The sequence below is a fragment of the Pseudomonas sp. NPDC089401 genome (assembly GCF_044749485.1).
Taxonomy (GTDB): domain Bacteria; phylum Pseudomonadota; class Gammaproteobacteria; order Pseudomonadales; family Pseudomonadaceae; genus Aquipseudomonas.
Genome location: NZ_JBIVIA010000003.1, coordinates 1 through 115,343 on the forward strand (window position 1 = coordinate 1; position 115,343 = coordinate 115,343).

89 protein-coding genes and 1 pseudogene (1 of these 90 running past the window's edge) are annotated in these 115,343 nt (G+C 65.9%); 36 read left to right on the forward strand and 54 right to left on the reverse strand.

Going from position 1 to position 115,343, the window contains the following annotated elements:
- Positions 1 to 446: IS3 family transposase (locus tag ACIP21_RS07540; RefSeq protein WP_400685899.1), on the forward strand; the 446-nt coding region annotated here is incomplete at its 5' end.
- A 79-nt stretch (positions 447 to 525) separates the two neighbouring features.
- Here the strand turns inward: ACIP21_RS07540 and ACIP21_RS07545 are convergent.
- The 8 genes from ACIP21_RS07545 to ACIP21_RS07580 form a co-directional block, all read right to left on the reverse strand.
- On the reverse strand, positions 526 to 1,317 hold the full coding sequence (locus tag ACIP21_RS07545) for a CpsD/CapB family tyrosine-protein kinase (RefSeq protein WP_400685902.1): 792 nt from the start codon (positions 1,315 to 1,317) through the stop codon (positions 526 to 528).
- An 11-nt stretch (positions 1,318 to 1,328) separates the two neighbouring features.
- The gene (locus ACIP21_RS07550; protein ID WP_400685904.1) at positions 1,329 to 2,894 is read right to left on the reverse strand and encodes a GumC family protein; all 1,566 of its coding nucleotides are present in this window, start codon (positions 2,892 to 2,894) and stop codon (positions 1,329 to 1,331) included.
- Positions 2,895 to 2,914: 20 nt separating this feature from the next.
- Positions 2,915 to 3,994, reverse strand: coding sequence for a hypothetical protein (locus ACIP21_RS07555; RefSeq protein WP_400687093.1), 1,080 nt, complete (start codon positions 3,992 to 3,994; stop codon positions 2,915 to 2,917).
- Positions 3,995 to 4,064: 70 nt separating this feature from the next.
- Positions 4,065 to 4,676 (reverse strand): polysaccharide biosynthesis/export family protein, encoded by a 612-nt coding sequence (locus tag ACIP21_RS07560; RefSeq protein ID WP_400685906.1) that lies wholly within the window; start codon positions 4,674 to 4,676, stop codon positions 4,065 to 4,067.
- A 287-nt stretch (positions 4,677 to 4,963) separates the two neighbouring features.
- Entirely contained in the window at positions 4,964 to 5,140 is a 177-nt protein-coding gene (eppA, locus tag ACIP21_RS07565) for an EPS-associated small membrane protein EppA (protein WP_400685908.1), read from the reverse strand.
- 338 nt (positions 5,141 to 5,478) lie between these two features.
- Positions 5,479 to 6,603, reverse strand: a complete 1,125-nt coding sequence (locus tag ACIP21_RS07570; RefSeq protein ID WP_400685910.1) for a glycosyltransferase family 61 protein — start codon at positions 6,601 to 6,603, stop codon at positions 5,479 to 5,481.
- Positions 6,604 to 6,653: 50 nt separating this feature from the next.
- Positions 6,654 to 7,796: a hypothetical protein gene (locus tag ACIP21_RS07575; RefSeq protein ID WP_400685912.1), complete on the reverse strand. Its 1,143-nt coding sequence runs from the start codon at positions 7,794 to 7,796 to the stop codon at positions 6,654 to 6,656.
- 237 nt (positions 7,797 to 8,033) lie between these two features.
- Complete coding sequence (locus ACIP21_RS07580) at positions 8,034 to 9,632, reverse strand: putative bifunctional diguanylate cyclase/phosphodiesterase (RefSeq protein WP_400685914.1); 1,599 nt, start codon at positions 9,630 to 9,632, stop codon at positions 8,034 to 8,036.
- A gap of 138 nt (positions 9,633 to 9,770) precedes the next feature.
- On the opposite strand from ACIP21_RS07580, the gene ACIP21_RS07585 reads away from it, so the two are divergent.
- The 3 genes from ACIP21_RS07585 to ACIP21_RS07595 all read left to right on the forward strand — a co-directional run bounded on the left by ACIP21_RS07585 (position 9,771) and on the right by ACIP21_RS07595 (position 13,220).
- Complete coding sequence (locus tag ACIP21_RS07585; RefSeq protein WP_400685917.1) at positions 9,771 to 11,390, forward strand: NADP-dependent glyceraldehyde-3-phosphate dehydrogenase; 1,620 nt, start codon at positions 9,771 to 9,773, stop codon at positions 11,388 to 11,390.
- A 111-nt stretch (positions 11,391 to 11,501) separates the two neighbouring features.
- Complete coding sequence (locus tag ACIP21_RS07590) at positions 11,502 to 11,969, forward strand: VOC family protein (protein WP_400685920.1); 468 nt, start codon at positions 11,502 to 11,504, stop codon at positions 11,967 to 11,969.
- A gap of 63 nt (positions 11,970 to 12,032) precedes the next feature.
- Positions 12,033 to 13,220, forward strand: a complete 1,188-nt coding sequence (locus tag ACIP21_RS07595; RefSeq protein WP_400685922.1) for a hypothetical protein — start codon at positions 12,033 to 12,035, stop codon at positions 13,218 to 13,220.
- A 97-nt stretch (positions 13,221 to 13,317) separates the two neighbouring features.
- Here the strand turns inward: ACIP21_RS07595 and yiaY are convergent, their stop codons facing one another.
- From yiaY to ACIP21_RS07610, 3 genes are all read right to left on the reverse strand, one after another.
- Positions 13,318 to 14,466 carry an L-threonine dehydrogenase gene (gene yiaY / locus ACIP21_RS07600; protein WP_400685925.1) on the reverse strand — a complete coding sequence of 383 codons (1,149 nt, stop codon included), beginning with the start codon at positions 14,464 to 14,466 and terminating at the stop codon, positions 13,318 to 13,320.
- Between the two features lie 78 nt (positions 14,467 to 14,544).
- On the reverse strand, positions 14,545 to 16,107 hold the full coding sequence (gene ilvA, locus ACIP21_RS07605) for a threonine ammonia-lyase, biosynthetic (RefSeq protein WP_400685927.1): 1,563 nt from the start codon (positions 16,105 to 16,107) through the stop codon (positions 14,545 to 14,547).
- A 185-nt stretch (positions 16,108 to 16,292) separates the two neighbouring features.
- On the reverse strand, positions 16,293 to 16,724 hold the full coding sequence (locus ACIP21_RS07610) for a PACE efflux transporter (RefSeq protein WP_400685929.1): 432 nt from the start codon (positions 16,722 to 16,724) through the stop codon (positions 16,293 to 16,295).
- Positions 16,725 to 16,998: 274 nt separating this feature from the next.
- On the opposite strand from ACIP21_RS07610, the gene wecB reads away from it, so the two are divergent.
- The 5 genes from wecB to ACIP21_RS07635 all read left to right on the forward strand — a co-directional run bounded on the left by wecB (position 16,999) and on the right by ACIP21_RS07635 (position 25,390).
- Positions 16,999 to 18,153: a non-hydrolyzing UDP-N-acetylglucosamine 2-epimerase gene (gene wecB / locus ACIP21_RS07615; protein ID WP_400685932.1), complete on the forward strand. Its 1,155-nt coding sequence runs from the start codon at positions 16,999 to 17,001 to the stop codon at positions 18,151 to 18,153.
- Entirely contained in the window at positions 18,150 to 20,324 is a 2,175-nt protein-coding gene (gene nrfB, locus ACIP21_RS07620) for a cyclic di-3',5'-guanylate-activated glycosyltransferase NrfB (RefSeq protein WP_400685934.1), read from the forward strand. Before wecB ends, nrfB begins: the two co-directional genes overlap by 4 nt.
- Entirely contained in the window at positions 20,321 to 23,314 is a 2,994-nt protein-coding gene (locus ACIP21_RS07625) for a phage receptor (protein ID WP_400685937.1), read from the forward strand. Before nrfB ends, ACIP21_RS07625 begins: the two co-directional genes overlap by 4 nt.
- On the forward strand, positions 23,314 to 24,168 hold the full coding sequence (locus tag ACIP21_RS07630; RefSeq protein ID WP_400685940.1) for a DUF4434 family protein: 855 nt from the start codon (positions 23,314 to 23,316) through the stop codon (positions 24,166 to 24,168). Before ACIP21_RS07625 ends, ACIP21_RS07630 begins: the two co-directional genes overlap by 1 nt.
- Positions 24,169 to 24,298: 130 nt before the next feature.
- Entirely contained in the window at positions 24,299 to 25,390 is a 1,092-nt protein-coding gene (locus ACIP21_RS07635) for a diguanylate cyclase domain-containing protein (protein WP_400685943.1), read from the forward strand.
- Between the two features lie 68 nt (positions 25,391 to 25,458).
- Here the strand turns inward: ACIP21_RS07635 and ACIP21_RS07640 are convergent, their stop codons facing one another.
- Positions 25,459 to 26,760, reverse strand: coding sequence for an ATP-binding protein (locus ACIP21_RS07640; protein ID WP_400685946.1), 1,302 nt, complete (start codon positions 26,758 to 26,760; stop codon positions 25,459 to 25,461).
- 6 nt (positions 26,761 to 26,766) lie between these two features.
- Positions 26,767 to 27,468, reverse strand: a complete 702-nt coding sequence (locus ACIP21_RS07645) for a response regulator (RefSeq protein ID WP_400685949.1) — start codon at positions 27,466 to 27,468, stop codon at positions 26,767 to 26,769.
- Positions 27,469 to 27,710: 242 nt separating this feature from the next.
- On the opposite strand from ACIP21_RS07645, the gene ACIP21_RS07650 reads away from it, so the two are divergent.
- The 3 genes from ACIP21_RS07650 to mobA all read left to right on the forward strand — a co-directional run bounded on the left by ACIP21_RS07650 (position 27,711) and on the right by mobA (position 32,651).
- A complete protein-coding gene (locus tag ACIP21_RS07650; RefSeq protein WP_400685952.1) occupies positions 27,711 to 28,880 on the forward strand; it encodes an efflux RND transporter periplasmic adaptor subunit in 1,170 nt (389 codons plus the stop codon).
- 11 nt (positions 28,881 to 28,891) lie between these two features.
- The gene (locus tag ACIP21_RS07655) at positions 28,892 to 32,014 is read left to right on the forward strand and encodes a multidrug efflux RND transporter permease subunit (RefSeq protein WP_400685955.1); all 3,123 of its coding nucleotides are present in this window, start codon (positions 28,892 to 28,894) and stop codon (positions 32,012 to 32,014) included.
- A 61-nt stretch (positions 32,015 to 32,075) separates the two neighbouring features.
- Complete coding sequence (gene mobA, locus ACIP21_RS07660) at positions 32,076 to 32,651, forward strand: molybdenum cofactor guanylyltransferase MobA (RefSeq protein WP_400685958.1); 576 nt, start codon at positions 32,076 to 32,078, stop codon at positions 32,649 to 32,651.
- A gap of 128 nt (positions 32,652 to 32,779) precedes the next feature.
- Here the strand turns inward: mobA and ACIP21_RS07665 are convergent, their stop codons facing one another.
- The 5 genes from ACIP21_RS07665 to peaA all read right to left on the reverse strand — a co-directional run bounded on the left by ACIP21_RS07665 (position 32,780) and on the right by peaA (position 39,099).
- On the reverse strand, positions 32,780 to 34,453 hold the full coding sequence (locus ACIP21_RS07665) for a fatty acid CoA ligase family protein (RefSeq protein WP_400685960.1): 1,674 nt from the start codon (positions 34,451 to 34,453) through the stop codon (positions 32,780 to 32,782).
- A gap of 121 nt (positions 34,454 to 34,574) precedes the next feature.
- A complete protein-coding gene (gene peaD / locus ACIP21_RS07670) occupies positions 34,575 to 35,696 on the reverse strand; it encodes a quinohemoprotein amine dehydrogenase subunit beta (protein ID WP_400685963.1) in 1,122 nt (373 codons plus the stop codon).
- A 32-nt stretch (positions 35,697 to 35,728) separates the two neighbouring features.
- Positions 35,729 to 36,052, reverse strand: a complete 324-nt coding sequence (qhpC, locus tag ACIP21_RS07675) for a quinohemoprotein amine dehydrogenase subunit gamma (RefSeq protein WP_400685966.1) — start codon at positions 36,050 to 36,052, stop codon at positions 35,729 to 35,731.
- 1 nt (position 36,053) lies between these two features.
- Positions 36,054 to 37,484, reverse strand: a complete 1,431-nt coding sequence (peaB, locus tag ACIP21_RS07680; RefSeq protein WP_400685969.1) for a quinohemoprotein amine dehydrogenase maturation protein — start codon at positions 37,482 to 37,484, stop codon at positions 36,054 to 36,056.
- A 49-nt stretch (positions 37,485 to 37,533) separates the two neighbouring features.
- Positions 37,534 to 39,099: a quinohemoprotein amine dehydrogenase subunit alpha gene (gene peaA / locus ACIP21_RS07685; RefSeq protein ID WP_400685972.1), complete on the reverse strand. Its 1,566-nt coding sequence runs from the start codon at positions 39,097 to 39,099 to the stop codon at positions 37,534 to 37,536.
- Positions 39,100 to 39,582: 483 nt separating this feature from the next.
- Between peaA and ACIP21_RS07690 the strand changes: the two genes are divergently transcribed.
- Both ACIP21_RS07690 and ACIP21_RS07695 read left to right on the forward strand, forming a co-directional pair.
- The gene (locus ACIP21_RS07690; RefSeq protein ID WP_400685975.1) at positions 39,583 to 41,076 is read left to right on the forward strand and encodes an aldehyde dehydrogenase family protein; all 1,494 of its coding nucleotides are present in this window, start codon (positions 39,583 to 39,585) and stop codon (positions 41,074 to 41,076) included.
- A 153-nt stretch (positions 41,077 to 41,229) separates the two neighbouring features.
- A complete protein-coding gene (locus ACIP21_RS07695) occupies positions 41,230 to 42,543 on the forward strand; it encodes a hypothetical protein (protein ID WP_400685978.1) in 1,314 nt (437 codons plus the stop codon).
- Positions 42,544 to 42,664: 121 nt separating this feature from the next.
- Here ACIP21_RS07695 and ACIP21_RS07700 read toward each other — a convergent pair whose 3' ends face one another.
- The 4 genes from ACIP21_RS07700 to ACIP21_RS07715 are packed head-to-tail and all read right to left on the reverse strand — an operon-like array spanning position 42,665 to position 48,253.
- Positions 42,665 to 43,951 (reverse strand): NAD(P)/FAD-dependent oxidoreductase, encoded by a 1,287-nt coding sequence (locus ACIP21_RS07700; protein WP_400685981.1) that lies wholly within the window; start codon positions 43,949 to 43,951, stop codon positions 42,665 to 42,667.
- A complete protein-coding gene (locus ACIP21_RS07705) occupies positions 43,944 to 44,615 on the reverse strand; it encodes a S8 family serine peptidase (protein WP_400685984.1) in 672 nt (223 codons plus the stop codon). Before ACIP21_RS07705 ends, ACIP21_RS07700 begins: the two co-directional genes overlap by 8 nt.
- Positions 44,605 to 46,338, reverse strand: coding sequence for an ABC transporter ATP-binding protein (locus ACIP21_RS07710; protein ID WP_400685987.1), 1,734 nt, complete (start codon positions 46,336 to 46,338; stop codon positions 44,605 to 44,607). The genes ACIP21_RS07705 and ACIP21_RS07710 overlap by 11 nt, the downstream gene beginning before the upstream one ends.
- 1 nt (position 46,339) lies before the next feature.
- A complete protein-coding gene (locus ACIP21_RS07715; RefSeq protein ID WP_400685990.1) occupies positions 46,340 to 48,253 on the reverse strand; it encodes a sigma-54-dependent Fis family transcriptional regulator in 1,914 nt (637 codons plus the stop codon).
- A 278-nt stretch (positions 48,254 to 48,531) separates the two neighbouring features.
- Here ACIP21_RS07715 and ACIP21_RS07720 point away from each other — a divergent pair, with 278 nt between their 5' ends.
- The 5 genes and pseudogenes from ACIP21_RS07720 (at position 48,532) to alkB (ending at position 55,025) form a co-directional block, all read left to right on the forward strand.
- The gene (locus ACIP21_RS07720; protein ID WP_400685993.1) at positions 48,532 to 49,860 is read left to right on the forward strand and encodes a hypothetical protein; all 1,329 of its coding nucleotides are present in this window, start codon (positions 48,532 to 48,534) and stop codon (positions 49,858 to 49,860) included.
- A 32-nt stretch (positions 49,861 to 49,892) separates the two neighbouring features.
- Positions 49,893 to 52,124: an Ig-like domain-containing protein gene (locus ACIP21_RS07725; protein WP_400685996.1), complete on the forward strand. Its 2,232-nt coding sequence runs from the start codon at positions 49,893 to 49,895 to the stop codon at positions 52,122 to 52,124.
- 14 nt (positions 52,125 to 52,138) lie between these two features.
- Positions 52,139 to 52,609 (forward strand): curlin, encoded by a 471-nt coding sequence (locus ACIP21_RS07730; RefSeq protein ID WP_400685998.1) that lies wholly within the window; start codon positions 52,139 to 52,141, stop codon positions 52,607 to 52,609.
- A 16-nt stretch (positions 52,610 to 52,625) separates the two neighbouring features.
- Positions 52,626 to 54,071, forward strand: coding sequence for a curlin (locus ACIP21_RS07735; RefSeq protein ID WP_400686001.1), 1,446 nt, complete (start codon positions 52,626 to 52,628; stop codon positions 54,069 to 54,071).
- Positions 54,072 to 54,379: 308 nt separating this feature from the next.
- A pseudogene (gene alkB / locus ACIP21_RS07740) lies at positions 54,380 to 55,025 on the forward strand (DNA oxidative demethylase AlkB).
- Positions 55,026 to 55,262: 237 nt separating this feature from the next.
- Here the strand turns inward: alkB and ACIP21_RS07745 are convergent.
- The 19 genes from ACIP21_RS07745 to mnxG form a co-directional block, all read right to left on the reverse strand.
- The gene (locus ACIP21_RS07745; protein ID WP_400686004.1) at positions 55,263 to 56,105 is read right to left on the reverse strand and encodes a CsgG/HfaB family protein; all 843 of its coding nucleotides are present in this window, start codon (positions 56,103 to 56,105) and stop codon (positions 55,263 to 55,265) included.
- Between the two features lie 34 nt (positions 56,106 to 56,139).
- Positions 56,140 to 56,553 carry a curli assembly protein CsgF gene (locus ACIP21_RS07750; protein ID WP_400686007.1) on the reverse strand — a complete coding sequence of 138 codons (414 nt, stop codon included), beginning with the start codon at positions 56,551 to 56,553 and terminating at the stop codon, positions 56,140 to 56,142.
- On the reverse strand, positions 56,550 to 56,945 hold the full coding sequence (gene csgE / locus ACIP21_RS07755; RefSeq protein ID WP_400686010.1) for a curli production assembly/transport protein CsgE: 396 nt from the start codon (positions 56,943 to 56,945) through the stop codon (positions 56,550 to 56,552). Before csgE ends, ACIP21_RS07750 begins: the two co-directional genes overlap by 4 nt.
- Complete coding sequence (locus tag ACIP21_RS07760) at positions 56,942 to 57,469, reverse strand: type II secretion system protein (protein WP_400686012.1); 528 nt, start codon at positions 57,467 to 57,469, stop codon at positions 56,942 to 56,944. The genes csgE and ACIP21_RS07760 overlap by 4 nt, the downstream gene beginning before the upstream one ends.
- Entirely contained in the window at positions 57,444 to 57,818 is a 375-nt protein-coding gene (locus ACIP21_RS07765) for a type II secretion system protein (protein ID WP_400686015.1), read from the reverse strand. The genes ACIP21_RS07760 and ACIP21_RS07765 overlap by 26 nt, the downstream gene beginning before the upstream one ends.
- Before the next feature lie 5 nt (positions 57,819 to 57,823).
- Positions 57,824 to 58,297, reverse strand: coding sequence for a type II secretion system protein (locus ACIP21_RS07770; protein ID WP_400686018.1), 474 nt, complete (start codon positions 58,295 to 58,297; stop codon positions 57,824 to 57,826).
- Positions 58,294 to 60,168, reverse strand: a complete 1,875-nt coding sequence (locus tag ACIP21_RS07775; protein ID WP_400686021.1) for a secretin N-terminal domain-containing protein — start codon at positions 60,166 to 60,168, stop codon at positions 58,294 to 58,296. The genes ACIP21_RS07770 and ACIP21_RS07775 overlap by 4 nt, the downstream gene beginning before the upstream one ends.
- Complete coding sequence (locus ACIP21_RS07780) at positions 60,165 to 60,674, reverse strand: hypothetical protein (RefSeq protein ID WP_400686024.1); 510 nt, start codon at positions 60,672 to 60,674, stop codon at positions 60,165 to 60,167. Before ACIP21_RS07780 ends, ACIP21_RS07775 begins: the two co-directional genes overlap by 4 nt.
- Complete coding sequence (pilO, locus tag ACIP21_RS07785; protein ID WP_400686026.1) at positions 60,674 to 61,237, reverse strand: type 4a pilus biogenesis protein PilO; 564 nt, start codon at positions 61,235 to 61,237, stop codon at positions 60,674 to 60,676. Before pilO ends, ACIP21_RS07780 begins: the two co-directional genes overlap by 1 nt.
- Entirely contained in the window at positions 61,224 to 61,766 is a 543-nt protein-coding gene (locus ACIP21_RS07790; protein WP_400686029.1) for a PilN domain-containing protein, read from the reverse strand. Before ACIP21_RS07790 ends, pilO begins: the two co-directional genes overlap by 14 nt.
- A gap of 1 nt (position 61,767) precedes the next feature.
- Positions 61,768 to 62,550, reverse strand: coding sequence for a hypothetical protein (locus ACIP21_RS07795; RefSeq protein ID WP_400686031.1), 783 nt, complete (start codon positions 62,548 to 62,550; stop codon positions 61,768 to 61,770).
- Positions 62,531 to 64,207, reverse strand: a complete 1,677-nt coding sequence (locus tag ACIP21_RS07800) for a GspE/PulE family protein (RefSeq protein WP_400686034.1) — start codon at positions 64,205 to 64,207, stop codon at positions 62,531 to 62,533. Before ACIP21_RS07800 ends, ACIP21_RS07795 begins: the two co-directional genes overlap by 20 nt.
- A gap of 99 nt (positions 64,208 to 64,306) precedes the next feature.
- The gene (locus tag ACIP21_RS07805; protein WP_400686036.1) at positions 64,307 to 64,840 is read right to left on the reverse strand and encodes a response regulator; all 534 of its coding nucleotides are present in this window, start codon (positions 64,838 to 64,840) and stop codon (positions 64,307 to 64,309) included.
- Positions 64,841 to 65,077: 237 nt separating this feature from the next.
- Positions 65,078 to 65,719 carry a SurA N-terminal domain-containing protein gene (locus tag ACIP21_RS07810; protein ID WP_400686039.1) on the reverse strand — a complete coding sequence of 214 codons (642 nt, stop codon included), beginning with the start codon at positions 65,717 to 65,719 and terminating at the stop codon, positions 65,078 to 65,080.
- Between the two features lie 11 nt (positions 65,720 to 65,730).
- Entirely contained in the window at positions 65,731 to 67,251 is a 1,521-nt protein-coding gene (locus tag ACIP21_RS07815) for an ABC transporter substrate-binding protein (RefSeq protein ID WP_400687095.1), read from the reverse strand.
- An 81-nt stretch (positions 67,252 to 67,332) separates the two neighbouring features.
- Positions 67,333 to 67,968 carry an SCO family protein gene (locus ACIP21_RS07820; RefSeq protein WP_400687097.1) on the reverse strand — a complete coding sequence of 212 codons (636 nt, stop codon included), beginning with the start codon at positions 67,966 to 67,968 and terminating at the stop codon, positions 67,333 to 67,335.
- A gap of 23 nt (positions 67,969 to 67,991) precedes the next feature.
- The gene (locus ACIP21_RS07825; protein ID WP_400686042.1) at positions 67,992 to 68,648 is read right to left on the reverse strand and encodes an SCO family protein; all 657 of its coding nucleotides are present in this window, start codon (positions 68,646 to 68,648) and stop codon (positions 67,992 to 67,994) included.
- Positions 68,645 to 70,627: a cytochrome D1 domain-containing protein gene (locus tag ACIP21_RS07830; protein WP_400686045.1), complete on the reverse strand. Its 1,983-nt coding sequence runs from the start codon at positions 70,625 to 70,627 to the stop codon at positions 68,645 to 68,647. Before ACIP21_RS07830 ends, ACIP21_RS07825 begins: the two co-directional genes overlap by 4 nt.
- Before the next feature lie 278 nt (positions 70,628 to 70,905).
- Positions 70,906 to 76,755: a manganese-oxidizing multicopper oxidase MnxG gene (mnxG, locus tag ACIP21_RS07835; RefSeq protein WP_400686048.1), complete on the reverse strand. Its 5,850-nt coding sequence runs from the start codon at positions 76,753 to 76,755 to the stop codon at positions 70,906 to 70,908.
- A 381-nt stretch (positions 76,756 to 77,136) separates the two neighbouring features.
- Between mnxG and ACIP21_RS07840 the strand changes: the two genes are divergently transcribed.
- The 4 genes from ACIP21_RS07840 (at position 77,137) to ACIP21_RS07855 (ending at position 82,325) form a co-directional block, all read left to right on the forward strand.
- Positions 77,137 to 80,328 (forward strand): T6SS effector BTH_I2691 family protein, encoded by a 3,192-nt coding sequence (locus ACIP21_RS07840; protein ID WP_400686051.1) that lies wholly within the window; start codon positions 77,137 to 77,139, stop codon positions 80,326 to 80,328.
- Entirely contained in the window at positions 80,325 to 81,152 is an 828-nt protein-coding gene (locus ACIP21_RS07845; protein ID WP_400686054.1) for a DUF6708 domain-containing protein, read from the forward strand. The genes ACIP21_RS07840 and ACIP21_RS07845 overlap by 4 nt, the downstream gene beginning before the upstream one ends.
- 185 nt (positions 81,153 to 81,337) lie before the next feature.
- Positions 81,338 to 81,625 carry a hypothetical protein gene (locus ACIP21_RS07850; protein WP_400686056.1) on the forward strand — a complete coding sequence of 96 codons (288 nt, stop codon included), beginning with the start codon at positions 81,338 to 81,340 and terminating at the stop codon, positions 81,623 to 81,625.
- 85 nt (positions 81,626 to 81,710) lie between these two features.
- Complete coding sequence (locus ACIP21_RS07855) at positions 81,711 to 82,325, forward strand: Yip1 family protein (protein WP_400686058.1); 615 nt, start codon at positions 81,711 to 81,713, stop codon at positions 82,323 to 82,325.
- A gap of 18 nt (positions 82,326 to 82,343) precedes the next feature.
- Here ACIP21_RS07855 and ACIP21_RS07860 read toward each other — a convergent pair whose 3' ends face one another.
- From ACIP21_RS07860 to ACIP21_RS07900, 9 genes are all read right to left on the reverse strand, one after another.
- The gene (locus ACIP21_RS07860) at positions 82,344 to 82,604 is read right to left on the reverse strand and encodes a DUF1652 domain-containing protein (protein ID WP_400686061.1); all 261 of its coding nucleotides are present in this window, start codon (positions 82,602 to 82,604) and stop codon (positions 82,344 to 82,346) included.
- Between the two features lie 208 nt (positions 82,605 to 82,812).
- Positions 82,813 to 83,724, reverse strand: a complete 912-nt coding sequence (locus ACIP21_RS07865) for a DNA-3-methyladenine glycosylase family protein (protein WP_400686064.1) — start codon at positions 83,722 to 83,724, stop codon at positions 82,813 to 82,815.
- A gap of 142 nt (positions 83,725 to 83,866) precedes the next feature.
- Positions 83,867 to 84,754, reverse strand: coding sequence for a pirin family protein (locus ACIP21_RS07870; protein WP_400686067.1), 888 nt, complete (start codon positions 84,752 to 84,754; stop codon positions 83,867 to 83,869).
- Positions 84,755 to 84,854: 100 nt separating this feature from the next.
- The gene (locus ACIP21_RS07875; RefSeq protein ID WP_400686070.1) at positions 84,855 to 85,727 is read right to left on the reverse strand and encodes an alpha/beta fold hydrolase; all 873 of its coding nucleotides are present in this window, start codon (positions 85,725 to 85,727) and stop codon (positions 84,855 to 84,857) included.
- 20 nt (positions 85,728 to 85,747) lie between these two features.
- Entirely contained in the window at positions 85,748 to 86,368 is a 621-nt protein-coding gene (locus ACIP21_RS07880) for a LysE family translocator (RefSeq protein ID WP_400686073.1), read from the reverse strand.
- Positions 86,369 to 86,553: 185 nt separating this feature from the next.
- Positions 86,554 to 87,483 carry an aliphatic sulfonate ABC transporter substrate-binding protein gene (locus tag ACIP21_RS07885; RefSeq protein WP_400686076.1) on the reverse strand — a complete coding sequence of 310 codons (930 nt, stop codon included), beginning with the start codon at positions 87,481 to 87,483 and terminating at the stop codon, positions 86,554 to 86,556.
- Between the two features lie 3 nt (positions 87,484 to 87,486).
- On the reverse strand, positions 87,487 to 88,530 hold the full coding sequence (gene mgrA / locus ACIP21_RS07890; RefSeq protein WP_400686079.1) for an L-glyceraldehyde 3-phosphate reductase: 1,044 nt from the start codon (positions 88,528 to 88,530) through the stop codon (positions 87,487 to 87,489).
- Positions 88,527 to 89,861 carry an LLM class flavin-dependent oxidoreductase gene (locus tag ACIP21_RS07895; RefSeq protein ID WP_400686081.1) on the reverse strand — a complete coding sequence of 445 codons (1,335 nt, stop codon included), beginning with the start codon at positions 89,859 to 89,861 and terminating at the stop codon, positions 88,527 to 88,529. The genes mgrA and ACIP21_RS07895 overlap by 4 nt, the downstream gene beginning before the upstream one ends.
- A 42-nt stretch (positions 89,862 to 89,903) precedes the next feature.
- Complete coding sequence (locus ACIP21_RS07900; RefSeq protein WP_400686084.1) at positions 89,904 to 92,108, reverse strand: TonB-dependent receptor; 2,205 nt, start codon at positions 92,106 to 92,108, stop codon at positions 89,904 to 89,906.
- A gap of 258 nt (positions 92,109 to 92,366) precedes the next feature.
- On the opposite strand from ACIP21_RS07900, the gene ACIP21_RS07905 reads away from it, so the two are divergent.
- From ACIP21_RS07905 to ACIP21_RS07925, 5 genes are all read left to right on the forward strand, one after another.
- Positions 92,367 to 93,413, forward strand: coding sequence for a LacI family DNA-binding transcriptional regulator (locus ACIP21_RS07905; protein ID WP_400686085.1), 1,047 nt, complete (start codon positions 92,367 to 92,369; stop codon positions 93,411 to 93,413).
- A gap of 57 nt (positions 93,414 to 93,470) precedes the next feature.
- Positions 93,471 to 94,406, forward strand: coding sequence for a LysR substrate-binding domain-containing protein (locus ACIP21_RS07910; RefSeq protein WP_400686088.1), 936 nt, complete (start codon positions 93,471 to 93,473; stop codon positions 94,404 to 94,406).
- A gap of 123 nt (positions 94,407 to 94,529) precedes the next feature.
- Positions 94,530 to 95,975: an FAD-dependent tricarballylate dehydrogenase TcuA gene (gene tcuA, locus ACIP21_RS07915; protein ID WP_400686091.1), complete on the forward strand. Its 1,446-nt coding sequence runs from the start codon at positions 94,530 to 94,532 to the stop codon at positions 95,973 to 95,975.
- A complete protein-coding gene (tcuB, locus tag ACIP21_RS07920) occupies positions 95,962 to 97,119 on the forward strand; it encodes a tricarballylate utilization 4Fe-4S protein TcuB (RefSeq protein ID WP_400686093.1) in 1,158 nt (385 codons plus the stop codon). Before tcuA ends, tcuB begins: the two co-directional genes overlap by 14 nt.
- A gap of 38 nt (positions 97,120 to 97,157) precedes the next feature.
- A complete protein-coding gene (locus ACIP21_RS07925) occupies positions 97,158 to 98,453 on the forward strand; it encodes an MFS transporter (RefSeq protein WP_400686096.1) in 1,296 nt (431 codons plus the stop codon).
- A 23-nt stretch (positions 98,454 to 98,476) separates the two neighbouring features.
- On the opposite strand, the gene ACIP21_RS07930 is transcribed toward ACIP21_RS07925, so the two are convergent.
- Positions 98,477 to 99,652: an MFS transporter gene (locus ACIP21_RS07930; RefSeq protein ID WP_400686099.1), complete on the reverse strand. Its 1,176-nt coding sequence runs from the start codon at positions 99,650 to 99,652 to the stop codon at positions 98,477 to 98,479.
- A 303-nt stretch (positions 99,653 to 99,955) separates the two neighbouring features.
- Between ACIP21_RS07930 and mexE the strand changes: the two genes are divergently transcribed.
- From mexE to ACIP21_RS07955, 5 genes are all read left to right on the forward strand, one after another.
- Positions 99,956 to 101,197: a multidrug efflux RND transporter periplasmic adaptor subunit MexE gene (gene mexE / locus ACIP21_RS07935; protein ID WP_400686102.1), complete on the forward strand. Its 1,242-nt coding sequence runs from the start codon at positions 99,956 to 99,958 to the stop codon at positions 101,195 to 101,197.
- 12 nt (positions 101,198 to 101,209) lie between these two features.
- Positions 101,210 to 104,389, forward strand: a complete 3,180-nt coding sequence (locus tag ACIP21_RS07940) for an efflux RND transporter permease subunit (RefSeq protein ID WP_400686105.1) — start codon at positions 101,210 to 101,212, stop codon at positions 104,387 to 104,389.
- Positions 104,386 to 105,804, forward strand: coding sequence for an efflux transporter outer membrane subunit (locus ACIP21_RS07945; protein WP_400686108.1), 1,419 nt, complete (start codon positions 104,386 to 104,388; stop codon positions 105,802 to 105,804). The genes ACIP21_RS07940 and ACIP21_RS07945 overlap by 4 nt, the downstream gene beginning before the upstream one ends.
- Positions 105,805 to 105,948: 144 nt before the next feature.
- Entirely contained in the window at positions 105,949 to 107,004 is a 1,056-nt protein-coding gene (locus ACIP21_RS07950) for a tetratricopeptide repeat protein (protein WP_400686111.1), read from the forward strand.
- A gap of 102 nt (positions 107,005 to 107,106) precedes the next feature.
- Positions 107,107 to 108,711, forward strand: coding sequence for a response regulator (locus ACIP21_RS07955; protein ID WP_400686113.1), 1,605 nt, complete (start codon positions 107,107 to 107,109; stop codon positions 108,709 to 108,711).
- 6 nt (positions 108,712 to 108,717) lie between these two features.
- Here ACIP21_RS07955 and ACIP21_RS07960 read toward each other — a convergent pair whose 3' ends face one another.
- Positions 108,718 to 110,706, reverse strand: coding sequence for an ATP-binding protein (locus tag ACIP21_RS07960; RefSeq protein ID WP_400686116.1), 1,989 nt, complete (start codon positions 110,704 to 110,706; stop codon positions 108,718 to 108,720).
- A 271-nt stretch (positions 110,707 to 110,977) separates the two neighbouring features.
- On the opposite strand from ACIP21_RS07960, the gene ACIP21_RS07965 reads away from it, so the two are divergent.
- Together ACIP21_RS07965 and ACIP21_RS07970 are read left to right on the forward strand one after the other, a co-directional pair.
- Positions 110,978 to 111,667, forward strand: a complete 690-nt coding sequence (locus tag ACIP21_RS07965) for a type 1 glutamine amidotransferase domain-containing protein (RefSeq protein ID WP_400686118.1) — start codon at positions 110,978 to 110,980, stop codon at positions 111,665 to 111,667.
- 119 nt (positions 111,668 to 111,786) lie between these two features.
- Positions 111,787 to 112,593, forward strand: coding sequence for a CSS-motif domain-containing protein (locus ACIP21_RS07970; RefSeq protein WP_400686120.1), 807 nt, complete (start codon positions 111,787 to 111,789; stop codon positions 112,591 to 112,593).
- A gap of 16 nt (positions 112,594 to 112,609) precedes the next feature.
- Here the strand turns inward: ACIP21_RS07970 and hppD are convergent, their stop codons facing one another.
- The gene (gene hppD / locus ACIP21_RS07975; RefSeq protein ID WP_400686122.1) at positions 112,610 to 113,686 is read right to left on the reverse strand and encodes a 4-hydroxyphenylpyruvate dioxygenase; all 1,077 of its coding nucleotides are present in this window, start codon (positions 113,684 to 113,686) and stop codon (positions 112,610 to 112,612) included.
- A gap of 340 nt (positions 113,687 to 114,026) precedes the next feature.
- On the opposite strand from hppD, the gene rarD reads away from it, so the two are divergent.
- A complete protein-coding gene (gene rarD / locus ACIP21_RS07980; RefSeq protein WP_400686125.1) occupies positions 114,027 to 114,914 on the forward strand; it encodes an EamA family transporter RarD in 888 nt (295 codons plus the stop codon).
- Here rarD and ACIP21_RS07985 read toward each other — a convergent pair.
- Positions 114,877 to 115,343 carry the 3' portion of a TerC family protein gene (locus ACIP21_RS07985; RefSeq protein ID WP_400686128.1) on the reverse strand. The gene runs 1,105 nt beyond the window's last position, so 467 of the gene's 1,572 nt are visible here — the last part of the coding sequence; the start codon falls outside the window, past its right edge — the gene reads right to left on this strand; it ends in the stop codon at positions 114,877 to 114,879. The two genes, rarD and ACIP21_RS07985, sit on opposite strands and share 38 nt — an antisense overlap.

Below are 115,343 nucleotides of genomic sequence, written 5' to 3' on the forward strand. Positions count from 1 at the left end.
AAGTGGCGGAACAGAAGCTCTATCTATCGCCGGTAATGGATTTGTATAACGGCGAGATCGTGGCTTACGAAACGGCCAGTCGCCCGCGCTATAGCTTGGTTGGGGACATGCTCGACAAGGCACTCGACTGCCTGGGAGAGCAGCCGAAGCTCGTGCTTCATTCAGACCAGGGATGGCATTCCCAGCAAGCCCAGTACAGCCATAAGCTCCGCGCACGAGGGGTGAAGCAGAGTATGTCTCGTAAAGGCAATTGCCTGGACAACGCAGCTATGGAAAGCTTCTTCGGCACGCTGAAGTCCGAGTTTTTCTACCTGAAGCGTTTCGAAAGTATTGATGAGTTGAGAGCGGGTCTGGATGAGTACATTCACTACTACAACCATAACCGTATCAAGCTGAGGCTTAATGGCCTGAGCCCTGTTGAGTACAGGACTCAGGCTGCTGCTTAGAACTGTCCAACTTTTTGGGGGCAGTCCATACCTGTGGGAGCGGGTTCACCCGCGAAGAGGCCGGCACAGGCGAAACCGGTCAGTAATAGGTCCGCGGCTGTTCGTCGGCCTTGTTCAACACCGCGCCAATCAGGTTCGCCCCCGCCAGGTGGTACAGGCAATCCTCGATGTCCTTCTTGCTGTTCACCCCGTTCGCCACCACCAGCAGCACGCAGTCGAACTTCGGCAACACGGTGATCGCATCGTCCGAACTCAACAGCGGTGGCAGGTCGAAGATGCAGATTCGCGAGTCATAACGGTCGCGCAAATCGCTGATCAGGCTGCTGACCTTGGGTGAGGACAGCACCTCGGTGGACATCGGGATCGGTTCGCGGGTCGGTAGCACCACGAAGCGTGGCAAGGTCGGGTTGACCAGCACTTCCTCCAGCCAGGCCTTGCCCTCCAGCAGTTCGTTGAGCGCCCTCTCCATCGGCAGGCCAAGTGCCCTGCCGACCCGTGGCCGGCGCAGGTCGAAGTCCACCAGCAAGGCCGTCTTGGTGGTGTGGTGGGCGATGCTCATGGCCAGGTTGACGGCCAGCACCGTCTTGCCCGCCTCCGGCGTCGGCGAGGTGATCGCCAGGGTGCGCCAGCCGTTCTCTTCCATGGCCTGCAGCACCTGGGTGCGCAGCAGGTCGATCGGGCCGTTCATGTTCGAATTCTTGTTGTAGGAGACGATGCGGTTACGCTCCAGGTGCTCCGCGCGCAGGGGCACCACCTGGGTCTGCACGTAGTCGAAATCCCCTGGCGGCTCGGGTTTTTCCGGTGCAGCCGGGGGGGTGGAGGGGGAAACCTGGTGAATGTTCTTGCCTGAAGACTGCGGATGTCTGTCCATTGCTGCGCTCCCTAGCTAAACCGCGCCATCGCCTTGTACAGCAGGAGGTCCAACGGCATGTAGAACACGTGGACCAGTACCAGCAGGATAGCAATACCCACCAGCACGGCGCCGACCAGCAGCAGCTTCCACCGCCTGCGCCGGGCCTGGTCAGCCTGGGTGCTGATGTACGGCACGGCCACCAGCACGCGTTTGCCCAGTACGCTTTCCAGGGCGCCGACGCCACGGATGCGCTGGTTGAGCATCTCCAGCAGCATCACCAGCCCGGCACCGGCAGCCGGCGCCAGCACCACGCCGACGGCGACGATCTTCTTGCGGTTGGGCTTGACCGGTTTCTCCGGCATCAACGGCGGCTCCAGCAGCACGAAGCGTTCGGCCTTGTTCTCCTGCTCGAGGCTTTCGGTGATCTTCGCGTTCATTTCCTTGGCGCGGATCTCCTCGTACTTTTTCTTGGCGTTGTCATGGTCACGCAGCAACGACACCAGGCCACGCTCGACCTGCGGCGCCTCGAGGATGTCGGCCTCGTAGTCGGCTATCTTCTGCGAGATCTGACGTTTCTGTTCGGCCAGGGATGCGATGTTCGATTGCGTCGCCGCCATTTTGGTACGCACCCGGGCTGCATCGAGATTGCTCGAGGCCGCGGCGGCAATGCCCTTCTGACCCGAAGCTTGCAGTAACTGGATCTTGCGCTTGATCGCCACCACGTCCGGGTGGGCCTCGGTGTACTTGGTCAGCAGGCGGGCGTACTCGGCCTTGAGGCTGGGCAGGTCTTGCGGGTCGGGCGCTGCCGCCCTGCCGTTGGCGGCCTGGGTGGACGCGCCGGAATTGGCCGCGGCCAGTTCCAGGTCCAGGTAGCGCAACTCTTCCTGGGCGGCCTTGTAGTCACGGTCGACTTCGCGGAAGTCCAGCTCCGCACGCGACAGCATGCTCATGCGCAGTTGCTGGTTTTCCGGCAGCGCGTTGGCGTGGGCCTGCTTGAAGTCGGCCAGCTGGTTTTCCAGGGTGGCCAGTTCCGTGCCCAGCTTGTCGGCCTCCTGGGTGAGGAATTCGGTGGTCTCGGTGGCCCGCTCGGTGCGCTGCTTGACGTTCTCGTTGAGGAACAGAGCGACCAGTTCGTCCGCCACTTCCTTGGCCACCTCCGCGCGCCTGTCCTCGTAGGCGACGGTAAAGGCCACGGTCGCCTCGCCGCGCCCCTTGATGAAGGTGCTGAGCGTGGTGACCACGATGGCGTTGCGCATCTGCTCGATCTTGTCGGTCTCGCTCAGGCGCCCGCCCTTGTCGGCGAACAGGCTGTACTTGTCGATGATCCGCAGCAGGTTCTCGCGGGTCATCACCCGCTGGCGGATGACTTCGATGCGCTCGTCGGCGGCGGTGCTGTTGCCCTCGGAAACCAGGTCCGGGGAAATCGACTGCGACTCCACCAGGATGGTCCCGGTGGCCTGATAGATCGGTGGCACGCTGATCGCGACGCCGATGGTCGCCGCCAGCACGACCACCACGACCACACCCAGCAACAGGGCGCGGTCCTTGATGATGGCGACGTAATCCTTGAGGGACAGCTCGTACTCAGCTTTCATAGTGGCCACCAATCCGATGATCAGATGTCGGGGTATCGGTACGTCAGTGTCAAACCGGCAATCGTGGCGTCGGCGTCGGGCAGGCCCTTCTGCTGGCGCTCCTTGTACTGCAAGGACAGGCGCAGGTCCAAGGCCGGCGAAATTTCGCGGCTGGCCCACACGCCATAGGTATACAGGGTGTTCGGGGTTTCCCCCTTGCTGTCCAGCCAGGACGCCTCGGCGCCCACCCGGTTGAGCTCGCTGAGCGTGTAGCTCCAGACGCCGCTGACCCTGTCGACCTGGGTGAAGCCGCCCTCGGCGCTGGCCACGGTGCTGCGCAGGGCCGTCACGCTGGCGTCGGTGCGTTGACCGCGATAGTACAGCGACGCCCCGCCCTCGCCACGCTGGCCACCGCCGGAGCCGCTGGTCTTGTTGACACCGATGTGCGCGTCCGCTTCCCACTGTTCGCTGAACCGATGCTTGATACCGAGGCTGGGGACATAGCTGTTGGTGGCAACGGCGGTGGTGGTACTGGTGATCCGCGGATCGTAGCGTCGGGCCTCGAAGCCTGTGATGAGGTCGGTGCGCTCGCTCCAGGCATAGGTCCAGGTGAAGTTGTTGGAATACTCGTCGTAATCGGTAAACGTGGCGGAGTCGTAGCGGGCGTGGTTGTAGTTCAGCTCATTGGCCAGTGTGCTGCGCTCGGAAATCGCGCTGCTCCAGTTACCCGTCAGGGTCGACATCTTCTGGGTGCCGTCGACCGCGCTCACTACACCAGTCTGTTGCACCGCGCCGGACAGGGTGGAGCTTTCCACATACTTGGCCAGCAGGCCGAAACCGCCGGTTTCCGTGGCCCGCTGCCAGCCCAGACGAACGTTGGGGTCTTCGCGGTTATCCACCACCGAGCGGTCCGACGAATGCAGGACGCGCAGGCCCAGGCCCAGCAGCAGCTGGTCCTGGTCGAACTGGCCGGTCAGTTTGACGTCGGGATCGATGATGGTACGCATCACACCTTTCTCCTTGGACGTCAGGAGCAATGGGTTGCTGTCGTACTCGACCGTCGTCGGCACCACGACGGAAGACTGCCAATTGGCGGCGCTGACCGCCCCGGAGAACGGCATCATAATGATTGCCGTTACAACACTCGTCGTTTTATTAATAGGCACAAGTCGTTCTTAGTTGTTTGCGAGTTCAAGGTACGACCAGCGTATCGCCAGCCTGAAGTTGGAAGTTGGTGGACATGTCACGACCGGAAACCAGGTCCTTGTATCGCACCGGCATCACTTTTTGCCCACGAATCACCTTGATGGCACTTTCGTCAGCGAATTTGTCCATTCCACCCGACATGCTCAGGGCCTGGAGCACCCAGGTCGGCCCGGCCATCGGCACGGCGCCAGGCTTGAGGACCTTGCCTTGCACGTACACCAGGTTACCGGCCGTACTGGTGACCACCACACTGACATTGGGCTGGGCGAGATAAGGCTGCAGCGCGGTCTCGACTTTCTTCGCCGCCGCCGTGGCATCCAGGCCGGCCACGTCGACCCGCCCCGCCAGCGGGAAGGTGATGCTGCCATCCGGCAGTACGACGGTTTCCTGGCGCAGCGTATCTTCCTGCCACACGGAAACCATCAGCTTGTCGCCCGGGCTCAGCAGGTAGGTCGCGTAATTAGGCGATGCAGAGACAGGTTCGGTAACTGCGGTGGCGCATTCGCCCAGGCAGGTAGAGGGATCGGACCGGTCGGCAACCTGAGTGGCGCATCCGGCAAGCACTGAAAGGAAGATTGGCAGCAGCAAGCGTTTCATGAGGGGTCCCTCCGGCCAGACGGCCCAGGTCAAGAGCACTGAATGAGTACAACTGCAAACCTCTCGCTCCACGTGGCAGCGCCGCTTGCGCTGCCTGGGCCCCGGTCTTCCTGAGGGCCCTGCTACCGCGATGCCGCCACACCTGTCACCGTCGCTTGGCGCCCGCCGGGCGCTGGTCAGTGGAATATAGCAACGGCTGTAAAATTGACAAGCAATGGCCCGCTGGAAAACCACAAACGTCCATTCTTCCGCGTCAAGCCATTGGCATCGCGATGGGTGTGCAAGTTCTAGATCTTTTTGCGGTTGGCAACGGCGACAAAACCGATGACGGCAAAACCGAACAACCAGCCTGCCGTGGCCAGGGGAACAATATTGGTCTGACTCATGTAAGAGTCAGCGGCCCGTGCTGCACCACTCAATAACACCAACAGGAATATCGATTTGATGAAGAGAGTCGAGCGCATGATCCCCTCCTGCAAAGAGGACAGATAGTTATTATGGGTGTGTACGGAAGTAGTAATCGCTGCCTGTTTTTGAGCTTATGGGCAGAGTGACACTACGTCAATGATCCGACACCATAATAAAAATCAATGGGCATCTTGCCGATACGTCAAATTATCGCCGCTTGAATATCAAGGACGATCTGCGCCGTCACGAGGTGTCTGTTTCGGGGGTTTCAGCGCTTGCGAAGGCTGCGATTGCGCACCATGGCTGCGCCCGGGCGGCGCGCCATGGGCGCCAACCCGAGCGCCGGGAGTGTTACGCAGGTGAAATAACGAATCACTCGCGTTGCAGACTTTGATCACTGCCCTGGCAGCAGGTCCAGGGTGCGCTCAACTTCCGCGATATCGATGCGGAAGCCATCGCCTTCCGGCAGGCCTACCACGAAGGCGAAGTGCTGCCCGTCACGGTCGGCCAGGAACTTGTAATAACTGACGAAGCGGTCCGGCGGCTGCAGGGCGAAGATCGTGCCCCCCGCTTGCAGCACATTGACGCCGTGCACCAGCTGGCTGCCTTCGACCCCCATCACCACCTGGGCACCGGCGCAGGCGGCAATGATCTCCGACACCTGCAACTTCAGGGGATCGATCACCTTGAAGCCGCGGGTGACACGCAGGTGCTCGGCAAGCTCGAGCTCGTTACGCAACATCCGCAATTCGCCAGCGCCGCCGCGCAGAATGAACACACCGGGGTGTGCCGCATGGGGCACATGGGATAGCAGCCTGTGGCCCATGTCGCGGTAGCGCTGGTAGCGATTGCGGTTGTTGCTCATGTCATCGAACAACACCAGCTCTCGGAAGAACGCCGTGCGCAAGCGCAGCGGCTGCATGCCCAGCCAGGCCTCGTAGGCGGGCGCCTGGCCGAACATGGGATGGCGCGCCGAGGGCGCGGTGGTCACCGGCGTACCCTCGTTGCAGGCCAGGGCATAGGTCGGGCAATCCTCCATCAGCCAGGTGCCGAACCAGCGGTTGCCATTGTGCGAACAATAGATGGCCGCGCGGGCGATCTCATGCTCGATCCGCAGTGACGGAAAGCTGACATGGCGCAACGACAGCCACTGGGTGGCATTGCCTTTGTACAAGGCACCATCGATCAACCAGACGTCCTTGAGCAGAAAACCGCGGGTCGGGCCGTGCGCGACGGGCTTCCCACCCTGCATGGTCGGGCCGGGGTGCACGTAGGGGAAGAACAGCCCCTCCTGCCAACCCGTCACCCGCTCCATCTGGCCCGGCAGGAAGATCGCCGGCGGCGTGGTCCCGCCGCTTTCCGCCGGGGCGATTTCCCAGGTCTTGTGCGCCAGGCTCCTGAGTTGCGGTTCGGCTCGATGGGCCAGGTGCTTCCTGGCCAGGTGTCGATAGGCTGCCAGGGTCCACCTCGGACGCTCGATCGCTGCTGGCATGCCGTATTGCAAAGCCTCGGTACCCATGGTGCGCCCTCCGCTGAAGGCCAGGTCAGTACAAGTTGGACGGTTGCCGCTCAGCGGCTGACGACATGCTCCAGAATCGGTGGGCTGGGAAACCCCGCGTAACGGCTGCGCAAGGTCTGCACGAATGCCTCCCCTGCCCGCTTGGCGCTGTGCAGGTAGATCTTGTGCAGGCCACCGAACACCATCTCCTGGTAACGGTGGGCGATCTCTTCGTCGCTGGCCGCTTCCGGGAGGCCGAGGTGCAGGGTGACCTTGCTGCCTTCCATCGCGAACAACGGCGTTTCCCAGAGGAAATCGGCCGCCCCGGTCCTGGGCAGGCGCACGAACAGGCAGGCGTGGTTGTTCAGGGGGTCCACATCGCCGCCACGCCGGCGCTTCCAGCGCAGCAGCCCATCGTCCGGGCGCGCCACGCACAAGCCGATATCGTGGTAGTCGAAGCCGTTGGCCAAGGCCCATTCAAGGGTCATGAAGGTGGTCATGGAATTGACTTCGCGAAGCTTTTTCGGGTCCGAGAACACCGCTTCGCAGTAACCGAAGCGCAAGGTGCTCCAGTAGCGCTTGCCACCGCGGATGACCTCGCACCCCAGGTGGCAAGCCACCACCTGGTCATTGAACGTGATCAGGTCGAGCCGGCCGGCGCCCCGGGCCAGGCGGAACACCCCCTCGGTGGAAAACTGCGCGGCCTTTTCGCCTTGCCGAGCCGTGGCGTAGGGCCGCAGCAGGTCGCGGTCGGCCATGGCGATTTCTTCGTCCGAATGGGCCTGGCGCATTTGGTAGAGCCCGCGGCTCTTGCGAATGCTGCGGCGCAGTTCGCTGTCGTAGCGGGCGATGATTTCGTCCAGGGGGCGCCCCAGGGGTACCACCGCGCTGATGAAGTGCGGCACGGACAGCGCGCCGGCAGTGGGCAGCTCACTCACCAGCACCACCTGGTCACGGGCGGCGCGTGCCGCCACGTCGACCACCGACACATCCTTGCCCCCCATCAGCAGGCTGGCCACCTCGCGCTGCTGTTTGCGGCCGATGTAGAGAAACTCGTAGCGGCTTTGCTGCTCCAGCCGAAACCTGGCCACCTCCCACCGCCAGACGCAGGCGCGAGCTAGCAGCAGGCGTAACTTGCCCGATACATTGCGTAGTTCATAACGCATGGAAGGCGAGATGAATTTGCGTACAACCGCCGCCAGTTTCGCTTTCATGTCTTTTCAACGTCCTTTGATGTTGCCAACGGGGTTGATCGGGAAAGAACATGATGTCAGTGCAAGAACACGCATAACTGGTTGATATTGAAGGTATCAACTATTTCCGCTGCATTCACATTCGGTAACAATTTAAGATGCAAGCCTGCGGGTTGGCAAGCGGCATTTTGACAGCACCTGAGTGTAATTTATGACGTCAAATTCTCCATCTAACGACATAGTTGTGTATTGCTTTTTCTATATATGACTAATCCGCAGCGGATTGCGCGCGATCCAGCCTGACAGCTCGGCAGCCGGCATGGGCCGACCGAGCAGATAGCCCTGCCCCTGGTCGCAGCCGGCATTGCGCAGGAAGTCATACTGCTCCTGGGTTTCGATCCCCTCGGCGGTGATGCGATAACCCAGGGCATGGCCCAGGTCGATGATCGCCCGCGCGATCGCCACCGCATCATCGTCACCGGGCAAGTCCTTGATGAACGCCCGGTCGATCTTCAGGTGGTCGATGGGCAAGGCGCGCAGGTACGCCAGCGACGAATAACCGGTGCCAAAGTCATCCACCGCCGTGGCCACACCCATGGCCTGCAACTGGGCCAAGGCCTCGCAGGCCTGTTGCTGACTCTCCATCAACAGGCTTTCGGTGATTTCCACTTCCAGCAAGCTGGGCGCCAGGCCGTGGCGCTCCAGGGCCATGGCCAGGCTCGAGACGAAGTCGCTGCGCTCGATCTGCAGCGCCGCCACGTTGACCGCCAAGGGCCCAGGCAGGCAATCGTCAGCTCGCCAGGCCGCCAGCTGCGCGCAGGCAAGCTCCAGAATGCGTTCGCCGAGGGGAATGATCAGCCCGCTGCGCTCGGCCAGCGGAATGAACTCACCCGGTGGGATCAGGCCGTGCTCGGGGTCACGCCAGCGCAGCAACGCCTCGACGCCTTCGAGCTGGCCGCTGAACAGGTCGACCTTGGGCTGGTACCACAGCTCGAACTCGTTGTCCTGCAAGGCCCGGCGCAGGTTGCGCTCCAGTTCCAGGCGCTGGTGCAGCCGTGCGGTCATGTCCGGGTGATAGGGGCGCCAGGCATTGCGCCCGCCCTCCTTGGCCGCGTACATCGCGGTGTCGGCGTGGCGCAACAGGCTGCCGACATCATTGCCGTGCTGCGGGCACCAGGCCACGCCGATGCTGCCGGTGACCAGCGCAGCGTTGCCATTGAGGTCGAACGGCCGCTGCAGGCAGCGCAGCAAGTGGCGGACCTGGTGATTGACCTGGCCCTGGGTGCCCTGGAGCATGAACACGAATTCGTCGCCGCCGAGACGACAGACGCGGTCGCCAGTGTCCAGTTCCTGCAGGAAGCGCGCCGTGGCCTGCTGCAGCAGCAGGTCGCCCATGGCATGGCCAAGGCTGTCGTTGACCTGCTTGAAACCGTCGATGTCCAGCAACAGCACGGCCAGGCCATGGCCCTGGGCAGTGGCCTCGGCCAGCTGCTGCTGGAACAGCACCCGGTTGGGCAGGCCGGTGATGGTGTCGTAGTGGGCCAGGCGCTGCAGTTGCGCCTGGGAACGGCGCAGTTCGAGGTTGCGTTGGCGCAGCTGGCGCTGCTTGCGGTTGATCTGCGCGGTGAACAGGCTGAACAGGCCGGTGCAGGTCAGGGCGAACCAGAAGATCGGGGAATCGAACAGGCCAAGCGGCGGCTGCGCAGGCTCGCGCTGCGCGTCCAGGTGCCCCAGCGTCACCGACGCCGTGATACCGGCCAGGGCGAAGCCCACCGGCAACAGCCGGTAAACGGTCTGGCGCAGCGAGCCGCTGGCCGGTTTCTGCTCGGTAGATACGGGGGAATTGGTGGGTGTCATAAGCCTGCAGGCGAGCGCGATTGATCCTGTATCGGCGCAGCGTAGGCAATATTGAGCCAGACTGGTGTTTTTCTTTCGCCAGGCGCATGCTCGAAGCTGAAGCGTTTCACCCACCCAGACTAGTGAGGTGCAGTACCCATGGATGCCCTGCTCGATTCGCTGTTTCCCAATGCCGAAGACATTCCCGAAAACTGGCGCCTGGGCGCACCGCTGGAACAGCGCGACTACCTGGTCAATGGCCAGCTCAGGCGCTGGGACGGCCCGCTGGCCACGGTGCGCAGCCCGGTCTGGCTCAAGGAAGGCGACGGCGAGCGCCAGGTGATCCTCGGCAGCGCGCCGCTGCTCGACGCCGACACCGCCCTCACCGCCCTGGACGCGGCGGTCGACGCCTATGACAAGGGCCGTGGCGCATGGCCGAACATGCGCGTGGCCGAACGCATCCAGCATGTCGAAGCGTTTCTCGCGCGCATGCGCGAACAGCGCGGTGCCGTGGTCAAGCTGCTGATGTGGGAGATCGGCAAGAACCTCAAGGATTCGGAAAAGGAATTCGACCGCACCTGCGACTACATCGTCGACACCATCAACGCCCTCAAGGACCTCGACCGCCGCTCCAGCCGCTTCGAGCTCGAGCAAGGCACGCTCGGCCAGATCCGCCGCGCGCCACTGGGTGTGGCGCTGTGCATGGGCCCCTACAACTACCCGCTGAACGAAACCTTCACCACGCTGATCCCGGCGCTGATCATGGGCAACACCGTGGTGTTCAAGCCGGCCAAGTTCGGCGTGCTGCTGATCCGCCCGCTGCTCGAAGCGTTCCGCGACAGCTTCCCGCCTGGGGTGATCAACGTCATCTACGGCCGTGGCCGCGAGACGGTGAGCGCACTGATGGCCAGCGGCAAGGTCGACGTGTTCGCCTTCATCGGCACCCACAAGGCCGCCGCCGACCTGAAAAAGCTCCACCCGCGCCCGCACCGCCTGCGCGCCGCCCTGGGCCTGGATGCCAAGAACCCCGGCATCGTGCTGCCCCAGGTGGACCTGGACAACGCCGTGGAAGAAGCCCTCACCGGCGCCCTGTCGTTCAACGGTCAGCGCTGCACGGCGCTGAAGATCCTGTTCGTCCATGAAGAAGTGGTCGAAGCGTTCCTCGACAAGTTCCAGCGCAAGCTTGCCGCGCTCAAGCCAGGCATGCCGTGGGAGCCGGGCGTGGCCCTGACGCCGCTGCCGGAACCGGGCAAGGTCGACTACCTCGACGGCCTGGTGGCCGATGCCACGGCCAAGGGCGCACGGGTGCTCAACGAAGGTGGCGGCAGCCGCCGCGGCTCGTTCTTCTACCCCGCGCTGCTGTACCCGGTGAACCACGAGATGCGCGTGTACCACGAGGAGCAGTTCGGCCCGCTGGTGCCGGTGGTGCCCTATCGCGACCTGCAGACGGTGATCGACTACGTGCTCGACTCCGACTACGGTCAGCAGCTCAGCCTGTTCGGCAACGACCCGGCGACCATCGGCAGCCTGGTCGACACCTTCGCCAACCAGGTCGGGCGCATCAACCTCAATGCCCAGTGCCAGCGCGGCCCGGACAGCTACCCGTTCAACGGCCGCAAGAACAGTGCCGAAGGCACCCTGTCGGTCCACGACGCCCTGCGCGTGTTCTCCATCCGCACCCTGGTCGCGACCCGCTTCCAGGAGGCCAACAAACACCTGATCAGCGAGATCATCCGCAACCGCCAGTCGAGCTTCCTGACCACCGACTACATCTTCTGACGGCCGCGCTTATAGGCAATCGATCTAGCAGCACGGTCGATTTTCCAGCGGCGCAAGCGACTCTAAGGCAACAGGGCGTCAATCGGCGCCCCACGCACAGGAGAGTCGAACATGGCTGCCAAACCCATCCCCGATGGCCAGCACAGCATCACCCCTTACCTGGCCATCAACCATGCCGCCAAGGCCATCGAGTTCTACAAGCAGGCCTTCGGCGCCACCGAGATGTTCCGCCTCGAGGGCCCGGACGGTACTGTCGGCCACGCCGAACTGCGCATCGGTGATTCTTCGCTGATGCTCGGCGACCCCTGCGACCGCGAAGGCGGCCTCACCGCCAGCCAGAAACTCGCCGGCGCCGGCGTCGGCCTGCACCTGTATGTCGAGGATTGCGACAAGGTCTACGCCCAGGCCCTGGCCGCCGGCGCCACGCAACTGCACCCGGTGACGGACCAGTTCTATGGCGACCGCAGCGGCACCTTGAAGGACCCGTTCGGCAATATCTGGTTCGTTTCCACCCACAAGGAAGACCTGAGCCCCGACGAAATCCGCGCTCGCGCCGCGAAGATGTTCGGCGGCAGTTGAGCGACGAGTTGAAAGCGCGGCGCGTTTGCCGGAAGCTTGGGGCTCGTAGCTTGGAGCTGCCTCATGCGAATCATCGACAAAACCGCCGCGCAGGTGCGCAGCCTCACCCCGGCCGAAGAGGAACTGCTGGCCGGTTTCGCCACCGGCAACCTGGCCGGCCCTCGCCTGCTGCAGGCCAACCAGCTGCTGATGAAGGTGCGCAGCGCCAATCAGTGGCTGGCCTGCGATTGCCGCAAGGATGCCTTGCCGGTGCTCAATGTCACCCTCAATGGCAGCACTGGCACGCTGTTTCTCAAGAACAACCCCGGTACCGCCGAGCACGCCACCGGCTGCCCCTTCAGCAAGGACGAACGCGAAGCCGGCGAGCGCGAGGAAGACCCAGCCCCGCCCGCCGCCTGGCTGGCGCCAGACACACCGCTGCGGCTGATCGCCGACTTTCGCAAGGCCGACGGCAACGGCAGCGCTTCAGGTGACAACGCTGAACGCCGTGAACAGCAGCGCCTGCTATCCCTGCTGCTGACCTGGATCGAGACCAGCGGCCTCAACCTGTATGCCACGCACCTGAAGAAGGACCTCACCGGCCAGTTCGCCGAACTGCGCAACGTGGCCAGCCGCTACCCGCTGCTGGAACGAGTGCCGGCCAGCAACTACCTGGAAACGCGGCTGGACATGAAGCACATGATGATGCTCAAGGCCCGCCTGCGCGAAGCCACGGTATTCGGTAACCACCGCCGCCATGGGCTGATGCTCGACTGCGTCGACCAGATCCAGGGCCGCAAGCTGTTCAACAACCGCAGCGAGGATGGCTTCGACTTCCAGGGGCATCACTTGTACTGGGGTGGCAACCGCGCGTCCGGGCCATTGCTGGCGCTGGCGCTCTACTCGCCGGCCACCGCCGGCAGCCACTTCTATGAACTGATCCACGTGGCCAGCGTGCCGGTGCTGTCACGCGCGCACCTGTTCCCGGTGTATCGCGACGAGGAGCGCGAGCCGCTCAAGGCGCTGGTGTCGCTGATCGACTGGATGGCGAGCAAGGGCGTGAAGGTGCAGATGCGCCGGCCGGTGATCGGTGGGCAGGTGATGGATGAACTGGTGCTGACCTCGGACCAGGACCGGGTGTTGTCCGTGTCGCTGCTGGAAAAGCCCATGGGGCCTGAGCCGGACGCCGAGAACTTCAAGCGCTATGCGGACTTCAAGAGCCTGGAGACCTTCCGCAAGTTCGTCGCCGGGTTCTTCATGCGCGAGCGCTGAAGACCCCGTCGCCTGCTTCGCGGCTAAAGCCGCTCCCACAGGGACCGCGCCAGCCTGCGGGAGCGGCTTTAGTCGCGAAGAGGCCGATGACCATCAGTTAGAAAGCTGCCCGGAAAATCCCCTCGATCTCTTCCTGGCTGGCCGGCCGCGGATTGGTCAACCCACAGGCGTCCTTCAAGGCATTCTCCGCCAGGATCCCGACATCCTCGAGCTTGACCCCCAGCTCCGCCAACCCCGCCGAAATCCCCACCGCCACCGCCAGGTGCTCGATGGCCGATATCGCCGCCCCCGCGCCCTGCCCCGCATCCAGCCCGCACACCTTGACCCCCATGGCCTTGGCCACATCGCGCAGGCGCGCCGAACTGACCTGGGCATTGAAGCGCTGCACATGGGGCAACAGCACCGCATTGCAGACGCCGTGGGGCAAGTCGTAATACCCGCCCAGCTGATGCGCCATGGCATGCACGTAGCCCAGCGACGCGTTGTTGAACGCCATGCCGGCGAGGAACTGGGCGTAGGCCATGTTCTCCCGCGCCTGCAGGTCATTGCCGTCATTCACTGCCAGGCGCAGGTTTTCGCTGATCAGGCTGATGGCCTTGAGCGCGCAGGCATCGGTGATCGGCGTGGCGGCCGTGGACACGTAGGCCTCGATGGCGTGGGTCAGCGCATCCATGCCGGTAGCCGCGGTCAGCCCCTTGGGCATGGCGACCATCAACGCCGGGTCGTTGACCGAGAGGATCGGCGTGGTGTTGCGGTCGACGATGGCCATTTTCACGTGGCGCGTTTCGTCGGTGATGATGCAGAAACGGGTCATCTCGCTGGCGGTACCCGCCGTGGTATTGATCGCGATCAGCGGCAACTGCGGCTTGCGCGAACGGTCGACGCCCTCGTAATCGCTGATATGCCCGCCGTTGGTGGCGCAAAGGGCGATGCCCTTGGCGCAGTCGTGGGGCGAGCCGCCGCCCAGCGACACCACGCAGTCGCAGCGCTCGCGCTGCAACACGGCCAGGCCCGCCTCGACGTTGGCGATGCTCGGGTTGGGCCTGGCGCCGTCGAACACCACCGAATCGATGTCACGCAAGGCCAGCAGGCGGCCGATACGCGCGGCAACCCCGGCCCTGGCAAGGCCCTGGTCGGTGACGATCAGGGCCTTGCGCAGGCCGTGACCGGCGATGGCGTCCATGGCCTCTTCGAGGCAGTCGGTACCCATGATGTTCACGGGTGGAATAAAGAAGGTACTGCGCATGACCGGATCCTCCTGGCAGGTCTGACTGCCCATGAGGATCCGCCCGATCGTGCGAGGGGATGTTGATCCAGGACAACCTTAGCCGAGGAACAGCGTATAGGCCGGATTAGCGGTTTCGTCCCAGAAGCGGTAGCCCATCTCGTCCAACGCCTGGGGCAGGCTGGCCTGCTCATCGGCTGGCACTTCCAGCGCGGCGAACACCCGCGCTTCAGCCGCGCCATGGTTGCGGTAATGGAACAGGCTGATGTTCCAGCGCTTGCCCAGGCGCTCGAGGAAGCCCAGCAGCGCCCCTGGCCGCTCGGGGAATTCGAAGCGCAGCACACGCTCGTCGGCCCCAGGCGCGGCATGCCCGCCAACCGTGTGGCGCACGTGCAGCTTGGCCAGCTCGTTATCGGTGAGGTCGAGCACGTTGTAGCCCTGCTCGCGGAGGTTGGCCAGCAACTGCTCACGCGGGTCGTGCACCGGGTGGGTCTGCACGCCGACGAACAGGCGCGCTTCCTTGCCCGGGTAGAAGCGGTAGTTGAATTCGGTGATCTGGCGCTTGCCCAGGGCCTGGCAGAAGGCGCGGAAGCTGCCCGGCTGCTCGGGGATGGTCACCGCGATGATCGCCTCGCGCTGCTCGCCCAGTTCGGCGCGCTCGGCCACATGGCGCAGACGGTCGAAATTGACGTTGGCACCGGAGTCGATGGCCACCAGGGTCTGCCCTTGCACGCCTTCGCGGGCCACGTACTTCTTGATGCCAGCCACGGCCAGGGCACCGGACGGCTCGGTGATCGAGCGGGTGTCATCGTAGATGTCCTTGATCGCGGCGCACAGTTCGTCGCTGCTGACGGTCACCACTTCATCGACGAAGTGGCGGCACAGCTCGAAGCAATGGGCCCCGATCTGCGCCACGGCGACGCCGTCGGCAAAGCTGCCGACCTGGGGCAGGATCACCCGCTCGCCGGCGGCCATGGCGGCCTGCAGGCAGTTGGAGTCTTCCGGCTCGACGCCGATCACCTTGACCTCGGGGCGCAGGTATTTCACGTAGGCGGCGATGCCCGCCACCAGGCCGCCGCCACCGACCGGCACGAAGATCGCGTCTAGCGCGCCCGGCTGCTGGCGCAGGATCTCCATGCCGACGGTGCCCTGGCCGGCGATCACGTCCGGGTCATCGAACGGCGGCACGAAGGTTGCGCCTTCGCTGTCGGCCAGCTTCAGGGCGTGGGCCAGGGCATGGGGGAAGCTCTCGCCATGCAGCACCACATGGCCGCCCCGCGAACGCACGCCTTCGACCTTCAGCGAGGGCGTGGTGGTGGGCATGACGATGGTCGCCTTCAGGCCCAGGTGCGCCGCCGCCAGGGCCACGCCCTGGGCATGGTTGCCGGCCGAGGCGGTGATCACCCCGCGCTCGCGCTGGGCCGTGTTCAGGCGCGACAGGCGGGTGTAGGCACCGCGGATCTTGAACGAGAAGGTCGGCTGCAGGTCTTCGCGCTTGAGCAGCACCTGGTTGCCCAGGCTCGCCGACAGCGCAGGGGCGGCTTGCAGGGGCGTTTCGATGGCCAGGTCGTAGACCGGCGCCGAGAGGATGCGGCGTACCTGGTCGGTCAGCAGCTGCTGGGGCGTGGACGGTGTACGGGGGCTGACGTTGAGGCTGGTCATCAGGTGCAACTCCTTGGCTTTTTTTTGCTTTGCCCAGGAGTCAGAGAGAAGAAACCCGCCTCCAGGGCGGGTTAGGTGCACGTACGCGCTAGCCCGCCAAGCTGATAATGGCGGTAATAATAATGGAGTTCACGTGCGGGAAGGTATTCATGGTGATGGAACTTATCCCGGCAGGCATGGCCAAGTCAACACTTGGCTTGCTGCGCCGACAGCGGCACGTCGAAGACCTTGTCGAAGCCCCACTGGAACACGAAGGCGTAGACGAAGAAGAACACGAACAGCGCCAGGTTGGTGAGCAGCGCCGCCCACAGGCTGACGCCCAGCCAGTAGGCCACCAGCGGCAGCAGGATCAGCACCAGCCCGCCCTCGAAGCCAAGCGCGTGCAGCACCCGGCGCAGCACCGTGCGCTCACGCTGGCGCTGGCGCGCTTCCCAGCGTTCGAAGGCCCAGTTGTAGGCCATGTTCCAGCTCATGGCGATGCCCGACATCAGCACCGAGAGCACCGTCGACTGGGCCATGCCGGCGCCGAATGCCAGTTCCAGGGCCGGTGCCACGCAGGCCACGGCGATGGCTTCGTAGAGAATGGCCTGGACGATCTTGCGGGCCTTGCCTTGCATGTGCAGCTCCATCGGAAATGACCTACAAACTTACAAGATGAAGTCTGTAAGAAAAAGCCCGAAATACTTTATTGACTGACCGTTCAGTCAACAATCGCTAAGCTCAATCGTTTCCGCAACACCCTCCCCCTGGCGTCCGGCGCCCTCCGCGCCCGACACGACGTCGCCCGCTGACGCATTGGACAACCCCGCCTACGGCTGCTTGTATCTATTCACCTGCAGGCCGCGATATGTCGTACACCTTCGTCCAGGGCATCGAACGAGGAACGAGACAATGGCTCACACCGTGATGATGGTTTTCGGAACCCGCCCCGAAGCGATCAAGATGGCGCCGCTGGCGCGCGTACTGCGCGAATGGCCCGCCATCGATCTGCACATCTGCTCCACCGGCCAGCACCGCGAGATGCTCGAGCAGGTGCTGACCGCCTTTGGCCTGAGCGTCGACCAGGACCTCAAGGTGATGACCGAGAACCAGACCCTCAATGGCCTGGCCCGCGAGCTGCTGGACAAGCTCGACCAGGCCTGCGACCAGGTCAGGCCGGATATCGTGCTGGTCCACGGCGACACCACCACCAGCTTCATCGCCAGCCTCGCCGCCTTCCACCGGCACATCCCGATTGGCCACGTCGAGGCCGGCCTGCGCACCGGCAACCTGCAACAGCCCTGGCCCGAGGAAGCCAACCGGCGCCTGACCGGGGTGCTCGCCGACCTGCACTTCACCCCCACCCGCGCATCCGACGCCAACCTGATCCGCGAGGGCGTGCCGCCGGAGCACATCGAGGTCACCGGCAACACGGTGATCGATGCCCTGCTGTGGATGCGCGACCACCTGGCCGAGCGGCAATGGCATCCCGCTGCCGACTCGCCACTGAGCGCGCTACGCGAGGATCAACGCATGGTGCTGATCACCGGCCACCGCCGGGAGAACTTCGGCCCGGGCTTCGAGCGCATCTGCCAGGCCCTGGCGCAACTGGCCGAGCACTACCCGGACGTGCAGTTCGTCTACCCCGTGCACCTCAACCCGCAAGTGCAAAAAGCCGTGTACGGCGTGCTCTCCAACCGCGGCAACATTCACCTGGTCGCGCCGCAGGATTACCCGCACTTCGTCTGGCTGATGAGCCGCGCCCACATCATCCTCACCGACTCCGGCGGCGTGCAGGAAGAAGCCCCCGCACTGGGCAAGCCGGTGCTGGTGCTGCGCAAGGTCACCGAACGGCCCTCGGTGCTCAAGGGCGGCACGGTCAAGCTGGTCGGCACCCAGACCGACACCATCGTCGACGAGACCCGCCGCCTGCTCGATGACCCACTGGCCTACGCGCGCATGGCGCGGGTGTACACGCCGTTCGGCGACGGCCACGCCAGCGAGCGCATCGCCGAACGCCTGAGCCGCTGGTTCGCGGAACGGGCCGTGAAACGGGACGACGCATGAGCCTGCTTTTCATCGATTTCCTCACCTATGTGCTGTTCGGCCTGAAGATCCTGGCGATCGTCCTCGCCTCGCTGATGTTCCTGCTCGGCCTCGACGACCTGTTCATCGACCTGTGCTACTGGACGCGCAAGCTCTACCGGCAGTTACGCATCTACGACAAACACGAGCGGGCCGACGAGAAGCGCCTGTTCGAAGTGCCGGAAAAACCCCTGGCGATCATGGTCCCGGCCTGGAACGAAGTCGGCGTGGTCGGCGAGATGGCGCGCCTGGCCGCCTCGACCCTGGACTACGAGAACTACCAGATCTTCGTCGGCACCTACCCCAACGACCCGCAGACCCAGGCCGACGTCGACGCCGTGTGCCTGCACTACCCCAACGTGCACAAGGTGGTCTGCGCGCGCCCTGGCCCGACCAGCAAGGCCGACTGCCTGAACAACATCATCGACGCCATCCTGCGCTTCCAGGACGATGCGCGCATCGAATTCGCCGGCTTCATCCTGCATGACGCCGAAGATGTCATCTCGCCCATGGAACTGCGCCTGTTCAACTACCTGCTGCCAGGCAAGGACATGATCCAGATCCCGGTGTACCCCTACGCGCCGGAATGGAAAGGCTTCACCGCCGGGCACTACGTCGACGAGTTCGCCGAAAACCACGGCAAGGACGTGATCGTGCGCGAGGCGCTGACCGGCCAGGTGCCCAGCGCCGGCGTCGGCACCTGCTTCAGCCGTCGCGCCATCAGCGCCCTGCTGGAAGACGGCGACGGCATCGCCTTCGACGTGCAGAGCCTTACCGAAGACTACGACATCGGCTTTCGGCTGAAGCAAAAAGGCATGAAGTGCATCTTCGCCCGCTACTCCGTCACCGACCCGGCCCTGGCCCTGCGGCACGAATGGCGCCCAGGCATGAGCCGCGAGTTCGCTCAGGTGATCTGCGTGCGCGAGCATTTTCCACGCGACTGGCAGCACGCCATCCGGCAGAAATCGCGGTGGATCGTCGGCATCGTCTTCCAGGGCACCAGCAACCTCGGCTGGAGCCGCACCGGCGCGCTCAACTACTTTCTCTGGCGTGACCGCCGCGGGCTGTTCGCCTACCTGCTGAGCTTCCTGGTCAACCTGTTGCTGCTGGTGCTGCTGGCCATGTGGCTGGTCACCGTGATCGCCCCCGAGTCCTGGCGCTTCATGTCGATTCTCAGCGACAGCCGGCTGCTCAGCGTGCTGCTCTGGCTCAATGGCCTGATGCTGATCAACCGCCTGTTCCAGCGCGGCTGGTTCGTCACCCGCTACTACGGCATCTTCGAGGGCCTGCTGTCGGCACCGCGGATGATGTGGAGCAACTTCGTCAACTTCTTCGCCAACCTGCGCGCCCTGCGCCAGGTCATGGAGATGGGCGATTCGCGCCGGGTGGCCTGGGACAAGACCACCCACGAGTTCCCGGCCCTGGCCTCGCCGGCGCGCACGCCGCTGGGCCATCGCCTGGTGGAGAAGGGTTTCATCAGCGAGGCGCAGCTGGAACAGGCGATCACCAGCCCAGTGCGCCGGCGCCTGGGCCGCGAACTGCTGCTGCGTGGCTGGCTGACCAGCGAGCAGCTGGTACAGACGCTGGCCGAACAGCTCGACCTGCCCTGGGCACCGCTCAACCCGTTCAAGCTCGACCCGCAACTGATCGCCAAGCTGCCCCGGCGCCTGGCCACCCACTATGGCGTGCTGCCGGTCGACGAGGACGGCGACACCTTGATCCTGGCCAGCGAAAGCCCGGTCAGCCAGGTGTCGCTGGGGGTGATCAGCCGCCAGCTCAAGCGCCCGGTCAGCTGCCGCCTGGCCCCCCAGGGCCGGGTGACCCTGGGCCTGCGCCAGCATTACCCGAGCCCCTGGCAGAACGCCGAGACGCGCGAGATGCTGGAGGTCCTGCAGCGCCATCAGGACGACGCCGACCTGCTCGAACGGGTCAGCCAGCACCAGGTCATGCTGGGCGCCCTGCTGCAGGTGCGCGGCATGGTCCCGGTGACGCTCTTCAACCAGGCGCTGATCGATTTCGACCCTGACCGCCAAAGCCTCGGCGAACACCTCATCGCCCGCGGCATCATTACCGAAGCGGTGCTGCAACAGGCCCTCGCCGAACAGGCCAGCGAGCAGCAGGCCGCCATCGACCTGACCCGGGAGGTGGCATGAGGCCGCGCTTGTCCCTGACCCTCTCCGGCCTGCTGCTGTGCTCCTCGGCGCTGGCAGCGCCGATGACCGACTTCCAGCGTTTCACCAGCTACCCGTTCATGGAACGCGGCTACCGCGAAGCGAAAAAAGACAACTGGGCCGAGGTCGAGCGCCTGACCCGCCACGTACTCGGCCGCGTGCCCAACAATGACGAAGCACGCGCCCTGCTGGTCGAGGCCTTGGCTCACCAGCGCCGCTACAAGGAAGCCCAGGCCCTGGCCGAACAGCTCGACGATGGGCCCGAGCATGCCGACGCCCTGCTGGAACTGCGCCTGACCTGGATCGAGCAGGACCCGCCCCCTGCCAGCCAGGTGGAGGCTTGGCTGGCCAGCTCCGACAGCATGCAGCGCATCCGCCTGTGGCAGGCCTACAGCCTGAGCCTGGCCAAGTTCGGCGGTGCCGGCAAGGCTCTGGACTGGCTCAGCCAGCTGCCACCCCGGGATGACGGCCAGGTGCTGCGCCTGGCACGGGCCAGCTTTGCCGAACAGTTGCGCAACTGGAAGGAGACCATCGAACAGTTGCAGCCCTTGGCCGACCAAGGCGAGTTGCCGCCGCGGGACTGGCAACGGCTGGCCAATGCCTACGTGCAGCAGGTCGACGAGAACGGGCTGAACCGGCTGCTGCCGAGCGCCCCCTCCGCCGAGGTCGCCAACAAGACACGCCTGGCCATGGCCAGCCGCGCCATCGCCATGGGCCATAACCAACAGGCGCAGCGTTGGCTGCAAAGCTTGCCCACCGAGCAGTTGCAGCAACCCGAACAACGCCAGCAACTCTGGGAACTGGCCCGCGAAGGCGACGATGCCCCGCTGGTTCGGCGCCTGAGCAACGAACTGCAACGCCCCTGCCTGGAAACCGTCGACTGGCTGTCGCGCCGCGACCCGCAGCTCGCCCGCGCGCAACTGAACGATTGCCCCGCCACTGCCGAACCGCGCGCCTACGCGATACTCAAGCAACGCCTTTATGGCGACCCCGTGCAACCGCCACAGCCCCGCACGGCCGCCGAGTGGGAACAACGCTACCGCCAGAACGGCGACCTGGCCGCCCTCGAACAAGCCACCTTCCTGCTGATGCAGCAAGGCCAGGCCGACCGCACCCGCACCTTGCTGGAACAGGCCTACGACCGTCGCCAAGGCCGCCTGACGCCTTCACTGCTACAGCGCCTGGGCAACATTTACGCACGCAATGATGGGCCGCTGGACAGCCGTCGCATGCTCACCCTGATTCCGCAGGTCGACAGCGGCACCCGCGGGCAACTCCTCGGCCGCCTGGCGGAGAACGGCCAGTGCGACGCCGTGCGCCAGGCGCTGCCGGCCACGCCCAGCGAGGCGGGCCAATACCGCGCCCTGGGCCGCTGCGCCATGCCCGACCAGCCCGGCGAAGCCGTGGTCTACTACCAGGCCGCCGAACGCCTGGGTGGCGCCGGCAACCGCCTGCCGCTGGCCTACGCCCTGGAAGCCGCCGGTGATTCCGAAGCTGCCCTGCCGATCTGGCGCAGCCTGCCGGACAGCGCCTGGAACGACAATGCCCGCCTGACCGCCGCACGCGGCGCGTTGAATGCCGGCGACACCCAGGCTGCGCGCCGCTACTGGGACGCCGCCACGCACCGCAGTGCCGACGGCTGGGCGCTAGGGGCCGCCATCGCCCAGCGCCAGGGTGACCCGCAAGCCGCCCTGGGCTTCCAGCGCCAGGCATTGACGAACAACCCACGTGCCGACCACTACTATGCGGCCGCCAGCACCGCGCAACTGGCCGGCGACAGCGCGCAAAGCACCGCTTGGCTGGCAGAAGCCGTGCGCCTCGATCCCGAGCAGCCACGCTACCGCGCCGACTACGGCATGCGCCTGGCCGGCTCGCCGGATCTGACCCAACGCCGCCAGTCGATCCCTTACCTGGAACGTGCCACCCACGACTTCCCCGAGGACTACCGCCTTGGCGAAACCCTGGCCCTGCGCTACGACGAAGCCGAGAACAGCGCCGCTGCCCGCCGCGAACTGCGCCGGGTGCTCGACGTGGAACAGCACCTGGTCGACGGCGACGACGAGTACGGCAGCCTGGAGGCACGCAAGTACCGTCAGCGCCGCGCTCACGAAGCCCTCTCGCGACGCGATACCGTCAGCCTGGCCAGCACCTGGTCGCCGGCCGGCACCTCGACCAACGACAAGTTCCTCGACAACGGCCAGCGCAGCGGTGCGACACGCCGGGCACAGTCGCAGAACGTGCAACTGGCGATGTGGGACCACGCCCTGGGCGAGCAACCCAGCCGTAACGGCAGCACCTTGTCGGTCTACGGCCGCGTGCTGTTCGGCGGCCAGAGCCGCAGCGCGTATGCGCAGAGCATGGGCACCGGGGTCGGCCTGCGCTACAAGCCGTTCGGCCAGGCCAACCTCAACCTGTATGCCGAGCTTTATCACCAACGGCAGATCGACGAAAGCCATTACAGCGGCCTGAGCCTCGGCGAGCTGCTGAGCCCAGCCAAAGTCGGCGGCAACTGGGGCGACCTGCGCCATCACGCCGAGTCGAGCAACGACCTGCTGCTGCGTGCCACCGCGTCGTTCCTCGACCAGGGCGCCTGGCGCAACGACTGGCGGATCGACGAGGACGACTGGAACGAACGCTTCCTCTACCTCGACGCCGCCTGGTGGACCCGCGCCGGCGACCACGCCTGGCTGTCGCGCTACCAGCAAGGCCACGCCTGGAAGCTGCCCGGCAACTCGCCGCAGACGATCATGCCCTATGGCTTCCTCGAGTTCGCAAGCCAGGACCCGAGCAACGACTGGCGCCAGGACGCCCGCGCCGGGGTCGGCGTGCGCTGGCAGTGGTGGTTCGACGACGACCGCTACAACGCCTACCGCGGCTCGCTGAAAGTGCGCGCCGAGTACCAGCAGTCCCTGGGCGGCAACCTTTATGAGCGTGCCAACGGCGTGCTGCTGGGTGTGGAGATGACCTTCTGATGCGTACCTTCCTGGCCATCTGCATGCTTGCACTCTGCATGCTTGGCGTGGGCCTGCCGGCGGCGGCCGACCAGCGCCTGTTCTACCAGCCGCTCAACGTCGACGCCGCAGTCACCCCGGCCCAATGGCAACAGCTGTGGCGCGCCACCCGGGCGCAAGGCGGCAAGACCCTGATCGTGCAGTGGAGCGCCTATGGCGACAGTGATTTCGGCGGCCCCCGGGGCTGGCTGGCCAACAGCTTGCGACAAGCCCAGGCCCAGGGGCTGGAACTGGTGCTCGGGCTGTACATGGACCCGGCCTACTACCGGCGTATCGACGAGCTCGACGGCGACGGCCTGAACAACTACTGGAAGGCGCAACTGGGCCGCTCGCTGGGCCTGTACCAGCGGCTGCGCAAGGACTGGCAATTGCCGGTGGCCGGCTGGTACCTGCCGATGGAGCTGGACGACCTGCATTTTCGCCAGCCTGATCGCCGCCAGGCGCTGTACGAGCAGTTGCAGGGGTTCAACCGGCAGCTGGACAAGCCGCTGCACCTCAGCGCGTTCACTGCCGGCAAACTGGCGCCACGGGTCTATGGCGCCTGGCTGGATCAACTGGCCGGGCTGGGCTTGACGCTGTGGTGGCAGGACGGTGCCGGGACCGGTCGTTTGCCGGCGCTGGTGCGCCAGGGTTACGAGCAGGCGCTGCCGTGCCGGGTGGGCGTGGTGCGCGAGGCGTTTCGCCAGGTGAACGCGCCGGGGCAGGCGTTTGCTGCCGAACCGGCCGAGCCGAAGCTGAGCGGCGGGTGCCATGCCGAAGCGGTGTTTGCCCTGCGCTATCGGCCATGGGCCCGGGCTGTTCTGCCCCAAAATTGAGTCAACCTGTTCCGGCCCTTTCGCGGGCAAGCCCGCTCCCACAGGTTCGGCAGCGACCACAAGACCTGTGGGAGCGGGTTTACCCGCGAAGAGGCCGGACCTGTCAAAACAGTCCTCAAGGAGCCCACCGATGTTCAAGACCATCGAGGAGCACATCCGCAAACAGGTCGCCCCCGCCGCCCTGCGCGCCGAATTCCGCCAGCACGAATTCGACTCGATGCGCCCGTTCTGCATGCTGGTGTTCTGCATCAGCCTGCTCATCTGGCTGGTCTTCGACCTGATCGTCAGCTTCCTCGGCGGCCAGGGCTTCACCTGGCTGTCCTACCTGTTCATCGCCCTGCTCGGCTGCCTCACCGTGGTGCTGCGCTTCACCCGCCGCAGTCATCACTTCGACGTGCTCAACCTGCTGTTCATCAGCGTCATCACCCTGGGCATGCGCCTGGTGATCGACGGCATCCCCGAGCCGCTGCGCCCCGTGTGGCTAGTGCTCGGCGTGTCGACCGTGCTGTACGCCGTGTCGGTGCTGCCCGTGCGGCGCTGGTCGTTCTTCTGCGCCATGGCCATCACCTGGGTCATGCTCAACCCCTTCTACCACACCCGCATCGATGCCGATGAACTCGAAGGCGCCATGCTGATCAGCTACGCGCTGTTCCTCAGCAGCCTGGTGATCTACAGCTACCTGCAGATGCGCCAGGCCAAGCTGCACAATTACTACCTGTCGAAAGTACTGCTGGAGCAGGCCTACGTCGACGCCCTCACCGACATCCCCAACCGCCGCTCGTTCATGGCCAAGGCCGAACGCCAGCTGCGCCTGGCAACGCCCGGCCAGTTCCTGGCGATGATCGACATCGACAATTTCAAACGGGTCAACGACCGCTTCGGGCATGACGTGGGCGACGAGGTGCTCAAGCGGGTGGCGGTGCACATCAAGGCCGCCGTGGCCGGGCATGAGTTCGCCCGGCTCGGCGGCGAGGAGTTCGCGGTGTTGTTCGACGGGCTCGACCAGCCTGGTGCCGAGCAACGGGTGGGGGCGTTGTGCGAGCGTGTACGGGAGGACCTGGGCGAGCCGCCGGTAACCATCAGCATCGGGCTGGCGCGGGTTGAGGCGGGAGACAGCCTGAGCATGGCGCTGGTGCGGGCGGACCAGGCGCTGTATGAGGCCAAGCACAGTGGCAAGGATCAGGTAGTGATGTGGAGCGCCAAGTTGGCAGAGAACAGTTAGCAGGCCCGGCCCTGCTGTACGGTACCTGTGGGAGCGGGTTTACCCGCGAAAGGGCCGGGCCTGCCAACCTACCCACCCGCAGGCAAGCGAATTCTGAACTGCGCCCCACCCAACGCCGATTGAGCCACGGTCAAAGTCCCACCCTGCCCCTCGATTGCCCGCCGGCTGATCGCCAACCCCAGCCCAAACCCACCGGTATTGCGATCCCGACTCCGGTCCAGCCGATAGAACGGCTGGAAAATCCGCTCGCGCTCCTCCACCGGAATGCCGATCCCGTCATCCTCCACCGTCAGCAGGCAGGCGCCATCCTCTTCCAGGCGCAAGCGCAGCATCAGGCTCTGGTCGCAATAGCGCATGGCATTGCGCACCAGGTTCTGTACCGCACGGGCGGTCAGGCGCGGGTCCAGCACGAAGCGTGGCAGGTTGCCCTCGGCCTGCACTTCCCACTGGATACCCCGCGTGTCGAGCTCTTCGGCAAACCCGCCAAGCACGCTGTCGACCAGCTCCAGCAACGACACTTCTACCCGCTCGCGGGCCTGGTCGGCGTTGTACAACCGGCTGTACGACAGCAGCTCGAGCACCAGTTCGTCCAGTTCGCGCACATGCCCGACCAGTTCCAGCAGGCGCTTGCGGCTGGTTGGCGGCACTTCGTCGAACAGCAGCACCAGGCCGAAGTCCAAGCGCGTCAAGGGCGTGCGCAACTCATGGGACACCGCGTTGAGCAGCTCGCGCTGCTGGTTGACGTGGCGCTCCAGGTCGCTGGCCATGGTGTCGAACACCCCGGCCAGTTCGCCGATGTTGGAATGCGCCGAGATGTGCGTGCGCTCGGCCATCTGCCCCTGGCCCAGGCGCCGCGCGGTCTCCTTGAGCCGCTCCAGGTCACGCCAGTGCGGCCACACCCACAGCAGCAGGCAGCCGAGCATGACGGCGCCGATCAGCACCGTCACGCCCCAGGACAGCACGTTGATGTCCAGCGGGTCCGGCGGCGAATGCAGGCTCACCAGCCAGTCCTTGTCCAGCGGTGCCAGCACCGTTTCGTAATAACCCCAATCGCCAATGCGCACGGCATACAGGCCATGCTCCAGGCGTGCCTGCTCCTGCAGGCTGAGGCCGGCATCCTGGCTACGCAGCAGCTCGACTTCCAACGGTGCGAATACCTTGGCCAGCTCCTGCTCCACCGCCGGCCACTGTTCGCGAGGGGCCTGGCGGAACTGGCGGACGATCAGCGACTGCACGCCCTTGGCCTGGTCGAGGTTGTAGGCCATGAAGCGGTCGTGGAACAGCCCGACGATGGTGTCGGGGATCAACAGCAAGGCCCCTGCATAGGCGACGATGATCACCAGGTACAGGCGCACCAGGATCTTCAGCATGCTCGCTCAGCACTCCCACTCGACGCGGCTGAACAGGTAGCCCTTGCCCCACACGGTCTTGATCTTGCGGGCTTCGCCGCCGTTGTCGTCGAACTTGCGGCGCAGCTTGGAGATGGCCACATCCACCGAGCGGTCGGTGCCGTTGAACTCGATGCCGCGCAGTTGCTGGAGAATGCGGTCGCGGCTGAGCACCACGCCGGCATTGCGCGCCAGCACCACCAACAGGTTGTATTCGCCGCTGGACAGCTCCACTTCCTCGCCGCGCCAGCTGACCAGGCGCTCGGCCAGGTCGATGCGCAGGCCGCCAATGAGGATCCGGTGGCTGTCCAGGCGCGGCTCGTTGACGCTGCTGCGGCGCAGCAAGGTGCGCACCCGGGCCAGCAGCACGCGGGGTTCGCAGGGTTTGGTGACGTAGTCGTCGGCGCCCATCTCCAGGCCCAGCACCTGGTCGTGGCTGTCGTCGCGGGCGGTCAGCATCAGGATCGGCAAGCTCTGCGAGGCCTGGCGCAGCAGGCGGCACAGCTGCAGGCCATCGATGCCCGGGAGCATCAGGTCGAGAATCACCAGGTCGGGCCTGTCCTGGGTGAAGGCTTCGAGCACGTGGTCGCCTCGGGCGATCACCCGGACGTGGAAATCGTTGCGTTGCAGGTAGCTGGCGATCAGCTCGGACAGTGCGCTGTCGTCTTCGACCAGGAGAATGTTGGGCATAAGGTTTACAGGGAAATTGAGGATATCTTTGCCGGCCTCTTCGCGGGTGAACCCGCTCCCACAGGGACCGCGTGGGAGCGGGCTTGCCCGCGAAGAGGCCGGAACAGGTTCATGCAGAATATAGAACCCTGCGAACCGGCAGGCGTCTTCTTAACACTTTTTCACACACCCCCAACAGCTGTTAACAGCCAGCCGGCCACCCCTTGCCTTACGATACGCCAGGTCATCATCGGAAGATCCGCATGCCTATCACCCTCCCCCCACACCTGCGCCCCCTGGCGCTGGTGCTGCTGCTCTCTCTGCCCCTGGCCGGCTGCAACGATGCGGCAGAACAAGACGACCAGCAACCCACGCCCCAGGTGCGGGTCGAAACCCTGCAACTGCAGCCGCTGGCCATCAGCACCGAGCTGAGCGGGCGCATCCTCGCCCCGCGCACCGCCGAAGTCCGCGCCCGCGTCGCCGGCGTGGTGCTCAAGCGCGTCTACCGTGAAGGCAGCGACGTCAAGCAAGGCGATGTGCTGTTCCTGATCGACCCGGCGCCGTTCAAGGCCGACCACGACAGCGCCCGCGCCACCCTGGCCAAGGCCGAGGCCACGCTGTACCAGGCGCGCCTGCAGGAGCACCGTTATCGCCAGCTGGTCGACGACAAGGCCGTGAGCCGCCAGGAATACGACAATGCCCGCGCGGCCTTCCTCCAGGCCGACGCCGCCGTTGCCGAGGCCAGGGCCGCGCTGGAACGGGCACGCCTGAACCTCGGCTACGCCACGGTCACCGCGCCCATCGCCGGGCGCATCGGCCGTGCCCTGGTCACCGAAGGCGCGCTGGTCGGGCAGAACGAGAGCACGCCGCTGGCGACCATCCAGCAGCTCGACCCGATCCACGCCGACGTCACCCAGTCGACCCGCGAGCTCAACGCCCTGCGCCGCGCCCTGCGTGCCGGCGAGCTGCAGCAGGCCGACGACGGCCAGGCCCGCGCCACGCTGATCCAGGATGACGGCAGCGCCTACCCGCTGCCGGGCAAGCTGCTGTTCTCCGACATCAGCGTCGACCCCAGCACCAACCAGATCACCCTGCGCAGCGAGTTCCCCAACCCGGACCTCGACCTGCTGCCCGGCAGCTACGTGCGCGTGCGCCTGGAGCAGGCGCTGCAGCCCAAGGGCCTGAGCGTGCCGCAACGGGCCATCCTGCGCGACAGTGCCGGGGTGCCCAAGGTGTTGGTGGTCGACGACCAGGCCCGTATCACCGAGCGCCAGGTGCTGCTGGGCAGCGCCCAGGGCGACCGCTGGGTGGTCAGCGAGGGCCTGGCCCCTGGCGAACGGGTGGTGGTCGAGGGCCTGCAGCACATCAAGGCCGGCGACCAGGTCCAGGTCGACGACGGCGCCTCGCCCATCGTCCAGCACACCGGCCAGTGAGGGCCTGATCCATGCCACAGTTCTTCATCGACCGCCCGGTGTTCGCCTGGGTGATCGCCCTGTTCATCCTGCTGGCGGGCGCCCTGGCGATCCCCCAGCTGCCGGTGGCCCAGTACCCCAACGTGGCGCCGCCGCAGGTGGAAATCTACGCCGTGTACCCCGGCGCCTCGGCCGCGACCATCGACGAGAGCGTGGTCAGCCTGATCGAGCAGGAGCTCAACGGCGCCGACAACCTGCTGTACTTCTCGTCCCAGAGCAGCCTGGGCAACGCCACCATCACCGCCACCTTCGAGCCCGGCACCCACCCGGACCTGGCCCAGGTCGACGTGCAGAACCGCCTCAAGGTGGTCGAGTCGCGCCTGCCGCGCCAGGTGACCCAGCAAGGCCTGCAGGTCGAGAAGGTATCCACCGGTTTCCTGATGCTCGGCACCCTCACCTCGGAAGACGGCAGCCTCGATGAAACCGCGCTGTCGGATATCCTCGCGCGCAACGTGATGAACGAGATCCGCCGCCTCAAGGGTGTCGGCAAGGCCCAGCTATACGGTTCCGAGCGCGCCATGCGGATCTGGATCGACCCGCGCAAGCTGATCGGCTTCAGGCTCACGCCCAACGACGTCAGCGAGGCCATCGCCGCGCAGAACGCCCAGGTCGCCCCCGGCAGCATCGGCGACCTGCCCGCCCGCGGCACCCAGGAAATCACCGCCAACGTGGTGGTCAAGGGCCAGCTGAGCACCCCCGAGGAATTCGCCGCCATCGTCCTGCGCGCCAACCCGGACGGCTCCAGCGTCACGGTCGGCGATGTCGCCCGGGTCGAGATCGGCGCCCAGGAATACCAGTACGGCACGCGCCTGAACGGCAAGCCGGCCACCGCGTTCAGCGTGCAGCTGGCGCCCGGCGCCAACGCCATGGAAACCGCCACCCTGGTGCGGGCCAAGATGCAGGAGCTGTCGCGCTACTTCCCCGAAGGGGTCAAGTACGACATCCCCTACGACACCTCGCCGTTCGTCAAGGTGTCGATCCAGCAGGTCATCAGCACCCTGTTCGAGGCCATGCTGCTGGTATTCGCGGTGATGTTCCTGTTCCTGCAGAACCTGCGCTACACGCTGATTCCGACCCTGGTGGTGCCGGTGGCGCTGATGGGCACCTTCGCCGTGATGCTGGCCCTGGGCTTCTCGGTCAACGTGCTGACGCTGTTCGGCATGGTGCTGGCCATCGGCATCCTGGTCGACGATGCCATCGTCGTGGTGGAGAACGTCGAGCGGATCATGGCCGAGGAAGGCCTGCCGCCCAAGGAGGCCACGCGCAAGGCCATGGGCCAGATCAGCGGCGCCATCGTCGGCATCACCCTGGTGCTGGTGGCGGTGTTCCTGCCGATGGCCTTCATGAAAGGCTCGGTGGGGGTGATCTACCAGCAATTCTCGCTGTCGATGGCCGTTTCGATCCTGTTCTCCGCGTTCCTCGCCCTGAGCCTGACCCCGGCCCTGTGCGCTACCCTGCTCAAGCCGCTGGCCAAGGGCGAGCACCACCAGCGCAAGGGTTTCTTCGGCTGGTTCAACCGCCGCTTCGAGGCCATGAGCAACGGCTACCGGCACTGGGTGCTGTCGGCGCTAAAGCGCAGCGGCCGCTATCTGCTGCTGTATGGCGTGCTGCTGGCGGTGCTCGGCTATGGCTTCAGCCAGCTGCCCAGCGCCTTCCTGCCCACCGAAGATCAGGGCTACACCATCACCGACATCCAGCTGCCGCCGGGCGCCAGCCGCATGCGCACCGAGCAGGTGGCCGCGCAGATCGAGGCGCACAACGCCGAAGAGCCTGGCGTGGGCAACACCACGGTGATCCTTGGGTTCAGCTTCTCCGGCAGCGGCCAGAACGCCGCGCTGGCCTTCACCACGCTCAAGGACTGGTCCGAACGGGGCCGCGATGACAGCGCCCAGTCGATCGCCGACCGGGCCACGATGGCCTTCACCCAGCTCAAGGATGCCGTGGCCTATTCCGTGCTGCCGCCGCCGATCGACGGCCTGGGCGAGTCGACCGGTTTCGAGTTCCGCCTGCAGGACCGCGCCGGCATGGGTCACGAAACGCTGATGGCCGCACGCGACCAACTGCTGGCCGGTGCGCGCAAGAGCAAGGTGCTGGCCAACGTGCGCGAGTCCTCGCTGGCCGAAAGCCCGCAAGTGCAGCTGGAAATCGACCGCCGCCAGGCCAACGCCCTGGGCGTGTCGTTCGCCGACATCGGCTCGGTGCTGGATGTGGCGGTGGGTTCCAGCTACGTCAACGACTTCCCCAACCAGGGGCGCATGCAGCGGGTGGTGGTCCAGGCCGAGGGCGACCAGCGCAGCCAGGTGGAAGACTTGCTGAAGATCCATGTGCGCAACAACAGCGGCAAGATGGTGCCCCTGGGCGCCTTCGTGCAGGCCAGATGGGTCAGCGGCCCGGTGCAGCTGACGCGCTACAACGGCTATCCGGCGGTGGCGATTTCCGGCGAACCGGCGGCGGGCTACAGCTCGGGCGAGGCCATGGCCGAGATCGAGCGCCTGGTCGCCCAGCTGCCGGCCGGCACCGGCCTGGAGTGGACCGGCCTGTCGCTGCAGGAGCGCCTGTCCGGCAGCCAGGCGCCGCTGCTGATGGCGTTGTCGCTGCTGGTGGTGTTCCTGTGCCTGGCGGCCCTGTACGAAAGCTGGTCGATCCCCACCGCGGTGCTGCTGGTGGTGCCGCTGGGCGTGCTCGGCGCGGTGCTGGCGGTGACCCTGCGCGGCATGCCCAACGATGTGTTCTTCAAGGTCGGCCTGATCACCCTGATCGGCCTGTCGGCGAAGAACGCCATCCTGATCATCGAGTTCGCCAAGCACCTGGTCGACCAGGGCATGGACGCCGCCGACGCCGCCGTGCAGGCCGCACGCCTGCGCCTGCGGCCGATCGTCATGACTTCGCTGGCGTTCATCCTCGGCGTGGTGCCGCTGGCCATCGCCAGCGGCGCCAGCTCCGCCAGCCAGCAGGCGATCGGCACCGGGGTGATCGGCGGCATGCTCAGCGCCACTTTGGCGGTGGTGTTCGTGCCGGTGTTCTTCGTGGTGGTGATGCGGGTGGCAGGACGTGGCCGTGCACCAGCGCAACACGCCCAGCCCAGTGACGCCTGACTGGACAAGCCACGCGTTGAATGAGAGGGTTCCCGGCATTGACTGCCCGGAACCCTTTTTCATGCCCGACGCCCTGCCCCCCTGCTCCATCCTGATCCTCGCCGGCGGCCGCGGCCAGCGCATGGGCGGGCGTGACAAAGGCCTTGTGGAGTGGCGCGGCGAGCCGCTGGTGGCGCATGTGCAGCGCAGCGTGCGGTCGCTGAGCGATGACCTGGTGATTTCCTGCAACCGCAACCAGCAGGCGTATGCGGCCTACGCCGACCAGCTGGTGGGCGATGCCGAGGCGGACTATCCCGGGCCGTTGGCCGGGGTGATTGCGGGGTTGCAGGTGGCCCGGCATGCATGGGTGGTGGTGCTGGCGTGCGATGCGCCGCTGGTTGACCGGGTGCTGATCGACGCGCTGCGGCAACTGGCGGTTGATGCCGACAGTGTGGCAATGGTGCGCCAGGGTGGGTATTGGCAGCCGATGTTCAGTGTCTTGCCGCGCCGGGTGTTGCCGGTGCTGGAGCAGGCCTGGGAGGCGGGTGAGCGAAGTTTGCAGAAGGCGTTGCTGCGCGAGGCGGTGCTGGGGCTGGAGTGTGCCGAGGACGATCGCCGGTTGAGCAACTTCAACAGCCCGGACCTGCTGCAAGGCTGAGTGCTCTGCTGGCTGTACCGGCCTCTTCGCGGGTAAACCCGCTCCCACAGGTACTGCACAGCATTCAAGCCTTGCACGATACCTGTGGGAGCGGGTTCACCCGCGAAAGGGCCGGCACAGGCAACACATCAACTGGCAGCCAGCTCCTCGATACTGATCTCCCGCATCCGAAACTTCTGCACCTTGCCCGTCACCGTCATCGGGAACTCGTCGACAAAGCGGAAGTACCGCGGCACCTTGAAGTGCGCGATCCGTGCCCTCGCCCACTCGCGCAACTCGTCCGCACTCGCCGCCTGCCCCGGATGCAACCGCACCCAGGCGACGATCTCCTCGCCATACCGGCTGCACGGCACGCCGATCACCTGCACGTCGGCCACCGCCGGGTGGGTGAAGAAAAACTCCTCCAGCTCGCGCGGATAGATGTTCTCGCCACCGCGAATGATCATGTCCTTGCTGCGCCCGACGATGCGCACATAGCCCTGTTCATCCATCACCGCCAGGTCGCCGGTGTGCATCCAGCCATCTTCGTCGATACTCTCGGCGGTGGCCTTGGGGTTGTTCCAGTAACCCAGCATCACGCTGTAGCCCCGGGTGCACAGCTCGCCAATCTCGCCGCGGGGCACGGTGTTGTCGTCGTGGTCGACCACCTTGCTCTCCAGCCGCGGTTGGGTGCGGCCGACGCTGGTCACCCGACGTTCAAGGTCATCATCAGGGCCGGTCTGCAGCGACACCGGGCTGGTCTCGGTCATGCCATAGGCGATCTGCACTTCGGCCATGTGCATCTCGCCGATCACCCGGCGCATGACTTCGATCGGGCAGGTGGCGCCGGCCATGATCCCGGTGCGCAGGCTCGACAGGTCGAATTCGCCACGCTGCGGGTGGTCGAGCTCGGCGATGAACATGGTCGGCACGCCATACAGCGCGGTGGCCTTTTCCTCGGCCACCGCACGCAACGTGGCCAGCGGGTCGAAGGCGTCGCTGGGGTAGATCAGCGTGCTGCCGTGGGTCATGCAGCCGAGGTTGGCCATGACCATGCCAAAGCAGTGGTACAGCGGCACCGGCACCACCAGGCGGTCGTGCTCGGTCAGGCCCAGGCTCTCGCCGACCATGAAGCCGTTGTTGAGGATGTTGCTGTGGCTCAGCGTCGCCCCCTTGGGGAAACCGGTGGTGCCGGAGGTGTACTGGATATTGATCGGGTCGTCGCAGTGCAGCTGCGCCCCGCGCTCGGCCAGTGCCTGGCAACCGACCGCTGCGGCGCGGGCCTGCAAGGCCTGCCAGGCCAGGAAACCCGGCGGAGGTGAGGCGGCCAGGCTGATCACCCCGCGCAGTTCGGGGAAGCGCTCGCAAGTGAATGCACCGGGCTGCCCCTCGGCAAGGCCCGGGATCAGGCCGAGCAGCATGGCGTGGTAGTCGGAAGTCTTGAAGGCATCGGCGCAGATCACCCAGCGGCAACCGGACTGGCCGAGGGCGTAGTCGAGCTCGCTGGCGCGGTAAGCCGGGTTGATGTTGACCAGGATCGCACCGACCTTGGCGCTGGCGAACTGGGTGATGCACCACTCGGCGCAATTGGGCGCCCAGATGCCGAGGCGATCGCCCGCCTGCACGCCCAGGGCCATGAGCGCGCGGGCGTGCTGGTCAACCGCCTCGGCCAGTTGCCGCCAGGTGTAGCGCAGGGCCTGGTGGCGGACCACCAGCGCTTCGCGGTCGGGGAAGCGGGCGACGGTGCTGTCGAAGGCGTCGCCGATGCATTGGCTGAGCAAGGGCTTGGTCGGGTTGCCCTGGGAGTAGCTTGGCTGGGGCATGGGCTTACTCTTGTTGTTTTTGTGTTGTCTGGACTGGCCTCTTCGCGGGTGAACCCGCTCCTACAGGGGTAATGCGATGCCCTGTAGGAGCGGGTTCACCCGCGAAGAAGCCAGCACCGGTCTAGCGGATGAACACCTGCGGCGTGGTGGTGGACATGTCGCCGCCAGGCAACTTGATGTTCTTCACCTTCTCCAGGGTCTGCGGGTCGAACACCGCCAGGTCGTTGAAGGTACCGCCCAGGTACAGCTTGTCGCCCTTGGTATCGAAGGCCACGCAATAGTAAGTGTGGTCCAGATTCGCCGCCTTGATCAGCTTGCGCTGCTTGATGTCGTACTTGGCCAGGCGGTTGAGCACGCCGTAGATCTGGTTCGGGTCCTTGGGCGAGCGCAGGCCGGTGAAGTACAGCTCGGTCAGGTCGGCGAACTCCTGGGTATGGGTCTTGCCGGTCTTGAGGTCGACGCTCAGGTAGCCGTACAGCGGCTCGGCGGTGGCCGGGTCTTCTTTCCCGTCCTTGAACCTGGCGATGGTATACAGCATCGAGAACTCGTGGCGCGGGCTCTGGTGCGGCCAGAAGTAGAGCACGTCCGGCGCGCTGTAGCCCTTGCGCTGCCAGTTGCGCAGTGGCAAGGCGACCGTGTACTTGCCGGTCTTGACGTCCATCTTGTAGAGGTCGGGCCCGGCGACGAACAGGCTGCCATCGTCGGCGGCGCGCATCAGGTAGACCTGGCGCGGCATCGGGAAGGTGCGCACCGGCTTGGCGGCGAGGCCATCGGCGCTGCTGAACACCTCCAGGCGCGGCGGCTTGACCACGTAGTGGTCGTTCAGGCGCTGGGTCGGGTTGACCGTGGCGTAGACCTCCTTGCCGTCGGGGCTGATGGCGAACGAGTACATCGACCGCCCGACCTCGCCCGGCACGCTGGAGAGGTTGGCGTGGAAGGTGTTCCTGCAGGTGTCCAGGTCGATGCCGTAGATGTCGCCGTAGTGGTTGTTGAGCACATAGGCGGTGCGGTGGTCCGGCGCCATCATCGCGGTGCCGGGGCCGAACTTGTCGGGCATGACGCAGCTCTTGTACACCGTGTCGCTGGCCACATCGACCACGTGCAGGTTGTTCGGGTAGTTGGTGACGATCATGTATTCGTCGCCGGCCTTCAGCGCCGGCCCGGTGTCGTCGGCCTGGGCCAGCCCGGCGCAGGCCGTGGCGGCGATGGTCAGCGCAAGTTGCGCGCAGCGTCCAGCATTCATGCGGTTTCCCCTTGTCATTCTTGTCGGGCCGGTCACTTGTCTTTCGGGAACACGGTGCCGAGATTGCGCCAGTCGTCCTGGGAGTTGCTCGCCTGGGCGTTCCAGTCCTGGTAGGTGCTCATCATGTCCGGCACCTGGGCCGGCCACCAGCAAGGGTCGGAGCAGCCGTACAGGTCGGCCTCCATCGGCTGGCACAGCGAGCTCACTCCGCCGAAGGCGTCCACTTCCCAGCCCGGGTCGGTGGTGGCGGTGCAGCCGGCCACCGCACTCATGGCCAGGACTTCGTCGACGCGGTCTTCGGCGGCAGCCTGCTCAAGGATGCGCGCCTTGTTGTTCAGGGGCTTCAAGTGCTTCATGTCAGTGTGCCTTGCGCGGAGTGATGTAGCGGTCGATGAAGGCCGGGTTGGCGGCCATGATGCGGCTGTAGACCTCGATGCCGAAGTCGACCCAGTCGCGCATCAGCTCGCAGTAGTGGTAGGTCGGGTGCTGCGGGTCGCCATAACGCGCGTAGCTTTCGTGGTAGCAGCCACCGGAGCACAGGTTGCGGATGCGGCAGCTTTCGCAGCCGGTGTTGCTGCGGTCCAGGCGCTGGGACAGGAAGTCGTTGAGCTGTGCCTGCTTGACCCCCTGGTGCACGTTGCCGAAGGTCGGCAGGCTGGAGCCGGTGAAGCGGTGGCACAGGTTCAGCTCGCCTTGGTGGTCCACTGCCAGCATCTTCAGCCCGGCGCCGCACGGCAGGGCCTTCTTGTGGCCCTCGTGGATGTCGGTGATCAACTGGTGCAGGTTGGAGAAGCCGATGTTGCGGTGCTCCAGCGCCGCCTCGAGGTACTGGCGGCCAAGCGCCTTCATGTTGGCGAACACCTGCACCAGCTCCTCGCCGGTGAGGTTGAAGTCGGCCATGTCGCCGGAGGTGACCGGGGCGAAGCCGACTTCGGCGAAGCCCAGTTCGTTGAACAGGTGGTTCCAGATGGTCTCGACATCGGTGATGCCACGGGTCAGGGTCACCCGTGCGCCCACCGGGCGGCTGCTGTAGCGCGACAGCAGCATGTCGGCCTTGCGCCGCACCACGTCGTACGTGCCCTGCCCGCCCACGGTGATGCGGTTGCGGTCGTGCACCGTCTTGGGCCCGTCGATGCTCACCGAGAGGCCGAAGCGGTGGGCGTTGAGCCAGTCGACGATCTCCTCGGTGAGCAAGGTGGCATTGGTGGTCATGATGAATTCCACCTGCTTGCCGGCCTCGGCGAAGCGCCGCTCGCAGTAGCCGACCATGTGCTCGATCAGCGGCCGGTTGGACAGTGGCTCGCCGCCGAAGAACACCACGCTGTAGCGCTGCTCGTCGGGCGATTCCTTGAGCAGCATCTCCACCGAGGCCTCGGCGGTGGCGGTGCTCATCTTCTTGCCAGCGGACGGTTTGTCCAGGTCTTCCTTGTAGCAATAGGTGCAGCTGAGGTTGCAACCGGTGTTGACGTTGAGCACCACGGTGTTCAGCGCGGTGCGCTCGACCTGCTTGAGGGCGATCTCCGGGGTCAGCGGCGAGCCGTCGCTGACCAGCTCCAGGGCGATCAGCTCGCGCAGGGTATCGATGATGTCCTGCCCGGCGAACTGCTGGCCGAGGCGCTGCGTCAGCTCTTCGGCCGAGCAGCCGTGCTGGCGCAGGGCGTCGATGATGCCGCCGGTCACTGCGTCGGCGGCGAACAGCGAACTGCTGGGGATATGGAACAGCATGCGGTCGGCATCGACCTGCACTTCGTGCAGGTTGCGTTCGACCAGGTTGAGTAGTGCGCCCATGGCGACCTCCCGATAATCGATCCGATGGAAAAACCGTTGCCCGCTGGGTTTACGGCAGCGGCGGGTTGTTCCAGCGCTGGACGGTGACGATCATGTGGCCTTCGCCGGTCTGGCCGCCGTCGGCCAGGGTGGCGACGACCTTCAGGTTGCCGGCGTTGTTGGTCATCATCTTGCGCGCCGGGTTGGGGCCGGCACCGCCCGGCACGAACACGCCGTCGGCCTGCATCTGCCCGGCGAACTTGAGGTCTTCGTCCTCGACCGCGCGCTCGTTGAAAGGCTCGACCTTCCAGGTCGCCGGCAGGTAGCCGATGCGCAGCGGCTGGCCGCTGGCGTCCTTGCCCCAGGCCTCGGCCTCGAAGCGCCCTTGCACCTTGGGCACCGAGGCGCCGTTCTCACCGATACGGGCGATGGAGAATGCCGGTACCACCTTTACTTCCTCGACCTTGTCATACACCGCCAGCCCCGCGCCCTTGAGCGCACCCACCGCGACTTCGCGCTGGCCGGGCCTGGCGTCGGCTGCGGCGCGGGCCTTGACCCGTACCAGGGTCGGGGTCTGCTCCAGCACATCGGTCACTTCCACGCCGGCGCCCAGCACCGGCTGGCCGGACAGGTCGGTGCCGACCAGGGTGATCTCGCTCTCGCCACCGGCCTTGATGAACGCCGGTTGCACGGCCAGCAGGCGCGCCTTGCCGGCCTTGGCGGCGCTGAAGTCCAGGCCGCGCTCGTCGTGATCGGCCTCGAACATGCGGCCTTTCATCTCGCCATCCAGAGCCGCGAAAACCTGGCGCAGCTGGCTGTCGCCGATTTTCACGTTGCCGCGCCATTCATAGCCGTTGTAGAGGATCGCCGTGCCGCTGCCGTTGAACGGTGTGCCATCGGCATACGCGCCCTTGACCTCGACCTTGAAGGTGTCACCCTCCTCGGCGGTGACGCTCATCACCCCGCGCACATCGCCCTTGGCCAGCATATGGCCGCTGAACGCCCACTGCCCCGGCAACGCGTCGGCCTTGGGCTTGTCTTTCTGCCACGCAGCCCAGGCCGGGCTTTCCAGCGGGAAGCGCCTGGCCAGCTCCGGTACCACTTGCTTGAGGGCGATCTCCAGCCAGTCGCGGTCACGCGCCTGGGCCTGGTATTCGAGGGATGGCCACTGGCCGAGGTGGAAGTTGACCAGGTGCTCCCATTCCTGCGCCGGGCGCCGCTGCAGGGCGACGCGGGCACCGGAGTGGCAGCGGCCGCAGGTTTCGCCGAGCTGGGCGTCGAACTGCTCGACGGTGTTGAGGCGGCGCTCCATGGCGTAGCGCACGCCGTCGGTTTCGCTGGGTGCCAGGCCTTGTTTATCGGCCAGGTACTTGACCAGGCTGCGACGGTCGTCGTCGCTGATCGACAGGCCATGCATGATCTGCATGCGGGCGATGCTCATCAGCCAGCCTTCCGGGGTCTTGCGCTGGTGGCTGATGCGGCTGTAGGTGTCGTTGCCTTCGGGGATATGGCACCCCATGCACTTGTTCTGCAACAGGCTCGGGCCCTGCTCGGCCGCCATGGCCTGGGTGCCCAGCAGTGCGGTGGCGACCAGCGCCAGTCTGCCCGCATGCCGCCGGAGTCGAGTCGTCTTCAAGGTCAGACCTCCACGGTGTTGTTCTTATGGTTTTTCGCACGCTTTGGTACAGCAGGTGTGCATGTGACAGTTGCGATACAGAAACTGTGCCAGGTGGGGCAAAAGCGTTGTATTTCAGGCTTTTAGTGGTTTTAGTCGGTGGTGTTGCGCGGTTACCCGAGGCATTGGAGCGTGCCATTTCGCGACAGGGTGTTTCATCCTGAGACAGGGCCTGCTGCGCAGGCCATTCGCGGGCAAGCCCGCTCCCACACTACTCAAATACTGCACATACCCTGTGGGAGCGGGCTTGCCCGCGAAGAGGCCGGCACAGCTACTGTTTCACCACCGTCTCACACCGTCTCAATGTGCAACAGCGCATCCCCGCAAAGACGACCTTGCACCCAGGCAAAACCCAGCCCGTTCAATGCCTTGCGCTCCTTGCACCGCTTTGGCACGCCCCTTGCGCCAGTGCCCGCCACACCCAATGACAAGAGGCACAGCCCCATGCTTTGCGAACTGCCCATCCTGCCCGCCACCCGCGCCTTCCTCGAGCGCAAACTGAAGATGCGCATCGGTGCCGACTGGCAGGACGCCGCCAGCGGTCGCACCCTGGCGTTCCGCAACCCGGCCACTGGTGAAATCCTTGGCGAAGTCCCCGCCGCCGAGCAGGTCGATGTCGACCGCGCCGTGCAGGCCGCGCGCCAGGCCTTCGACGATTCGCCCTGGAGCCGCGTGCGCCCGCGCGAACGGCAGAACCTGCTGTGGCGCCTGGCCGACCTGATGGAGCGCGACGCCCGGCAACTGGCCGAACTGGAATGCCTGAACAACGGCAAGAGCGCCGCCGTGGCCCAGGTGATGGACGTGCAGCTGGCCATCGATTTCCTGCGCTACATGGCCGGCTGGGCCACCAAGATCGAGGGTAGCACCGTGGAAGCCTCGATGCCGTTGATGCCCAACGACCAGTTCCACGGTTTCGTGCGCCGCGAGGCGGTGGGCGTGGTCGGCGCCATCGTCGCCTGGAACTTCCCGCTGCTGCTGGCTTGCTGGAAGCTCGGCCCGGCCCTGGCCACTGGCTGCACCGTGGTGCTCAAGCCCGCCGACGAAACCCCGCTGACCGCCCTCAAGCTGGCGGAACTGGTGGACGAAGCCGGCTACCCGGCCGGCGTGTTCAACGTGATCACCGGCACCGGCCTCGACGCCGGCGCCGCGCTGAGCCGCCACCCGGGCGTGGACAAGCTGACCTTCACCGGCTCCACCGAGGTCGGCAAGCTGATCGGCAAGGCGGCCATGGACAACATGACCCGGGTCACCCTGGAGCTGGGCGGCAAGTCGCCGACCATCGTCATGCCCGACGCCAACCTGCAGGACGCCGCCGCCGGCGCCGCCACGGCGATCTTCTTCAACCAGGGCCAGGTATGCTGCGCCGGCTCGCGCCTTTACGTGCACCGCAAGCATTTCGACAACGTGGTGGCCGACATCGCCAGCATCGCCAACGGCATGAAGCTGGGCAGCGGCCTGGACCCGGCGGTGCAGATGGGGCCGCTGATCTCGGCCAGGCAGCAGCAGCGGGTCACCGGCTACATCGACCTGGGCCGCGAACTGGGCGCGACCATCGCCTGCGGCGGCGAAGGCTTCGGGCCGGGCTACTTCGTCAAGCCGACGGTGATCGTCGACGTCGACCAGCGCCACCGACTGGTGCAGGAAGAAATCTTCGGCCCGGTGCTGGTGGCGATGCCGTTCGACGACCTCGACCAAGTGATCGGCCTGGCCAACGACAACCCCTACGGGCTGGGCGCGAGCATCTGGTCCAATGATCTCGCGGCGGTGCACCGGATGATTCCGCGGATCAAGTCGGGTTCGGTGTGGGTCAACTGCCACAGCGCCCTGGACCCGGCGCTGCCGTTCGGCGGCTACAAGATGTCCGGGGTCGGCCGCGAGATGGGCGCGGCGGCCATCGAGCACTACACCGAGCTCAAGTCGGTGCTGATCAAGCTCTGATCTTCAACCTGTTCCGGCCTCTTCGCGGGTGAACCCGCTCCCACAGGTACTGCATAGCATTCAAGCCTTGCACGATACCTGTGGAGCGGGTTCACCCGCGAAAGGGCCGGCACAGAAAAACCAATACAACAACAAGAACACATGGAGCCCACCATGAGGCACTCGCTCGCCTGCGCCTTGGCCCTGCTGCTGGCCGCCCCCCTCACCCACGCCCACACGCTCTACGACCACGACGGCACCACCCTCAACGCCGACCTCGAAGCCCTGTTCGGCCTCTTCCACAGCGACGAAAGCTTCAACCAGGCCGGCAACCGCCAGCCCGGCAGCAGCAACTGGCGCGAGGGCTACGTCAAGTACGGCCTCAGCGGCAGCCAGGCCCTGGCTGCCAGCGGCACCCTCTATGGCGCCGCCAACCTGCTCAGCTCGGCCACCTGGGGCGACGGCGATGCCGCCGGCCTGACTTTGGGCGACGAACGCCGTACCGCCCTCGAAGACCTCTACCTGGGCTGGCGCTCGAACGACCTGTTCCCGGCCCTGGGCGAGGACGGCATCGACATTTCCGGCGGCCGCCAGGTGGTCACGCTGGGCGACGGTTTCCTGATCCAGGGCGACCCTGTCAACCTCGGCAAGGTCGACCTGGGCGCCAACTTCGACCGCGGCGGCGCCTACTACCTGGCCGCGCGCAAGGCCTTCGACCGCACCGCCGTACTGCGCCTGGGCGGCAAGCAAGGCTGGCGCGGCGACCTGATGTGGCTCAAGTCCGATAACCACTACCAGGCCGACAGCGCGATGGCCGTGGCCAACCTGGAGCACGTCGCCGACCCGGGCACCGTGGGCCTGAGCTGGATCCGCGGCCTCGACGTCGACCAGCGCTACGCCCGGCTGCTGGGCCTGGAGCACCGCGACGGCATGGACACCGTGAGCTTGCGCGGGCGTGGCAGCCTGGGGGTCAAGGACCTGGAGCTGGCGGCCGAATACGTGACCCAGGAACGCACCGGCGGGCGCGAGAACGCCTGGTACCTGGAGGGCAACTGGACCTTCTCCGCGCTGCCCTGGACGCCCACCGCCACCTACCGCTACAGCCGCTTTTCGCAAGACTTCGACCCGCTGTTCTACGGCCTGAGCCGCAGCTACGGCACCTGGTTCCAGGGCGAGGTGGCGGCCAACTATGCCGGGCCGTTCAACAAGAACAGCCAGGTGCACCATGTGGCGCTCAAGGGCAATCCGCGGGAAAACCTGACGGTGGGCGCGCTGTACTTCGACTTCGACACGCTGGACACCGAGCGCGGTAACCTGGGCGGGCGCGAGCTGGACCTTTATGTGGAGTGGATGGTCAACGAGCACTTGCTGATCAGCCCGCTGGTGGGGTTCTACAAGCCTGAGCGCAGCGCGGCGGATGGCGGCACACAGCTGGGCGGGCGCGATACCGGGGCCTATATGCAACTGGTGGTCGGGACCTTCTTTTGATCGCAGATTCTGGGGCTGCTTTGCAGCCCTTTCGCGACACAAGGCTGCTCCTACAGAGGCGCGCGGTGTCCTGTAGGAGCGGCCTTGTGTCGCGAAAGGGCCGCAAAGCGGCCCCAGGATTTCAGCTATAACCCTGTTCCCCCAACCATCGCCGAACCATCATCTGCCGTGCAGCAGGTTGCCCATTCAAAACAACCTCAAGCGACAAACCAGCCTGCAACCCCGACACCACCGGCGCCAGCTCCACCCCCTGCAAATGCCACACCCCCAACGGCTGATCCGCCGTCACCACCACCTCGGCCTCAGCCACGAAGCCGTCACGCAACACCGGCCGCCGCGCCACCGTCACCGCCCCCCAGTCCGCCGCCAGGTGCAACGGCTGGGCATCCGGCCAGCCCCGCCGGCGGGCCCAGAACGGCATCCCGGCCCACGCCGCTTCCTGCCCATAGAAATCCCGCCCGATCCGGGCAAAGCGCAGGAACAGCTGCTCGATCCGCTGCTGGTGGAACTGCCTGGCCAAACCCGCTCGCTCGGGCCGACGCAGCAAGGTATTGATCACCACCGGCGCCTGCAGCGCCGAGGACAGCGACTGGAAGATCCCGTTCCCCGACAATGGGTCAACCGCCATGGCGGCATCCCCCACCCGCAACCAATCCACGCCAGCGCACTCGCCGGCCAGAATGGCAGTGCTGCTGCGTGCATGGACCTGCGCAGGCGCGAAGGCCGATGCATCGAACAGCCTGGCCACCAGCGCCGAGTCGCGCCGGCGCGCAGCGCAGTAGTCCGGCAATGCCGCCTTGCCCGGCAACCGCTCGGCATCCAGGGTGACCTGCCAGTAGCAACGCCCATCGGCCAGCCGGGCCATCCAGGCCCAGCCATCCTCCAGGCTTTCCACCGCCGATGCCGGGGCGCCCGGCTCGCCCTGCCAGAGGTTGAGCAGGCTGACCGTCTCCGGCCCGCGCAAGCGGTCGGCAGCCAGCGGCGCCTGGCGGCCACGCGCCTCGACCAGGAAATCACCTGCCAGCCGTCGCCCATCCTCCAGGCGTACCTGGTACCCCGGGGCAACCTCGCGCACCCGCCCCTCCACCAGCGTCACCCCCGCCCGCGCCAGGTCATCGCGCAAGGCACGGTCGAAGCGCTGGCGGTCGAGCAGGGACTCCTGATTCAGTTGCAACTGCTGGCCGTTCCACTGCACCTGGCGGGTCGCCGGCACCGCCGCCTCGCCCAGGGCGCCGCCCAGGCCGGCGTGGCGCAGGCCCTCCAGCACCCGCGGGGAAACCCCTTCCACGGCTGCGAAGCGGCGCCACTCGGACACCACGCTGACCGGGTAACCCAGGCGCCGCAGGCCAATGGCCGTGGCCGCGCCCGCCGGGCCCGCGCCCAGCACCAGGATGTGCGGTTCAGGCATCTTGCACACCTCGACGCTCGGGGCCGTGGTAGGCCGCATGGGCTTGCAGCCATGCGCAGACCTGCTGGCGCTCCAGCCGCGGCTGCTCGCGCAGCAGCGCGGCGATCCGCCCGGTCAGCGCCGCGCAGCCCAGGCTAGCGCCCGCCCTGCCGCGCTCGCCCACATGGCCACCGAAGTCGGCCTGGGCGCTGCCCAGCCATGACCACTGCCCCGGCGCGCAGCGGGCATCGCCAGTGACCCGGATGACACCTGGGTAGCAGGCGGGGAAAACCGCATTGCCCTGGGCCGGGCTCGACGCGCACAGCAGCACGCCGGCGGCCTGCACTTCGGCGCACGCTTGACGCAGCACCGGCCGGTCCTGCTGCAAGCCGAGGCTGAGATTGACCACCTGCACCCCCTGCTCCGCCAGCCAGAACAGGCCGGCGGCGACCTGCAAGGCGCTGGTGCTGCCTTGGTCGCTGAACACCTGGGCCAACAGCACCGGGACCTCTCCGGACTCCCGTTGCAGGCTGGCCAGCACCGCTTGGCCATGGCCAAGCCGGTCTGGTTGCGCTTCGCCCTCGCGCAGCACGCCGTCCTCCAGCCAGAAGCGTCGCGCGCCAACGACCCCCTGATCGGCGGCGAATCCGCTGTCGATCACGCCCACCCGCAAGTTATCGACCATGCTTGATCGCCTCCTCGGGCAACACTCGCAACTGCCCGCCTTGCAGGTGCAAATGCAGGTCGGCATCGGCCAGGGTCGAGGGCCGGTGGCTGATGAGGATGCGCGTGCGCCCGGCGAACAGTTCATCGATGGCCGCGATCACCTCGCGCTCGGTGGCCTCGTCCACCGCCGATGTCGCCTCGTCCAGCACCAGGATCGCAGGGTCCTGAAGCACGGCGCGGGCAATGGCGATCCGTTGCTTCTGCCCGCCGGAGAGTTGCTGGCCGCGCTCGCCGAGCACACCATCGAGGCCCAGCGGCAGGCTCTCGACCAGGCTGTCCAGCTGCGCCAGGCGCACCACCCGCTGCAGTTCGCTGCGGCTGGCCCGGGGCACGCCATAGGCCAGGTTCTGCGCCAGGGTGCCGCGAAACAGCACGATGTCCTGGCTGACCACGGCGATACGCCGACGCAAGGCTGCCAGGTCCAGTTCGCGCAGGTCGCTGCCGTCGAGCAGGATGCGCCCGGCATCCGGGTCGTAGAAGCGTTGCAGCAGGTCGATCAGGGTCGATTTGCCGACCCCTGAAGCCCCACTGATGGCGACCTTCAGGCCGCCCGGGATGGCGATATCCAGCCCAGCCAATACCGCGCCCTGGCGCCCGTCGTGGGCAAAGTGCACGCCTTCGAGGCGCAGTTCGCCGGGCCCCGCCGGCATCGGTCGGGGCGTTTGCGCTTCGTGCACCGCCACCGCCTCCTGCTTGAGTTCCATCACCCGGCCCAGGCTCACCGCCATGCGCTGCACCGCCACGTACAAGCCCAGCAGGCTCTGCACCGGGCCGACAGCCATGCCCATGTAGGTGGAAAAGGCGATCAGTGCACCCAGTTGCCAGGTGCCCTGGATCACCCACCAGCCACCGACCAGAAACGCACAGGCGCGGCACCAGGACGTCAGCGTGCCGGGGATCGCCTGGGTAAAGAACTCGGTCACCTGCACCTTCAGCAACTGGCGCATGTACCCCTGCCCCAGCTGGTCCAGGCGCCCGGCCTCGCGGCCCTGCTGGCCGGCGGCCTGGATGAACTTCATCGCCGGCAGGGTTTCGACCAGGAACGACGACACGTCCGCCGAGCGCTCGCGCAGGTTGCGCACCTCGCGCTCGACCTTGCGCCGCATCCAGCGCAGCCACAGCACTTCGACCGGCACCAGCAGCGCCAGCAACAGCGACAGCTGCCACGACAGCATCAGCATCAGGGCCACCGCACCGACCAGGCCGATCACCGCCGACACCGCAGAAAACAGCGAGTCCACGGCAAAGCGCTGGATTTCGGCCACGTCGCCATCGAGCCGGGAAAGAATGTCGCCCATGCGCCGGCGCCCGTAGAACGTCGGCGACAGCTGCTGCAAGTGGCGGTAGAGGTCATCGCGCAGGGCGAACAGGATGCGCCCCGACAGGCGTGTGTGCAGGTAGCGGTTGACCCCGGCCAGCACAGTGCCGAGCAGGCCGGCGCCGATCATGATCGCCGCCATGTGCCAGAGGGTCTGGTAGTCCTTGGCCAGCAGGCCTTCGTCGATCAGCGTCTTGACCAGCCACGGTTGCGCCAGCGCCAGCAGCGACGCGCCGAGGGACAGGCCCAGCAACACGCCAATGGCGCGCCGCTGGGGACGGACGAAACCATACAGCCAGGCCAGGGCCTGGCGCATGAGCACGGGGTCGCTGGACTCCACCAGCCGGGCGAACAGGCCACCCATGTCAGCCGCGCAACTGCTTGAGCTTGCGGTACAGCGTCGCCCGGCTGATGCCCAGCGCCTCGGCGGCGGCCGAGACATTGCCCTGGTGCCGGGCCAGGGCGCCGCGGATCAGTTCCAGTTCGTTGTCCTTGAGGCTGCCCGAGGGCGCGCTGCCGCTGGCCAGTTCGTCCAGCAGGCAATCGGTCAGGTGGTCGAGGGTCAGCACCTGCTCGCCTTCGTCGCGCATGGCCAGGGCGGTGCGCAGGACCATTTCCAACTGGCGAATGTTGCCTGGCCAGTCGAAGCCTTCGAGCAGTGCGGCCAACGCCGGGTCTAGGCTCACGCCCTTGCCGCCGGCCTTGTCCAGCAGGCCTTCGATGATGCCGGCGAGGTCCTCGCGCTCGCGCAGGGCCGGCAGGCGCAGGGATACGCCGTTGACCCGGTAGTACAGGTCTTCGCGAAAATGCTGCTCGTGCACCAGCCGCTTGAGGTCGCGGTGGGTGGCGCAGATCAGCGCCACATCGATGTCCTGCTCGTCGCCCGCGCCCAGCGGTGCGACCCTTCGCTCCTGCAGCACCCGCAGCAGGCGTGCCTGCAGGGCCAGCGGCATGTCGCCGATCTCGTCGAGGAACAGCGTGCCGCCGTGGGCCTGCATCAGCCGCCCGACCATGCCCCCGCGGCGCGAGCCGGTGAAGGCACCTTCGCGGTAGCCGAACAGTTCGGACTCGATCAGCCCTTCGGGAATGGCCGCGCAGTTGACCGCGACGAAGGGCTTGTCGGCCCGCAGGCTGGCCTGGTGCAGGGCGCGGGCGACCACCTCCTTGCCGGTACCGGTCTCGCCCAGCAGCAACACCGGCAGGCCGTTGCCCAGGCCTTGGCGGGCCATGCGCAGGTTACGCGCCAGGCGCGAGTCGCCGCCAGCCAGGGCTTCCAGTTCGGGCGCGGCCTTGGCCTGGGTGGGTTTGCCCGCTGTGGCGTGGCCATTGATCGCGCTGTGCCGCGGCAATTGCAGGGCGCGGAAGCAGAATTCGCCCTTGGCGGTCTGCACGCTGCTCACCCCGCCCTGCCACAGGCGCGCGATGAAGGCCGGCGAGCGCTCGCCCAGCAGGTCGCTGCAGCGTCGGCCGATCAGGCCCTGGCGCGGTACCTGCAGCAACTGGCAGGCATTGTCGTTGGCGGCCAGCACTTCACCGTCCAAGCTCAAGGCCAGCAGGCCGTGCCAGGCGCTGTTGAGGTATTGCGGGCGGCTGTGGAAGGCCAGCACCAGCTGCTCGGGGTGGCACAGGCCGAACAGCCGGCTTTCGATGTTGCTGGCGGCCAGCATCAGCGTCGACAGGCTGTCCTGGGGCTGGGCCATGACCCCTTCGCGGGTGATGTCGAGCACGCCGATCACCTCGCCGCGCGGGTCGCGCAGCGGCACCGAGGTGCAGGAGAACGGGCTTAGCCGGTCGAGGTAATGCTCGCCGCAGTTGATCAGGGTCGGGCGGCCTTCGACCACCGCAGTGCCGATGGCGTTGGTGCCGCGCAGCGATTCGCTCCAGCAGCTGCCTGGGTGCAGGTCGCGCAGGCCTTCGCGGCTGAGCACGTGGGTCTGCCCTTCGATGGCCAGCACGTTGGCCTGGGCGTCGCCGAGGATGATGATGCCGGCCTTGCCCTGGCGCGCGACCAGATAGTCCAGCTCGGGTGTGACCGCATCCAGCAGCAGCCGGTTGCGTTCCAGCAGCGTGCGCAGGTCGTGGCCGTGCTCCAGGCCCAGGCCGACCTGCTCGCCCTGCAGGCAATCCAGGCCATGGCCCAGGCTGCGACGCCAGGAGGCGTCGATCTCGTCGCGCAGCATGCCCAGCGGCAGCTCGCCTTCGCGGGCCAGGCGCAGGCGGGCCTGGCGAGATTCGTGCAACGGGTCGTGGGCGTTTGTTATGGGTAATTGTCGCGCCATGTTTCGCTCCAGCAGAGGCCCGCGATGGCGGGGCTGTGTGCCTGGTATTTTTTCCGCAGTGTGCGGGAGAAATTTCTGGGCGAACACCCCCAAACCCCATCACCCCCAAAGCTGGGGCACACCGCCCAGTACCCGATCCGCGAAAAACCGCTGTACCCAGGGCCACAACCCTTGCGCCACAAGCCCTCCAGCCATTTATGAAAAATCTGGCACGGCTGTTGCCCTAGTCCTCCCAGACGCCCCAAGTCCATGGGCCCGTTTGCAGGAGGAATAGACTCATGCACCGACCGATACCCAACCCGCTGGCCGTGGCGATTCTCGCCGGCATGCTCCAGCTCCCGGCGCAGGCTGCATTGAATGCAGTCGACCCCGGCCCCTACAGCCTCGCCAACGGCCACTTCGCCGGCTGGTATCAGGATAGCCATGGCCGCGCCCTGGACCTGTGCCTGACCAAGGCGGTCAGCTCACGCGTGGCCGGGGCGCCTGGCGCTCCGGCCTACATGTGCACGCTGTTGCCGACCCCTGGCGTGTTCGATGACACCCAACCCATCGCCTTCCCCAGCAACTTCCCCGATGAAGCGTTCTGGTTCACCGCCGACGCGGCCATCGTCGATGCCGCACGGGGCATCGACCTGAGCTACGGCACGGCCATCGAAGCGGCATTCGCCGCCGAAGAGCCGGCCGAGGGCGACCAGGTGAGCTTCGCCCGGGTTCGCATCCGCGTCGATGTGCCGACTGCCGGTACCTACGTGGTCACCCACCCCTACGGCGTGGAAGTCTTCGACGTGCCCGCCGGTGGTCGGCGGGCGATCAACATGACCCGCGACATCGGCATCGCCGGCGCCGGCGATTTCAGCGGCGCGCTCAAAGGCGACGTCGGGCCGTTCCTGCGCAGCATCAACGGGCCCTACACCGAGGGCAACGAACGCTTCATCGGCGACCCCAACCTCGACGAACGGGTGACCGGCAGCCCGTTCAACACCAACTTCGTGCGCATCGAAGGCCCCAATGGCCTGGACCTGCGCACCGAGCTGTTCTCGATTTCCGGCAAGCTCTCGGACGTGGCCCTGCCGACGCCGTTGATGCCATTGCGCACCACCTACTCGCGCCATAACGAAAACGGCAACCTGCGCGCCCAGCAGGATGTGTTCCTCATGGCGCCGCCGCCTCCGGCCACCGTCAAGCTGACCAGCCAGACCCCGAACCTGAGCCTGACCGAGGCCAACGGCACCGGCACCTGGTACGCCCAGTCCGCGCTCAACCCGACCTTGCCGGCGATCCTGACCCTGCAGGCCGACAACAGCGTGGCGATCCCGACCAGCAGCCTGACCACGGCGAACCTGCCGCTGACCGACCTGGTCACCATCACCCGCGCCGAGTTCAGCCTGGCCTCCGGCCAGCTCACCCTGGTCGCCAGCAGCAGCGACGAAACCAGCCCGCCGGCCCTGACCGCGCGTACCGGCAACGGCACGCTGATCGGCAACCTCAGCGGCAACGGCGCGGTGAAGACGCTGACCACCAGCCTGTCACCCATCCCGCCGGCCAAGGTGCAGGTCACCAGCGCCAACGGCGGCAGTGACAGCGAAGACGTGGTGCTGGTGCCATGAACAGACAAAGGCTCGGCCTTCAAGGAGGCAGCATGAACACTTGGCAACGCCGTGCGCTGTTGGCAGCCGGTTTCTCCCTCACCGTCACCAGTGCTGCCTGGGCACAGCTTTCCGATGTCGACCCAGGCCCCTACACCTTCGCCACCGGTGGCTACCCGATGTGGTACAAGGACGCCAACGACCTGTCGCTGGAGCTGTGCCAGTCGCGCGCCACCAGCAGCCGGGCGCCGGGTGCGCCAGGCGCACCGGCCTACATGTGCACCCTGCTGCCGGAGCCTGGGGTGTACGACGATGCCCTGCCGCTGGTGTTCCCCGACAACTGGCCACCGGAGATGTTCTGGTTCCTGGCAGAAACCGCCATCCCCCAGGTGGGCAACAGCGGCTATGAGCTGGAAGTCTACGTGGCCGGCCTGGAAGCGGCGTTCGCCGCCGAAAACCCGGTCGATGGCGACCAGCAGAGCTTCGCCCGCATCCGTATCCGCGCCTCGGTACCCCGCCCCGGCACCTACACCATCACCCACCCGTATGGTGTGGACACGGTCAATGTCACCACCGCCGGGCGCCGCGCCATCAACATCACCCGTGATATCGGCATCGGCGCGCCGGGCAACTTCAGTGGTGCCCTGGGCGGCAACCTCGGGCCCTGGTTGCGCGGGGTCGGCGGCCCGTACACGGAGGTCAACCCGGATACCGGCGCCAGCGAGACCTTCGTCGGCGACCCGAACATCACCGAAGCGGTGACCGGCAGCCCGTTCAACACCAACTTCGTGCGCATCGACGGCCCGGCAGGGACCATCCAGACCAACGTCTTCACGCTGTCCGGCAAGGTGCTGGACCAACGTGCGCAAACCCCGGTCACCCTGGAACGCGCCACCTATTCGCGCAACGCCGCCGGCAGCCGCGTCGAAGTGTTCGCCAAGGCCCCCAACACGGCCAGCGTGTGCATGCGCAACGGCCTGGCGCTGGTGGGCACGCCACCCTCGCCCTGCCAGTTCAGCCTGCTGCCGGACAACAACGGGCTGTTCTTCAGCCAACAGCTGAGCCAGGCAGCGCCACCCTCGGTGGTGGTGGTCACCGCCAGCACCACCACCGGCGGCACCCGCCCGACCTCGTTGTCGAGCAAGCTGACCGACGTGGTCAAGGTAAGCACCGCTCGCTACGACTGGGCCAACAAGCGCCTGGTGATCGAGGCACGCTCCAGTGACGAAGTGGTGGTTCCGGACCTGCTGGCCCAAGGCTACGGTCGGCTGTCCAAGTCCGGCACGCTGCAGACCCTCACGGTCAACGACCTTGCCCAGCCGCCCGCCAGCGTGACGATCAAGTCCGCCCATGGCGGCAGTGATGTGGAGCCTGTGGTGGTGGTCGGCAATGCACCGGTCGAGGCCGACAACCAGGCGCCGCTGGCCCAGGCCGACAACGGCAGCACCAGTGTCGGCGTGCCGCTGACCCTGAACCTGCTGCAGAACGACAGCGATCCGGACGGCAACGTGCCGCTGACCATCAGCGACCTCACCCAACCGGGTACGGGCCTGGGCGGCGTCGTGCTCAACGGCACCACCTCGGTCACCTACACCCCGCCTGCCGGGGCCACCCAGCCGTTGGTGGCGACCTTCAGCTACCGGGCGATGGACGCCAAGGGGCTGAAGTCGACACCCGCGACGGTGACCATCAACGTGGCGCCCAACCAGCCGCCAACCGTGACCTCGCAGACGGTCAGCACCCTGGGTGTACCGCTGACCATCAACGTCCTGGCCGGCGCCGCCGACCCCGAAGGCAACACGCCGCTGGTGGTCGCCAACGTCAGCCAGCCCGCCGCAGGCCGCGGCTCGGCAAGCACCGACGGCAGCACGGTGACCTACACCCCACCGGCCACGGTGACCTCGGCGTTCACCACCACCTTCACCTACCAGGTGCGCGATTCGCTGGGGGCGCTGTCCACCCCGGGCACCGTCACGGTGAACGTGTCGCCACGCCCGGCCGCCGAAACCTTCGCGGTCACCGCCGCCACGGTCCTGGCCCGCTCCAACAACCGCTTCAACTGGGACATCAGCGGCACCTCCTCGGTGACCACCGGCAACACCATCACCGTGCGGGTCACCACCACCACCGGCGTGCAGACCCTCGGCACCACCACGGTACCGGTGACCGGCCGCTGGCGGCTGACGGTGAGCAACAGCACCACCATCGTGCCGACGGCCAACCCGACGGCCACGGTGACCAGCAGCCAAGGCAGTACCCGCACCACCAACGTGACCGTGCAGTAACCCGGGAGAACGCCATGACCCGCCTGTACCCGCTGCTGCTGTGCCTGGCCCTCGCCGGCCAGGCACAAGCCGACGACCTGATGGACAACGCCGACCTCGCTGCCGGCAACGACCTCGGCGACCCGGTGATCATCCGCCTGCTGCCACCCGGCAGCGGCCAGTTGGCGGTGATCGAGCAGCAAGGGTCGGGCAACCGTGCCGCCGTCGACCAGAACGGCCAGGCCCTGCTGGGCCGCATCGTCCAGGAAGGCGGCGCGCAGGAGGCGTACATCCTGCAGGCAGGGAGTGACCTGATGGCCAACATCAGCCAGCAGGGATATGGCAACAGCGCTTCGATCCGCCAGAGCGGCAGTGGCAACAGTGCCAGCATCGAGCAGGTCGGCAACCACAACAGCGCAAGCATCGAGCAGGCCGGCACAGGCCTGAGCAGTTCAGTGACCCAAGCCGGCAATGGCCAGCATGTTCAGATCACCCAATATCGATAGACCTGGAGGCACCACCATGTTCAAGCTCGCTCCCTTAAGCGCCGCTATCGTCCTGGCCCTGGCTGGCCAGGTCATGGCCGACGACAGCACCTCGAACCAGTCGCAGACCGGTAACCAGAACATCGCCGAAGTGCAGCAGACCGTCGCACCGTTCGCCGCTGCCACCCAGACCCAGACCGGCAAGGGCCACAACCACCTGGCGGTGCAGGAAGCCAGCACCAGCTACATCAACCAGAGTGCCACCGGCTCGTACAACGCCGGCTACGCCGAGCAACTGTACGAGAACGCCAGCCACATCACCCAGCAGGCCGCGGGCAGCTACAACGATGCCTTCGCCAGCCAGTCGGTGGGCGAGAACAACCAGGCCAGCCAGCTTCAGGACGGCAGCGAGAACAAGTCGACCATCTGGCAGGACACCCAGACCACCAGCCAGGCCACCACCCAGCAGAGCGGCCAGCGCAACGAAGCCTACGTCGAGCAACTGTTCGGCGGCAGCAACAACCGCAGTACCGTCAACCAGGACGGCCAGGACAACTACGCCGCCACCGAGCACATACTGCACAACGATGGCTATATCCAGGTCTTCCAGCAGGGCAAGCAGAACTTCGCCTACGGCGACCAGCGCGACGGCAACGGCGGCACCATCGCCATCGACCAGTACGGCACCGGCCATTCGGTCGAGGTCTGGCAGGACACCCAGACCGGTGCCCAGGCTACCGTCAACCAGACCGGCCAGCTCAACGAAGGCTACATCGACCAGAGCTTCGGCAAGGACAACGTCGCCAACCTGTACCAACAGGGCAAGTCCAACGCCAGCTGGTCGGATCAGTTCGAAACCAACAATGCGAACACCACCATTTCCCAGAACGGCAGCAACAACCAGCACTTCACCTACCAGACCGGTGACAACCAAAGCCTGAAGATCACCACCAAGGGCACCGGCAACAAGGTCATGGCCAGCAACTGGAAGGGCGAGAAACTGGGCGGCCAGTTCGGCAAGAACCAGACCGCCACGCTCAACCAGAACGGCACCGGCAACAGCGTCAACCTGACCCAGAAGGGCGAGTACCAACGGGCCACGCTGAACCAGAACGGCACCGGCAACTCGATGCAGACCAAGCAGGCAGACAGCAACAACGAGCTGTACTTCGAGCAGAACGGCAGTGACAACATCCTCGTCGCCGACCAGCGCGGTACCGACAACTACGCCTACGGCTCGTCCAACGGCAGCGGCAACACCATTACCCTGGACCAGTCCGGCTACGCCAACCAGAGCATTACCAACCAGCTGTACGGCAGTGGCAACAGCGCCACGATCAAGCAGGCCGACAGCGCCAACGCCGCCTACGTGACCCAGGGCGGTACGGCCAACCAGGCGTTCGTCAACCAGAGCGGTGCCAACCAGACCGCCACCATCAGCCAGATGGGCAACGGCAACATGGCCACTGCTACCCAGCATTGAAGGCTCCCCCCTTGAACCGCGGCGTCTCCTCTCCCTGGCGCCGCGGTTCCTTTTTTTTTCAGCATCCAAAATAAATCCATCGACTCCAGGTTTGCGCGGTCCACGTAGGAGCGAGCGTTGCTCGCGATGGGCTGCAACGCAGCCCCGGCTCCATTGGCTGCGAAGCTGAAAAACTGGGGCCGCTGCGCGCCCCATCGCGAGCAATGCTCGCTCCTACCTGGCTGATGCGATCCCTGTGGGAGCGGGCTTGCCCGCGAAGAAGCCAGCGGCGCTACAATGGCCAACACCCAAACCCATGCCGCCGCCCCATGATCCAGTCCGACCTCGACCTGTTCGGCCCCCTGCCGCAACGCCTGGCCAGCCACACCGTGCTGCTGCCCGGCTTCGCCCTGGCCGGCATCGAGCCGCTGCTCGACGCCCTGCGCCCGGTGCTGCGCGCTGCGCCGTTGCGGCACATGCAGACCCCAGGCGGCCTGCGCATGGGCGTGGCGCTGACCAATTGCGGATCGCTGGGCTGGGTCAGTGATGCCAAGGGCTATCGCTACAGCCCGACCGACCCCATCAGCGGCAACCCTTGGCCCGCCCTGCCCCAGGTCCTGCTCGAGCTGGCGGGGCGAGCGGCAGCGGCAGCGGGTTTCGACGGCTTCGTGCCAGACGCCTGCCTGGTCAACCACTACCTGCCCGGCACCCGCCTGAGCCTGCACCAGGACCGCGACGAAGCGGATTTCGGCCAGCCGATCGTTTCCGTTTCACTGGGGTTGCCGGCGGTGTTCCTGTTTGGCGGGATGCAGCGGTCGGAGCGGACGCAGCGGATCGCGTTGAGCCCATGGGGATGTGCTGGTGTGGGGTGGCGAAGACCGGTTGCGCTTTCACGGAGTGCTGCCGATCAAGCCGGGGGTGCATCCGAGGATGGGGGAGCGGCGGATCAACCTGACCTTGCGCAAGGCGGGCTGATCGCGCAGACAGGACCGGCCTCTTCGCGGCTAAAGCCGCTCCCACAGGGGAATCACTGTCCTGAAGAAAAGTGAGTACCCTGTGGGAGCAACTTTAGCCCCACAGGGGAATCACTGTCCTGAAGAAAAGGAGTACCCTGTGGGAGCAACTTTAGCCCCACAGGGAAATCACTGTCCTGAAGAAAAGTGAGTACCCTGTGGGAGCGGCTTTAGCCGCGAAGAGGCCGGTGCAGGCTGGTCACTGGGGCTGGTTCTGGCTCAGGAACTTGTCCACCGTGGCCTTGCCGTCGCCTGCATCCCCCGCCACCTGCCACAGGTGCCGTTCGATGCCCTGGGCCAGCAAGTGCCCCACTGCCGCCTCGATCGCCGACAGCACGCACAGTTGTGCCGGTTCGTTGGTGGTGTACCCCACCTCGGCCTCGAGCAGCTTCTTGAACTCGATGAACTTGAACACCCCGGCACTGCGGCCCACCGAGTAGATGGTCTTGCTGGTCATGACGTTGGCCAGCACCTGCCCGGTACGCACGTCCACCGCGCGCAGGTTGACCGTGACCTGGTCGACCCGGTATTCGCGGGAGATGTCTATCCCGAGGTAGCGGGCGCCCTCGCCGCCGCTGCGCACGTTGGTGTCGTAGGCGATGATGCCGCCTTCGAGCATCAGGTTGGCCGCCTGCAACGGCGGCAGCTCGGCGACGATGTTCTCCGGCACGTCGGGTTTCTTCTGCGAGGCGCGGATGATCTTGCGTTCGGTCAGCAGGTTCTGCAGGCCCTCGCGCTCCAGCACCACGAACCAGCCGCTGGCGCTCAGCGCATCCATCAGCATGCTCGCCGCGCCCTGGGTGACACTGGTGGAGAACGAGCTGGCCGGGGTCGGCTTGTATTGCCCGGTCTGGTCACGGAAGCCATAGACCACCGCCATCAGCCGGCCTTTGGGGCGCGGCATGTTGATCAGGTCGTAATAGGTCGAGGCGCGCGGCGTCAGGGTCGGGGTTTCCGAGTCCTGTTCGGCCGGCATCGGCTCGCGCAGGCCGCAGCCCTGCAAGGTGGCGAAGATCAGCAAAGCGCTCAGCAGACGTTTCATGGTGTGCTCTCCCCAACTAGGTAGCCAGTCCCTCTCAGGGGTTCAGGCCATTCACCTGGATGACTGAAATTTCGCCCGAGGCGCGGTCGGTGACCTTGATGCTCAAGGCGCCGGAATCGTCGATCACGTCGATCAGGAACGCGTCGGTGGCCATGCTCCCGGTCTGGCCATTGCTGATGTTGTCCAGCAGCTGCGACAACATCCGCGACTCCAGCTGGTTGCTGAAGCGTTCCAGGGCCGAGGTGCCGCTGAACGCAGAAGTGCGGTCCTTGAGGTCGGGGTCGTCGTAGTCGTTCTGCGCCTGGGCGTTGTTCAGCAGCCAGGTGCCGTTGAGCGGGTTGCCGCCGAACGCCGGGTTGACCGGGGTGTACACCAGCTCGGTGGCCTGGGCGGCGAAGGCGCCGGCCAGCAGGCACACGGCCAGGCAACGGGGTATGCAGGTTTTCATAACTCATCCCTCTCCAGATCAGTGGTGTCCTGCAGCAGGCGTTGCAGCTTGCGCTGTATGACTTCCTGCTTGACCAGGTCGGCGGCCGCGACGGCCTCTTCTTTCAGTTGAGTGACGTTCGGTGGCAGAAAGCGGCGGTACAGCACGTCGCGATCGAACTCCACGGTCACCAGGCTGCCCCAGCGGGCATCCGGGCGCTCGCGTACCACCAGGTTGAAATCCAGGCGGCTGGTGGCGCGCAGGCGGTCGGCGAAGTAGTAGTAAAAGTCGTGGCCGATGTGCGAGATGGTGTTGTCGACGATGAAGCCTTTCATCTCGTCTTCGGCGTCGGCCATGGCCGCCACGGGCAGCCAGGCGGCCAGCAGCAGGCCCAGTGCGCACAGGCGTTTCATGGCGTGTCTCCTGGCCCGGCGTGGGTGCGGGCACCGCCGGCGCTTTCGTTGAAGGCCTGCTCGGCGACGAACTGCCAGTCGCTGTAGTGCTCCAGGCCCTCGAAACCGGAAAACTGCGTGTCGAAGCCACTGCGCTTGAACGGCGTGGCGTCGGAACGGCTGTGCACGCCGGTGATGCGGCCATCGATCGAGCGCAGCAGGCCCCACTCTTCACCGTTGCCGACCGGGTCCGGATACAGCCGGCGGATGTGCCTACGGGCCTCGGGAAAGCGGTTGTCCTCCAGCAGGTCCGCCAGGTCCTTGGGGTACTGGGCCAGGCCCGGCGAGGCGCGGTAGTAGCTGCGCAGGGCCTGGGCGTACTGGCCACCGACCCACAGCAGCTGGCGCTCGTGCTGGCGCTGGGCAACGCTCGACCACAGCGTGCCGGAGGCGGCCAGGGCCGTGGTGCTGATGGCGATCAGCAGCAGCACGCCGAGGTAGGTGAAGCCGGCGCAGGCCTTACCATTCTGCGAAGAGGCTGCCATCACGCGCCCTCCCTGTGGCACCGCTCTTGATGTCGGCCACACCGCCGGCCACGCCCTCGGGCGGTGGCAGCAGCTGCCAGGCGTCGCTGCGCTCGGTGATCGGGTCGACCGGGGTATTGCGCAGGTAGCGCTGTTCCACCAACTGGTCGAGCGAGTCCGGGTAGTGGCCGGTGTCGCCGTAGTAGTGGTCCAGGGCCTCGCGCAGCACCGCCAGGCTCTGGCGCAGGGTGGCCTCGCGCGAGGTCTCCAGGCTGTTGAAGTAGCGCGGCATGGCGATGGTCATCAACGTGGCGATGATCGCCAGCACCACCAGCAGCTCGATCAGGGTAAAGCCTTTGCTGCGTTTCATGGCCGTCACCATTGCCCGTAGGGGATGTTGTCGAGGCCTTTGCCCCGGGCCTTCGAATACACGTCGAACACGTCCTCGCCTTCGCGCGGGTTGTCCGGGCTGCTGTCGTAGGAACGCAGGCCCCAGCCACCCTCGTCTTCACCCTTGGCCGCCACCAGCGGGTCGTGGGGGATGCGCCGCAGGAAGTAGAACTTGGCGCCCTTGGCGCTGCGCACATCGCGCACGCCGTCGACCAGCACCTGCAGGTTCGGCGGGTAGCCGCTGGCGTCCAGGCGCTTTTCGATGTAGCCGGCGTCGAAGGCGCGCTTGTAGGCATCGATGGCGTCGCGGATCTGGTACAGCGCCTCGCGCAGCTGCTGCTCCTTGCCACGGCGCACCACGGTTTCGGTGAGCGGTGCGGCCATGGTCGCGAGCATCCCGAGCAGGGCCAGGGTCAGCACCACCTCGATGAGGCTGAAACCCTGCTGGTGGCGTTTCATGGCCGTGGGCTCACGGTGGCCGGGACGCTGGCCATCTGGCTCTCGACCACCGGCGCGTTGTCGCGGTCGTCGCTCGGCACGTTGCCGGGCACATCGCGCGGTGGCAGTGGCATCGCCTGGCGCACCTGCATGCTCGACTCGGTGCCGGTGCCGAACTCCATGTCCGACGGGCTCTGGTACGGCAGGTTGCGCACGATGCGCGGGGTGATCGCCAGCACCAGCTCGCTCTTGCTCATGTCGTCCTTGTTGCTGCCGAACAGCCGGCCCAGGCCAGGGATGTCGCCAAAGCCGGGGATCTTGTTGCCGCTGGCGTTGTGGTCGTTGCGCACCAGGCCGGCCAGCACCTGGGTTTCGCCATCGTGCAGGCGCAGGCTGGTCTGGGCGTTGCGGGTGTCGACCTGGACCGGGATGGTGCCCTGGCGAGTGGCTTCAAGCGGGGTCGCGTTGCTGACTTCCAGGGCGATCTTGATCGCCACTTCGTTGTTCAGGTGCACGGTGGGCTGCACTTCGAGCTTCAAGCCGACATCCAGGTAGGTGACGCTCTCGGTGATCACCGGGCCCTGGGTCGAGGGCACCGAGGTGGCGCTGATGATCGGCACCCGCTGGCCGATGTGGATGCGCGCCTGTTCACGGTTGCTGACGCGGATCACCGGGCTGGCCAGGGTGTTGATGTCCTTGTCCTGGGCGTTGATCTTGGCCTGGGGGGCCGGCGAGATGCTGATGCGGCTGGAGTTGATGCCGCGCAGCTGGTCGAGCACGCTGACCGAGCTGCCGTCGCTGCTCAGCACGCCGAAGGTATTGGGCCATTGCAGGCCGAGGTCGAGGATGCGCGAGGTGGCCACCTCCATCACCTCCACTTCCAGCACCACTTCAGGGTTGGACTGGTCCTGGGACTGCAGCAGTTTTTCGGCCATGCGGATGGCGTCGGGGGTGTCGCGCATGGTCAGGGTGTTGAGGCGCTCGTCGACGAACACGTCGCGGGTCTTGAGCATGGTCTTGACCATGTTCAGCGCGGTGTTGGCGTCGATGCTGGTCAGGTAGAAGGTGCGCATGACCAGTTCCTGGTAGTCCTTGGTCTTCTGCGGCGAGTCGGGGTAGATCATCAGGGTGTTGTCGTTGACGACCTTCTGGCGCAGCTGGTTCTGTTCCAGCAGCAGGGCGATGGCGTCCTCGATGCGCACGTCGCGGACGAAGATGGTGGCCTTCATGTCCGGGCGCAGGTCGCGATCGAAGATGAAGTTGACCCCGGCCACCTGCGACAGCACCTCGAAGATGTTTTTCAGCGCGGCGTCACGGAACTCCAGGGTCACCGGCCGTTCCAGCTTGCTGCGCAGTTGCGGGAAGGGTTGCGCGGTGCGTGCCTGGACGTTCTCGATGTCGGTGCGCAGGGCAATGCCCTTCTGGTTCTGCGGGTCCAGGCGCAGTACTTCGCGCATGTAGCGCTCGGCGCCGAACAGGTCGCCCTGGCGCAGCGATGCCTGGCCCAGGGCCACGCGCTCGTCGAGGGTGCGCACCAGCTCGATCTGGCGGATGCCTTCCTGGGCGCGGCGGTTGTTCGGCTCGAGGGTCAGCACCCGGCCGTAGCCCATGCGCGCACCGGCAAAATCGTGGCGGCTGCGGTCGGCGTCGGCCTGGGCGATCAGTGCCTCCACCGCGGCCTGCCGGCCATGGGCCAGGGCGATGTTCAGCTCGGTGTCGCGCGGGTCATCGCGCAGGGCCTCTTCCAGGCGAGCGATGCCGGCCTCGTACTGGCCCTCCTTGATCAGCTGGTCGCTGTCCTTGCGCACCGCGCTGGAGCCGCAGCCGGCGATGGCCACGCACAGCGCCAGCAGCAGGAACGGGGCTGGTTTGCACATCTTCGAAGAGTTCATGGTGCGCTCCCTACAGACAAGGTCTGTGATTGATGCAAGGGCAGGTAAACCAGGTCCAGCTCGTTGGCCGAGACTCTGTCGAGGCGGTAGGTGTCGTCGATCACGTCGCCCTGGCGCACGACGTAGAGCTTTTCGCCGCTCTGCAGGAACACCTGCAGGTCGTCACGGTCGCCGAGGCGGCCGATGAATTCGAACGGCAGCGCCGGGGCGGTGGGTGCGGCCGGCGCCACGGGGGCGGCGACCACGGGTTGTTCGGTGACCGTGGCCAGGGTGGCAGGGGCAGTCCATTGCTGGGCGGGGAACAGATCGCGGGAGGCCTGTTCCGGCCCTTTCGCGGGTGAACCCGCTCCCACAGGGTCGGCGGCGCCCACAGGGCCTGTGGGAGCGGGTTTACCCGCGAAGGGGGCGACACCCTCTTCCTCGTTGAACCAGTGCCCCGGAGCCCATGCCAACACGGCACTGACCCCAAGGAACCCGGCCCACATCACGGCACGTTGAATGTTCATCACGACCTCGACAGGTAGAGGGTCAGGCGTACCCGCCCATTGAGCTCGGTGTCACCGATGCGTTTGCGCTGCAGTTCCAGGTCCTCCAGCACCAGGGTCGGCAGCTGCCCGATCAGCCCGCGCAGGAAGCCGCGGATCTGCGGGTAGCTGCCGCGCACCGGCAGGATGATCTGGTAGCGCGCCAGCTGGGTCTTGGGGTCGACGCCCAGGGCATACTCACCGCGGGCCAGGCTGATGTTCTCGGCGCTGGCCAACTGGTACAGGCGCTCGATCAGGTCACTGGCCTGCGGTTGCCCAGGTAGTTGCTGGCGCAGGCTGTCCAGCGCCTGCTGCTCGGGCTTGACGGCGATCTTCAGCTCGCCGCGCTTGACCTTCTCGACCTGCACGCTGGCCTCGGCCTCGCTGGCACGCAGTTCGCGCACCGCCTGCCACTGGGGCAGCACGCCGGCCAGGGCGATGCCGACGGCCAGGGCGCTGATGGCGATGGCGCCCAGGCCCACCGGGCCGACCCGGCGCAGGTGTTCCTGAACGATGAGGCTGTTCACGGCATCAGGGACGCGCATGGCCGGTCTCCCAGGTGGCGGTAAGGTTGAAGCGCACCGGGTGCTCAGGCTGCCCGGCCACCACTTCGTGGTTGACCAGCGACACATCGCTGAGCTCGGCACTGCGCTCCAGGCGCTGGTGGTACTGCAGCATCGCTTCGAGGTTGCGCGCCTCGGCGCTGATGCGGACCTGGCCCTTGCGCGCATCCGGGGTCAGGGACAGCAACGCGACGTCTTCCTGGGGCTGCGCTTCGAGCATGGCGAACAGCGCCTGCCACGGCCGTTGCAGCTGCTGCGAGACGCTGCGCATCTGCGCCAGGCGCTCGGCCTGCTCGCGGCTGACAGCGCTGTTCTGCGGCGCGGCGGGGGCCGGACGGCGGCCCAGTTGCAGCTCCAGGCTATGCACGCGGGCCTCCAGGCCCAGCTGCTGGTCCTGCAGTTGCTGCTGCAGCAGCACCAGCGCGGCGACGGCGACGCCGGCCAGGGCCAGCAGCGACCAGGCCAGCGGGCGGCTGCGACGGGGCTGGAATTCCAGGTCGAGGCGGCGCATGTCAGGCCACCGCCCGCCACATGGCGCACAGCGGGTCGCTGTCGCCGGCCGGCTGGCACAGCTGCACCGCCGTCAGTTGCGGCACGTCAGCACGGCCCGGGGCATGCAGGTAGACCCGCGGCAGGTGTTCGCCGTACAGCTCGCAGGTGCGCTCGATCAGCGCCTGCAAGGCCTGGTCGCTGTCTGCGCAGCCCTGGGCCAGCACCTGTTGCCAGGCGCCGCCGGCGGCCAGCAGCAGCACGCTGCGGCGCGGCTCGGCCAGCACGAAGAGGAAGTCGCCCTGCCCCAGCTGCGCCGAGCAGCGGTTGTAGGCGGCCATCAGGTACGGCTGCACCGAGCGCAGGCTCAGGCGGCTTTCCCGGCCCAGGCCCTGCAGGCCTTGCAGCAGCGCCTCGGGCAGTGCCGTGGCGATGCGCGCGGCACCGGCCGGCTCCGGCGAGAGGACGATGCGCCAGTCGTCCAGCGACTGGCCGTAGAGGTTCTCGAAACAGGCCCGGGCGTAGGCCTCCAGCTCGCGGGGGTGGCCGATGGCATCGCTCCACGGCACCAGGCAGAAGCGGCTGTAGCGGGCCGACAGCAGCACACGCAGCTGGGCGCCTTTGACCGCATGTTCGGCAAGCAGCGCGCCGAGTGCCTGCAAGGCAGCTTCCCAGGCCGGTTGCGCAGCGTCGCTGGAGAACCCGCGGCTACCCAGCCACTGATGTTGATTGGCGTGCCAGCGACCCAGGCCGACACCCTCGGCGCCGAGTACGGCGCAGAAACGTTCAGGCGATAAATGTGACACGGTTGATCTCCTCGAGAGTGGTACGGCCATCACGGACCAGGTCCAGGGCCGAGGCCCGCAGCAGGCGCAGGCCGCGCTGGCAGGCCAGCTGCTTGATCTGCGACAGGGGGCGGCGTTCGACGATCATCTGCCGCAGGTCGTCGTCCAGGTGCAGCAGTTCGGCGATCGCGCTGCGGCCGCGGTAGCCGCTGCCGCGGCACTGCCCGCAGCCGTGGGCGCGCACGAAGGTCCAGCCGGCCACCGCCGCGCGGGTCAGGCCCGAGGCGGCCAGCGTTGCGTCATCGGTCTCGCACGGCGTGCAGCAGTGCGGGCAGGCCAGGCGGATCAGGCGCTGGGCCAGCACGGCGTTGAGCGCCGAGACGAAGCTGTAGGGGTCGACCTGCATCTGGCTGAAGCGGCCGATCACGTCGAACACGTTGTTGGCGTGGATGGTGGTGAACACCAGGTGGCCGGTCAGCGCCGACTGCACGGCGATCTGCGCGGTGTCCGGGTCGCGGATCTCGCCGACCAGGATCTTGTCCGGGTCGTGGCGCAGGATCGAGCGCAGGCCGCGGGCGAAGGTCAGGCCCTTCTTCTCGTTGACCGGGATCTGCAGCACGCCGGGCAGCTGGTACTCGACCGGGTCCTCGATGGTGATGATCTTGTCCACGCCATGGTTGATCTCGCTGAGCATGGCGTACAGGGTGGTGGTCTTGCCGCTGCCGGTGGGGCCGGTCACCAGGATCATGCCGTAGGGCTCGGCGGCCAGCCGGCGCAGGGCCTGCAGGGTTTCATCGGCAAAGCCCAGGGCCTGCAGCTGCACACCGCTGACACGGTCGGACAGGTCCTGCTTGTCGAGCACCCGCAGCACGGCGTCTTCGCCGAAGATGCTCGGCATGATCGACACCCGGAAGTCGATCTGCCGGTCGCCGATGGCGACCTTGAAGCGGCCGTCCTGGGGCACCCGTTTTTCGCCGATGTCCAGCTCGGCCATGACCTTGATGCGCGAGATCACCTGGTCGGCAAACGCGCTGCCGCTGGCCTTGCCGGCGCCGTTGAGCACGCCGTCGATGCGGTATTTGAGGGTCAGCCCCTGGCCGGTCATGCTCAGGTGGATATCGCTGGCGTGCTGCTTGAGGGCATCGTAGAGGGTCGAGTTGACCAGCTTCACCACCTTGCTCTGGTCTTCGCTGATGCTGGTCAGCGACAGGCGTTGCAGCGGGTCGTGCTCGTGGCCGGCCTCGGCATCGTGGTCGAGGGCGTCGACGGCGTGGAAGCTTTCTTCGTGACGGGCCAGGAAAGTGGCCAGGTCTGCGGCATGCACCAGGTACAGCGGGGCACCTTGCAGGACGTCATCGACCCAGGCCAGGCGGGCCGGGTCGAAGGGGTCGGCGAACACGCCGAGCAACGCGCCGTCGTGTTCGATGAGGGCGAATTCACGCTTCAGGCACTGGGCCAGGCTGACCTTGTCGAAGCGTGGCGTGCCGGCCAGCAGGGCCTGGGTGTCCAGCGCCGGGTAATGCAGGGTGGCGGCCAGGCGGCGGGTGAAGGTGTCGGGGAGATCGCAAGCCAGCCGTTGCAGGCAGTCGAGCAGACGTTCGTCACCGGCTTGCAGGCGGGCCTGGGCCAGGAGCTCGCGGGGGTAGGCGACCGGGCGGGGGTCTTGGGAAGACCCCATCGCGGATAGATACGCTCCTACATCGAACACTTCGGACATGGCCTGCGACTCCGCTCAGGGGCGCGTCGCAGGCTGGTCGAACCAGGGCAGCGGGCGCCGCTATTCCCCGGTGAGCAGTTGGTCGTCGTCAGGTCCAGGGGGCTTGGCGCCATTGCGGCGGCGGTCGGCCAACACCCAGCTTCCATCGTACAACTGCAAGGGGAACGATTGATTGCTGTTCTGGCGTCGTTCGACAAACCCTTCGGCTGGCTGATCAGTGGCCCTGCGCCGGCGCTCGATGCCCATCAGGTCGAAGATCGCGCGGGCCAGTTCCGCCAACGGGAACGGCTTGAACAGGACATGGGTCACGCCCAGATCGGCGGCCCGCTCACGGACCTCGGCGGTCGGGTGGGCGGTGATCAGCACGAAGTGGCATTGCCTGTTCCTGCGCACGGTCTCCAGGACCTGAAAACCCTCCATGTCGGGCAAGCGGTAATCCAGCACAATCACTTCCGGTGCCAGGCTCTGAGCCTGCGCGATACCCGCAGCACCGTCGTGGGCAACGTGAACGTCCAGGCCTTGTGCCTGCAGATACGCCTGCAGGTTCTGCGCAAGGGTCTGCTCGTCATCGACTACCAATACTCTGTTCACCAAGGTCGACTCCCAAGAACTGCCCGGTTACCCGGTCTGCGAAGTGCGGCCTCGATAAGGCTTGAGCAGGCTTCGTGCCAGGCGTGAATGTTCATTTCGCACCACTGTAAGTCATTGAGCTGACTGGGCTTCCCCAGAGCCTTCGGCGCAGCCGCATACCCGGTTCCCCACATCCGGGGAACGTGATGGCACATTGCCAAGCCGCTATTCCCCAGTGTTGGGGAAACGCCATCGGCACCGTCAGTCGGCAAATTCCACTGTAGCGGATTGGCGCAAACGTTGGCGCACGGACTGGCGCGCCTGGGCCTGCAATTGGCCGATGAGCGCGGCCCTGGCCAAAGCCAGGCCCTGTTCCGGTATGACCGAAGGGTTATCACTTTGGTTCTGCGTTCCTTGCAAAGTGTGCCGATTGGCCTGGTAGAACGCTTCCACCTGCGCCGCGCTGGGTGGGTCTACCGACGTGAGCTCGGCGTATACCTGCTGCGCGGCCAGGTCATGGCGCAGGTAGTGAGCGTACCCCGCCCGGTCGAAACCTGCATCTGCCAGGTGCCTGTCGAACACCACCGCGCTGCCGAACGCGGCCTCGATCTCGCCAAGCCGGGCGGACAGCTGTTCATCACTGATGCCGATACCCCGGCGCTGGGCTTCCTGCCAGAGCAGCTCCTTGTCGATCAACGCGTCCAGGGCCTGCTCGCGCAGGCGCTTGTACAGGCCCGGATTGCGGATACTCGACAGCGCCCGCCCCTGGGCCTCGAGGTACTCGGTGAGGTAGCGCTCGAGGCGCATCACCCCGATCTCCACGCCATTGACCCGAGCCGCCGGCAGCTCGGCCCAGCCGGCCCGGGACAGCAGCAGCAACAGGCACAGCAACAGGGTACGCATGGTGACCTCCTTCATGGGCTGTCCGCCACTGGCCGGTACGGGCCCACGGCGGTGAAGCGTGGCCCGGGCAGCGTGACCGCGACCACATGGGCGCCGGCCATGCCCTGGCGGCGGCCGGGGCCGAAGCCCAGGGCCGGAGTCAGGCCGGTGTCGACGTCGTGCAGGCCTTCCAGGGCGGCGACCAGCTTTTCGCGGCTGGCATCGCGGCCGATCTGTTTCAAGGCGTCCATCAGCAGCCGCAAGGCACACAGGGTGTTGACCTGCAACGAGGCCTGGCGTCGATCCAGGCCCTGGCGCTGCTGCAGGCCGGCCAGGGCCGCCCTGCCCTGTTCGGTCCAGTCGCCCGGAACGAACGGGTAGGCCAGCAACAGCCGTTGCGACCACGCCGCCGGCAGGTTGGCCACGGCGCCGGCCACCTGGCTGGAGGCCGCCAACAGATAGGGCGCCCGGCCTTCGGCCTGGAGCACGGCGGCCATCTCGGCGAAATCCTCGGCATGGCCGAGGAAGACGATGCCCGGCGCCGCCACGGCCTGGCCGTTGAACGCTTCGGCCGCCGGCAATCGCCAGCCTTGGCCCATGAGCTGCTCGCGCACCTGCTCGGCCAACGGCGCCTGTTCGCTGCCGGCGTATACCACGCGCAGGTCATCAGGCAACAGGCCCAGGGCCGTTCGGGCGTGCTCGGCCAGGCTCTGCATCTGGCTGGCGATACCGGGCAAGGGGTCGAAAATCTGTGGGCTGCCACCGCTGCGCGGAGTGTTGCCGACCAGCGGCACAGCGTGCTGTTCGAGCAGTGCCGGCAACTGCTGGTCAAGCTGGGGAACCAACGGTGCGATCAAGGAGAACACCTGGTCCTGCTCGAGCAAACGCTGCAGCGCACGCTCGGCACTGGCCGGATCGGGGCCGGGGTCAGCCACCATCAGTTGCAGGCGCCGGCCGTGGATACCGCCCTGCTGGTTGAGCTGGGCGATGCCGTCCTCCAGCACCGCGCGCACCACCTGGCCGGCCTCGGCCAGCGGCCCGCTGGCGGGCAGCAGGGTGCCCAGGCGCAGCACGCCCTCCTCCACGCCGGGGTCGCGTTCATCGCCCAGGCGCTTGAGGTAGGCGGTGAGGTTGCGCTGGTCGGCCAGGGTCAGGTCGAAGCGTGGCATGGCCGGGTCCAGGCGGTTGCCGGCCGGATCGACCCCGTGGCGGATGACGCGGGCCAGGCTGCTGTCGCTGTAGGCCGGGTAGCGGCGGCTGTTGGCCTGGCGCTCGCCCGGCCCCAGGGCCAGGCGCTGCCAGTCCAGGCTCGGCGGGCGCACGCCGCCTTCGGCGCGGCCGCGGCCGTCGTTGCCGTGGCAACTGGCGCAGGGCAGCACGCTGGCGGGGACGCTCATGCCGCTGGCGCCGACCCGCGCGGTAAGCTGGGCGTCGCTGCTGGAGAGGCCTTCGCGGTAAAGGCGTTTGCCAGCTTGCTCGTTTGCGCTCAGATCCAACGCGTGGGTTGTGTTGCAAAGGCTGAGGCTTATCAGCAAGGTCAGGACTTTTGCAATGTTCTTGCCGGCCTCTTCGCGGCTGAAGCCGCTCCCACAGGGGCCGGGGTCACCCGCGAAGCAGCCGGCAATGTCCATGGCTCAACGCCCGGCCAGAGGTTGCGCCAGCAGCTGCAGGCGCTGGGCGATGGCAGCGGGCGGCGCATCCGGGCGGATCTTGCTCCAGCGCTTGCCGGCCACGTCACCGGCGATCAGCTGGGTCGAATGCTGTTCGGGGCTGGGCAGGAACTGGCCGATGCGGCCCAGCACCAGGTCGACGCTGGCCTTGTCGCCCGTGAGGAACAGCCAGTTGGCGCTGTCCACCCCTTGTTTCTCGGCATAGGCCTTGAGCGCGGCCGGGGTGTCATTGAGCGGGTCGCTGCTGATCGACACGAAGGTCACCTGGCTCGCCAGCTCCGGCCCCATGGCCTCGCGCACGTCTCGCAACTTGCGGGTGATCAACGGGCAGGCGTCGGTGCAGTGGGTGAAGATCACATTGAGCATCACCACCTTGCCCTTGAGCACATCGCTGTAGAAGCGCAGTTCACGGCCGTTCTGGTCCTTGAGCACGGTGTCGGTGAACCAGGTCTGGGCATCGCGGGTGCCACCGCCACTGGTCATGGTCGGCGGCGCCGGTTGCGGGGTGGGCCCCTCGGGGGCGTGGCCTTCATGGGCGAAGGCCACCGCGCTGAGGATCCACAGGCAGACCACCAGGGCCAGCCAGTCGGTGCTGCGCATCGTGGTATGTCGGGTCATGCTGCTCATGGCTGCTCCTCATGGTGTTCGGCGATGGCGGTGCTCTTGGCGTGCACGCGGCGGGCGCTCAGGCGGTTGACTTCCTCGACCAGCACGGCGGGGTCGGTGAAACCGTAGTAGCGCGTCCAGTGGCCGCTGCGCCCGTCGCCCACGAGAATCAGCGGCGGGTGCTGGCTGAGGTCGGCGCTGAAGCTGCCCAGCCCCTTGAGGGTCTCGGTGATCGCGTAGGGCGAGCCGGTCAGCCAGCTCCAGCCCGGACCATGCTGGAAGGCCCTGGCATAGCGTTGCAGGCGCTTGGCATCGTCACGCTGCGGGTCGACGCTGATCGACACCAGCCGTACCTCCTCGCCCACCCGGCCGCCCAGCTGCTGCTGGACCTTGCCCATGATCGACGACACCACCGGGCACACCGTGGTGCAACTGGTGTAGATGAAACCCATGACCACCAGGTGCTCGCCCACCAGGTCCTTTTCCAGGCGCACCGGCATGCCGTCCTGGTCGAGCAGCGCGACATCGGCAAAGCGCACGCTGGCCTTTTCCTGGTGGGCCGCCGCTGGCGGCTCGGCCTTGGCGTCATGGTCGTGGCCGGCGTGGGCCAGGGCGAGCTGACTGGCCAGGGCCAGGCTGAGGGCAAGCAGGTGGCAGGCAGGCTTGGCATTCATCGCACGTTCCTCAGGTCGGTCTGGGCAGCGCTCGCCGTGACGGCCGGCAGCACGCGCAGGCTGGTGTAGTTTTCTTCGGCGAACTTGCGCCCCAACGAAGGCGACTGCACATGCAGGTACCAGGCGCCGGGTTCGGGCAACGCCAGGGCCGCCTGGTACACGCCCTCGCCCACCTCGGTGAGCGGCAGGTTGCGCGGCAGCGACGACGGCGCCAGGAAGTAGCGCAGGGTCAGGTCGTTCAGGCCCAGCCGCGGCCGGCCATCGTCACCGACGATGCGCACCTTGGCGGTGAAGGCGCTGTCCTGGGCCTGCGGCTGGTCGAGGCCGATGAACTCGGCATGGGCGCCACGGCGCCGGGTGGCATCGGGCGCGGCGGCCACGTTGGTGCTGAAGCAGTGGATGATCTGCGGCTGGTTGAGCAGGAAGGCCACGTCGAAGGTGCCGGCGGCGGGCATCTTCACCGTCGAGCCGTAGACGCCGGGCGCCAGCTCGCGCAGGCTGCGGTCGATGACCAGGGTCGCACGGGCCTGGTGGCCGCGGTTGTTGTAGCCGGACATCGGTGCGTTCATGCCTTCGGCATAGAAGTAGGTGGTGTTGTCCACCGGGTTGACCACGAACACCGAGTTGTCGTCACGCGACACCGCCAGCCCCTGGGCCAGCGGCAGCTCACCGGCCTGGCGCGGCGCGGCGGGGCCGGCCTCGAAGCCCTGGACGATCGGCGTGCGCCCTTCCCCCAGGCTGCCCAGGTTGATCATGCTGACCTTGCTCGAGGCCAGGCCGCGGACGTAGGCATAGCCCTTGGTGAAGGTCAGTTGGTAGGGTTCGGCCGCCACCGGGATACGGTGGATCAAGGTGTCGGTGCTGGCGTCGATCACCAGGGCCTGGTTGTCGACGGTGTTGAGCACGATGCCGTAGCGGCCATCGCTGCTGAAGCGCATCGGCCCCAGGCCCTGCTCGGCCTTGACCACATGGCGCAGCTGGTGGCTGCGGGCGTCGATCACGTGCACCGTGCCAGCCTCGCCATCGGCCACGTACACCGCCTGGGACAGCGCCGAGTAGGCTACCGACAGGGGGTGCGGGCCGACCTCCAGGGTCTTCACCAGGCGCAATTCGGGGATGTCGATGATGCTCAGGGTGCCGCCGTCGCGGTTGCTGACGAAGGCATAGCGCGAATCGGCGCTGAAGGCGATTTCGTGGTGCCCGGAGCCGGTGGCGAAGCTCTTGAGCATGCTGCGGCTGGGCACGTCGATCACCGTCACCCCGCCCTTGGCCGGGTCGCTGCTGTTGTTGCCCACCCACAGGCGCAGCTGGTCCGGTTGCAGGGCCACCCGCACCGGCAGGTCGCCAGCGTCCAGGTTGGCCACGCGGGTGAAGGTTTCAGTGTCGATCACGGCCACCTGGCCGCGCTCGGGCATCGATACGAACACCTGCTTGTCGTCGACCGTGGCCGCCCAGTCCATGGGCCGGCCCGGCAGGTCGATGCGCGCCAGGGTGCTGGTGATGCCACCGACCGAGACGGTCGGGTCGATCACGGTCAGGCTGGCATCCTTGTTCAGCATCAGCAGGAAGTAACTGTTCAGGTCGAGCAAGGGCCGCGCGCCGATGCTGCTCTTGAGGAACAGCGCCACCCGCGCCTTGCAGCTCTGGTCGCGGTTGCCGCCTTCGAGCGGCGCCGCCTGCGCCGGGTCGATCCAGGCCCCCGGGGCCATGCCCGACAGCGGTTGGCCGCTGGCCTGGTCGCTGACCTTGAAACGGATGTTGGCGAAGGCGCCTTCACGCAGCTCGGCGCCGGCCAGCGGCCGTGCCTCGAATTCCACGGTCACCCCATCGCGGCTGAGGCGGTGCAGGGCCTGCGGGTCGGCGGGCTCCTGCAGCAACTCGCGGGGGTCGCACCAGAGTTTTTCATAGGCGACCCCGAGGCCGATCAGGGCCATGCTCAGCAACAGGCCGGCGTAGGCCGGGCGCAATTTGAGCGTCATGGTCGTGCCCTCTTGCGCGGGCGGGGCGGGAATGCGGTTGCAACGACCATGTAGCACCTCCACAGGTCTCAGGATTCTGCAGAGATATTGCAAGTGGTATGCCATAAAAATTATCCCCATGAATCAGCTAGTTAGAAAAACAACCAGAGAAACATGGGGAGGATGACCTGGCGCCATTCCCCAAACCCGGGGCCAGAAAACGGGTTGCCTGGGAACCGCCGACCGCTGAAATAGCACAAGGGGCGCAATGCGCCCCTTGTTCCTTGCTGGTACAACGACTATTGCGCGGGTGCCGTTGCCGGCGGTGGGTCATTGGTTACCCGCAGGATGCCCCACAACCCCGACAGATTCCCGTACGCCGCATAGTCGCGGAACAGGTAATCCCCCGGCACCGCATTGGCCCCACCCGCGCTCGGCAGCATGAAGCTGAAGTGCGCCGCCGGCAGCACGCTCTCCTGGGCGCCGATGTACATGGCCATCGGGTTGTAGCCGAAGCGCACCGAGCCGATACCCGGCAAGCCCATGGGGTAGCCGTCGACATCGCTCTTCTCGGCCTGGTAATTGTGCAGCGGCCACAGGTGCCCATCGAGCTGGTAGGTGATGCCGCGGCTGCCACCGCTGGGCATCAGCACGTGGCTGCGCACCGGTTGCCCCGGCTTGGCATACAGCACCGGGGTTTGCGGGTCGCCGCCCACCAGGGCATTGCTGTAGGCCATGTGCGCGTTGGGCACGTCGGCGAAGCCAAAGCCATCGGCATGGCCGAACGGCGCATCCGGGGCCAGGCCGAAGCGCAGCCACAGCGGCTCGGTCTTGTAGTTCATGGCCATGTTGCCGTTGTCCTTGGGATCGCCCGGCACGCCGTTGCCCTCGGTGGCGATGCCTTCGACCGGCCTGCCATCGGCCCAGCGCATGTTCAGCGAACGCTGCCACACCGTCACCAGGTCGCGGTAGTCGGGCTGGCCGCTGACCTTGACCGTGGCCTGGGCCCGCATGGCGCTGTCCTCGGTCCAGGTCGCGGTCTGCGGCAGGATGCTCATGCCGCCGACCAGGCCCTTCTGCGGCTGCTTGATGACATCCGCAGGCGTCAGGTTGAGGCCGCCGAACTCGATGGCGGTGGTGTTGATGTTGTCCACCGTGCGGCCCAGTTGCAGGATCGGCTTGCCCTCGCGCTCCAGGTGCCCGGCGTAGTACTGGTACACCCGGCTCGGGTACGCGCCGCTGTTGCCCACCCGCGGCGGCACGGTCTGCACCGGGTTGGCGCCGACGTTGACGCCGTCCGACTTGGTGATGTCGTAGGCCAGCAGTTGCGCATGCAGGCCAACATGGCTGGACGGGCGCATCAGGTTGTTGTTGAAGGCGGTGGAACCTTCGCTGTCGAAGCGGTCACGCTTGACCACGTTCTGCATCACCGCCGTGCTGGGCAAGTCCGGCATCACCTGCGGCAGGCGGTTTTCCAGGGTGATGCTGAGGCAGTCACCGGCGTTGGCACGCAACACCAGCGGCTCCACCGGGACCCCGGCCTTGAGCTTGCCGGAGATCGGGTCAAGGTCGGCCTTGCGCACGTACAGCACGGCGGTCGGGTCGTGCAGCGGCGCGCTGTGGCCGCCGACGGTGAAGGTGGTGCCGTCCTCCTCGTCGACCACCGTCACCTGCGGGATGCTGGTCTTGCGGCTGTTGAACACCAGGGTGCCGCCATTGGCCTTGAGCGGGCCGCCGACATGCTGGTTGATCCCGGCCGGGTCGCCGATGCTGACACCGTTGCGGTTTTCCAGGATGTCGTTGGCCAGCGCGGCGACGATCTCGTAGCTGCGCTTGACCGTGGCGCGGGTGCCGATGCCATTTGGGTTGGCCGTGGTTTTCGGGCAGATGCCGTCGAAGTTGACCGTGTTGCGCATGGCCACCGGTTGCGGGTTGTTCGGCAGCGCGAACAGGTCGGCACGTTGCCCGGTGTAGTTGCGCATCACCCCCCAGATGCCGTTCCAGTAGCCTTCCAGGGCAGCATCCATGGAGTACAGGTAGTCGCCGTTGGTGGCGGCGGAACTGGAGATCATCGACACCGGTGCCATGAAGCCCATCTGCTCGGAGATACCGATCATCTGCGACGACTTCCACCCCGAGTTGGAGCTGTTGCCGAAGCCCGAGCCGTTCTGCAGCCACTTCACGCCGTGCAGGGTGACGTTGTGCTCCTCTTCATGGCCCCCGGCGTGCAGGCGCAAGCGCACGTTGTCGCCGGAGTAGGTACGCAGCATCGGCGTGAACGGGTCGCCCGGTTCGCTGCCAGCCTTGTTGATGTTAGGTGGGAACAGCGTGGTGCCACCGGTGGGGCCGACCGCCGAGGTGATCGCCGAAGGCGCCAGGTTCATCGCCGGGATCGCCCGGTCGGTGCGGCTCTGCAGGGCATAGCCGAGGTCACCGCCAAGGCCGTCGGCCTGCATCCCGCGCTTGCCGTCCGGGCCGACCTTGTTCGGGTCGAACACGCGCAGGGCCAGCGGCTCGTTGCGGTAGTTGACGACGAACATGCCTGGGTCATCCACCGAGATCGCCTGCGGGCACGGCCGGCTCGGGCAGCCTGGGCTGAGCCCGCCACGCGACTCGACCACCGATTCGAGCAGGTTCGAGGCCTTCTGCCGCACCGGTGGGTTGATGGCGTAGCGGAAGCTGTCGGCAGTCGGCGGATAGGCTTGGCCGTTAGGCACGCCGTCGGGGCCGGCGCCGACGTACACGCCGGCTTCATAGGCATGCTGGAAGTCGCTGTACTCGAGGAAGAACTCGCGGTAGCTGTCGTTCTTGCCATCGCCGTCGTGGTCGCCGGTCTGGATCACCGCCTGCCACGAGGTCGGGCCGCCGTCCTGGCGGGTGCCAGGGTTGTACAGCTTCTCGCCCGTTTCGGCGTGGAACCAGGTGGAGCCGGCGGGTTCGGCCAGCACGGTGGCATACAGCCCCAGCTGCTGGTGGGTCGATGGGCCGAGGTGGTCGTGGGTGAAGATGGTGCCCAGGCCCCGGTCGACGTTATGCACGTTCACCAGCGGGTCGGCGAACCAGCGTTGCATGGCCGTGCGCGCGCCCAGCCAGTCGGCCCGGCCGAAGCGGCCGAAGTAAGGGTGCTGCTTGGCTTTCGGGCAGGCGGCGGTGCCGTCGCGGCTGTCGCCTTCGCTGCAGCCGTTGAAGGCACGGATGGCATGCACGCGCTCGACCACGCTGCCGGGCGAGAGAATGCCGTCTTCGTAGTTCCAGCCGTTGGCCGAGCCGTCGGCGGCGGTCAGGTCCCACTTGGGCAGGTGGATGTGCTGGCCGATCACGTCGGTCGGGGTGCGCACCTGGTAGTCGTCCATCTCGTAGACCGACGGGATCAGGTTGGTGTGGGTATACATGGTGCAGTCGAAGGTGTTCATGCGCATCACCAGCGGCTCTGGCGGACGCTGTTTGGTGATCACCGGCCAGGCGTCTTCCCAGAGCGCGAGGATGCGCGCCTGCGGGAAGTGATAGCCGACCTTGTTGTACACCGCGTCGAACTGGATGTTGGCACCTTTGTAGATGCGCGGGCGGTCGGCGGTGAAGGTCGAGGCGCCGCGGAAGTTGAGGCCGGTGAGGCTTTCGCCGCTGAAGAATTCACCCACGCCCGAAGACTGGGTCAGGCGTTTGCCACGGTCATCCATGCACGGCTCGTAGAAGGGCGCACCGGCGGTCGGCAACGCGCCGTTGGTGCGGAACGCCTTGGCCACCGGCTGGCTGCCGGGGATCAGCGCGTAGCTGGGGTGCTCGGCCTTGGCGTGGAACTGCATCGCCGCCTGTTCGACGTCGGTGCCCTCCTCCGGCATGTAGATGGGCTTGGCCTTGTGCACCACCTTGGAGAAGTCCAGCTTGGTGGTGGTGGTTTCAGCTTCGCCACCGGCGGACACGCCGTCCAGCGCGTGGCGGCCAAGGCCACCGTCCCAGCCGTCGACCTGGTTGGGGTCGAGGTTGGCCCACAGGGCCTTGCCACTGTCCTTGAGCTGCCGGGCCAGGGCCGGGTCGAGCATGTCCAGCGGCGGGGTTGGCGGGCGGTTGCCGACACTGCTTTCCATACCGCCGATCCAGAACGGATAGCCCGGGTTCTTCAGCGTGCCATCGGCATTGCGGTTGGTTTCGCTGCGGTCGACCAGGGCCAGGGAACCGACCGCCCTGGGGCCAGCGGTCGCATGGGGGTGGTCTTCATCGGCGTCATGGCTATCGTCGTCATTGGCCGCCATCTGCTCGGCGGACAATTTCGGCACCACCACCACCTTGCCCGGCATCGGCGCCATGGCCTTGCCTGGCAGCGGCACGATCGCCGGGATCGGCGTGCCGGCGACGATCTCGCCGTCCGGCAAGGCCCGCGCACCGGCCGCCGGTTTGCCGCTGCGCAGGGCAAACGGCGTGCTGTGGAAGCCATTGCTGCCTTGCCCGCTGACTTCCAGGCGGGTGCCTTCCTCGAACACGTCATGCACCCGCCACATGGCCCACATGCCCTGGGCGAAGTGCGGGTAGAAGTGGCAGTGGTAGATAGCGTCGCCGGCCACCCGGTTGCGGTTGCCAGAGCCGCCGTTGGCGATTTCATAGGTGTAGCCGATGCCCGGCCCGATGCCCTGGGCATCGATGTAGTCGGAGTTGTCGTCGTTGGGGTTGAACAGCCACTGGTGACCGTGCAGGTGGAAGATGTGCTGCTCGTGGCCGTTGTGGGTGTTGCGGAACTTGGTGAAGTCACCGATGTAGCTGTGGTGCACGTTGGCCGGCTCGGCCGGGTACAGGGCCATGCCGGCCTTGACCCCGGTGGCGCTGGCCGGTGGCACTTCGCCAGGGCGGATATGCTCGAGGCCGACGTTGGCCGGCACGTCGACCAGGGTGCCGATGTCGCCCACGGTGTGGGCGCTGAGGAAGAACTCTTCATAGGCGCACGACAAGCAGTCATGCATCGGCCCGACCCCCAGGCGGTTGGCCACCACTTCGGCGCCCATGCCGCCGGAACCGTAGTTGATCATGAACGAATCGCGGGTCGGCTCCAGCACATGGCCCATCACCGGGTCGGCCCAGTAGCCGGGGAATGCCTGGGTGGCGGCCACTTCGTCGGCGAACTGCGAGGCGAAGTCGCGGAACGCCTCGAGGCGGTTGGGCAATGCCGGGTTGCGTTTGCCGACGCTTTCCAGCGGGTAGGTGGCCTTGGGGAAGCTGCCATCGGGGTTGGGGCCCATGACGATGGCATCGGTTTCGCTGTTGAGGATCTGGTTGCCGTCGATCATGGCGATGATCGGCTTGCCGGCCTTGCCTTCGCTGACCCAGGGTTCGGCCTGCGGGTAGCGCGCCTCGTAGTTGATCACCGGCTGGCCGGTGGCGGTGCGGCCAGTGGTGGCCAGGCGCATCTCTTCTTCGGTCAGGGTGTTGCGGTAGGTGCGCCCGCCCTTGGGCACCACCACCACCTGGCCGAACAGCCCGTTGGCGACGTTGCCGGCGCCGCCCTGGCCGCCAAAGGTGGCGCCCTGGCTGGTCGCGGCAAAGGCCCCCTCGCGTTCGGCAAACAACGTGTAGCTGCGGGTATTGCCAGGCGCTACCAGGAAGTTGCCATTACGCCCGGTGTTGGCGGCGATGTCGCCGATGCTGTTGACCGCCTGCAGGCCGTTTACCTGGAAGCCGACCATGCGGTCGGCCACCTGCTCGTCGGCGACGAAGTGCTCACCGCCTTCGTTCTCGACTTCGTTTTCCGCCTCTTCCTCACCTTCGGGCTCTTCGGGTTCGATGCCGTGCTTGTTGGGGTTGGCCCGGTAGTCGAGCAGGTTGGTCAGGTTGACCGTCAGGCAGTCACCGGCGGCGACCCGCAACACGATCGGTCGCGGGCGCTTGTCGGGGCGCAGGGTGACCTTGCCGGGCACGGCGGCGCCGCCCTTGCTCAGCGGCACCTGGTGCTCGTCGACCACGTCGTCGCGCAGGGCGAAGATCATGCCATTGGCGTTCTGCGCGCCCAGGCGGTTGAACATCAGCGGCTGGTCCAGCGCCACCACGTTGGCCACCAGATTGCGCTGGCACTGAACGGCCGCCTCGCTCTCGTTGGTGGTCTCCCAGCCGAACAGGGCGAGGATGAGTGAGGTCAGGACGGGGGCTTTGTATGGGGTGGGCATGCTGCACCTCCGGGACACGGGGACTCTGCGTGGGGGTGGAGCAAGGGTTGTGCCATTAAATAATGAGTCTATTTTTCAGTGACTTATTAAATTTATGCGGAGTGATTGGGGGTGGTTGTACCGGGAAAATCCCCCGAATCGGGGGAGTGGGAGGCATTGTTATTTCGGGACGTGCCGAAGCGGTTCTTATAAAACTCACGGATGAAAATTCCTACAACGCTTTGGGAAGTTGGTAACTCCTCTGTGAATGGGTTCCTCGCTAGTGTTCACGTGCCGCTTTGTGCATCTGTTCGCTAGCGCCGGCGGAATTTCCAGCTGGTGCGCTAATGCGACTCGAGCTGGCAGCGCCTGATTGCCCCTCCCCCGATCCGAGGCCTACCCATGAGCTTCAGTCAGAATATCGCCAACCTGATGGCCGAAACCGATTTCCTCCTCACCCCCTGCAAGGCCTGCCAACGCCAGGGCCTGCCCATCCTCCCCCTGCGCCAGGCCGTGGTACCCGACACCCGCCCCGGCAGCGACCCCGCCACGCAAACCCGCATCGGCCTGCGCACACTGCGCAGCGGCTACCTCTATGTGCTGCTCGACCAACGCATCTGGCACGCCTACGAAGTCACCGCCCAAGGCCACCTGCGCCAGTTCAATCCCTACGAACCCAACCCGGGCCCGCCGCCCTCGCTGCCTGAGCGCTGCATGCACGAGGACCACGACATCCCCTCGTCCTTTCTCAACATCGACACCGATACCTACGGCTCGGCCTGGCTGGCGTTCTCCAGCGATCCCTGGCCGCTCAGCGTGCTGCAGGCCTACCGAAGTGGCCAATACCCTGCACAGCGCTTCGAGGGACTGGACCTGATCCAGGCGCGCAGCAACCCCGAACTGCTGGGCCTGGCGATGACTCCGGACAATCTCCAGGTCGACCGCCAGGTGTTCGAATACGCCCAGCAACTCAATGGCCCGTTCGACAGCGCCCACGGCTTCCACAGCCGCTTCCTGCGCAGGACCGCCCTGCGCGGTTACCTGGTCAACGCCATGGCCCGGCACAAACTGGAGAACGGCGTGCTCGCGGTGGTGCTCGACGACACCGTCGGCCTGGTCCAGGAGTTCAACCACCAGCGCCTGAACTGGGTGGTCAAGCGCCAGGCCTGGCGCGAAGACCCGCTGCGCGCCTACCAGCTGCAGACTTCGCAGATCCTGCAGATCATCCGCGCCACCCAGCGTGAGTGGGCGGCGCAGAAGATACCTACGATGCTTGAACCACAGACTGGCGACGGGCCACCGGTGTTTGTCGATCCTGAGGTAGAGCGCCAGCGCATGGTCGAGATGGCCCAGCTAGAAAGCGACAAGAAACTTGAGGAACGCTACGACGAGCCTCGACGTGCAGCTTTCCAGGCTGAATACGCTCAGGAAGAAGCCCGCTTCCAGGCCTATATCGACCGGTATGCCGGCGCCTACGCGAAGTTCTGCGAAAGCGCGGTGTTTGCGCTGATCGAACGGCACGATTACGACGGCCGCAACCGCGAATCGGGTATCGCCTACAGCAAGACCATGGCGACCTGTTGCGCGGGCGGTATCACCGAGGCAGTACAAGCAGGTGGGCAGCCAACCCCCGGCACCAGCGAAGCGCTGTGGCTTAAATGGCTGCAGGACCCAAACAGTCCTCCCTACCGCGCCCTGCTGCTGCGCGACCAAGCCCTGCTCGCCGCGCTGCTGCCCAGCTTCTCGTCGACCGAACCGACCCACTGGAACGACAGCGACAAGCTCTACTCCGCCCTGAGCAAGTTCATCAGCAGTGAAGACTTCGGCCTGCGGATGCGCGATTCGCTCAAGCAGGCCGTCAGCGAGCTGCAGGGCGCGGTGAATGCCGCCAGCCTGCGCCTGCAGGCGCAGCTTGACCCCGGCATCCAGCACGTCGTGCGCCACCTGAACAGTGCCAGCCAAAGGGTTTACAACGGTGTGCACCTGATCGAGCTGCAGGTACAGATGAAGCTGGGCGAGTACTACGCCTTGCAGAGCGCGCACCTGCGTAAACTGCAGAACCGCGCCAGCGAAAAACTGGCCAAGGCACGGGCAGAAATGATGCCGGACCTGGAAGATGTGAAGGCCGGGATTTTCAAGCCGATAGCCAAGGTCCAGCCGATCATCCAGACCGGCCTTCTCAGCCTTGCGGTACTCGATCCAAAAGTAGCGCACCAGGTAATTCCGGTCAGTGTCTGGGTCGAGGGTACGGCTTACGAGGTGCATGAGCGCTTGGCCAGGGAGGTGAAGCTCAATGTCAATCAGCTGAATGACGCTGCGCAGATGGCATTGGTGGAGATCAAAGTGGCGGCGGGAACGCTGGAACTGGATGCGCGAAAGGCACTGAACGGCATGAAGATCAGTGCGGGGCAAGCTTCACAGTTGGTGCGTGACAGCTTCACCGGGCTACGAGGCACGGGAAAAGGCTGGGAGCTGTTGCTTTCATTGGGCGGTATGTATCTTCTGGGAGACAGCCTTGGCAAGAATCTGAAGAAAGCAGAAGAGAGTATTGGCCCTACGTCAAGGGAGGCCATGATGACTCTGTATGGCTCAGGTCTTGGCATTGTCGGTAGCAGCGTGGAATTAATCGGCTTTTTGATGCCGCGAAAGGCAATCACAAAGCTGGAACATTCCATGGGTCGTGCCGTTTCTAAGTATGGAGCCACCCTGAACGCTGCATCGGGAATTTTCGAAGCTATTCAAGCGTATATCGCGTCGAGACGTACTGACGATGCCGGAGATACAACTGCAAAAAAATTGTACCGTGCTGCGCTTGTATCCGCATCTTTTGGCACCTTTCTTGCTGTTCTAGCCGTATCCACCTCATTAATAACCGGGGCTTTAGGCTTTTCGATTGTTTTCACTTTTTTCGCATACGGCTTCATGAAAGCAGCGGCTCAGCAGGAATCGACTGCATTAGAACAATGGGCTCGCCGCTGCTACTTCGGAATAGCAAACGAAACTCCCCGCATTCATTGGAACTCACCTAACCATGCGGATATCGCAATCGCTGAACTGAACGCGGCAACACTAGGCGTGTCCGGAAATCTAAAGTTTGACTCCCTATTCACCAACCAACCAGTGAGTTCTAAAATAGGTATCCCCGTCGACCTCAAGGTGCATCGAATCCTTAAATTTCAGGTGGTGCTCCCTCGATTCGCAGAGTCAACATCCAGCTATCAATGGAAACTTTTGATCCATAGAAACACAGAGGGAGTCAATTCGGCTCTGGATGCTGGCGAAATCGTAGTATCCAAAGAGCACTTCACGCCAAATTTAGCAAAAAACATCACAAACTCGACACCTACATCCCATAAAAAATCCCCAAACAATATCGACTACCTAATAGACACTCTAACACTGAGCGAATCTAACCAAGAATCGAACCACTTCAACGAAAAACATGCCACCAAAACATTCAACGGCGAATTAGAGCTAACACCCGACACGGTACGACACAACATCACATCAGCCTCGCTAATCATAACTTACTGGCCTGATCGCAACATACCAGAAGCATACGCAACGTGCGAAAGCAAGGAGAACAACCAATGAGCAAAATCGAGCGCGAATTTGGCTGGCAATATGATCTACCATCGCCAAATACGGGCTGCAACCTTGCTCCAGTCACAGCAAAAATTTACCCACCACCTAATCACGTTGATGATTTCTACCTAGAAATACCCAGAACGCCTCTTAGACCTCGTGGACTTTTACTACTTTTGGGGTCCGCCATGCTTTGTATCACAATCACCGGAGTTCCATTTTTAGCCTTCGACGATCCAACATGGTTTTTTGCCCTCGACATCAGAATCTTCGCACTTCTGGCCCTCATACTTGGTGCCATCTACGTGGGAATACCGGCAATCCGCCTAGATCTTGAAATGCCGCGCTGCGAGCCAGTACGTTTCAATAGATTTCGTCGAAAAGTTTATTTCTATCAATATAGATCTGAACAAACCCATCCATTCGGACGAAAAAATTGGGGGATCAAACCCGTCAGCTACAACTGGGACGACCTTACAGCTGAGGCTTACCGCACCTATGTACCTCTAGGCTACGGAGGGCTAAAAGAAAGAATAATGTTGTCAGTCAAAAGCCCCGAGACCAACGCAATTATAGATCGCCTCTTTCTTTGTGACGACATAGAACAGGGTAAACATTACTGGGCAGTAGCCAGGGCTTACATGGAAAGAGGTCCTGAGGCACTTCCCGATTTCGTTCACCCCCCTAGAGACTGGAATGAATTTCCAAATCCCGGCCCTTGGGAAAATGCTTTTCATCGCAACCCATTTGACCGCCTCGCCCCCAAAGTCCAGTGGCCCGCCGACATGGATCTGGAATCCCGCACCGCCCTCAATCAAGGAGACCCTGCATGAAGCCGTGTCGAACAAGCCGCCAAGCGGCCCTTCGTCGGCTCACCCCAAAAAACCATGAAAACCTCTGAAACAAGTTGAACATCTGACGCCGATAAGCTTCCAAAAGATGATACGTGCCATCCTTCTGCCAGGAGCCTGCCGCCAATGCCTTGCCAGCACTGCCAGCCCCCAGGAGCCCAGCGGCCATGAAAATGCCCGGCCGTGCGCCCAACGCCAACGTCCAGCTCGACTACGTCCGCGACACCCTGTTCGGCCCGGTGGCCCTGAGCGTCGAATGCCAATGCCAGCTTGCCGACCTCAACCTGCAGGGCCGCCCAGGCCTGCGCCTGCACATCTGCCCGCCGCTGCCGGACAAGGTCGAACGCGCCCACAGCGTGGCGTTCGTCTGGGACGGGCGCACTTACCGGGGCGTGGTGCGCGACCAGGGCAAATGCGGTGACGGCGGGCTGAATCTGCTGCTGGAGCTGCAGTAGACCGATCAACGGCGACCAACCTGGCTGAACCTGGCGCGAACGGGGGCTCTCCATACCTACAAAGGCCCCGCCTGCGGAGATCGCCATGAACAGTCCCTTGCTCAAGCTTTTCACCCACCCTGCCGACGCCTGGATGGACATCCGTCGCGCCGAGGAGGAGCACCCGCAACAATACCTGCCGCGCCTGCTGGCCCTGGCGTTGATACCTGCCCTTTGCCTGTTCGTCGGCACCACCGTGTTCGGCTGGAGCCTGGCCGCCGAGGAGCGGGTGCACCTGGACATGGCCAGCGCCGCGCAGCTGGCCGGGCTGCTGTATGCCACCACGGTGGTCGGGGTGATGCTGATGGGGGTGATGATCCGCTGGATGTCCCGAGGCTTCGACGCGCAGCCGAGCCTCAACCAGTGCATCGGTTTTGCCGCCTATTGCGCGACGCCGTGGTTCTTTGCCGGGGTGGTCGGCCTGGTGCCGATCAGAGCGGTGGCCTTGCTGGCCCTGGTGGCTGCTTCGGCCTATGCCACGGTGCTGCTGTATGGCGGGTTGCAAACCTTCCTGCGCCTGCGCAAGGAACAGGCCATGCTGTTCGCCAGTTGCGTGTGGGGAGTGGGTTTGTTGCTGCTGGTGACCATCCTGGTGTCGATGATCCTGTTCTGGAGCAACGGGCTGATGCCATCTTACGTGCGGCCGGCCAGCCTCGGCTGACCGGCACGTCACAGGCGGTCAGGCGATCGCCTTGAGCGGCAGTGGCTGGCTGTCGCGCAGCGCATGCAGTTGTCCGACCAGGTTCACCAGGTCGCGACAACTGTTGAGGCTCTGCAACGACACCCCGGCGAGGGTCACGCCCTCCTCCAGGTTTTGCCCCTGGGCGAGGCGAATGGTCAGGCTGTTGCCATCCGTGCAGCTGACTTCGCAGCGGTCAGGCAGGCAGGCCTGCTCGATGATCTGCCGCATTTCCAGCATCGAAACTCCAATCAACGACATGGTACGACCCCTCTCTGTTGGCCTGTTGTGTGGGATTACGCCTTTGCGGGACGGGGTGCCAATTGATATTGCCCATGCCCAAGCGGCCGTCCATGCGCCGGGGCAATGATCGTGCGGGAAATCCTATAGCACCTTAGTGGAAGAACGCCCCTCGCCCCGGGCTGTTCGATCGAATATTGGCACTTTGCGACAAGCGGTCGCGCTTGTTTCATCTTGCCGTCAGTGAGGCCCACAAATGCTGCGCCGCATAGGCCCGCCAGGGGTGCCAGGCCTGGGCTCGCTCAGCCAGTCGCGCATCCGCGCCTTCGAGCAGGCGCAGGGCCTTGACCAGGGCGACATCCCCCAGCGGCAGGGCATCGCGGGCAGCGACCTGACGCAGGGCCAGATACTGGGCACTCCAGGGGCCGATGCCCTTGAGTCGACATAAATTGGCCACAACGGCCTCCAGGGGTTGACCGGGGCGCAGCAGGCCGGGCTGTGCCAGCAGCGCACTGGCCAATGTGGCCAAGGTGGCCGCGCGGGCGCGTGGCACGCCCAGGTTGTCCAGGTCGGCGGCGGCGATGGCCTGTGCCGCCGGGAACACGTGGCTCAGCCCTTCGGCGGGCAGGCGCAGGGGCTCGCCAAGGCGGGCGACCAGCCGCCCGGCCAGGGTCATGGCACCGGCGACGCTGATCTGCTGGCCAAGCACGGTGCGCATGGCTTGCTCACAGCCCTCCCAACCCTGGGGCACGCGCAAGCCTGGGCGGGTGGCGAGCAACCGAGCCATGAGCGGGTCGCGGGACAGGTCATGGGCAATGCGGGCGGGGTCGGCGTCGAGGTCGAAGAAACGCCGGATGCGGGTGATCAGCGCGGGGACTGCCCGGTTGGGGACGCCCGTGAGGTGGATGCGCAGGCGGTTTCCGGCGGTGGGCCTGGCTTCGAGGATGGCATGCCTGCCGTTGATGGCCAGGGTGCGGCGGTAGGTGCCGGCGGTGAAGGTTTCGATGCCGGGGATGCAGCGGGCGGCGAGGAAGGCCAGGGTCGAGGGCCAGTGATAGGGCGTGGGGTAGCGCAGCCACAGGGTGTGCTGGCCGGTCAGGTTGAGCGAGCGTTGCAGGGCATGCAGGCGAGACTGGGGCATGGCGGCATCATGCCAAGTTTTGTGCCGCCTGTACCGGCCTCATCGCGGGCAAGCCCGCTCCCACAGGAGGTTTGCACAGGGCCAAAGGCCTGCACCATTGCTGTGGGAGCGGGTTTACCCGCGAAGAGGCCGGTGCACGCTATCAATGACTCGGGCCGCTTTCCTCACCCGCCATCTGCCCGAACCGCCCGGCATGGAAATCATCGAACGACTCGGCAATCTCGGCCTGGCTGTTCATCACGAACGGCCCGTAGCCCACGATCGGCTCGTCGATCGGCTCGCCACTGAGCAGCAGCACGCTGGCGTCGTCGAGCGCCTCGATGGCCACATCTTCGCCACCGCGCGCCAGCATTACCAGGCTGGCGGGCCCGGCCTCACGCTCACCGTTGACCCGCACGCTGCCGCGCAGTACCACCAGCGCGGCATGCCGCCCCTCGGCAATCGGCAGGTGCAGGCTGGCACCCGGAACAAGGCGCAAGTCCCATACGTCCATTGCGGTGAAAGTCCGCGCCGGCCCTGGATGCCCTCGATAGCTACCCGCGATCACCCGCAAGCTGCCAGCGTCATCCTCCAGCTGCACCACGGGGATGTCCGTGGCCAGCAACGTCTGGTACCCCGCCGCAGCCCGCTTGTCGCGCGCCGGCAGGTTGACCCAGAGTTGCACCATCTCCAGCGTCCCACCGCTGCGGGCAAAGGCCGGGGAATGAAATTCCTCGTGGATGATGCCGTTGGCGGCAGTCATCCACTGCACATCGCCGGGGCCGATCAAACCGCCTGCGCCGGTAGAGTCACGGTGCTCCAGCTCGCCCTGGTAGACGATGGTCACGGTCTCGAAGCCGCGGTGCGGGTGCTGGCCGACGCCACGGCGCTCGCGGGTGGGCGTGAAATCATAGGGGCCGGCATAGTCCAGCAGCAGGAACGGGCTGAGCTGGCTGGCCAGGTTGTCGTAGGTGAACAGGCTGCGCACCGGGAAGCCGTCACCGACCCAGTGGGCCTGGGGGCTGCGGTGGATACCCAGAATCTTTTTCATGAGAAGGCTCCTCTCTTGGCTGGGCTCACCTTACCAATGCAACCAATAAGCCGGTAGCCTGCCGAAATGGCATTGATCGTTCCATCCATGGAACAGTTGCTTAGCCTTGGAGGAATGCCAGCACCTGTTCTGCTGCCATGGCCGGGTCTTCCTGCATGAAGCAGTGGCCACCGGCAACCTCGCGGGCACTCACGTAGCCGTTGAGCGCCGCAAGGCGCTGTACCGAACGGGGCACGAACGGATAGGTCCTTGCGCCATGCAGCACCAGGGTCGGCGTTTGGATGGCAGCCAGCTGAGCCCACATGCGCGACGGGAACGAACTGAAGATCTCCACCTCGCGGCTGGGGCGGCACTTGAGCACCACGCCTTCATCGCAGTCGCCGATCGCATGCTCGACATAGGCCTGCAATGCCGCATCACTCCAGCCCTTGAAAATGCCCCGCCCTTGCAACGAGGTCAGCGCCGCTTCACGGTCAGGCCAGTGGCTACGGCGGCTGGCGGCCTTGCGCGCCAGGGCACTGCGGCGGTGCAGGCCAACCAGCGTGGCAAAGCCCATGGCGCCGAGCATGCGCCGGCTGAAGAGCACCGGGTCGAGCAGCACCGCCCGCTGGAACAAGCCCGGCTGGCAGGCCAGGATCAGCCCGGTCAGTACACCGCCGAAACTGTGACCCACGGCAACCCGCGGCACGTCGGCATACTCGCCCCGGCCCGCCTCGAAGGCTTCCACGGCCAACGCCGCCGTGCGGTTCCAGCCACGAAACTCGCCGCCATGGTCGCTGTCGCCATGGCCCTGCACATCGCACAGCCACAGGTCGAAATGCTCAGCCAATGCCAGCAGCAGCGGCTGGTAGACCAGGCAGCAGAAGCCATTGCCGTGGATAAAATGCAGCAGCGGCTTGCCGCTGGCTGGCGAACGCCAGCCGCGCAAGGTGAAGCCTTCGGCGCATTGATAGGACCAGGGAATCAACTCCATCGCTTGCTGTACTCACGGGTTCATGAAAACGCCGATTCTACAAACAGCAGCGGATACAGGGAAATCACCAGCAGCAAGGCCATCAGGACATTGAACAGCATCAGCCAGCGCGGGTTCTGCAAAAGGTTGCGCAGCGCACTGCCGAACATTACCCAGATACCGACGCTGGGCAGGTTGACCAGGGCGAACAACGTCGCGATGACGATCACATTGGTCACGTAGCCCTGGGCCGGCGTGTAGGTGGTGATCGCGCCCACCGCCATCACCCAGGCCTTGGGGTTGACCCACTGGAACGCCGCCGCGCCCCAGAAACCCATGGGTTTGCGCGCATTGGGCGAGTCGCCGCCCAGTGGCCCGGACGTGGCGATCTTCCAGGCCAGGTACAGCAAGTAGGCGGCACCGGTGTAGCGCAGCACGCTGTACAGCGCCGGCCAGGCCTTGAACACCTCGCCCAGGCCCAGGCCGACCGCCAGTACCATGACCATGAAACCGACACTGATGCCGATGGCATGGGGGATGGAGCGGCGCACGCCGAAGTTCACGCCCGAGGCCAGCAGCATGGTGTTGTTGGGCCCCGGGGTGATCGAGGAGACGAAGGCGAACAGCACAAAGGCTGTCAGGAGGTCGGCAGAGGCAAGCATCACAGGTATTCCAGAATCGTTTTCAGTGCCGCCACACTAACGGAATCAGGTCAGCCTGCGACCGGTACAGTTACATTAAATTAAACAGATACACATTACTGTACCGCTTACCCTCTGGCTGCTCTGGCCTCTTCGCGGGTACTGTGGGAGCGGGTTCACCCGCGAAGAGGCCAGAGCAGGCACCCTCAATGTGGATGCCAGACAGCACCGGCAATGTCCACCCGCCTGGGCAATACCTTGTTGTCGAAGAACAACTCCGCCGTGCGTTGCTGCGCCGCGACGATCTCCTCGGTCACCGGCATCAACGGCGACGCCGGCCGATGGCTGAAACTGCGCCGCACCACCTCCTCCGGCAAGCCCATGAACTGCGCCAGCAACCGGATGCTCCCCGCCTCGTCACTGCGCGTCAGTGCCTCGGCCCGGGTGATTTCCGCCAGCAGGCGCGTGACGAAATCCTCATTGGCCTCGACATACCCCCGCGCCCCCAGCATGAACGGCCCGATCAACCCCAGCCCCTCGCCATCGGCCAGCAACCGTGCCTTGCCCTCCAGTTCGATGGCCGAATAGAACGGGTCCCAGATCACCCAGGCATCCACGCTGCCACGTTCGAAGGCCGCCCGCGCATCGGCTGGCGCCAGGTACACCGGCTGCACGTCACGGATGCTCAAGCCGGCCTTGGCCAGGCTGCGCAGCAGCAGGTTGTGGGCGCTGGAGCCCTTCTGCAAGGCAATGCGCTTGCCCTTTAGCCCGGCTACCGAGGCGACCGGGCTGGCCTTGGGCACCAGGATCACCTCGGCCTTGGGCTTGGGCGGTTCGGCGCCTATGTACAGCAGCTCGGCACCGGCCGCCTGGGCGAAGATCGGCGGAATGTCGCCGGTAGAGCCGATGTCGAGGCTGCCGATGTTCAGGGCTTCGAGCATCTGCGGGCCGGCGGGAAACTCGATCCACTCCACCCGGGTATCGGCGAAACGCTGCTCCAGCAGCCGGTGCTGCTTGGCCAGCACCAGGCTGATCGAGCCCTTCTGGTAGCCGATGCGCAAGGCGGCCGGGTCCGCCGCCTGGGCCGCGCCGGCCAGCCCCAGGAGCAGCAGCAATGCAACACGTAACACGCCCATGGCTCAATCCTTCCAGTCGGTGGCGGGCTTTTCCCAGAGGTTGATCCCGCCTTCCACGGCGTACTGGTCGATCTCGGCCAGTTCCTCGGCGCTGAACGCCAGGTTGTCGAGGGCCGCTACGTTCTCGATGATCTGCTCGGGGCGGCTGGCACCGATCAGCGCCGAGCTCACCCGCGGATCGCGCAGGGTCCAGGCCAGGGCCAGCTGCGCCAGGCTCTGGCCACGGCGCCGGGCGATCTCATTCAGCGCACGGGCACGGGCGATGTTGGCCTCGGACAGGTGCTGTGGCAGCAGCGAACCACCGCCTGCGCGGTTGACCCGGGCATCGGCAGGGATGCCATCGAGGTACTTGTCGCTGAGCAGCCCCTGGGCCAGGGCGGTGAACACGATCACCCCGGCGCCGACCGCGTCGGTGGTGTTCAGCAGGTCCCGCTCGATCCAGCGGTTGAACAGGTTGTACGAGGGCTGGTGGATCAACAGCGGCACCTTCAGCTCGGCCAGCAGTGCGGCGATCTCGCGGGTCTTGCCGGCGGAGTAGGAGGAAATGCCGATGTACAGCGCCTTGCCCTGGCGCACGATATCGGCCAGGGCGATGGCGGTTTCCTCCAGCGGCGTGTCGGCATCGAAGCGGTGCGAGTAGAAGATGTCGACATAGTCCAGGCCCAGGCGCTGCAGGCTCTGGTCGAGGCTGGCGTGCAGGTACTTGCGCGAACTGCCGCCCTGCCCGTACGGCCCGGGCCACATGTCCCAGCCGGCCTTGCTGGAGATGATCAGCTCGTCGCGGTAAGGGCGCAGGTCTTCGCGCAGCAGGCGGCCGAAGTTGCGCTCGGCGCTGCCGTAGGGCGGGCCGTAGTTGTTGGCCAGGTCGAAGTGGTTGATCCCGGCATCGAACGCCGTGCGCAGCAGGGCGCGCTGGGTGTCGATGGGGGTGGCGTCACCGAAGTTGTGCCACAACCCCAGGGACAGGGCCGGCAGCACCAGGCCACTGCGGCCGACACGGCGGTAGGGAATGCGCGCATAGCGCTCGGGGTGGGCGTTGTAGCTCATGGTCGACCTCGCTCGGCAAAGAAGGGGTTGGCGGGCCGCTGCAGGCCCAGATGATCACGCAGGGTGCGGCCCTGGTACTGACGACGGAACAGCCCGCGACGCTGCAATTCGGGGACCACGTGGCTGGCGAAGTCCTCCAGGCCCTGTGGCAGGTGGGGCACCAGCACGTTGAAGCCGTCCGCCGCGCGCCCTTCGAACCAGGCCTGGAGCTCGTCGGCGATCTGCGTCGGCGTGCCGACCAGGCTGTAGTGCCCTCGCCCGCCGGCAATGCGCCGGCCCAGTTCGGCGAGGGTCAACTGCTCCTGGCCGGCCAGTTCGGTGAGCAACTGCTGGCGGCTGCGCTGGCCGTCCTCGGTGGGCGGCAGCTCGGGCAGCGGGCCGTCCAGCGGGTAGCCGGACAGGTCGAAGTTGCCGAGCATGCGACCGAGCAAGGCGACGCCTACCCGCGGGTCGACCAGGTCCTGGAACCGTTGGTACTTGGCCTGGGCTTCGGCCGCGCTGCGCCCGACCACGACGAACACGCCGGGCATGATCTTCAGTGAGTCCTCGTGGCGCCCGTGGCGGGCCAGGCGGCCCTTGAGGTCGGCATAGAAGGCCTGGGCGCGGGCCAGGCTGGGCTGCGCGGTGAACACCACCTCGGCACTTTCGGCGGCCAGCTCGCGTCCGGTTTCGGACGAGCCGGCCTGGACCAGTACCGGCCGGCCCTGGGGTGAGCGGGCCACGTTCAGCGGGCCACGGACGCGAAAGTGCTCGCCAGTATGATTGACAGTACGTACTGCATCGGCGTGATGGAACAGGCCGCTGGCCTTGTCCCGGACAAAGGCGTCATCGGCCCAGCTGTCCCACAACCCCTGCACCACCTGCTGGAACTCGCGGGCCCTGGCATAGCGCTCGCCGTGGGGAATATGCGCATCGCGGCCAAAGTTGCCGGCCTCGGCGGCGGCGTCGGAAGTGACCAGGTTCCAGCCGGCTCGCCCGCCGGAAAGATGATCGAGCGAAGCGTACTTGCGTGCCACGTGGTATGGCTCGTTGTAACTGGTGGTGGCGGTGGCGATCAGGCCGATGCGCTCGGTGACCGCACTCAGGGCCGAAAGCAGGGTCAAGGGTTCGAAATACACCGAGCGGGCGCTGTGGCTGGCCAGGGCATCGGTGGGTGCGGCAACGCTGTCGGCGACGAACAGGGCGTCGAAGCAGGCGGCTTCGGCAATCTGCGCGGTGCGCCGGTAGGGGGCGAAGTCCAGCGGGTCGGCGGGCACGTCGGGGTGGCGCCAGGCGGCGATGTGGTGCCCGGTGGCCATGAGAAAGGCACCCAGGCTCATTTGACGACTCATGTTCGATCTCCTTGATTGGGGCTGCCTTGCAGCCCTTCGCGGTCAGAAGTCCTTGCGCAGTTGCACACCGAAATAGCGCCCGTCATCCCGCGGCACCGACCGGTAGATGGAGTCCCCGCCACTGGCCAGCATCTGCGCATACGACTTGTCGCCCAGGTTCTTGCCCAGCAGCGCCACGCGCCAACCGTCGTTGTAGTCGGCCAGGGCGATGCTGGCGTTCCAGATGCCGTAGGCGCCCTGCACGGTGTCGGGGTTCTGGTCGAGGCTGAACTGCACCGCGTCCTGCCAGCTGTAGTCGCTGGACAGCTCGACATCCAGCCCGTTGTCCAGCGGGATCGAGTAGTCGGCACGCAGGTAGGCCTTCCAGTCCGGGGTGAACGGCAGGCGGCCGCCGTCGATGTCGCAGTTGGCCGCCGCCCCCGGCGGGCAGTTGAAGTGGTCGACCCGCGCCTTGGTGTAGGCCGCCGCCGCCGAAAACTTGAGCTGGCGGGTGGCCTGGAAGCTGGCGTCGAGTTCCACGCCCTGGGTCTTGACCTTGCCGGCGTTGACCAGGCGGGTCACCACCTGGTTGGCCACGGTGTCGTAGAAGTTGGCCTGGTAGTTGTCGTAATCGGTGTGGAACAGCGCCAGGTTGGCCATCAGCCGGTTGCCCAGCGCGGTGCCCTTGAGGCCGACTTCGTAGGCGTCGGAGGTTTCTGGCTTGAGCGCCTCGGTGTCACGCGGCTGCATGTTGAAGAACACGTTGTAGGCCGGGCCCTTGTAGCCACGCGAATAAGTGACGTAGCCGGTGAGGTTGTCGCTGAAGTCGTATTGCAGGCCGCTGCGGCCGCTCCAGCCGTCCTCGTCGACCGAACCGGAACTGGCGGTCGAAGGCTGGATGCCGGTGACGGCCGTGGCCGACGTGGAGACGCGGCGGTGGTCGTACTCGAGGTCGTCGTGGGTCCAGCGCAGGCCGAAGATGGCGCGAAAATCGTCGGTGAAGTTGAAGGTGTTTTCGCCGAACAGCGCGACGCTGTCATTGCTGGTCGAGTAAACCGCCCTCCCCGTATTGGCGACACCGCTGTTGACCGAAAGCCGTTGGTAGGTCTCGTCGGACTTGCCATGCATGTAGAAGGCACCGAGCACGTATTCGTTGAACTGGCCCTTGGGCGAGGTCAGGCGCAACTCCTGGCTGTACTGGTCGTAATCGACCGTGCCCTTGTCATGGGACGCGGTCACCGGCAACAAGGCGCGGCGGTCACCGTCCTGGTACTGGGTGTTGTCCCAGCCGCGCCAGGCGCTGATCGAGGTCAGGGTGTAGTCGCCCAGTTGCCAGTCGAGCTGGGCTGACAGGCCCTGGTTTTCGTCTTCGACGTGGGTCTTGAAGTCGCTGTTGATGTCGCGGTTGTGGGCGCTGGGCGTGACCGGGCGCAGCTGGTTGGCGAAGGCCGTGCTGGCGCTGGTGATGACGCCGCTGGGCAGGGTGTCTTCGCCTTTCATGTAATCGGCGATCAGGGTCAGGCGCAGGGCATCATTGGCTTCGAATTCCAGCTTGCCGCGCGCGCCCTTTCGTTCGTAGCCGTTGACATCATGGCCATTGGCGAGGTTTTCGACGTTGCCGTCGTAGTCGCCCCACAAGGTGCTCAACGAGCCCTTGAGCTGTTCGTTCAGGCGCCCGCCGATGCCGAAGCGCAGGCGGTTTTCGTCACCGCCACCGAAGTGCGAGTAGTCGACGTAGCCTTGGGTCTGCTCGGGGATGGCCTTGCTGATCACGTTGAGCACACCGGCCGAAGCGTTCTTGCCGAACAGCGTGCCTTGCGGGCCGCGCAGCACTTCGATGCGCTCCAGGTCGAGCAGGTCCAGGGTGGACTGCCCGGGGCGGCCGAACACCACGCCGTCGACCACCGTCGCCACGGTCGGCTCGACACCGGGCGAGGTGGAAATGGTGCCGACGCCGCGGATGAACAGCGAGGTGTCCTTGTTCGAGGCGCCGGCGCGATAGTTCAGGGTCGGCACCTGCTGGACGATGCTGGCGACGTTGTTGCGGTTGTCGCGCTCGAGCTGTTCGCCATCGACCACCGACACCGCCACCGGCACCTGCTGCAAGGTCGATTCGCGGCGGGTGGCGGTCACCGTCACCGCGTCCAGCGAGGTCGCTTGCGGGGCTTGCTCGGCGGCGTGGCCGGGTTGGCCGATGGCGGCCAGCAACACGGCGGCGGCCAGGGGTTGGCGTTGCTTGAACGGGAATGCCTTGCGCGGTTTGTGCATGATGCTCACTGCCTTCAGAGACCAGACCAGGGCCCGCGGACGGGGCCGACAGGGTGTTGCTGTGGTTGTCTGGTCTCGCTCGTGCGAGTGGCAGGCGCTTGCCAACAGCAGCGCTTGTTAGCGCTAACATGAGCAAGTATCGAAGTAGCTGACTTAGTAGGTCCAATACTTAAAAAGCAGATTTATATGCCATAAAGCTATTTGCCAGGGATGCCTACGTTAGCGCTAACATCGGCGATTTCCCCATGAGGGCAGCCGGTGAGCCAAGCCAAGGACTCCACACGCAAGCGTCGCGGCGCAGGCCGTGTCACCCTCGCCGAGGTGGCGCGAGCCGCTGAGGTTTCGGCCATCAGCGTGTCACGCTACTTCAACCAGCCCGACCAGGTTTCCCCACCCCTGCGCGAGCGCATCGAGGTGGCGGTGCAAGCGTTGGGCTATGTGCCGAACCGGGTGGCGGGTGGCCTGGCTTCCGCCCGCGGTCGTATCGTCGGCATGGTCATCCCGAACATCTCGGGGCCGATCTTCGCCCAGACCATCCAGGCTTTCAGCGACACCTTGAGCCGCCATGGCTACCAGTTGCTGCTGGCCTCCAGCTACTTCGACGAAGCCCAGGAAGAAAGCGCCGTCCGCGCCTTTCTCGGCTGGTCGCCGGCGGCGCTGGTGGTCACCAGTCACTTCCACAGCCCGGCCACCGAAAAGATGCTGGCCGAGGCCGATGTGCCGGTGGTGGAGATCTGGGACTACTGCCCGGAGCGTGCGCCGCTGCAAGTCGGCTTCCTGCATCACCAGGTCGGCGTGCAGGCCTGCCGCTACCTGCTGGACAAGGGCCATCGGCGTATCGCCTTCGTGCAGAACAGCGCCGCAGGCGACCTGAGTGCGCTGGAGCGGCGCGATGGCTACGTCGAAGCGCTGCAGGCAGCCGGGCTTGAACCCTGGGTGTTCGTGCCGTCGGCCGACTGCGCCCCGTTCGAGGCCGGCCGCCAGGCCATGGAGGCGCTGCTGCGCCGCGAGCCGCGCCCGCAGGCGATCCTCTTCGCCAACGACAACCTCGCCGCCGGTGCCCTGCTCGCCGGCCAGCGTGCCGGGCTGCGCCTGCCGGAAGACATGGCGATCATGGGGTTTGGCGACTATCCCTTTGCCGAGATGCTGTTGCCGAGCTTGACCACGTTGCGCCCGCCGTCGCGGGAGATTGGCGAGCTGGCGGCGTTGCGGGTGTTGCAGCACCTGGGCAGCATTGGGCCAGAGGGCGAGGTCCAGCGCTTGAACCTGCTGCAATGCGAGCTGATTGCTCGGGAAAGCGCTTGAGGGATCGCGCCAGCGACACTACTGTTCAACTCCTTGCAATCCCCATCTGGAGCCCCCTTGGAACTCAGGCAACTCCGCTACTTCGTCAAGATCATCGAACACGGCAGCCTCGGCCGCGCCGCGCTCGAACTGGACGTCGGTGTCTCCGCCCTGAGCCAGCAGATCGCCAAGCTGGAAAGCGAACTCAGCACCCGCCTGCTCAACCGCAGCAGCACCGGCGTCACCCCCACCAGCGCCGGCATGGCCTTCCTGCACCACGCCCAGCTGTGCCTGCGCCAGGCCGACAATGCCATCCTCGCCGCCCATCGCGGCCGCATGAGCGGCTACGTCACCGTCGGCCTGCCGCCCACCACTGCCACCGTGCTCGCCCTGCCGCTGATCGACGCCATGCGCCAGCGCTACCCCGACATCCAGCTGCACCTGGTGGAAATGCTCTCCGGCCACCTCGCCGCCCAGCTCAACGCCCGCCAGCTGGATCTCGCCATCCTGTTCCAGCTCGAAGGAGGCAAGCGCTGGAGCGTCACGCCGTTGCTCGACGAACAGCTGTTCGTCATCAGCGCCCCACAACTGCCCGGCGCCCCTCGCCAGGCCTGCGTGCAACTGGCCGAGCTCGGCCAGCTCCCGCTGGTGATGCCCAGCGCCCAGCACGGCCTGCGCGCGGCCCTGATGGCCGCCTTCGAACGCTCCGGCCTGACCCCCAACATCATCATGGAGGTCGACGGCCTCGCCGTGCTGATGAACGCCGTGCGCGCCGGCCACGCCGCCACCATCCAGCCCGGCGCCGCCGCGGCGCTCAAGGGCGAGACCGGGCTGCACGTGACGCAGATCGGCGACGCCCACGTCGGTCGGCGCAACCTGCTGGCGACCCTGGCCGACGATGAGCTGTCGCCGGCAGCGCTGGCCACCCGGCGGGTGATCATCGAGGTGGCCCGGCAACTGGTGGCCAACCGACAGTGGCCCGGCTCCAGCTGGATCGAGGACAGCAGCGCCTGACCCTTTAGCAAAACTGAACACCCCATGCCGTAACCCGCCTTTCGGCCTTGGCCCCGCTCCCCTACCTTGCCCCCATTCGCAGGGGGCCCTTCGTTCATGCCTCCTTGCGACCGAGGAGCGAAAATGATCGATGTTCTTGTAATCGGCGGCGGCAACGCTGCCCTCTGCGCCGCGCTGATGGCCCGCGAGGCCGGCGCCAGCGTACTGCTGCTGGAAGGCGCACCCAAGGCCTGGCGCGGTGGCAACTCGCAGCACACGCGCAACCTGCGCTGTATGCACGACGCGCCCCAGGACGTGCTGGTCGACGCCTATCCCGAGGAGGAATACTGGCAGGACCTGCTCAAGGTCACCGGTGGCCAGACCAATGAGAAGCTGGCGCGCATCGCCATCCGCGCATCGTCCCGTTGCCGCGACTGGATGCGCAGCCATGGCGTGCATTTCCAGCCACCGTTGTCCGGCGCGCTGCACGTGGCACGGACCAACGCCTTCTTCATGGGCGGCGGCAAGGCACTGGTGAACGCATATTTCCGCAGTGCCGAACGGCTCGGCGTGCAGGTGCGCTACAACGCCCAGGTCACCGACATCGAGCTCGAGGACGGCACGTTCGTCGCCGCGCACCTTGAAGCCCGCGAAGTCGACGGCCAGTGGCTGCCCGCCGAACGTATCCAGGCCAGGGCCTGCGTGCTGGCGGCGGGAGGCTTCGAGTCCAACCGCCAATGGCTGCGCGAAGCCTGGGGCCAGAACGCCCGTGGCGAATGGCCGTCGGACAACTTCCTGATCCGTGGCACGCGCTTCAACACCGGCGTCCTGCTCAAGCGCATGGGCGAACTCGGCGCCGACATCATCGGCGACCCGACCCAGGCGCACATGGTCGCCATCGACGCCCGCGCGCCCCTCTATGACGGCGGCATCTGTACCCGCATCGACTGCGTGTCGCTGGGCGTGGTGGTCAACCGTGACGGCCAGCGCTTCTACGACGAGGGCGAGGACTTCTGGCCAAAGCGCTATGCCATCTGGGGCCGCCTGGTGGCCGGCCAGCCCGGTCAGCAGGCCTGGTCGATCATCGACCAGCAGGCCATCGGCCGCTTCATGCCACCGGTGTTTCCCGGCACCACGGCCAACAGCCTGAGCGAGCTGGCGCGCAAGCTGGGCCTGCCGCCAGCGCAGTTTCTCCAGACCCTCGAGGCCTACAACAGCGCCTGCCAGGTCGGCACCTTCGACCACACCGCGCTCGACGACTGCCACACCGTGGGCCTGGCCCCGGCCAAGACCCACTGGGCCCGCCCACTGGTCAAGCCGCCGTTCTACGCCTACCCGTTAAAGCCAGGCGTGACCTTCACCTACCTGGGCCTGGCCACCGACGAAACCGCCGCCGTGCATTTCGCCGGCCAACCCAGCCGCAACCTTTTCGTCGCAGGAGAAATGATGGCCGGTAACGTACTGGGCAAGGGTTATACCGCCGGCATCGGCATGGCCATCGGCACCGCGTTCGGGCGGATCGCCGGCACACAGGCAGCGGCCAGCGCAGGCTTCGCCGACACCCGGGAGGTGCGCCATGCAGCTGTTTGAAGCGCAAGCCCAAGGCGAGCTGATCCCGCTGCTGAACGTGCATGAAAGCGAAGTGCAGCGGCAGATGAGCATCTGCAATGCCTGCCGCTACTGCGAAGGCTTCTGCGCGGTGTTCCCGGCCATGACCCGGCGCCTGGAATTCGGCCAGGCCGATATTCACTACCTGGCCAACCTCTGCCACAACTGCGGCGCCTGCCTGCACGCCTGCCAGTACGCCGCGCCCCACGAGTTCCAGGTCAACGTGCCCAAGGCCATGGCCCAGGTGCGCCTGGATACCTACGTCGAATATGCCTGGCCCCGCGCCCTGGGCCGCCTGTACCAGCGCAACGGCCTGACCCTGGCGCTGGCCAGCGGCTTCGGCCTGGTGCTGTTCCTGTGCCTGGCGCTACTGGCCATGGGCAACCTGTTCACGGCCATGCCCGGTGGCAACTTCTACGGCATCTTCCCGCACAACACCCTGGCGCTGATGTTCGGTGCGGTGTTCGGCTTCGCGCTGATCGCCCTGACCTTGGGCGTGCGCCGATTCTGGCGTGACGTTTCACCACCGATGGCGCCTGCCGCGCTGAAAACCGCCGCCGCTCTGGAAGCGACCGCCAGCGTGGCCAGGCTCGAATACCTGGACGGCGGCCATGGCCAAGGCTGCAACAACGCCGACGACCGCTTCACCTTGTGGCGCCGACGCTTCCACCACCTGACCTTCTACGGCTTCCTGCTGTGCCTGGCCGCCACCGGCACCGCCACGCTCTACCACTTCCTGCTGGACCTGGCCGCGCCCTACCCGGTGCTCAGCCTGCCCGTCATGCTCGGCATTGCCGGCGGCCTCGGCCTGCTGGTCGGCCCCGCCGGGCTGCTGTACCTCAACCTGCGCCGCGACCCCGCCCACGGTGACGCCCGGCAGAAACCCATGGACCGGGGTTTCATCGCCCTGCTGTTGCTGGTGAGCGCCAGCGGCCTGGCCCTGCTGGCGCTGCGCGAAACCAGCGCCCTCGGCCTGTTGCTGGCCTTGCACCTGGGCCTGGTGATGGCGTTCTTCCTGACCATGCCCTACAGCAAGTTCGCCCACGGCATTTTCCGCAGCGCCGCGCTGCTCAAGCACGCCATCGAGAAACGCCAGCCCAACCCGATCAACGCCGGCAGCGACTGAGCGCTGTGCCCTTCATCCCATAACAACAAAAGCGAGCCATGATGAAAACCACCACACCGACCCGGGGCGCCACCCTCGGCGCCATCCTGCGGGTCACCAGCGGCAACTTCCTCGAACAGTTCGACTTCTTTCTGTTCGGTTTCTATGCCACCTACATCTCCCAGACGTTCTTCCCGGCCAGCAGCGAGTTCGCCTCGCTGATGATGACCTTCGCGGTGTTCGGCTCGGGCTTCCTGATGCGCCCGCTGGGCGCCATCGTGCTGGGCGCCTACATCGACAAGGTCGGGCGGCGCAAAGGGCTGATCGTGACCCTGTCGATCATGGCCGCCGGTACCGTGCTGATCGCCCTGGTGCCCGGCTACGCCAGCATCGGCATCCTCGCCCCGCTGCTGGTGCTGCTGGGGCGGCTGCTGCAAGGCTTTTCGGCCGGTGCCGAACTGGGCGGAGTGTCGGTCTATCTTGCAGAAATCGCCAAGCCGGGGCGCACCGGGTTCTACACCAGCTGGCAATCGGCGAGCCAGCAAGTGGCGATCGTCGTGGCGGCGGCGCTGGGCTACAGCCTCAACGCCTGCATGGAAACCAGCGAGGTGGCAGCCTGGGGCTGGCGCATCCCGTTCTTCGTCGGCTGCGTGATCATCCCGTTCATCTTCATCATCCGCCGCTCGCTGCAGGAGACCGAAGCGTTCAAGGCCCGCGGGCATCACCCTGGCGCCGCCGAAGTGTTCCGCTCGATGTGCGACAACTGGCGCACGGTGCTGGCCGGCGGCCTGCTGGCGGCAATGACCACCACCACGTTCTACCTGATCACGGTCTACACCCCGACCTTCGGCAGGACCGTGCTGCAACTGAGCACCACCGACAGCCTGGTGGTGACCTTGCTGGTCGGGGTCAGCAACTTCATCTGGTTGCCCATCGGCGGCGCCCTGTCCGACCGCATCGGCCGGCGCCCGCAACTGCTGGCGATCTCGCTGCTGTGCGTGCTGACCGCCTACCCGGCCATGCACTGGCTGGCCGAGGCCGCGAGCTTCGAGCGGCTGCTTGCGGTGCTGCTGTACTTCTCGTTGTTCTTCGGCCTGTACAACGGCGCGATGGTCGCGGCGCTGACCGAGGTGATGCCGGCGAACGTGCGGGTGGTCGGCTTTTCCCTGGCCTTCAGCCTGGCCACTGCGCTGTTCGGTGGTTTCACCCCGGCGGTGTCGACGCTGCTGGTGCAGGCCACCGGCGACAAGGCATCGCCGGCCTACTGGCTGATGTTCGCGGCGGTGTGCGGGTTCACCGCGACGACCGTGCTGTACCGCCGCCCCAAGGCCATGGCGGCGCCCGCCAAGCCCTGAGGCACCCCGGCGTGCGCGCAGGCTCAATGGCTGGCGCGCACCCGGCGCATCACCAGCCCCACCAGCAGCACATTGGTCAGTGCCAGCAGGCACAAGGTGACCAGCACGCCCATCGAGCCGAAGTGTTCGAACAGATACCCCCCCACCAGCGGCGTCAGCGCCTGCCCGACCAAGGAAGGCCGCGACATGCGCCCCATCAGCAGCACGTACTGCGCCGGTGGCATCATCGCCAGCGGCAGCAGGCCACGCACGATCGCCCGCAAGCCGTTGCCGCAGCCGAACACCAGCAAGCCGATGGCCGTGGCGGCTGGCACCAGCGTCACCATCAGCAGCCCCACCAGCACCAGGCTGACCCAGGCCAGCGCGGTCCAGATCGGGTGGCGCTTGCCGGCGAGAATCTGCAGCACCCGTGAGGCCACCTGGCTTGGGCCAAGCATGGCCGCCAGGCCGATGGCCACCGGCAGCGAATGCCCAAGCCCCTGCAACACGGCCACCAGTTGCACGGCGATGGCGGTCATGATGATTGCGCCGATGGCGAACATGCTGGTCAGCAGCCAGTAGAGCTGGCGGTCGACGCCGACGGCTTCGCCCTGCTCCTGCGCCTTGAGCGGCGCCTCGACCCGGCCACCGGCGGGCAGCACCCGCCAGTACAGCGGCGCCACCACCACGATCAGCACCAGCGCGTAGCACACGCAGGTCGCGCGCCAGCCGAAGTGCTCGATGGCCAGGGCCACGGTTGGCCAGGACAGGGTCGAGGCGAAACCGGCGATCAGGGTGATGCCGGTGATTGCCTTGCCTGCGCCTTCGCCATACAACCCACCGAGGGTGGCGAACAGCGCTTCGTACAAGCCCATGGCCATGCCGACCCCGATCACCGCCCAGGCCAGCAGGAACAGCGCCAGGCTGTGGCTGCTGGCCATGACCAGCAGGCCCACCGCCACCACCGCGCCGCTGGCGGCCATCTGCGGGCGGCCGCCGTAGCGGGCGACCAGGCGGCTGGACAAGGGCGCGAACAGGGCCGAGACCATCAGGCTCAGGGACAGCGCGCCGTACACCCATTGGCTGGGCCAGCCGGTGTCGCGGCTGATCGGGTCGGCCATCACCGCCATGAGGAAGAACGAGCCGCCCCAGACCAGGATTTGCAGTACGCCGAGGAGGACGATACCAAGAGGGCTGGGCAGGCGGTGGTAAGTGTGCAAGGTGGGGCCTATTTCAGTCGCTGAGCTGGGGGTGGCTGCACTGGCCTCTTTGCGGGTGAACCCGTTCCCACAGGGCCTGCACACGGCTTGAGGCTTGTGCTGTCCGTGTGGGAGCGGGTTCACCCGCGAAGGGGCCGGCACTGCTTTAGAGGGCTTACCTGCTGGCCCCGTCACATGCCCGCCATCGATGATTGATCCCGCCTTATCATTGCGCGTGATAATAACCTTCGCTGCGTTCGATTCGTGCGTCACGCGCAAGACACTCACACTCCGCCCACTACTAATACATTGGCGGAGTTCTCCATGGACCACTCACTCAAACCCTTGCGCTTCCCCCTCGCTGCCCTGGCAGTGGTGGTGCTCAGCGCTTGTGGCCGCACCCCCGACGCTGCGCAGGCTCCCGCCGCGCCCAAGGTCAGCGTGGCCAAGGTCATCGAACAGCCGATCAACGAGTGGGACGAATTCACCGGCCGCCTGGAAGCTCCGGAAACCGTCGAAGTACGCCCCCGGGTCTCCGGCCAGATCGACCAGGTCGCCTTCACCGAAGGCGCCCAGGTGAAGAAAGGCGACCTGCTGTTCCAGATCGACCCGCGCCCGTTCCAGGCTGAAGTCCGCCGCCTCGAAGCGCAGCTGCAGCAGGCCAGGGCCACCGCCGTTCGCAGCGCCAACGAAGCCCGCCGCGGCGAGCGCCTGCGCGACAGCAACGCGATCTCCGCCGAACTTGCCGAATCGCGCAGCAGCGCCGCCGCCGAAGCCCGCGCCGGGGTCGACGCGATCCAGGCCCAGCTCGACCTGGCTCGCCTGAACCTCAGCTTCACCCGCGTCACCGCGCCGATCAGCGGCCGCGTCAGCCGCGCTGCGTTCACCGCCGGCAACATCGTCAGCGCCGATGTCACGCCGCTGACCAGCCTGGTCTCCACCGACAAGGTCTACGCCTACTTCGACGCCGACGAGCGCGTGTACCTCAAGTACACCCAGCTGGCGCGCGAAGGCCAGCGCGGCCAGAGCACCCCGGTGTACCTGGGCCTGACCAACGAAACCGGCAACCCGCACCTGGGCCAGATGAACTTCGTCGACAACCAGGTCAACCCGCGCACCGGCACCATCCGTGGCCGCGCCGTGTTCGACAACCGCGACGGCCAGTTCACCCCCGGCCTGTATGCGCGCCTGAAGCTGGTCGGCAGCGCCCAGTACGATGCCGTGCTGATCAACGACGAAGCGGTCGGCACCGACCTTGGCAAGAAGTTCGTGCTGGTGATGGACAAGGACAACAAGGCGGCCTACCGCGCCGTGGAACTGGGGCCCAAGCTCGAAGGCCTGCGCATCGTGCGCAGCGGCCTGGCCAAGGACGACCGCATCGTGGTCAAGGGCCTGCAGCGCGTGCGCCCTGGCTCGCCGGTGACGCCGCAGGAGACCGCCATGGCCAGCGACCAGACCCTCGCCGCCCTCGCCCAGCAGCGCCAGGCCCTGGAGGCCAGCAACCCGGCGCCGAAAGTGGCCGGCACCAACGAAAAAGTCGCCAGCGCCCAGGCGCCACGCGGTTAAGGGACCCCTCCGATGAACTTCTCGAAATTCTTCATTACCCGGCCGATCTTCGCCGCGGTGCTGTCGCTGGTGCTGCTGATCGCGGGCTCCATCTCGCTGTTCCAGCTGCCGATCAGCGAATACCCGGAAGTGGTACCGCCCACCGTGGTGGTGCGCGCCAACTTCCCCGGCGCCAACCCCAAGGTGATCGGCGAAACCGTCGCCGCGCCGCTGGAGCAGGCCATCACCGGCGTCGAGAACATGCTGTACATGTCCTCGCAGTCCACCGCCGACGGCAAGCTGACCCTGACCATCACCTTCGCCCTGGGCACCGATCTGGACAACGCCCAGGTGCAGGTGCAGAACCGCGTCACCCGTACCCAGCCCAAGCTGCCGGAAGAAGTGACCCGTATCGGCATTACCGTCGACAAGGCCTCGCCCGACCTGACCATGGTCGTGCACCTGACCTCGCCGGACAACCGCTACGACATGCTCTACCTGTCCAACTACGCCATCCTCAACATCAAGGACGAGCTGGCACGCCTGGGCGGCGTGGGTGACGTGCAGCTGTTCGGCATGGGCGACTACTCGCTGCGCGTGTGGCTCGACCCGAACAAGACCGCTTCGCGCAACCTGACCGCCAGCGACGTGGTCGCCGCCATCCGCGAGCAGAACCGCCAGGTCGCCGCCGGCCAGCTGGGCGCCCCGCCCGCCCCAGGCGCGACCAGCTTCCAGCTGTCGATCAACACCCAGGGCCGCCTGGTCAACGAGGAAGAGTTCGAGAACATCATCATCCGCGCCGGCGCCGATGGCGAAATCACCCGCCTCAAGGACATTGCCCGGGTCGAGCTCGGCTCCAGCCAGTACGCCCTGCGTTCGCTGCTGAACAACCAGCCGGCCGTGGCCATCCCGATCTTCCAGCGCCCGGGCTCCAACGCCATCGAGATCTCCGACGAAGTGCGGGCGAAAATGGCCGAGCTGAAGAAGGACTTCCCGGAAGGCATGGACTACAGCATCGTCTATGACCCGACCGTGTTCGTCCGCGGCTCCATCGAAGCGGTGGTGCACACCCTGTTCGAAGCGCTGATCCTGGTGGTGCTGGTGGTGATCCTGTTCCTGCAGACCTGGCGCGCCTCGATCATCCCGCTGATGGCCGTACCCGTCTCGCTGATCGGTACCTTCGCGGTCATGCACCTGTTCGGCTTCTCGCTCAACGCCTTGTCGTTGTTCGGCCTGGTGCTGGCCATCGGCATCGTGGTGGACGACGCCATCGTCGTGGTGGAGAACGTCGAGCGCAACATCGGGCTTGGGCTCAAGCCGCTCGAAGCCACGCAGAAAGCCATGAGCGAAGTGACCGGGCCGATCATCGCCACGGCGCTGGTGCTGTGCGCGGTGTTCGTGCCGGCGGCCTTCATTTCCGGCCTGACCGGGCAATTCTACAAGCAGTTCGCCCTGACCATCGCCATCTCCACCGTGATTTCGGCGTTCAACTCGCTGACCTTGTCGCCCGCCCTGGCGGCCGTGCTGCTCAAGGAGCACCACGCACCCAAGGACCGTTTCTCGCGCTTGTTGGAAAAGCTCCTGGGTGGCTGGCTGTTCGCGCCGTTCAACCGCTTCTTCGACCGCGCCAGCCATGGCTATGTCGGCGGCGTGCGGCGGGTGATCCGCGGCAGTGGCATCGCCCTGTTCGTGTATGCCGGCCTGATGGGCCTGACCTACCTGGGCTTCTCGTCCACCCCGACCGGCTTCGTCCCGGCCCAGGACAAGCAGTACCTGGTGGCCTTCGCCCAGCTGCCTGACGCCGCCAGCCTCGACCGCACCGAGGCGGTGATCAAGCGCATGAGCGAAATCGCCCTGGAGCAGCCGGGCGTGGCCGATTCGGTGGCCTTCCCGGGCCTGTCGATCAATGGTTTCACCAACAGCCCGAACAGCGGCATCGTGTTCACCCCGCTCAAGCCGTTCGACGATCGCAAGGACCCGAGCCAGTCGGCAGCCGCCATCGCCGCCGCGCTGAACGCCAAGTTCGCCGACATCCAGGACGCCTACATCGCGATCTTCCCGCCACCGCCGGTACAAGGCCTGGGCACCATCGGCGGCTTCCGCCTGCAGATCGAGGACCGTGGCAACCTGGGCTACGAAGCGCTGTACAAGGAAACCCAGAACATCATCGCCAAGAGCCACGAGGTGCCGGAACTGGCGGGCCTGTTCACCAGCTACACGGTCAACGTGCCCCAGGTCGATGCCGCCATCGACCGGGAGAAAGCCAAGACCCACGGCGTGGCGATCACCGACATCTTCGACACCCTGCAGGTCTACCTGGGTTCGCTGTACACCAACGACTTCAACCGCTTTGGCCGCACCTACCAGGTCAACGTCCAGGCCGAGCAGCAGTTCCGCCTCGATGCCGAGCAGATCGGCCAGCTGAAGGTGCGCAACAACCTGGGCGAGATGATCCCGCTGGCGACCTTCCTCAAGGTCAGCGACACCGCAGGCCCTGACCGGGTCATGCACTACAACGGCTTCATCACCGCCGAAATCAACGGTGCCGCAGCCCCCGGCTACAGCTCCGGCCAGGCCGAGGCGGCAATCGAGAAACTGTTGAAAGAGGAACTGCCCAACGGCATGACCTTCGAGTGGACCGACCTGACCTACCAGCAGATCCTCTCGGGCAACACCGCGTTGCTGGTCTTCCCGCTGTGCGTGCTGCTGGCCTTCCTGGTGCTGGCCGCCCAGTACGAAAGCTGGAGCCTGCCGCTGGCGGTGATCCTGATCGTGCCGATGACCCTGCTGTCGGCCATCACCGGGGTGATCGTGTCGGGTGGCGACAACAACATCTTCACCCAGATCGGCCTGATCGTGCTGGTTGGCCTGGCGTGCAAGAACGCGATCCTGATCGTCGAGTTCGCCAAGGATGAGCAGGCCAAGGGCCTCGACCCGCTGGCCGCGGTGCTGGAAGCCTGCCGCCTGCGCCTGCGGCCGATCCTGATGACCTCGATCGCCTTCATCATGGGCGTGGTGCCGCTGGTGTTCAGCTCCGGCGCCGGCTCGGAAATGCGCCATGCCATGGGTGTGGCGGTGTTCTCGGGGATGATCGGGGTGACCGTGTTCGGCCTGTTCCTGACCCCGGTGTTCTTCTTCCTGATCCGCCGTTTCGTCGAGCGTCGCCAGGCCCGCAAGGCCGCACGCGCCGCCGTGCTGGAGAACCACGCATGAACCTGCTCAAACCCCTGACCCCAAGCCTGCTGGCACTGGCCCTGGCGGCCTGTGCGGTAGGCCCGGACTACAAGACCCCGGACACCGAACCCGCACGCCTGGACAGCGCCGAGGCCCAGGCCAAGGCGTTCGACCGCAGCCGCTTCGAGAGCCTGTGGTGGAAGCAGTTCGACGACCCGGTGCTGAACCAGTTGGTGCAGGCCTCGCTGGACGGCAACCGCGACCTGCGCGTGGCCTTCGCCCGGCTGAAATCGGCCCGGGCGATCCGTGACGACGCCGCCAATGACCAGCTCCCGGTGGTCACAAGTCGTGCCAGCAGCGAGGTCGGCAAGGGCCAGGTGCCCGGCCAGACCGAGCAGCGGGTCAACCAGGAACGCTACGACCTGGGCCTGGACATGGCCTGGGAGCTCGACCTGTTCGGCCGCATCCAGCGCCAGATCGAGGCCAGCGAAGCCCAGACAGCGGCGGCCCAGGCCGACCTGCAGCAGTTGCAGGTGAGCCTGATCGCCGAGCTGGTCGATGCCTATGGGCAGCTGCGTGGTGCGCAACTGCGCGAGAAGATCGCCCTGGCCAACCTCAAGACGCAACAGGAGTCGCGCACCATCACCGTGACCCTGCGCGACGCCGGGGTCGGCAACGAGCTCGACGTGGTACGCGCCGATGCCCGCCTGGCGGGTGTCGAGGCGACCGTGCCGCAGTTGCAGGCCGAACAGGCCCGCGCCCGCCACCGCATCTCCACCCTGCTCGGCCAACGTCCGGAGGCACTCAGCGTTGACCTGTCGCCCAAGGCCCTGCCGGCCATTGCCAAGGCCTTGCCGGTCGGCGACCCGGGCGAACTGCTGCGGCGTCGCCCGGATATCCGCAGCGCCGAGCGCCAGTTGGCGGCAGCCACCGCCAGCGTTGGCGTGGCCACCGCCGACCTGTTCCCACGGGTGAGCCTCAGCGGCTTCCTCGGCTTTACCGCCGCGCGGGGCTCGCAGATCGGCTCGTCGGCGGCCAATGCCTGGGCACTGGGCCCGAGCATCACCTGGGCCGCGTTCGACCTGGGCAGCGTGCGGGCCCGCCTGCGTGGGGCCAAGGCCGATGCCGAAGGTGCCTTGGCCAACTACGAGCAGCACGTGCTGCTGGCCCTGGAAGAGTCGGCCAACGCCTTCAGCGACTACGACAAGACCCAGCAGCGACTGCTGTCGCTGATGCGCCAGAGCGATGCCAGCCGCAAGGCCGCCGACCTGGCCTCGGTGCGCTACCGCGAAGGTACGGTGGACTACCTGGTGCTGCTCGATGCCGAACGTGAACGCCTGAGCGCCGAAGACGCCCAGGCCCAGGGCGAGGTCGATCTGTACCGCGGCATCGTCTCGATCTACAAGGCCCTTGGCGGCGGCTGGCAGCCGGAAACGCTCGCCAGCACGCGCTGATCCCCCGCCGCAACGACTCCTTTGGTTGGTTCCTCCCCCAACCGTTTGCCCCGCGGGCCTTGGCCTGCGGGGCTTTTTTATGTTGCCTGCACCGGCATTCTGCCCCAAGCTCTGCCTTCCCACCGCCATGGACCGCGCCACACGATGCCCAGACGCCATCACGCCCTGATCGCCATTTCGCTGCTGGCCCTGGTGTCGATCGGTGTCGTCTACCTGCGCCGGGACACGCCCCCTTCGCCGCCGGTGCTGCCGCCGCACAGCTACGCCAAGGCGCTGCGCCAGGCCCACGACGGCCAACCCGGGGCTGCGCGGGTGCTGTACCAGCAATTGCAACGCGATGACCTGACAGCGATCCGCCGTGCCGCGCTGTACAGCGAACTCCCCAACTACCCCTCGCCGCAAGCCCTCAAGCTGGCCCGCCTGGACCTGGACAACGATGACCCGCTGGTGCGCCGTGCCGCCATCGCCAGCATCCACCGCCTGCTGCCACCGGCCCAGCGCAGCCTGGTGCTGGGGCCGTTGCTCGATGACGACGAGCAGAGCGTGCGCTTCGCCGCCGTGGACGCGCTGCTCGGCCTCGACCCCGACGCCATCGGCCTGTATTTCGGCCCCTTGCAGGCAGCACTGGAACAGTACCAGCAGACCTTGCAGCAACAACCGGACGACGCCGAAGCCCAGGTACACCTGGCGCGCCTGTACCTGCACGAGAACGACTATGTCCAGGCGGCCAAGGCGCTGCAGCGCAGCCTCGCGGTTGCCCCGGACAACCTCGACGCCCTGGCCACCCAGGTGCGGCTACTGGAACGCCAGGGCCAGCATGAGCAATCGCGCGAGGTCCTGGCCAAGGCCTTGGCCCTGCGCCCGGATTCAGCGTTCCTGCAATATGAGCTGGGGCTCTGGCTCAATCGCCACGAGCAGCGTGAATACGCCCTGCTCGCGCTGTCGCGCGCCGTGGAGCTGGAGCCGGACAACACCGACTACCGCTACACCCTGGCCGTGACCTTGCATGAGCTGGACCAGGCCGATGCCGCCCAGAAACAGCTGGAGACGTTACTCAGCCGCCAGCCGGCCAATCGCCGTGCGCGGGTGCTGCTGATCCAGTACTGGAAAGAAACCGGCCAGCTGCAGAACGTGCAGGTACTGCTGGCCGAACTGGAGCGGCAGAACCCCGACGATCCGTTCCTGCAACAAGGCCTCTGAATTTGCCTGGAACCCTCGGTGAACAGCCGTGGTCCAGAGGATAACGGACCACTGGCGGCAGGGCCGCGCATCGGCTCTGCTCACTGTTACAGGAGATTCGCATTGGCCAGCTCGTTGTCGCTGGATGAACGTGCCCTGATCCTGGCACCCCGCAAACTCGCCAGCGACACCTCAAGGCTGCTGGCGGGTGCGGGTATCGCCTGCCTGTGCACGGAGGACGGCGCCACGCTGCTGGCCTGCCTGGTGGAAGGCGCAGGCCTGGTGATCATTGCCCAGCAGGCACTGGACGACATGCCGGGCGCGCTGCTCGATGGCTACTTCCAACAGCAGCCGCCCTGGTCGGACCTGCCCATCGTGTTGCTGACCAACACGCCAGCCACTGCGGCCTCCCCGATAGACCATCCGCTGGGCAACCTGACCTTGCTCATGGCCCCTTTCGAAGATGTGCAGCTGCTGCACCTGACCCAGCTGGCACTGCGCAACCGGCGCCGCCAGTACCTGGCCCGCGATTGCCTGCAGGACCTCCAGCAGCGCCTGGACGCACGCAGCCAGGCACAACAGGTCAGCGAACTGGCCCTTTACCAGGCGCGCAAGATGGAGGCGATCGGCCAATTGGCCGGGGGCGTGGCGCACGACTTCAACAACCTGCTGACCAGCATCGGTGGCAGTTTCGAACTGATCGACCGGCGCCTGAAACAAGGCCGCAGCGAAGGGATCGACAGCCTGCTGCACCGGGGGCAGGAAGCGGTCGCGCGCGCCGCCCGGCTGACTCACCGGTTGCTGGCATTTTCGTCGCGGCAATCGCTGCACAGTCAGCGTGTCGACCTGCAGGCGCTGCTGCAGGGCCAGAAACTGCAAGCTTCGCCGCAACTCAGCGTAGCCTTCGAGGTTCGAACGCCTGCCGACCTGTGGCCGGTGCAAGCCGATGATGTGCAGTTGCAGGAAGCCATCGACAACTTGTTGCTCAATGCCTGTGAGGCCATGCCCAGTGGCGGCAGCCTGGTGGTCGGCGCATGCAACCAGCGGATCGCCAGCCACCAGTTCGAAGGCAGTGCCCTGGCCGGTGGCGACTATGTCTGCCTGAGCATTACCGACGATGGCCACGGCATGTCGCCGAACACCCTGGAACACGCCTTCGAGCCGTTTTTCAGCACGAAGCCGGTTGGCCAAGGCATCGGCCTGGGCCTTTCGATGGTGTATGGCTTCAGCAAACAGTCACTGGGCCATGTCGTGCTGAACAGCCAGCTGGGCCAAGGCACACGGGTCGATCTGTACCTGCCGCGGCACCTGGACCAGCCCCAGCCCCCCAGGCCCGCGACCGAGAATCTGGCTCCACCCGACGGCCAGCATGTGCTGGTAGTCGAGGACGACCCGCACGTGCGCCAGTTGCTGTGCCAGGCTTTGCAGGAAGAAGGGTTCCCCTGCAGCAGTGCCAGCAATGCCAGCGAAGCGCTGCAGCTGCTCAATTCGCCCCTGGCGATCGACCTGCTGCTCAGCGATGTCGGGCTGCCGGGCATGAACGGCCGGCAGTTGGCGGAAATAGCCCGCACCATTCGCCCACAGCTGCCGGTGCTGTTCATTACCGGCTACGCCGAGACGGCGATGGCCCGCGAGGGCTTTCTCGGCCAGGGCATGCAACTGATCTGCAAGCCCTTCGCACTGCAACAGCTGAAGACCAAGGTGGCGCAAATCCTCACGGGCGCCTGAGCTGGGTCACTCGCTGAGCATCAGCAAGGCCTGGTTCGCCAGGTTGTTCAACTGGAACGGTTTGAGCATCAGCGCCGTTCCCGGTATCTCCAGCAACTGCGGCTCCAGGGGTTGATCGGTGTAGCCGGTGATGAACAGGATCTTCTGCTCCGGTTCGATCATGCGCATCGCCCTGGCCACCTGGCGGCCACTGAAGCCACCGGGCAGACCGATATCCGTGATCACCAGGTCGAACGGCCCATCATGCCGGAAGCGATCGAGCGCGGCGTTGGCATCGGCGACATCGCTCACCTCGAAACCACGCTCGCGCAAGAACTCGCCCATCAGCACGCGCAGGTTGAGTTCGTCATCGACCAGCAGCAGGCGCTGCCCGCTCGCCCGAGGCATCGCCGGGACCAGGGCCGGCGCCGGCGGTTCGATCGACTCGTGACAGCGCGGGAACAGCATGGAAACCTTGCTGCCATGATCCGGCGCCGACTCGATCCAGACGTGGCCGCCGGACTGCCCGACGAAACCGTACACCATTGGCAGCCCCAGCCCGGAGCCACGCCCCATGGGCTTGGTGGTGAAAAACGGTTCGAACGCCCTGGCGGCATCCTCGGCAGACATGCCATGGCCGTTGTCGATGATGTGCAGGGCGACATAATCACCCGGCGACAGGCCGTTATCACCCGGGAACGCAGTGGACAGCCGCTGGTTGATGGTGCGGATCGTCAGTTCGCCACGCCCCAGGCAGGCTTCGCGAGCGTTGGCGCACAGGTTGACCAGCGCGCTCTCCAGCTGGGCGATGTCCAGGCAAACTGTCCACGGCTGCACGTCCAGCTCCCAGATCACGCGGATCTCGGCGCCCAGGACCTGACCCAGCAAGGGCTCCATGGCCGACAGCTGGCGGTTGAGGTCGATCGGCCTGGGTGACAATGGCTGGTGCCGGGAGAAGGCCAGTAGGCGATGGGTCAGGCTCATGGCGCGCTGCACGGAGTCGCGGGCAAGCTCGACATAGTGCTGCAGGCGCTCCTGGTGCCCCTGGTCCAAACGTCGTTGCAGCATTTCAAGGCTGCCACCGATGCCAGACAGCAGGTTGTTCATTTCGTGGGCCATGCCGCCGGCCAGCTGGCCCACCGACTCCAGGCGCTGGGTGTCGCGCAGCAAGGCCTCGGATTGACGCATGGCCTCCTCCCGCTCTTCGGTAATGTCGCGCCCCACCGCAGTGAGCAGCGAACCGTCGAAACGGGCCGTCCAGCGAAAGCAGTGATAATGGCCATCCACATGGCGCAAGCGGGTTTCCAGCTGCTCGACACTCTTGTCACGAATGAACTCGAGCGCCGACACCTCCACTTCGGCCTTGTCGGCCGGGTGCACCAGGTCGAGGATCGGCATGCCCAGTATCTGCTCGTCGTGCCAACCCAGAATGCGCTGCCAGGCCGGATTGACGGCCTGAATCCTGAGCTCGCGGCTGACCACCAGCATGGCATCGCGCGACAATTGCCAGATATGTTCGCGATCCGCCACGATGCGCTTGATCTGCCCTTCGAACGCCAGCGCCTGATCACGCCATCTGGCGTGGGCATCGACACTGGCGGTGGTCTCGATCACCGTGTGCAGAAAGCCGACGATATCGTTGAGTTCGTCGCGGATGGGTGTATAGCTGAAGGCATACCAGGCCTTGACCGCCGTGTTGTCGCACTCGACCATCAGCGGCTGGTCGTCGACGAAATGGGCACTGCCTTCAAGGGCCTTGAAGACCCAGGGGCCAATACCCTGCCAATGCTCGCTCCACACGCTGTCGAAGCGTTGCCCCAGCAATGGCCGCCCCCCCCCGAGCAAGGCCTGGTAAGCGGCATTGTGGACGATGCTCATGTCCGGGCCCCAGACCACGGCGCTGGGGAAGGGAGACACCAGCATCATGTCGACGGCGATGCGCAATGGCGCCTGCCAGTGCGGCAGTGGCCCCAGCGCGGTAGTGCGCCAATCGAACTGCGCAATGCGTTCGCCCATGTCGCCTGAGCCCGAATTGCCGGTTGGAGTACGGTGTGCGACCAATCTCGTGATTCCGCCGTTATTCAAGTTATGTCCATTGCTCGCATCATCGACGCGAATATTTGATGCCGCAATACCCGCCGGGCAAAAACACGCTGCGACATGCGCCGCCATCAAAGTAGCATAGTGCCACCATCGATATGGCGCAGTGGCAAACGCCAGCTATGCTGAGTAGGTTTTCCCGCGCCATGGAAAGATTGTCCCTCCAACTGCCGATGGGAGCGTGGTGATGAGCAAGAAGAAGATCCTGGTGGTAGTGACCAATACCGCCAAATACCCAGGGCTGAAACGTGCCACGGGTCTGTGGCTGGGTGAAGCCGTGCATTTCGTCGACAAGGTGCAGCAGGCCGGCTACAGCGTCGACTACGTCAGCCCGGCAGGCGGCTACGTCGCCATCGACCCGCACAGCCTGCAGATGGCACCGGACCTGGACTGGCAATGGTACGACGACAAGGCATTCATGACCCGCCTGGGTACGTCGCTGAGCCCTGGCAACGTCCGGGCCGAGGACTACGGCGCCATCTACTACACCGGCGGGCATGGCGTCATGTACGACTTCCCGGACAATGCGCCACTGCAGGAAATTGCACGCAAGATCTACGAAAACAACGGCATCGTCGCAGCGGTCTGCCATGGCGTGGCCGGCTTGCTGAACATCAAGCTCAGCGACAACAGCCTGCTGCTCAAGGACCGCCAGGTCACCGGGTTTTCCACTACCGAGGAAAAGCTGGCCGAACTGGACAAGGTGGTGCCCTTCCTGACTGAAAACGAACTGGTTGGCCGGGGCGGCACCTACAGCAAGCACGACGACCCATGGCAGCCCTTCGTGGTCCGTGACGGGCGACTGCTCACCGGGCAAAACCCCGCCTCCACGGGCCCGCTTGCCGATAAGGTGCTTTTGGCACTCGAGTTGAAATGAGTCCTACGCTCCAATTACCCGCATCCGTGGTCGAACACAGCCGAGGCTTACAGTAGCAAGGTGGCGCAACCAATAGGCTCTTCGCTTGCTTGTCCATCACGAGCGGAGGGCCGCAGGCCATGTCGAAGTTCAAGGTTGCCGGGCGCTGCTTTCAGCAACTGCTGCTGATCGTGTCGATCAGCCTGATACCGGTCGGTTTCGGCCTGATGATGTTGCTTTATCAGCACGACCAGAAACACCAGGAAAATGCCCGCCATGCGGTGACAGCCACCCTCACCGCGGTCGACCAGATCCTCGACCGCCTGCACATGGCTGCGCAAACCGCCTTGGTACTGGCAGGCACGCCGTGCCTTACGGCCAAACCACGATTGCTGGAACAGATAGAAGGCGCCCGCTACCTGCGCGGGCTGACATTGACCATGGACGGCAGGCCGTATTGCAAGACACTGGCCACATCGCACCCCTCGCCAGTACTCCCCGAAGGCCGGCACTCCTCCGTGCAACTGGTGTTTGGCTCGCACGCCACACCCAACGCCGTTCACGTAGCCTACCAACTACAGCGCGACAACCTGGGGGTGATCGCAACCGCCTATGGCCTGGCGTTGCGCAATGCAATGCGAGGCCACCCGGGCAACCCCGTCGTGATCCTCGAAACCAAGGAGGGTTTCATCTGGAAGAATGGCGACAGCCGAGATCAATCGCGGCCCACGCAGAGCGAGTTCAGGCATGCCGGCAAGTCGCAGCAGTACGGTTACACCGTGACAGCCGGCTACCTCGCCGGCTACTCGGCCCAACGGGCGCGCAGAACAGTGGTTCATACCCTGCCCGCGCTTGCGCTGATCGGCGTGATCACCGGCCTGATCAGCTATTGGAGCATCTTCTGCCATTGCGGCCAGCGCAACCGTACCGCCGTCAATTCAGCTTGACGGCGGTACGCGTCGATCACTCGGCGTTGAGCACGCCACGGCGGACCTGGTCACGCTCGATGGACTCGAACAGCGCCTTGAAGTTGCCTTCGCCGAAGCCATCATCGCCCTTGCGCTGGATGAACTCGAAGAACACCGGGCCGAGCAGTGTCTCGGAGAAGATCTGCAGCAGCAGGCGCTTGTCGCCGGACTCCGAGGCACCGTCGAGCAGAATGCCACGCGCTTGCAACTGGTCGACGGGTTCACCATGGCCTGGAAGGCGCTCTTCGAGCATCTCGTAGTAGGTCTGCGGTGGCGCGGTCATGAAACGCATGCCCAGGCCCTTGAGCGCGTCCCAGGTCTTGAGCAGGTCGTCGGTGAGGAAGGCCACGTGCTGGATGCCTTCGCCGTTGAACTGCATCAGGAACTCTTCGATCTGCCCGGCGCCCTTGGACGACTCCTCGTTCAGCGGAATGCGGATCATGCCGTCCGGTGCGGTCATGGCCTTGGAAGTCAGGCCGGTATACTCGCCCTTGATGTCGAAATAGCGGATCTCGCGGAAGTTGAACAGTTTCTCGTAGAAGCCGGCCCAGTAGGCCATGCGCCCGCGATAGACGTTGTGGGTCAGGTGGTCGATGATCTTCAGCCCAGCCCCCACCGGGTTGCGCTCGACACCTTCGATGAAGTTGAAGTCGATGTCGTAGATCGAGCTGCCTTCCTCGAAACGGTCGATCAGGTACAGCGGCGCGCCGCCGATGCCCTTGATCGCCGGCAGGCGCAGTTCCATCGGCCCGGTTTCGATCTCCACCGGCTGGGCCCCCAGTTGCAGGGCGCGGGCATAGGCTTCGTGGGCGTTACGCACGCGAAATGCCATGCCGCAGACCGACGGGCCATGCTCGGCGGCAAAGTACGAGGCGATGCTCTTGGGTTCGTTGTTGAGGATCAGGTTGATGCCGCCCTGGCGATACAGGTGCACGTCCTTGGAGCGGTGGGTGGCCACCAGGGTGAAACCGAGGATCTGCAATACCGGCTCGAGCACGCCAGGCGTCGGCGAAGCCAGTTCAATGAACTCGAAGCCCATCAGGCCCATTGGGTTGTCGAAGATATCAGCCATATTGGTGTCCTCATCTGCAGCGAAAGATTAGTGATTGCGCGGGATGTGGAGCGGCGATGGCGGAGCGCACGGGATACCGCGCACGCTGCGGGCGAGGAAGTCACCCATGATCAACTTGAACCCATGGTATGTCATATGGACCCATTCTCGGTGGGGTTGCCCCTTCGCTGGCGAAGGGCTTTATTGTTGTATTCGTAAATCGATTCTACATTGCGTAAAAAGCTTTGTCGCGCATTTGTTCGCCGGGGCCGCCCCAGGCGCTGCGCGGTTGCCGCAAGACGCGCCCCCTGAGATCATGCGCGGCTGATCCACCCGCTCACTCCCCGTATCCGAGGCATTCGTGTCAAAAGGCATTATTTCGTCGGTCATGGCGTCCTGTCTGTTCGCCGTGATGTATTTCTATACCTCCCTGCTCACGCCACTCGATGGCGAAGAGATCTTTGGCTGGCGCACGCTGCTGACCTTGCCCTGCCTGACCCTGTTCATGCTGGTCAGCAAGGACTGGAAGCGCGTCGGCGATCTGCTGGCACGGGTGCGCCAGACCCCGGTGTTGCTGCTGGGCATGGTCGGTACTTCATGGTTGATGGGCGTACAGCTGTGGCTGTTCCTCTGGGCGCCGCTGCACGGGCGCAGCCTGGAGGTGTCGATGGGCTATTTCCTGCTGCCACTGGCGATGGTGCTGACCGGGCGGGTGGTATACGGCGAGCGCCTGTCCCGGCTGCAGAAGGTGGCCGTGGGCTGCGCTGCGCTGGGTGTGGGCCACGAGCTGTACCAGCATGGCAGCTTTGCCTGGGAAACCCTGCTGGTGATGATCGGCTACCCGATCTACTTCGTGCTGCGCCGACGCTGCCGCACCGACCACCTGGGCGGCCTGTGGTGCGACATGTGCCTGCTGCTGCCCTGGGCGTTGTACTTCGTGATCAACGGGCCGCTGTCGAGTGACGACCTGCACGCGCACCCTGGCCTCTATGGCTTGATCCCGGTGCTGGGCGCGATCAGTGCTTCGGCACTGATCGCCTACGTGCTGGCCAGTCGGCTGTTGCCATTCAGCCTGTTCGGCCTGCTCAGCTACGTCGAGCCGGTGCTGCTGGTCGGCGTGGCCCTGCTGCTGGGCGAAACCATCGGCCCGGATCAGTGGCTGACCTACCTGCCGATCTGGGCCGCAGTGCTGGTGCTGGTGCTCGAAGGCTTCAAGCACCTGTTGCGTCAGCGTCGGCGCTCGGTGTAAGGCGCACCTGGCGCACCCGGCGCTCCTCCACCGCCACCACGGTCATGCTCCAGCCATTCCAGCCCAGGCGATCACCGACCACCGGCAAACGGTCGAGCAGGCTCATCACCAGGCCCGCGAGGGTCTGGTAGTCCTCGGTGGCGCGGGCGCTGAAGCCGGTCCGCGCCTGGACCTGGCTGAGGTTCAGGGCGCCACTGACGACAAAGCTGCCATCTTCCTCGACGATCGCCGGGCCTTCCACCTCGCTGGCGTCCGGCAACTCGCCGGCGATCGACTCGAGGATGTCGGTCATGGTCAGCAGGCCGGTGAAGTCACCGAACTCGTTGACCACGAAGGCGATGTGCGTCGACTGGCCGCGCATCTGCTCCAGGGCGTTGAAAATGCTGAAGCTCTCCAGCAAATTCAGCGGCGCCCGGGCCATGCGCTCGA

Bases quoted from the DNA above. Each gene is read 5' to 3' on its own strand.
- ACIP21_RS07545 (WP_400685902.1), bottom strand. From the start codon at position 1,317: ATGGACAGACATCCGCAGTCTTCAGGCAAGAACATTCACCAGGTTTCC.
- ACIP21_RS07550 (WP_400685904.1), bottom strand. From the start codon at position 2,894: ATGAAAGCTGAGTACGAGCTGTCCCTCAAGGATTACGTCGCCATCATC.
- ACIP21_RS07555 (WP_400687093.1), bottom strand. From the start codon at position 3,994: ATGCCGTTCTCCGGGGCGGTCAGCGCCGCCAATTGGCAGTCTTCCGTC.
- ACIP21_RS07560 (WP_400685906.1), bottom strand. From the start codon at position 4,676: ATGAAACGCTTGCTGCTGCCAATCTTCCTTTCAGTGCTTGCCGGATGC.
- eppA (WP_400685908.1), bottom strand. From the start codon at position 5,140: ATGCGCTCGACTCTCTTCATCAAATCGATATTCCTGTTGGTGTTATTG.
- ACIP21_RS07570 (WP_400685910.1), bottom strand. From the start codon at position 6,603: ATGGGTACCGAGGCTTTGCAATACGGCATGCCAGCAGCGATCGAGCGT.
- ACIP21_RS07575 (WP_400685912.1), bottom strand. From the start codon at position 7,796: ATGAAAGCGAAACTGGCGGCGGTTGTACGCAAATTCATCTCGCCTTCC.
- ACIP21_RS07580 (WP_400685914.1), bottom strand. From the start codon at position 9,632: ATGACACCCACCAATTCCCCCGTATCTACCGAGCAGAAACCGGCCAGC.
- ACIP21_RS07585 (WP_400685917.1), top strand. From the start codon at position 9,771: ATGGATGCCCTGCTCGATTCGCTGTTTCCCAATGCCGAAGACATTCCC.
- ACIP21_RS07590 (WP_400685920.1), top strand. From the start codon at position 11,502: ATGGCTGCCAAACCCATCCCCGATGGCCAGCACAGCATCACCCCTTAC.
- ACIP21_RS07595 (WP_400685922.1), top strand. From the start codon at position 12,033: ATGCGAATCATCGACAAAACCGCCGCGCAGGTGCGCAGCCTCACCCCG.
- yiaY (WP_400685925.1), bottom strand. From the start codon at position 14,466: ATGCGCAGTACCTTCTTTATTCCACCCGTGAACATCATGGGTACCGAC.
- ilvA (WP_400685927.1), bottom strand. From the start codon at position 16,107: ATGACCAGCCTCAACGTCAGCCCCCGTACACCGTCCACGCCCCAGCAG.
- ACIP21_RS07610 (WP_400685929.1), bottom strand. From the start codon at position 16,724: ATGCAAGGCAAGGCCCGCAAGATCGTCCAGGCCATTCTCTACGAAGCC.
- wecB (WP_400685932.1), top strand. From the start codon at position 16,999: ATGGCTCACACCGTGATGATGGTTTTCGGAACCCGCCCCGAAGCGATC.
- nrfB (WP_400685934.1), top strand. From the start codon at position 18,150: ATGAGCCTGCTTTTCATCGATTTCCTCACCTATGTGCTGTTCGGCCTG.
- ACIP21_RS07625 (WP_400685937.1), top strand. From the start codon at position 20,321: ATGAGGCCGCGCTTGTCCCTGACCCTCTCCGGCCTGCTGCTGTGCTCC.
- ACIP21_RS07630 (WP_400685940.1), top strand. From the start codon at position 23,314: ATGCGTACCTTCCTGGCCATCTGCATGCTTGCACTCTGCATGCTTGGC.
- ACIP21_RS07635 (WP_400685943.1), top strand. From the start codon at position 24,299: ATGTTCAAGACCATCGAGGAGCACATCCGCAAACAGGTCGCCCCCGCC.
- ACIP21_RS07640 (WP_400685946.1), bottom strand. From the start codon at position 26,760: ATGCTGAAGATCCTGGTGCGCCTGTACCTGGTGATCATCGTCGCCTAT.
- ACIP21_RS07645 (WP_400685949.1), bottom strand. From the start codon at position 27,468: ATGCCCAACATTCTCCTGGTCGAAGACGACAGCGCACTGTCCGAGCTG.
- ACIP21_RS07650 (WP_400685952.1), top strand. From the start codon at position 27,711: ATGCCTATCACCCTCCCCCCACACCTGCGCCCCCTGGCGCTGGTGCTG.
- ACIP21_RS07655 (WP_400685955.1), top strand. From the start codon at position 28,892: ATGCCACAGTTCTTCATCGACCGCCCGGTGTTCGCCTGGGTGATCGCC.
- mobA (WP_400685958.1), top strand. From the start codon at position 32,076: ATGCCCGACGCCCTGCCCCCCTGCTCCATCCTGATCCTCGCCGGCGGC.
- ACIP21_RS07665 (WP_400685960.1), bottom strand. From the start codon at position 34,453: ATGCCCCAGCCAAGCTACTCCCAGGGCAACCCGACCAAGCCCTTGCTC.
- peaD (WP_400685963.1), bottom strand. From the start codon at position 35,696: ATGAATGCTGGACGCTGCGCGCAACTTGCGCTGACCATCGCCGCCACG.
- qhpC (WP_400685966.1), bottom strand. From the start codon at position 36,052: ATGAAGCACTTGAAGCCCCTGAACAACAAGGCGCGCATCCTTGAGCAG.
- peaB (WP_400685969.1), bottom strand. From the start codon at position 37,484: ATGGGCGCACTACTCAACCTGGTCGAACGCAACCTGCACGAAGTGCAG.
- ACIP21_RS07690 (WP_400685975.1), top strand. From the start codon at position 39,583: ATGCTTTGCGAACTGCCCATCCTGCCCGCCACCCGCGCCTTCCTCGAG.
- ACIP21_RS07695 (WP_400685978.1), top strand. From the start codon at position 41,230: ATGAGGCACTCGCTCGCCTGCGCCTTGGCCCTGCTGCTGGCCGCCCCC.
- ACIP21_RS07700 (WP_400685981.1), bottom strand. From the start codon at position 43,951: ATGCCTGAACCGCACATCCTGGTGCTGGGCGCGGGCCCGGCGGGCGCG.
- ACIP21_RS07705 (WP_400685984.1), bottom strand. From the start codon at position 44,615: ATGGTCGATAACTTGCGGGTGGGCGTGATCGACAGCGGATTCGCCGCC.
- ACIP21_RS07710 (WP_400685987.1), bottom strand. From the start codon at position 46,338: ATGGGTGGCCTGTTCGCCCGGCTGGTGGAGTCCAGCGACCCCGTGCTC.
- ACIP21_RS07715 (WP_400685990.1), bottom strand. From the start codon at position 48,253: ATGGCGCGACAATTACCCATAACAAACGCCCACGACCCGTTGCACGAA.
- ACIP21_RS07720 (WP_400685993.1), top strand. From the start codon at position 48,532: ATGCACCGACCGATACCCAACCCGCTGGCCGTGGCGATTCTCGCCGGC.
- ACIP21_RS07725 (WP_400685996.1), top strand. From the start codon at position 49,893: ATGAACACTTGGCAACGCCGTGCGCTGTTGGCAGCCGGTTTCTCCCTC.
- ACIP21_RS07730 (WP_400685998.1), top strand. From the start codon at position 52,139: ATGACCCGCCTGTACCCGCTGCTGCTGTGCCTGGCCCTCGCCGGCCAG.
- ACIP21_RS07735 (WP_400686001.1), top strand. From the start codon at position 52,626: ATGTTCAAGCTCGCTCCCTTAAGCGCCGCTATCGTCCTGGCCCTGGCT.
- ACIP21_RS07745 (WP_400686004.1), bottom strand. From the start codon at position 56,105: ATGAAACGTCTGCTGAGCGCTTTGCTGATCTTCGCCACCTTGCAGGGC.
- ACIP21_RS07750 (WP_400686007.1), bottom strand. From the start codon at position 56,553: ATGAAAACCTGCATACCCCGTTGCCTGGCCGTGTGCCTGCTGGCCGGC.
- csgE (WP_400686010.1), bottom strand. From the start codon at position 56,945: ATGAAACGCCTGTGCGCACTGGGCCTGCTGCTGGCCGCCTGGCTGCCC.
- ACIP21_RS07760 (WP_400686012.1), bottom strand. From the start codon at position 57,469: ATGGCAGCCTCTTCGCAGAATGGTAAGGCCTGCGCCGGCTTCACCTAC.
- ACIP21_RS07765 (WP_400686015.1), bottom strand. From the start codon at position 57,818: ATGAAACGCAGCAAAGGCTTTACCCTGATCGAGCTGCTGGTGGTGCTG.
- ACIP21_RS07770 (WP_400686018.1), bottom strand. From the start codon at position 58,297: ATGAAACGCCACCAGCAGGGTTTCAGCCTCATCGAGGTGGTGCTGACC.
- ACIP21_RS07775 (WP_400686021.1), bottom strand. From the start codon at position 60,168: ATGAACTCTTCGAAGATGTGCAAACCAGCCCCGTTCCTGCTGCTGGCG.
- ACIP21_RS07780 (WP_400686024.1), bottom strand. From the start codon at position 60,674: ATGAACATTCAACGTGCCGTGATGTGGGCCGGGTTCCTTGGGGTCAGT.
- pilO (WP_400686026.1), bottom strand. From the start codon at position 61,237: ATGCGCGTCCCTGATGCCGTGAACAGCCTCATCGTTCAGGAACACCTG.
- ACIP21_RS07790 (WP_400686029.1), bottom strand. From the start codon at position 61,766: ATGCGCCGCCTCGACCTGGAATTCCAGCCCCGTCGCAGCCGCCCGCTG.
- ACIP21_RS07800 (WP_400686034.1), bottom strand. From the start codon at position 64,207: ATGGGGTCTTCCCAAGACCCCCGCCCGGTCGCCTACCCCCGCGAGCTC.
- ACIP21_RS07810 (WP_400686039.1), bottom strand. From the start codon at position 65,719: ATGCGTACCCTGTTGCTGTGCCTGTTGCTGCTGCTGTCCCGGGCCGGC.
- ACIP21_RS07820 (WP_400687097.1), bottom strand. From the start codon at position 67,968: ATGCGCAGCACCGACTGGCTGGCCCTGGTGGTCTGCCTGTGGATCCTC.
- ACIP21_RS07825 (WP_400686042.1), bottom strand. From the start codon at position 68,648: ATGAATGCCAAGCCTGCCTGCCACCTGCTTGCCCTCAGCCTGGCCCTG.
- ACIP21_RS07830 (WP_400686045.1), bottom strand. From the start codon at position 70,627: ATGACGCTCAAATTGCGCCCGGCCTACGCCGGCCTGTTGCTGAGCATG.
- mnxG (WP_400686048.1), bottom strand. From the start codon at position 76,755: ATGCCCACCCCATACAAAGCCCCCGTCCTGACCTCACTCATCCTCGCC.
- ACIP21_RS07840 (WP_400686051.1), top strand. From the start codon at position 77,137: ATGAGCTTCAGTCAGAATATCGCCAACCTGATGGCCGAAACCGATTTC.
- ACIP21_RS07845 (WP_400686054.1), top strand. From the start codon at position 80,325: ATGAGCAAAATCGAGCGCGAATTTGGCTGGCAATATGATCTACCATCG.
- ACIP21_RS07850 (WP_400686056.1), top strand. From the start codon at position 81,338: ATGAAAATGCCCGGCCGTGCGCCCAACGCCAACGTCCAGCTCGACTAC.
- ACIP21_RS07855 (WP_400686058.1), top strand. From the start codon at position 81,711: ATGAACAGTCCCTTGCTCAAGCTTTTCACCCACCCTGCCGACGCCTGG.
- ACIP21_RS07860 (WP_400686061.1), bottom strand. From the start codon at position 82,604: ATGTCGTTGATTGGAGTTTCGATGCTGGAAATGCGGCAGATCATCGAG.
- ACIP21_RS07865 (WP_400686064.1), bottom strand. From the start codon at position 83,724: ATGCCCCAGTCTCGCCTGCATGCCCTGCAACGCTCGCTCAACCTGACC.
- ACIP21_RS07870 (WP_400686067.1), bottom strand. From the start codon at position 84,754: ATGAAAAAGATTCTGGGTATCCACCGCAGCCCCCAGGCCCACTGGGTC.
- ACIP21_RS07875 (WP_400686070.1), bottom strand. From the start codon at position 85,727: ATGGAGTTGATTCCCTGGTCCTATCAATGCGCCGAAGGCTTCACCTTG.
- ACIP21_RS07880 (WP_400686073.1), bottom strand. From the start codon at position 86,368: ATGCTTGCCTCTGCCGACCTCCTGACAGCCTTTGTGCTGTTCGCCTTC.
- ACIP21_RS07885 (WP_400686076.1), bottom strand. From the start codon at position 87,483: ATGGGCGTGTTACGTGTTGCATTGCTGCTGCTCCTGGGGCTGGCCGGC.
- mgrA (WP_400686079.1), bottom strand. From the start codon at position 88,530: ATGAGCTACAACGCCCACCCCGAGCGCTATGCGCGCATTCCCTACCGC.
- ACIP21_RS07895 (WP_400686081.1), bottom strand. From the start codon at position 89,861: ATGAGTCGTCAAATGAGCCTGGGTGCCTTTCTCATGGCCACCGGGCAC.
- ACIP21_RS07900 (WP_400686084.1), bottom strand. From the start codon at position 92,108: ATGCACAAACCGCGCAAGGCATTCCCGTTCAAGCAACGCCAACCCCTG.
- tcuA (WP_400686091.1), top strand. From the start codon at position 94,530: ATGATCGATGTTCTTGTAATCGGCGGCGGCAACGCTGCCCTCTGCGCC.
- tcuB (WP_400686093.1), top strand. From the start codon at position 95,962: ATGCAGCTGTTTGAAGCGCAAGCCCAAGGCGAGCTGATCCCGCTGCTG.
- ACIP21_RS07925 (WP_400686096.1), top strand. From the start codon at position 97,158: ATGATGAAAACCACCACACCGACCCGGGGCGCCACCCTCGGCGCCATC.
- mexE (WP_400686102.1), top strand. From the start codon at position 99,956: ATGGACCACTCACTCAAACCCTTGCGCTTCCCCCTCGCTGCCCTGGCA.
- ACIP21_RS07940 (WP_400686105.1), top strand. From the start codon at position 101,210: ATGAACTTCTCGAAATTCTTCATTACCCGGCCGATCTTCGCCGCGGTG.
- ACIP21_RS07945 (WP_400686108.1), top strand. From the start codon at position 104,386: ATGAACCTGCTCAAACCCCTGACCCCAAGCCTGCTGGCACTGGCCCTG.
- ACIP21_RS07950 (WP_400686111.1), top strand. From the start codon at position 105,949: ATGCCCAGACGCCATCACGCCCTGATCGCCATTTCGCTGCTGGCCCTG.
- ACIP21_RS07960 (WP_400686116.1), bottom strand. From the start codon at position 110,706: ATGGGCGAACGCATTGCGCAGTTCGATTGGCGCACTACCGCGCTGGGG.
- ACIP21_RS07965 (WP_400686118.1), top strand. From the start codon at position 110,978: ATGAGCAAGAAGAAGATCCTGGTGGTAGTGACCAATACCGCCAAATAC.
- ACIP21_RS07970 (WP_400686120.1), top strand. From the start codon at position 111,787: ATGTCGAAGTTCAAGGTTGCCGGGCGCTGCTTTCAGCAACTGCTGCTG.
- hppD (WP_400686122.1), bottom strand. From the start codon at position 113,686: ATGGCTGATATCTTCGACAACCCAATGGGCCTGATGGGCTTCGAGTTC.